115 protein-coding genes, 1 pseudogene and 1 riboswitch (2 of these 117 only partly in view) are annotated in these 115,343 nt (G+C 42.2%); of the genes and pseudogenes, 38 read left to right on the forward strand and 78 right to left on the reverse strand.

From position 1 onward, the window contains the following. The 5 genes from ACG3M1_RS21750 to ACG3M1_RS21770 form a co-directional block, all read right to left on the reverse strand. Positions 1–68, reverse strand: partial view of a GntR family transcriptional regulator gene (locus tag ACG3M1_RS21750; protein WP_008816317.1) — the start only. Its footprint begins 634 nt before the window's first position; only the first 68 of its 702 coding nucleotides appear in the window; the start codon lies at positions 66–68; its stop codon lies beyond the left edge, outside the window. 531 nt (positions 69–599) lie between these two features. Then, positions 600–989 (reverse strand): hypothetical protein, encoded by a 390-nt coding sequence (locus tag ACG3M1_RS21755; RefSeq protein WP_008816314.1) that lies wholly within the window; start codon positions 987–989, stop codon positions 600–602. Between the two features lie 311 nt (positions 990–1,300). Further along, positions 1,301–1,813, reverse strand: coding sequence for an acetolactate synthase small subunit (ilvN, locus tag ACG3M1_RS21760; RefSeq protein WP_002606390.1), 513 nt, complete (start codon positions 1,811–1,813; stop codon positions 1,301–1,303). A gap of 34 nt (positions 1,814–1,847) precedes the next feature. Further along, positions 1,848–3,569 carry a biosynthetic-type acetolactate synthase large subunit gene (gene ilvB, locus ACG3M1_RS21765; RefSeq protein ID WP_008816313.1) on the reverse strand — a complete coding sequence of 574 codons (1,722 nt, stop codon included), beginning with the start codon at positions 3,567–3,569 and terminating at the stop codon, positions 1,848–1,850. A gap of 290 nt (positions 3,570–3,859) precedes the next feature. Further along, positions 3,860–4,729, reverse strand: a complete 870-nt coding sequence (locus tag ACG3M1_RS21770; protein ID WP_009269959.1) for a methionyl aminopeptidase — start codon at positions 4,727–4,729, stop codon at positions 3,860–3,862. Between the two features lie 212 nt (positions 4,730–4,941). Here ACG3M1_RS21770 and ACG3M1_RS21775 point away from each other — a divergent pair, with 212 nt between their 5' ends. Then, positions 4,942–6,621, forward strand: coding sequence for an AAA family ATPase (locus ACG3M1_RS21775; protein ID WP_008816311.1), 1,680 nt, complete (start codon positions 4,942–4,944; stop codon positions 6,619–6,621). Between the two features lie 46 nt (positions 6,622–6,667). Here ACG3M1_RS21775 and ACG3M1_RS21780 read toward each other — a convergent pair whose 3' ends face one another. The 8 genes from ACG3M1_RS21780 to ACG3M1_RS21815 all read right to left on the reverse strand — a co-directional run bounded on the left by ACG3M1_RS21780 (position 6,668) and on the right by ACG3M1_RS21815 (position 13,637). After that, positions 6,668–7,555, reverse strand: a complete 888-nt coding sequence (locus ACG3M1_RS21780; protein ID WP_009588511.1) for a hypothetical protein — start codon at positions 7,553–7,555, stop codon at positions 6,668–6,670. A 477-nt stretch (positions 7,556–8,032) separates the two neighbouring features. Further along, a complete protein-coding gene (locus tag ACG3M1_RS21785) occupies positions 8,033–8,920 on the reverse strand; it encodes a class II fructose-bisphosphate aldolase (protein ID WP_217793500.1) in 888 nt (295 codons plus the stop codon). A gap of 18 nt (positions 8,921–8,938) precedes the next feature. Further along, on the reverse strand, positions 8,939–9,982 hold the full coding sequence (locus ACG3M1_RS21790) for a zinc-dependent alcohol dehydrogenase (RefSeq protein ID WP_055200437.1): 1,044 nt from the start codon (positions 9,980–9,982) through the stop codon (positions 8,939–8,941). Beyond that, positions 9,975–11,135: an iron-containing alcohol dehydrogenase gene (locus ACG3M1_RS21795; RefSeq protein ID WP_242410476.1), complete on the reverse strand. Its 1,161-nt coding sequence runs from the start codon at positions 11,133–11,135 to the stop codon at positions 9,975–9,977. The genes ACG3M1_RS21790 and ACG3M1_RS21795 overlap by 8 nt, the downstream gene beginning before the upstream one ends. A gap of 11 nt (positions 11,136–11,146) precedes the next feature. Beyond that, on the reverse strand, positions 11,147–11,983 hold the full coding sequence (locus ACG3M1_RS21800; RefSeq protein ID WP_008816308.1) for a PTS system mannose/fructose/sorbose family transporter subunit IID: 837 nt from the start codon (positions 11,981–11,983) through the stop codon (positions 11,147–11,149). Next, positions 11,980–12,735 (reverse strand): PTS mannose/fructose/sorbose/N-acetylgalactosamine transporter subunit IIC, encoded by a 756-nt coding sequence (locus ACG3M1_RS21805; RefSeq protein ID WP_008816307.1) that lies wholly within the window; start codon positions 12,733–12,735, stop codon positions 11,980–11,982. Before ACG3M1_RS21805 ends, ACG3M1_RS21800 begins: the two co-directional genes overlap by 4 nt. Positions 12,736–12,750: 15 nt before the next feature. Further along, positions 12,751–13,233 (reverse strand): PTS sugar transporter subunit IIB, encoded by a 483-nt coding sequence (locus tag ACG3M1_RS21810; protein ID WP_008816306.1) that lies wholly within the window; start codon positions 13,231–13,233, stop codon positions 12,751–12,753. 2 nt (positions 13,234–13,235) lie between these two features. After that, entirely contained in the window at positions 13,236–13,637 is a 402-nt protein-coding gene (locus ACG3M1_RS21815) for a PTS sugar transporter subunit IIA (protein ID WP_054343649.1), read from the reverse strand. Between the two features lie 275 nt (positions 13,638–13,912). Between ACG3M1_RS21815 and ACG3M1_RS21820 the strand changes: the two genes are divergently transcribed. Both ACG3M1_RS21820 and ACG3M1_RS21825 read left to right on the forward strand, forming a co-directional pair. After that, positions 13,913–16,348, forward strand: coding sequence for a PRD domain-containing protein (locus ACG3M1_RS21820; protein WP_009269963.1), 2,436 nt, complete (start codon positions 13,913–13,915; stop codon positions 16,346–16,348). Between the two features lie 301 nt (positions 16,349–16,649). Further along, positions 16,650–17,969 (forward strand): ATP-binding protein, encoded by a 1,320-nt coding sequence (locus ACG3M1_RS21825; RefSeq protein WP_217793496.1) that lies wholly within the window; start codon positions 16,650–16,652, stop codon positions 17,967–17,969. Positions 17,970–18,115: 146 nt separating this feature from the next. Here ACG3M1_RS21825 and ACG3M1_RS21830 read toward each other — a convergent pair whose 3' ends face one another. The 7 genes from ACG3M1_RS21830 to ACG3M1_RS21860 form a co-directional block, all read right to left on the reverse strand. Then, entirely contained in the window at positions 18,116–19,786 is a 1,671-nt protein-coding gene (locus ACG3M1_RS21830) for a formate--tetrahydrofolate ligase (protein WP_161129363.1), read from the reverse strand. Positions 19,787–19,837: 51 nt separating this feature from the next. Continuing rightward, complete coding sequence (gene purD, locus ACG3M1_RS21835; RefSeq protein ID WP_008816302.1) at positions 19,838–21,070, reverse strand: phosphoribosylamine--glycine ligase; 1,233 nt, start codon at positions 21,068–21,070, stop codon at positions 19,838–19,840. Positions 21,071–21,132: 62 nt separating this feature from the next. Next, positions 21,133–21,232: riboswitch (purine riboswitch) on the reverse strand. 56 nt (positions 21,233–21,288) lie between these two features. Further along, positions 21,289–21,999 (reverse strand): hypothetical protein, encoded by a 711-nt coding sequence (locus ACG3M1_RS21840; protein WP_008816301.1) that lies wholly within the window; start codon positions 21,997–21,999, stop codon positions 21,289–21,291. After that, positions 21,986–22,714 (reverse strand): hypothetical protein, encoded by a 729-nt coding sequence (locus tag ACG3M1_RS21845; RefSeq protein WP_035303604.1) that lies wholly within the window; start codon positions 22,712–22,714, stop codon positions 21,986–21,988. Before ACG3M1_RS21845 ends, ACG3M1_RS21840 begins: the two co-directional genes overlap by 14 nt. Further along, on the reverse strand, positions 22,711–23,454 hold the full coding sequence (locus ACG3M1_RS21850) for a hypothetical protein (RefSeq protein WP_009588531.1): 744 nt from the start codon (positions 23,452–23,454) through the stop codon (positions 22,711–22,713). Before ACG3M1_RS21850 ends, ACG3M1_RS21845 begins: the two co-directional genes overlap by 4 nt. Next, on the reverse strand, positions 23,451–24,146 hold the full coding sequence (locus ACG3M1_RS21855) for a hypothetical protein (RefSeq protein ID WP_009588495.1): 696 nt from the start codon (positions 24,144–24,146) through the stop codon (positions 23,451–23,453). The genes ACG3M1_RS21850 and ACG3M1_RS21855 overlap by 4 nt, the downstream gene beginning before the upstream one ends. A gap of 12 nt (positions 24,147–24,158) precedes the next feature. Beyond that, positions 24,159–24,605: a LytR/AlgR family response regulator transcription factor gene (locus ACG3M1_RS21860; RefSeq protein WP_002606416.1), complete on the reverse strand. Its 447-nt coding sequence runs from the start codon at positions 24,603–24,605 to the stop codon at positions 24,159–24,161. A gap of 173 nt (positions 24,606–24,778) precedes the next feature. On the opposite strand from ACG3M1_RS21860, the gene ACG3M1_RS21865 reads away from it, so the two are divergent. The 3 genes from ACG3M1_RS21865 to ACG3M1_RS21875 all read left to right on the forward strand — a co-directional run bounded on the left by ACG3M1_RS21865 (position 24,779) and on the right by ACG3M1_RS21875 (position 26,731). After that, entirely contained in the window at positions 24,779–24,988 is a 210-nt protein-coding gene (locus ACG3M1_RS21865; protein WP_002606417.1) for a helix-turn-helix transcriptional regulator, read from the forward strand. Further along, entirely contained in the window at positions 24,985–25,401 is a 417-nt protein-coding gene (locus tag ACG3M1_RS21870; RefSeq protein ID WP_395814597.1) for a hypothetical protein, read from the forward strand. Before ACG3M1_RS21865 ends, ACG3M1_RS21870 begins: the two co-directional genes overlap by 4 nt. A 223-nt stretch (positions 25,402–25,624) precedes the next feature. Beyond that, positions 25,625–26,731, forward strand: a complete 1,107-nt coding sequence (locus ACG3M1_RS21875; RefSeq protein ID WP_008816296.1) for an alpha/beta hydrolase — start codon at positions 25,625–25,627, stop codon at positions 26,729–26,731. A 577-nt stretch (positions 26,732–27,308) separates the two neighbouring features. Here ACG3M1_RS21875 and ACG3M1_RS21880 read toward each other — a convergent pair. Continuing rightward, positions 27,309–27,647 carry a PTS lactose/cellobiose transporter subunit IIA gene (locus ACG3M1_RS21880; RefSeq protein WP_002606422.1) on the reverse strand — a complete coding sequence of 113 codons (339 nt, stop codon included), beginning with the start codon at positions 27,645–27,647 and terminating at the stop codon, positions 27,309–27,311. A gap of 317 nt (positions 27,648–27,964) precedes the next feature. Continuing rightward, entirely contained in the window at positions 27,965–28,642 is a 678-nt protein-coding gene (locus tag ACG3M1_RS21885) for a TetR/AcrR family transcriptional regulator (RefSeq protein WP_395814600.1), read from the reverse strand. A gap of 56 nt (positions 28,643–28,698) precedes the next feature. Here ACG3M1_RS21885 and ACG3M1_RS21890 point away from each other — a divergent pair, with 56 nt between their 5' ends. Together ACG3M1_RS21890 and ACG3M1_RS21895 are read left to right on the forward strand one after the other, a co-directional pair. Further along, a complete protein-coding gene (locus tag ACG3M1_RS21890) occupies positions 28,699–29,211 on the forward strand; it encodes an NAD(P)H-dependent oxidoreductase (RefSeq protein ID WP_008816294.1) in 513 nt (170 codons plus the stop codon). Further along, positions 29,211–29,834 (forward strand): hypothetical protein, encoded by a 624-nt coding sequence (locus tag ACG3M1_RS21895; RefSeq protein WP_009269973.1) that lies wholly within the window; start codon positions 29,211–29,213, stop codon positions 29,832–29,834. Before ACG3M1_RS21890 ends, ACG3M1_RS21895 begins: the two co-directional genes overlap by 1 nt. A gap of 193 nt (positions 29,835–30,027) precedes the next feature. On the opposite strand, the gene ACG3M1_RS21900 is transcribed toward ACG3M1_RS21895, so the two are convergent. The 4 genes from ACG3M1_RS21900 to ACG3M1_RS21915 form a co-directional block, all read right to left on the reverse strand. Further along, a complete protein-coding gene (locus ACG3M1_RS21900; protein ID WP_002606426.1) occupies positions 30,028–31,257 on the reverse strand; it encodes an HD domain-containing protein in 1,230 nt (409 codons plus the stop codon). A gap of 159 nt (positions 31,258–31,416) precedes the next feature. Further along, the gene (locus tag ACG3M1_RS21905) at positions 31,417–32,586 is read right to left on the reverse strand and encodes a PstS family phosphate ABC transporter substrate-binding protein (RefSeq protein ID WP_395814603.1); all 1,170 of its coding nucleotides are present in this window, start codon (positions 32,584–32,586) and stop codon (positions 31,417–31,419) included. Then, complete coding sequence (locus ACG3M1_RS21910) at positions 32,583–32,972, reverse strand: (deoxy)nucleoside triphosphate pyrophosphohydrolase (RefSeq protein ID WP_009269975.1); 390 nt, start codon at positions 32,970–32,972, stop codon at positions 32,583–32,585. The genes ACG3M1_RS21905 and ACG3M1_RS21910 overlap by 4 nt, the downstream gene beginning before the upstream one ends. A 2-nt stretch (positions 32,973–32,974) precedes the next feature. Then, the gene (locus tag ACG3M1_RS21915; protein ID WP_009269976.1) at positions 32,975–33,733 is read right to left on the reverse strand and encodes a Tim44 domain-containing protein; all 759 of its coding nucleotides are present in this window, start codon (positions 33,731–33,733) and stop codon (positions 32,975–32,977) included. A 160-nt stretch (positions 33,734–33,893) separates the two neighbouring features. On the opposite strand from ACG3M1_RS21915, the gene ACG3M1_RS21920 reads away from it, so the two are divergent. Continuing rightward, positions 33,894–34,886 carry a Gfo/Idh/MocA family protein gene (locus ACG3M1_RS21920; protein WP_009269977.1) on the forward strand — a complete coding sequence of 331 codons (993 nt, stop codon included), beginning with the start codon at positions 33,894–33,896 and terminating at the stop codon, positions 34,884–34,886. After that, on the forward strand, positions 34,883–35,248 hold the full coding sequence (locus ACG3M1_RS21925) for a DUF6483 family protein (protein WP_008816288.1): 366 nt from the start codon (positions 34,883–34,885) through the stop codon (positions 35,246–35,248). Before ACG3M1_RS21920 ends, ACG3M1_RS21925 begins: the two co-directional genes overlap by 4 nt. A gap of 282 nt (positions 35,249–35,530) precedes the next feature. Here the strand turns inward: ACG3M1_RS21925 and ACG3M1_RS21930 are convergent, their stop codons facing one another. The 11 genes from ACG3M1_RS21930 to ACG3M1_RS21980 form a co-directional block, all read right to left on the reverse strand. After that, the gene (locus ACG3M1_RS21930) at positions 35,531–36,637 is read right to left on the reverse strand and encodes a mannitol dehydrogenase (RefSeq protein WP_233105126.1); all 1,107 of its coding nucleotides are present in this window, start codon (positions 36,635–36,637) and stop codon (positions 35,531–35,533) included. Further along, a complete protein-coding gene (locus tag ACG3M1_RS21935; RefSeq protein WP_008816286.1) occupies positions 36,634–37,410 on the reverse strand; it encodes a glucose-6-phosphate isomerase family protein in 777 nt (258 codons plus the stop codon). The genes ACG3M1_RS21930 and ACG3M1_RS21935 overlap by 4 nt, the downstream gene beginning before the upstream one ends. Positions 37,411–37,638: 228 nt before the next feature. Then, positions 37,639–38,652 carry a zinc-dependent alcohol dehydrogenase gene (locus ACG3M1_RS21940; protein WP_008816285.1) on the reverse strand — a complete coding sequence of 338 codons (1,014 nt, stop codon included), beginning with the start codon at positions 38,650–38,652 and terminating at the stop codon, positions 37,639–37,641. A gap of 74 nt (positions 38,653–38,726) precedes the next feature. Further along, the gene (locus ACG3M1_RS21945; RefSeq protein ID WP_008816284.1) at positions 38,727–40,001 is read right to left on the reverse strand and encodes a PTS transporter subunit IIC; all 1,275 of its coding nucleotides are present in this window, start codon (positions 39,999–40,001) and stop codon (positions 38,727–38,729) included. A 23-nt stretch (positions 40,002–40,024) separates the two neighbouring features. Then, complete coding sequence (locus ACG3M1_RS21950) at positions 40,025–40,324, reverse strand: PTS sucrose transporter subunit IIABC (RefSeq protein ID WP_002606436.1); 300 nt, start codon at positions 40,322–40,324, stop codon at positions 40,025–40,027. Continuing rightward, positions 40,314–40,799, reverse strand: a complete 486-nt coding sequence (locus ACG3M1_RS21955) for a PTS sugar transporter subunit IIA (RefSeq protein WP_002606437.1) — start codon at positions 40,797–40,799, stop codon at positions 40,314–40,316. The genes ACG3M1_RS21950 and ACG3M1_RS21955 overlap by 11 nt, the downstream gene beginning before the upstream one ends. 59 nt (positions 40,800–40,858) lie before the next feature. Next, positions 40,859–43,732 carry a sigma 54-interacting transcriptional regulator gene (locus tag ACG3M1_RS21960; RefSeq protein ID WP_008816283.1) on the reverse strand — a complete coding sequence of 958 codons (2,874 nt, stop codon included), beginning with the start codon at positions 43,730–43,732 and terminating at the stop codon, positions 40,859–40,861. 305 nt (positions 43,733–44,037) lie between these two features. Next, entirely contained in the window at positions 44,038–44,595 is a 558-nt protein-coding gene (locus ACG3M1_RS21965; protein ID WP_009269982.1) for an accessory gene regulator ArgB-like protein, read from the reverse strand. Between the two features lie 146 nt (positions 44,596–44,741). Beyond that, positions 44,742–46,004: a sensor histidine kinase gene (locus ACG3M1_RS21970; protein ID WP_224721051.1), complete on the reverse strand. Its 1,263-nt coding sequence runs from the start codon at positions 46,002–46,004 to the stop codon at positions 44,742–44,744. 901 nt (positions 46,005–46,905) lie between these two features. Next, positions 46,906–47,604, reverse strand: a complete 699-nt coding sequence (locus ACG3M1_RS21975; RefSeq protein WP_008816279.1) for a LytR/AlgR family response regulator transcription factor — start codon at positions 47,602–47,604, stop codon at positions 46,906–46,908. Between the two features lie 31 nt (positions 47,605–47,635). Continuing rightward, positions 47,636–49,237, reverse strand: coding sequence for a gamma-glutamyltransferase family protein (locus ACG3M1_RS21980; protein WP_009269984.1), 1,602 nt, complete (start codon positions 49,235–49,237; stop codon positions 47,636–47,638). A 143-nt stretch (positions 49,238–49,380) separates the two neighbouring features. Here ACG3M1_RS21980 and ACG3M1_RS21985 point away from each other — a divergent pair, with 143 nt between their 5' ends. Both ACG3M1_RS21985 and ACG3M1_RS21990 read left to right on the forward strand, forming a co-directional pair. Then, a complete protein-coding gene (locus ACG3M1_RS21985; protein ID WP_009269985.1) occupies positions 49,381–49,929 on the forward strand; it encodes a chromate transporter in 549 nt (182 codons plus the stop codon). Then, entirely contained in the window at positions 49,926–50,483 is a 558-nt protein-coding gene (locus ACG3M1_RS21990; protein ID WP_008816276.1) for a chromate transporter, read from the forward strand. Before ACG3M1_RS21985 ends, ACG3M1_RS21990 begins: the two co-directional genes overlap by 4 nt. Before the next feature lie 455 nt (positions 50,484–50,938). Here the strand turns inward: ACG3M1_RS21990 and ACG3M1_RS21995 are convergent, their stop codons facing one another. The 4 genes from ACG3M1_RS21995 to ACG3M1_RS22010 all read right to left on the reverse strand — a co-directional run bounded on the left by ACG3M1_RS21995 (position 50,939) and on the right by ACG3M1_RS22010 (position 54,934). Then, positions 50,939–52,291 (reverse strand): ATP-binding protein, encoded by a 1,353-nt coding sequence (locus ACG3M1_RS21995; protein ID WP_335337626.1) that lies wholly within the window; start codon positions 52,289–52,291, stop codon positions 50,939–50,941. A gap of 210 nt (positions 52,292–52,501) precedes the next feature. After that, positions 52,502–53,023 (reverse strand): GHKL domain-containing protein, encoded by a 522-nt coding sequence (locus ACG3M1_RS22000; protein WP_395814606.1) that lies wholly within the window; start codon positions 53,021–53,023, stop codon positions 52,502–52,504. A gap of 40 nt (positions 53,024–53,063) precedes the next feature. Further along, positions 53,064–54,413, reverse strand: a complete 1,350-nt coding sequence (locus ACG3M1_RS22005; protein WP_055200399.1) for an MATE family efflux transporter — start codon at positions 54,411–54,413, stop codon at positions 53,064–53,066. Positions 54,414–54,469: 56 nt separating this feature from the next. Beyond that, a complete protein-coding gene (locus ACG3M1_RS22010; protein ID WP_008816272.1) occupies positions 54,470–54,934 on the reverse strand; it encodes an S-ribosylhomocysteine lyase in 465 nt (154 codons plus the stop codon). A gap of 323 nt (positions 54,935–55,257) precedes the next feature. Here ACG3M1_RS22010 and ACG3M1_RS22015 point away from each other — a divergent pair, with 323 nt between their 5' ends. Beyond that, positions 55,258–56,136: an aminoglycoside 6-adenylyltransferase gene (locus ACG3M1_RS22015; protein ID WP_055200401.1), complete on the forward strand. Its 879-nt coding sequence runs from the start codon at positions 55,258–55,260 to the stop codon at positions 56,134–56,136. Between the two features lie 163 nt (positions 56,137–56,299). Here ACG3M1_RS22015 and ACG3M1_RS22020 read toward each other — a convergent pair whose 3' ends face one another. The 9 genes from ACG3M1_RS22020 to ACG3M1_RS22060 all read right to left on the reverse strand — a co-directional run bounded on the left by ACG3M1_RS22020 (position 56,300) and on the right by ACG3M1_RS22060 (position 64,132). Continuing rightward, the gene (locus tag ACG3M1_RS22020; protein WP_395814609.1) at positions 56,300–58,375 is read right to left on the reverse strand and encodes a BglG family transcription antiterminator; all 2,076 of its coding nucleotides are present in this window, start codon (positions 58,373–58,375) and stop codon (positions 56,300–56,302) included. A 168-nt stretch (positions 58,376–58,543) separates the two neighbouring features. After that, positions 58,544–59,194 (reverse strand): ketohydroxyglutarate aldolase, encoded by a 651-nt coding sequence (locus ACG3M1_RS22025; protein WP_002606451.1) that lies wholly within the window; start codon positions 59,192–59,194, stop codon positions 58,544–58,546. A 25-nt stretch (positions 59,195–59,219) separates the two neighbouring features. Continuing rightward, on the reverse strand, positions 59,220–59,702 hold the full coding sequence (locus tag ACG3M1_RS22030; protein ID WP_055200439.1) for a hypothetical protein: 483 nt from the start codon (positions 59,700–59,702) through the stop codon (positions 59,220–59,222). A 23-nt stretch (positions 59,703–59,725) separates the two neighbouring features. Beyond that, positions 59,726–60,616 carry a 4-hydroxy-tetrahydrodipicolinate synthase gene (gene dapA / locus ACG3M1_RS22035; protein ID WP_395814613.1) on the reverse strand — a complete coding sequence of 297 codons (891 nt, stop codon included), beginning with the start codon at positions 60,614–60,616 and terminating at the stop codon, positions 59,726–59,728. After that, positions 60,617–61,231 (reverse strand): KpsF/GutQ family sugar-phosphate isomerase, encoded by a 615-nt coding sequence (locus ACG3M1_RS22040; RefSeq protein ID WP_055200441.1) that lies wholly within the window; start codon positions 61,229–61,231, stop codon positions 60,617–60,619. A 4-nt stretch (positions 61,232–61,235) separates the two neighbouring features. Continuing rightward, positions 61,236–61,997, reverse strand: coding sequence for an HpcH/HpaI aldolase family protein (locus ACG3M1_RS22045; RefSeq protein ID WP_054343661.1), 762 nt, complete (start codon positions 61,995–61,997; stop codon positions 61,236–61,238). 59 nt (positions 61,998–62,056) lie between these two features. Continuing rightward, on the reverse strand, positions 62,057–63,346 hold the full coding sequence (locus ACG3M1_RS22050) for a PTS ascorbate transporter subunit IIC (protein WP_395814616.1): 1,290 nt from the start codon (positions 63,344–63,346) through the stop codon (positions 62,057–62,059). A gap of 48 nt (positions 63,347–63,394) precedes the next feature. Next, positions 63,395–63,670: a PTS sugar transporter subunit IIB gene (locus tag ACG3M1_RS22055; RefSeq protein WP_002606457.1), complete on the reverse strand. Its 276-nt coding sequence runs from the start codon at positions 63,668–63,670 to the stop codon at positions 63,395–63,397. A gap of 18 nt (positions 63,671–63,688) precedes the next feature. Then, positions 63,689–64,132 carry a PTS sugar transporter subunit IIA gene (locus tag ACG3M1_RS22060; RefSeq protein ID WP_224720944.1) on the reverse strand — a complete coding sequence of 148 codons (444 nt, stop codon included), beginning with the start codon at positions 64,130–64,132 and terminating at the stop codon, positions 63,689–63,691. Positions 64,133–64,408: 276 nt separating this feature from the next. Between ACG3M1_RS22060 and ACG3M1_RS22065 the strand changes: the two genes are divergently transcribed. Further along, the gene (locus ACG3M1_RS22065; RefSeq protein ID WP_021420208.1) at positions 64,409–64,537 is read left to right on the forward strand and encodes a hypothetical protein; all 129 of its coding nucleotides are present in this window, start codon (positions 64,409–64,411) and stop codon (positions 64,535–64,537) included. Between the two features lie 25 nt (positions 64,538–64,562). Here the strand turns inward: ACG3M1_RS22065 and ACG3M1_RS22070 are convergent, their stop codons facing one another. From ACG3M1_RS22070 to ACG3M1_RS22080, 3 genes are all read right to left on the reverse strand, one after another. Next, a complete protein-coding gene (locus ACG3M1_RS22070) occupies positions 64,563–64,859 on the reverse strand; it encodes a hypothetical protein (RefSeq protein ID WP_002606459.1) in 297 nt (98 codons plus the stop codon). A gap of 124 nt (positions 64,860–64,983) precedes the next feature. Then, complete coding sequence (locus ACG3M1_RS22075) at positions 64,984–65,538, reverse strand: PadR family transcriptional regulator (protein ID WP_002606460.1); 555 nt, start codon at positions 65,536–65,538, stop codon at positions 64,984–64,986. Between the two features lie 67 nt (positions 65,539–65,605). Beyond that, a complete protein-coding gene (locus tag ACG3M1_RS22080; protein WP_227761271.1) occupies positions 65,606–66,919 on the reverse strand; it encodes an Mbeg1-like protein in 1,314 nt (437 codons plus the stop codon). Between the two features lie 80 nt (positions 66,920–66,999). Between ACG3M1_RS22080 and ACG3M1_RS22085 the strand changes: the two genes are divergently transcribed. Next, positions 67,000–68,484, forward strand: coding sequence for a glucosaminidase domain-containing protein (locus ACG3M1_RS22085; protein WP_395814619.1), 1,485 nt, complete (start codon positions 67,000–67,002; stop codon positions 68,482–68,484). A 38-nt stretch (positions 68,485–68,522) separates the two neighbouring features. After that, positions 68,523–69,188 carry an HAD family hydrolase gene (locus ACG3M1_RS22090; RefSeq protein ID WP_008816262.1) on the forward strand — a complete coding sequence of 222 codons (666 nt, stop codon included), beginning with the start codon at positions 68,523–68,525 and terminating at the stop codon, positions 69,186–69,188. A gap of 361 nt (positions 69,189–69,549) precedes the next feature. Here the strand turns inward: ACG3M1_RS22090 and ACG3M1_RS22095 are convergent, their stop codons facing one another. The 4 genes from ACG3M1_RS22095 to ACG3M1_RS22110 form a co-directional block, all read right to left on the reverse strand. Next, positions 69,550–70,302, reverse strand: a complete 753-nt coding sequence (locus ACG3M1_RS22095; protein WP_008816261.1) for a 6-phosphogluconolactonase — start codon at positions 70,300–70,302, stop codon at positions 69,550–69,552. Beyond that, positions 70,299–70,769 (reverse strand): hypothetical protein, encoded by a 471-nt coding sequence (locus ACG3M1_RS22100; protein WP_008816260.1) that lies wholly within the window; start codon positions 70,767–70,769, stop codon positions 70,299–70,301. Before ACG3M1_RS22100 ends, ACG3M1_RS22095 begins: the two co-directional genes overlap by 4 nt. 33 nt (positions 70,770–70,802) lie before the next feature. Then, positions 70,803–71,516, reverse strand: a complete 714-nt coding sequence (locus tag ACG3M1_RS22105; protein WP_022300097.1) for a 6-phosphogluconolactonase — start codon at positions 71,514–71,516, stop codon at positions 70,803–70,805. A gap of 67 nt (positions 71,517–71,583) precedes the next feature. Then, positions 71,584–72,348 carry a 6-phosphogluconolactonase gene (locus tag ACG3M1_RS22110; RefSeq protein WP_008816258.1) on the reverse strand — a complete coding sequence of 255 codons (765 nt, stop codon included), beginning with the start codon at positions 72,346–72,348 and terminating at the stop codon, positions 71,584–71,586. A gap of 333 nt (positions 72,349–72,681) precedes the next feature. On the opposite strand from ACG3M1_RS22110, the gene ACG3M1_RS22115 reads away from it, so the two are divergent. From ACG3M1_RS22115 to ACG3M1_RS22165, 11 genes are all read left to right on the forward strand, one after another. Further along, positions 72,682–75,423 carry a sigma 54-interacting transcriptional regulator gene (locus tag ACG3M1_RS22115; protein ID WP_009269998.1) on the forward strand — a complete coding sequence of 914 codons (2,742 nt, stop codon included), beginning with the start codon at positions 72,682–72,684 and terminating at the stop codon, positions 75,421–75,423. Between the two features lie 68 nt (positions 75,424–75,491). Then, positions 75,492–75,962 carry a PTS system mannose/fructose/N-acetylgalactosamine-transporter subunit IIB gene (locus tag ACG3M1_RS22120; RefSeq protein ID WP_002606469.1) on the forward strand — a complete coding sequence of 157 codons (471 nt, stop codon included), beginning with the start codon at positions 75,492–75,494 and terminating at the stop codon, positions 75,960–75,962. 83 nt (positions 75,963–76,045) lie between these two features. After that, positions 76,046–76,795 (forward strand): PTS mannose/fructose/sorbose/N-acetylgalactosamine transporter subunit IIC, encoded by a 750-nt coding sequence (locus tag ACG3M1_RS22125; protein ID WP_008816256.1) that lies wholly within the window; start codon positions 76,046–76,048, stop codon positions 76,793–76,795. Next, on the forward strand, positions 76,788–77,609 hold the full coding sequence (locus ACG3M1_RS22130) for a PTS system mannose/fructose/sorbose family transporter subunit IID (protein ID WP_022300096.1): 822 nt from the start codon (positions 76,788–76,790) through the stop codon (positions 77,607–77,609). Before ACG3M1_RS22125 ends, ACG3M1_RS22130 begins: the two co-directional genes overlap by 8 nt. Before the next feature lies 1 nt (position 77,610). Then, the gene (locus ACG3M1_RS22135; RefSeq protein ID WP_257339816.1) at positions 77,611–78,744 is read left to right on the forward strand and encodes an SIS domain-containing protein; all 1,134 of its coding nucleotides are present in this window, start codon (positions 77,611–77,613) and stop codon (positions 78,742–78,744) included. A 3-nt stretch (positions 78,745–78,747) separates the two neighbouring features. Beyond that, positions 78,748–79,137 carry a PTS sugar transporter subunit IIA gene (locus tag ACG3M1_RS22140; protein ID WP_008816253.1) on the forward strand — a complete coding sequence of 130 codons (390 nt, stop codon included), beginning with the start codon at positions 78,748–78,750 and terminating at the stop codon, positions 79,135–79,137. Positions 79,138–79,326: 189 nt separating this feature from the next. After that, positions 79,327–79,893, forward strand: coding sequence for an RNA polymerase sigma factor (locus ACG3M1_RS22145; RefSeq protein ID WP_002606474.1), 567 nt, complete (start codon positions 79,327–79,329; stop codon positions 79,891–79,893). Then, a complete protein-coding gene (locus ACG3M1_RS22150; RefSeq protein ID WP_009270002.1) occupies positions 79,865–80,581 on the forward strand; it encodes a hypothetical protein in 717 nt (238 codons plus the stop codon). Before ACG3M1_RS22145 ends, ACG3M1_RS22150 begins: the two co-directional genes overlap by 29 nt. Next, the gene (locus ACG3M1_RS22155; protein WP_009270003.1) at positions 80,566–81,438 is read left to right on the forward strand and encodes an ABC transporter ATP-binding protein; all 873 of its coding nucleotides are present in this window, start codon (positions 80,566–80,568) and stop codon (positions 81,436–81,438) included. The genes ACG3M1_RS22150 and ACG3M1_RS22155 overlap by 16 nt, the downstream gene beginning before the upstream one ends. Continuing rightward, entirely contained in the window at positions 81,435–82,667 is a 1,233-nt protein-coding gene (locus tag ACG3M1_RS22160) for an ABC transporter permease (protein WP_009270004.1), read from the forward strand. Before ACG3M1_RS22155 ends, ACG3M1_RS22160 begins: the two co-directional genes overlap by 4 nt. A 331-nt stretch (positions 82,668–82,998) precedes the next feature. Further along, a complete protein-coding gene (locus ACG3M1_RS22165) occupies positions 82,999–83,187 on the forward strand; it encodes a hypothetical protein (RefSeq protein ID WP_009270006.1) in 189 nt (62 codons plus the stop codon). 303 nt (positions 83,188–83,490) lie between these two features. Here the strand turns inward: ACG3M1_RS22165 and ACG3M1_RS22170 are convergent, their stop codons facing one another. The 4 genes from ACG3M1_RS22170 to ACG3M1_RS22185 are packed head-to-tail and all read right to left on the reverse strand — an operon-like array spanning position 83,491 to position 87,335. Continuing rightward, positions 83,491–84,744, reverse strand: coding sequence for a zinc-binding dehydrogenase (locus ACG3M1_RS22170; protein ID WP_008816233.1), 1,254 nt, complete (start codon positions 84,742–84,744; stop codon positions 83,491–83,493). A gap of 16 nt (positions 84,745–84,760) precedes the next feature. Continuing rightward, entirely contained in the window at positions 84,761–86,161 is a 1,401-nt protein-coding gene (locus ACG3M1_RS22175; protein ID WP_008816232.1) for a PTS mannitol transporter subunit IICB, read from the reverse strand. Beyond that, positions 86,158–86,910 (reverse strand): nucleoside/nucleotide kinase family protein, encoded by a 753-nt coding sequence (locus tag ACG3M1_RS22180; protein WP_009270007.1) that lies wholly within the window; start codon positions 86,908–86,910, stop codon positions 86,158–86,160. The genes ACG3M1_RS22175 and ACG3M1_RS22180 overlap by 4 nt, the downstream gene beginning before the upstream one ends. Beyond that, positions 86,907–87,335 (reverse strand): PTS sugar transporter subunit IIA, encoded by a 429-nt coding sequence (locus tag ACG3M1_RS22185; RefSeq protein ID WP_008816230.1) that lies wholly within the window; start codon positions 87,333–87,335, stop codon positions 86,907–86,909. The genes ACG3M1_RS22180 and ACG3M1_RS22185 overlap by 4 nt, the downstream gene beginning before the upstream one ends. 250 nt (positions 87,336–87,585) lie before the next feature. Here ACG3M1_RS22185 and ACG3M1_RS22190 point away from each other — a divergent pair, with 250 nt between their 5' ends. Then, a complete protein-coding gene (locus tag ACG3M1_RS22190; protein WP_247230450.1) occupies positions 87,586–89,559 on the forward strand; it encodes a BglG family transcription antiterminator in 1,974 nt (657 codons plus the stop codon). Positions 89,560–89,726: 167 nt separating this feature from the next. Here the strand turns inward: ACG3M1_RS22190 and ACG3M1_RS22195 are convergent, their stop codons facing one another. From ACG3M1_RS22195 to ACG3M1_RS22210, 4 genes are read right to left on the reverse strand one after another with little or no spacing between them, the layout of a single operon-like run. Continuing rightward, the gene (locus ACG3M1_RS22195) at positions 89,727–91,151 is read right to left on the reverse strand and encodes a glycoside hydrolase family 1 protein (protein ID WP_009270009.1); all 1,425 of its coding nucleotides are present in this window, start codon (positions 91,149–91,151) and stop codon (positions 89,727–89,729) included. Next, positions 91,151–91,498 (reverse strand): PTS lactose/cellobiose transporter subunit IIA, encoded by a 348-nt coding sequence (locus tag ACG3M1_RS22200; protein ID WP_008816226.1) that lies wholly within the window; start codon positions 91,496–91,498, stop codon positions 91,151–91,153. Before ACG3M1_RS22200 ends, ACG3M1_RS22195 begins: the two co-directional genes overlap by 1 nt. Further along, positions 91,491–92,732 (reverse strand): PTS sugar transporter subunit IIC, encoded by a 1,242-nt coding sequence (locus ACG3M1_RS22205; protein ID WP_008816225.1) that lies wholly within the window; start codon positions 92,730–92,732, stop codon positions 91,491–91,493. Before ACG3M1_RS22205 ends, ACG3M1_RS22200 begins: the two co-directional genes overlap by 8 nt. Before the next feature lie 4 nt (positions 92,733–92,736). Then, positions 92,737–93,057: a PTS sugar transporter subunit IIB gene (locus ACG3M1_RS22210; RefSeq protein WP_008816224.1), complete on the reverse strand. Its 321-nt coding sequence runs from the start codon at positions 93,055–93,057 to the stop codon at positions 92,737–92,739. Between the two features lie 190 nt (positions 93,058–93,247). Here ACG3M1_RS22210 and ACG3M1_RS22215 point away from each other — a divergent pair, with 190 nt between their 5' ends. Next, a complete protein-coding gene (locus tag ACG3M1_RS22215) occupies positions 93,248–95,128 on the forward strand; it encodes a BglG family transcription antiterminator (RefSeq protein WP_142419850.1) in 1,881 nt (626 codons plus the stop codon). A 312-nt stretch (positions 95,129–95,440) separates the two neighbouring features. Then, positions 95,441–96,199, forward strand: a complete 759-nt coding sequence (locus tag ACG3M1_RS22220) for a DeoR/GlpR family DNA-binding transcription regulator (RefSeq protein ID WP_395814622.1) — start codon at positions 95,441–95,443, stop codon at positions 96,197–96,199. A 337-nt stretch (positions 96,200–96,536) separates the two neighbouring features. Here the strand turns inward: ACG3M1_RS22220 and ACG3M1_RS22225 are convergent, their stop codons facing one another. The 6 genes from ACG3M1_RS22225 to ispF all read right to left on the reverse strand — a co-directional run bounded on the left by ACG3M1_RS22225 (position 96,537) and on the right by ispF (position 101,661). Then, positions 96,537–97,427, reverse strand: a complete 891-nt coding sequence (locus ACG3M1_RS22225; RefSeq protein WP_395814624.1) for a PTS system mannose/fructose/sorbose family transporter subunit IID — start codon at positions 97,425–97,427, stop codon at positions 96,537–96,539. A 1-nt stretch (position 97,428) separates the two neighbouring features. After that, positions 97,429–98,259 carry a PTS mannose/fructose/sorbose/N-acetylgalactosamine transporter subunit IIC gene (locus tag ACG3M1_RS22230; protein WP_242408283.1) on the reverse strand — a complete coding sequence of 277 codons (831 nt, stop codon included), beginning with the start codon at positions 98,257–98,259 and terminating at the stop codon, positions 97,429–97,431. A gap of 697 nt (positions 98,260–98,956) precedes the next feature. Further along, the gene (gene deoC / locus ACG3M1_RS22235) at positions 98,957–99,688 is read right to left on the reverse strand and encodes a deoxyribose-phosphate aldolase (RefSeq protein WP_002606494.1); all 732 of its coding nucleotides are present in this window, start codon (positions 99,686–99,688) and stop codon (positions 98,957–98,959) included. Positions 99,689–100,072: 384 nt separating this feature from the next. Continuing rightward, on the reverse strand, positions 100,073–100,612 hold the full coding sequence (gene rbr, locus ACG3M1_RS22240) for a rubrerythrin (protein WP_002606495.1): 540 nt from the start codon (positions 100,610–100,612) through the stop codon (positions 100,073–100,075). 36 nt (positions 100,613–100,648) lie between these two features. Further along, a complete protein-coding gene (locus ACG3M1_RS22245) occupies positions 100,649–101,056 on the reverse strand; it encodes a Fur family transcriptional regulator (RefSeq protein WP_002606496.1) in 408 nt (135 codons plus the stop codon). Between the two features lie 116 nt (positions 101,057–101,172). Further along, positions 101,173–101,661: a 2-C-methyl-D-erythritol 2,4-cyclodiphosphate synthase gene (ispF, locus tag ACG3M1_RS22250; protein ID WP_008816219.1), complete on the reverse strand. Its 489-nt coding sequence runs from the start codon at positions 101,659–101,661 to the stop codon at positions 101,173–101,175. A gap of 195 nt (positions 101,662–101,856) precedes the next feature. On the opposite strand from ispF, the gene ACG3M1_RS22255 reads away from it, so the two are divergent. The 4 genes from ACG3M1_RS22255 to ACG3M1_RS22270 all read left to right on the forward strand — a co-directional run bounded on the left by ACG3M1_RS22255 (position 101,857) and on the right by ACG3M1_RS22270 (position 105,620). Then, the gene (locus ACG3M1_RS22255; protein WP_002606498.1) at positions 101,857–102,618 is read left to right on the forward strand and encodes a DUF6612 family protein; all 762 of its coding nucleotides are present in this window, start codon (positions 101,857–101,859) and stop codon (positions 102,616–102,618) included. 57 nt (positions 102,619–102,675) lie between these two features. Beyond that, entirely contained in the window at positions 102,676–103,536 is an 861-nt protein-coding gene (locus tag ACG3M1_RS22260; RefSeq protein WP_395814627.1) for a hypothetical protein, read from the forward strand. 183 nt (positions 103,537–103,719) lie between these two features. After that, positions 103,720–104,283 (forward strand): manganese efflux pump MntP family protein, encoded by a 564-nt coding sequence (locus tag ACG3M1_RS22265; protein WP_008816217.1) that lies wholly within the window; start codon positions 103,720–103,722, stop codon positions 104,281–104,283. Between the two features lie 71 nt (positions 104,284–104,354). Further along, on the forward strand, positions 104,355–105,620 hold the full coding sequence (locus ACG3M1_RS22270; RefSeq protein ID WP_008816216.1) for a replication-associated recombination protein A: 1,266 nt from the start codon (positions 104,355–104,357) through the stop codon (positions 105,618–105,620). Between the two features lie 325 nt (positions 105,621–105,945). Here ACG3M1_RS22270 and ACG3M1_RS22275 read toward each other — a convergent pair whose 3' ends face one another. Then, entirely contained in the window at positions 105,946–106,374 is a 429-nt protein-coding gene (locus ACG3M1_RS22275) for a GNAT family N-acetyltransferase (RefSeq protein WP_008816215.1), read from the reverse strand. A gap of 205 nt (positions 106,375–106,579) precedes the next feature. Here ACG3M1_RS22275 and msrB point away from each other — a divergent pair. Further along, positions 106,580–107,685 (forward strand): annotated as a pseudogene (msrB, locus tag ACG3M1_RS22280) (peptide-methionine (R)-S-oxide reductase MsrB). Between the two features lie 346 nt (positions 107,686–108,031). Here the strand turns inward: msrB and ACG3M1_RS22285 are convergent. From ACG3M1_RS22285 to ACG3M1_RS22295, 3 genes are read right to left on the reverse strand one after another with little or no spacing between them, the layout of a single operon-like run. Further along, a complete protein-coding gene (locus ACG3M1_RS22285) occupies positions 108,032–108,835 on the reverse strand; it encodes a PTS system mannose/fructose/sorbose family transporter subunit IID (protein WP_002606505.1) in 804 nt (267 codons plus the stop codon). Next, complete coding sequence (locus ACG3M1_RS22290; RefSeq protein WP_242408282.1) at positions 108,835–109,629, reverse strand: PTS mannose/fructose/sorbose/N-acetylgalactosamine transporter subunit IIC; 795 nt, start codon at positions 109,627–109,629, stop codon at positions 108,835–108,837. Before ACG3M1_RS22290 ends, ACG3M1_RS22285 begins: the two co-directional genes overlap by 1 nt. A 24-nt stretch (positions 109,630–109,653) precedes the next feature. Next, positions 109,654–110,133, reverse strand: coding sequence for a PTS system mannose/fructose/N-acetylgalactosamine-transporter subunit IIB (locus ACG3M1_RS22295; RefSeq protein WP_002606507.1), 480 nt, complete (start codon positions 110,131–110,133; stop codon positions 109,654–109,656). A 337-nt stretch (positions 110,134–110,470) separates the two neighbouring features. On the opposite strand from ACG3M1_RS22295, the gene ACG3M1_RS22300 reads away from it, so the two are divergent. Then, positions 110,471–111,223 (forward strand): glucose-6-phosphate isomerase family protein, encoded by a 753-nt coding sequence (locus ACG3M1_RS22300; protein ID WP_242408281.1) that lies wholly within the window; start codon positions 110,471–110,473, stop codon positions 111,221–111,223. A 187-nt stretch (positions 111,224–111,410) separates the two neighbouring features. Here the strand turns inward: ACG3M1_RS22300 and ACG3M1_RS22305 are convergent, their stop codons facing one another. The 3 genes from ACG3M1_RS22305 to ACG3M1_RS22315 form a co-directional block, all read right to left on the reverse strand. Next, a complete protein-coding gene (locus ACG3M1_RS22305) occupies positions 111,411–111,629 on the reverse strand; it encodes a hypothetical protein (RefSeq protein WP_242408280.1) in 219 nt (72 codons plus the stop codon). Between the two features lie 78 nt (positions 111,630–111,707). Then, positions 111,708–112,319, reverse strand: coding sequence for a PHP domain-containing protein (locus ACG3M1_RS22310; RefSeq protein ID WP_242408279.1), 612 nt, complete (start codon positions 112,317–112,319; stop codon positions 111,708–111,710). Then, the gene (locus ACG3M1_RS22315) at positions 112,306–112,734 is read right to left on the reverse strand and encodes a PTS sugar transporter subunit IIA (RefSeq protein ID WP_002606510.1); all 429 of its coding nucleotides are present in this window, start codon (positions 112,732–112,734) and stop codon (positions 112,306–112,308) included. Before ACG3M1_RS22315 ends, ACG3M1_RS22310 begins: the two co-directional genes overlap by 14 nt. Before the next feature lie 186 nt (positions 112,735–112,920). Here ACG3M1_RS22315 and ACG3M1_RS22320 point away from each other — a divergent pair, with 186 nt between their 5' ends. Both ACG3M1_RS22320 and ACG3M1_RS22325 read left to right on the forward strand, forming a co-directional pair. After that, the gene (locus ACG3M1_RS22320) at positions 112,921–114,684 is read left to right on the forward strand and encodes a class I mannose-6-phosphate isomerase (protein ID WP_242408278.1); all 1,764 of its coding nucleotides are present in this window, start codon (positions 112,921–112,923) and stop codon (positions 114,682–114,684) included. Position 114,685: 1 nt separating this feature from the next. Continuing rightward, positions 114,686–115,343, forward strand: the 5' portion of a protein-coding gene (locus ACG3M1_RS22325) for a type I phosphomannose isomerase catalytic subunit (RefSeq protein ID WP_242408277.1). The gene runs 272 nt beyond the window's last position; 658 of the gene's 930 nt are visible here — the first part of the coding sequence; the start codon lies at positions 114,686–114,688; the stop codon falls past the right edge of the window.

Genomic DNA, 115,343 nt, shown 5'->3' on the forward strand with positions numbered 1-115,343 from the left:
AAATTTTCCTGCTCAATCATATTTTTGAGTTCATTGGCAATCATGATACTCAATGTTAAGATTTTCATAAAGTTCCCTTCCTCATAGCATAAATAAACCTCTTTCTTTGTTCATTATACCAAAAGAAAGCCGAAATAGATAGCATAATTCTTATTGAGATCACTGTTAAAAATATATTTGCATAAATATTTCTATTGGCATAAATAATGAGGTTGCAATTATCATGATCTGACAACAAGACGCTATTACCGCCAGTTTGCATATTGATCTGATTCTCTGCTTAACCCCTATCAAAAGGCAGAATCTCTGCTGCTTACTGGCATATTATCCAATAAAAGGAAGCAACGCAATCCTCATACTCACATACGGGGTGCCTGCTTCCTTATTTATATACAGTTTACTCCAGAAATTTCCTTAACCGCTTTTTTCCTGAATCCTTTTTCTTACACCATGTTTTTGCCTGTTCTTCCTGTATAAAGCTTTTTAAAGGAATCAAATCACTTTGTGATCAAAGGCCTCCAGTGCACGGTAATACGCCGGTTTATCCTCATTGTAAATGATAACAGGGGCGATATCATGAATCATGAAATAATAATTCATCAATGTCCTGCCTGCTCTGCCATCCGCAAAGGGATTATATGTTCAAATATTGCATGTAGATATACTCCTGCTGTAAAGTAATCTGTTCCCTGATATGTATTAAGCTCTGATAACAGCTCTTTCACATCGGATTCGACTTCATGAGGATACCTGCCGATTTCATTTTTACCGGTTACATAATCATGTATTTTGAATTCACCCGAACGTTCCTGTTTATCATGGTAACGAATATCATCATATGTACCTTTCATAAGCTTATACTGCATGCGCTTGATAAAGTTTATATCCAGAGCTTTTTTCTCTACGATAAGCAGTTTCAAGTAATTATAGCAATGCACCTGATTTTCTATTTCAAACAGTGTTCTCAGATCACCGGTATAACCGTTCACATAGCCCTTTTCGAAAATATCTCTTGTGTCATGAAAATCAATTCTTTCATTTTCTATTTTATTAGAATGATACGCGAACAGAATTTAAAATCATAGAGTCTCACATCAATTTCTTCCAGTGAGTTAAATGACATAGCTTTACCATTATGTATACCTCCGCATTTCCTGTTCATTATACCACATATCCATATATGCATGTACAGAATTATTATACCGCTTATTGTATTTGCGAACAGCCAAATAAATAGAAAAGGACCAGATGTTCTGATCCCTATTTCTTAGTTATATACATTTTTGCGTTCCATGTGTATTCAACGTTCCATCATGCTGATTGACTCGATTCCCACACTTCCACCTCTAACTACCTCGATGTCTCTGAATTCCTCTTTCATCAGCTTAATGACCGCATCATTCTTTGTTGCGGTTTGCACAAATTCCAGAAGGAGACTGTCTCTTCCATAATCAATCACCTTTGCCTTAAAGGTCTGTGCGATTTGAAACAGCTCCGTTTTTTCCTGCAGGGTACAGTTCTGTACCTTCACATATAAAATTTCCTTCATACGGACAAAGATATCCGTAAAATCTATGACCTTAATTACTTCCACTAGTCGATTCAGCTGTTTCTTGATCTGTTCAAAGGTTTCATCATCACTGACTGTCGCAATCGTCATTCTGGATATGGTAGGATCCTCCGTCGTTCCTACGGTAAGGCTGTCAAGATTATATGATTTCCCGGAAAATAATCCGGAAATCTTAGACAAAACACCTACCTGATTTTCCACATACAGCGATATCCAACGTTTTTTCATACCGTTACCATTCATATATCCATTCTCTCCTTCCTGTTTCAGCATCAGTTTAACAATCCATAAGCATATCCTTTAAGGTGCCGTTGGGCTGTATCATCGGATACACAAGATCTTCCGGATTTATGATAAATTCAATGATTACCGGTGTTTTCTTACTGCTCATCGCCTCGCGAAGTGCCGGCTCAATCTGTTCCTTTTCCGTTACCCGGATCCCCTTTGCCCCATAGCTTTCCGCCAGCTTTACGAAATCAGGAGTATACGTTGGACAGGATACTTCCCCGCATTTATTGCGGCAGGCAGCTCCGGCACGAAGGCAGGTCATGGCATAGCGCTTTCCATAGAACAGCTTCTGCCACTGCCGAACCATGCCCAGATTGTTATTATTGAAAATACAATTTATAATAGGAAGCTCCTCCAGTACAGCTGTTGCGATTTCCTGGATGTTCATCTGCATCCCGCCATCTCCCGAAATGGATAGTACAGGAGTGTCCGGATTTCCAATTTTTGCGCCGATTGCCCCCGGAAGACCATAGCCCATCGTACCAAGACCTCCGGACATCAACAGCTTCTTCTTGTTAGTCAGCTCGATAAACTGTGCTGTAAACATCTGATGCTGTCCGACATCGGTGACAACGATCAGCTCCTCAAATACCCGGTTGATGGTTTCGATGATGTCCTGCGGAGTCAGATACGGCTTCTTTTTCATCATGAGTGGATGCTCGCTTTTCCATGCATCGATTTCATCCAGCCACTTTTTTGTATTATATTCATGCACATATTCCAGCATTTTATTGATTGCTTCTCTGGCATCCGCAACAATCGGGATGTCTACCTGTATATTTTTAGAGATCGCGGCAGTATCAATATCAATATGCACTATTTTGGCATTGGGCGCAAAGGAATGCAGCTTTCCTGTGATCCGGTCATTGAATCTCGTGCCGATGGAAAACAGCAGATCGCACTCATTTACGGCCATATTACAGGCATAGGCACCATGCATTCCGATATTCCCCACATACAGCGGGTGATTGCTTGGAATTGCCCCCTTCCCCATAATTGTTGTTATGACAGGTATATTCGTTTTATTAACCAGCTTTGTAAAGTCCTCATTTGCATGGGCAATATTCACACCGCCCCCGGCAAGAAACAATGGACGTTTTGCCTTTCCCAGCATTTTGATAGCACGCTTCAGCTGACCGATATGCACTGCAGTATTGGGCTTATATCCCCGAATATTCACCTTATCCGGATAATCTGCTTCTCCCAGCTCTCCCATAACATCCTTTGGAAGATCGATCAGCACCGGACCGGGTCTTCCGCTTGCCGCTATATAAAAGGCTTCTTTGATAATACGTCCCAGGTCTTCCCTTCTGCGAACCGTGACACCGTATTTAGTGATACTGCGGGTGATTCCCACAATATCCACCTCCTGAAACGCATCATTTCCGATTAAATTCCGGGCAACCTGTCCGGTAAAGCATACTAGTGGAACACTGTCATAATAGGCAGTCGCAAGACCGGTCACAAGATTTGTCGCACCCGGGCCGCTGGTAACGAGACATACCCCTGTTTTCCCTGTAGAACGTGCATAGGCATCCGCTTCATGAACAAGAGCGATTTCCTGCCGTGGAAGAATGATTTTTATACTGTTCTGCTTATATAATTCATCACTGATGTCAATGGTACAGGCGCCCGGATAAGCAAACAGCGTATCCACACCCTCTTCCTGAAGTGCCTTTACCAATAACTTATTGCCACTGATTTTCTTCATATGCATACCTCCCTAATCTATCTTATTACTACTTTAACACAATACAGGCACTATGAAAACACTTTAAACCTGCTTGTTTAAGACATTTTTGTGACAAAAACCGTAGGATTCAGCAAATTCAAAAAAAGACTATGAAAAATGCTATTTCACAGGCAATTTATGTGCAAAGAAGCTGATGTACAAAAAAGCAGATACCATATAAAGTATTGAATACTGCATATACTATCTGCTTACATTATAAAAACATTTTGTTGCTCACACTAATTCAGACATCTCTATATTCTATTGTATCAATACGTTAGTATTTCAATACCATGTTCTGTGACCAGGAGGGTATGCTCCCACTGGGCACTTAATGAACCATCCTCTGTATAGGATGTCCATCCGTTATCTTCATCAATATATAAATGATAATCTCCTACATTGATCATGGGCTCAATCGTAAATACCATACCGGGAGCCAGCACCATACCACTACCTGCACGACCGACATGACCGATTACCGGATCCTCATGAAACTCCTTGCCAACACCGTGTCCGGCAAAATCCACAACAACACTGTATCCCCTGCTTGTCGCATATTTATGAATGGCGGCACCGATATCACCGACATGTCCCCATGGCTTGACGGCATCCATGCCAATGTTCAGACATTCCTTTGTGACCTCAACCAGATTTCTTGCCTCTTCACTGACCTCCCCGATCATAAACATACGGGAAGCATCGGAATAGTAGCCATGAAAGATTGTTGATACATCGACATTTACAATATCGCCTTCCTGCAGGATAATACTGTCATCCGGAATACCGTGACAGACCTCATCATTCACAGATGTACAGCAGCTTTTCGGAAATCCTTCATAATTCAATGGTGCAGGAATCGCACCATGGGAAACAGTATAATCATATACCAGACGATCAATTTCACCGGTACTCATACCGGGACGAATATGCTTTGCGACATGATCCAGTACTCCTGTATTGATATTCCCACTTTTCTTAATACCGATGATATCTTCCTTGTTTTTAATCAGAGAGCGATCCGGTACAATATGTCCTTCCCTGGCCAGCTTTGCGAGCTTTTCATCAAATTTTTCATGGCACTGCTTATATTTCTTTCCACTGCCGCACCAGCAGCGTGTATTTCTATGCATTTCCATATAGACACCTCTTTTCAACCTCTATAGTATAGCACTTATTTCTGTACTTTTCACATGAAAACATGCGAAAGAAAGGGAAATAAAGTCCTTCTATATCATCTATGCCTTATAGCATTATGCATTTTGTATAACCATGTACGCAAAACATTATTTCCTTACGATACGGTTTCGGTATCGTGGTATAATAAGGATAAAGTTAAGGAGCTGATCATATGAAACGTCTGCCGATTGGAATAGAAGATTTCAAGGAACTGATTGACAAAGACTGTTATTATGTAGACAAAACATCATTCATTACAGACATTATAAATGAAAAGGTCGCATTATATACCAGACCGCGCCGTTTTGGTAAAACACTGAATATGAGTATGCTATATTATTTTTTCTCAATGAAGCAGAAGGATAATGCTTATCTTTTTAACGATATGGATATTGTCAATCATACAGACTCATTACAATACCAAAATCAGTATCCGGTCATTTTTATTACTCTGAAAGATATGAAAAAACACACGTTTGAAAATCAAAAGGCGATGTTCGCTATCCTAATCCAGGATATTGTCAGAAAAAATCAGGAGTTACTCGAAAGTGAGGAATTAAATACCTTCGATAAAGAACAGCTTATAGCATATTATCGTCGTTCACAAAGTGATGTAGATCTGCAGAATGCATTAAAGTTTCTTTGCGGTTGCTTGAAGCAGCATTATCATAAAGATGTTATTCTTTTGATTGACGAATACGATGTTCCGTTACAAAGCGCATATTTAAAAGGATATTATGATGAAATGGCAGACTTTTTAAGCGGTATGTTCAGTGCTGCCCTAAAAACAAATGATGCATTGGAAAAAGGGATTCTGACAGGCTGCCTGAGAATTGCGAAAGAGTCGATCTTCACTGGCTTAAATAATTTTAGTGTATATTCCATTTCTGAAGATCAATCCAGTACATCCTTTGGATTTACACCAAAAGAAACGATAACACTCCTTGAACACTACGATTTGAAATCCTATGAACAAACCATAAAAGAATGGTATGATGGGTATCTATTCGGAAACAAAGAGATATACAATCCATGGAGCGTACTGAAATATGTTCAAAAAATCAAGCAGGGAAACGATACACCGGAATCCTTCTGGGCAAATACGAGTGGAAATGATATTATCTATCAGTACATTCAAAAAGCAAATTCACATATGAGAGAGGATTTTGATTTATTGACATCCGGTAAGATGATTGAAAAAGCCATAAAACATGAGCTCACCTACCGTGAAATGGATAAAATACAGAACATTTACAGCTTTCTTCTATTCACGGGGTATTTGAAAGTCATAAAATGCATAGATGAAGAAAAGAGTATATACCAGCTGATGATTCCTAACAAAGAAATCAACAGAATTTATACCCTCATATTTGAAGAATGGTTTCAGGAACAAACGGAGGCACATGCTGAGAATTTCGCTGAAGCCTTGTTGAAGGAAGATATAGAAACCGCAAATAAAATAGTAAATGACCTTCTTTTTACTTCCATCAGCTATTTTGATTATGATGAGAAATTCTATCATGGCATTTTAATAGGCTTGTTATGCAATTATCGCATCATGTCTAATCAGGAGTCCGGTTTGGGAAGATTCGATATAGCGGTTGCGCCTCGTTCCTTAAGTGATCGGGGGATGATATTAGAACTAAAAACAGCTACTTCCCTTGCGGAATTAAAAAACACGGCAAAGCACGCATGTAAGCAGATAAAGGATAAACAATATATAGAAGGTATGCTGGCGGAGGGTTATGAGGATATTATCGGCTATGGCATCGCTTTTTATAAGAAATTCTGTGTTATTGAGGCTTTAAAGGATAGCACGGATACTATTGTAAACGATACGAGCATTCAATAGTTCATTATTCCAAAAGGATTGCGGACCCGCAATCCTTTTTTTATATCTAATAATTTCGAGATGCCTCTTTTCCTGCATCCTTCAGCTTTTCATGCTCCTCCTGCTCCAGTTCTTTTCTGGCAAGACGCTTAAAATCCGCATCTCTTGTTTTTCTTCTAGGAAGGAATTGTCTAGTAAAAGCACCCTTTCCACGCTTTTTCACATAAAAATAGCCAAGGATAGAAAATGTAGAGGCGCCTATAAAATTCACAAGCAAATCCTCCATAGTATCAATCAGTCCGATATCCAGATAACCGTTAAATCCCAGCTCTTTGCCATTTACCGCAACGGAATGGATCCCGTCAATCGTAATTGGTATATTGCTGTTGGTTGGATCCAGCATAACCGTTGTTATACTTTGCACGATCGTATCCTTCTGCATATCCGTTCCCATGAAGGTATCCATACCAAATTCAAAGAATTCCCATACAACACCGATTGTCATGGAAAAACAGAAAGCAACCAGTGCCATAAACACAGGGGAAAGACGAAACTGCAGACGATCATCATTATTCAAAAGATCCACAAGTGAAAAACCGATTGCCGCCGCAAGAAAGCCGTTCAGCGTATGCAGGATGGTATCCCACATGGGAATCAGAATATAGAAGGACTGGATTTCTCCGAGAATTTCTGCGGAAAAGATAAATAGCAGGATGATAATTTCCAATGCTGTCGGCAGTTCGATTTTCAGCTCTACCTGTAAAAAGCTTGGTACAATCAGTAAAATCAGTGTTAACAGGCATAAAAATACATTTTCAAAATTCCTGTTGAATATCTGAAGAATCATAACAAGAATTACAAGTGCGCGCAGGGTTAGGTATACAAGAAACGATTTCCTATGCTCCTTGATCTCCATCTTGATTGCTTTTTTCATTGTCTGGTATTTTTTCGACATAAAACACCTCCTGAATTTTATTACAATCATATAGAATTCTGAAGGAAATTTCAATAATTCTTTTTAATATATTTAAAAAAACAAAAAAATAAATTAAAATCACATTTATTAAAGGGTTATAAAATATTGTTTTCATAATTTAAATTTAAATAGAAACAGTTATACTATGTAATAATTATGATTTTTAAACCAAATCAGAACCTATATTTTACTCCGAAGTTTACTAAGTTATAACTTACTAAGTTGTAACTTAGTAAACTAATATGCCTCATAAATTATCAATATAAAAAGTCTCCATATTCTACGATAGACAGATTATAGAAACTCATCCTTGTGTGAATGTTATGTTAACTGTATAATTCGCTTCCATATCATGTAAGCATATTTTATGTGATCAATCATAGATCTCAGATAATCATAAAATATCCTGTCACAATCACCTTAACAGGATATCTTATTTCTCTAATAGATTATTTGTTACTTTGCTTCATTTAGGTCCTGTTTCAATCCCGAAGAAACACATTGCTCTGCCTTCCATGCTTTATCTGCACATCCCAGAATTTTTATGAAATGCTTTGCTGTTTCCTTATATCCTTCCTGCAGCATCGGCATTAAGGCATAGATATTATTCCCCTCCATACCGACTTCCTGTATTTTATTATACGCTCCGCGGAATAAATCATTGGCTACATTCACCTTACTGATACCCAGACGGCATGCCGTTGCCAGATTCTCATCACCGGTACCGCTGCCACCATGCAGCACCAATGGCACCGGAACCTTCTCTGCCAGCTCTTTTAAAAGATCAAGACGAAGCTTTGGCTCTCCTTTATAAACACCATGTGCGGAACCGATGGCCACAGCCAGACAATCAACGCCTGTCTCCTCCACGTACCGTACTGCTTCATCCGGCTGCGTTAAGGCTGCAATACCATCAACAGCATAGTTCTCACCGACACCGACATGACCTAGCTCTGCCTCTACACCGACACCTGCAGCATGTGCAATTTTCACAAGCTCCTTCACCTGTGCGACATTTTCCTCATATGGAAGGGAGGAGCGATCGACCATGATGGTATGAAATCCGGCATGAATTCCTTTTACCGCATCCTCAAAGGTTGCACTGTGATCCAATATAAACGCTACCGGTACGCTCGCTTTGATTGCAAAATCATGCAGCATGCGGCCAAAATACTGCATATCCTTATTATGACCCCAGCCACAAAGCATAATCAGGGGGGCATTCATCTCCTCAGCCGCTTCCACGCATGCTCTCAATGAAAGCTCATCTACAGCTGATAAAGCCGGTACTCCGTAATGTCCCTCTTTTGCCTGTTGCAGGATTTCTGCCATACTTACTAACATCTTATATTCCTCCTTAAGTTAAAATGTGATAATAATACGAAATGTATCCGGACGTATTGCTGCTTCAAACGCTTCCTGTGCCTGATTGCACGGATATACTCCGGAAACCAATTTTTCTGGATCAATCAACCCTTTGCTTAACATATTGACCGCCCGCTGAAAGGAACGTACGCTTGGACTTACTGCTCCTGTAATAACCGTTTCACTGGAATGCAGCCAGTTTGGACTGATTTCAATCGGCTTATCAGGATGCTGTGAGCTGTACATGACGCATCTTCCCAAGGGTGCTGTCATCTCCACAGCCTGCTTAGCAACAGCACTGATCGGTGTTGTGTTAAAGACAGCCTCTGCACCGATACCATTCAGATTTTTTATGTAATCAACCGGATTTGTTTCCATCGGGTTGATAGTATCATCACATCCCAGTGTCTTTGCCAGAGCACGACGTTTAGCATCCGGCTCACTCATGATAACGCGTGCACCCGACAGCTTGGCACAGAGTACATGCAGCATTCCCATGATGCCTCCACCTAACACCGCTACATCATCTCCCAGTGCAATCTGTCCACGTTCAATCGAGTTCAGCACACATGCCAGCGGTTCGCTGAACACCGCTGCTGTATCAGAGAGTGATTCCGGCAGCAGGTAAGCCTGAGAGGGATCAATATTCAGATATTCTCCAAGCCCTCCTGTACCTGGTATTTCCATTTCCTTATCAAACGGCGCATTGATATCTACGCACAGATTCTCTTCACCATGACGACAGAAATAACATTTTCCGCAAACCTGAATCAAACGAGCTGTCAGCTTCCTTCCGATCGGAAACTCACGTTCACTTACCCCCTCCCCAACGGCCGCAACGCTTCCGACAATTTCATGTCCGCCAACAAATGGCAGCGGCATTTTGGACTCCCGTGTAAACACACGCTGTTCCCAGGTACATAATGCACATGCTTTGATATGCATCAGTATTTTGCCCGGCTTTACATCAGGACGCCGAACCTCTTTCACCTCAACCTTATGGTCATCCGTAATCGCTACTACCTTCATTTTCTTATTCATATGCTGTCCTCCATTCTTTTCCATCATATAATTCCTGATACATTGCTTTTAATTCAGCTGCAGAGAAGGTCTTTGGTGCACACTGCACATTGGCATCCTGCATCGCCTGCTTCACATAGGTATCAATTTTACACATATAAGCCGTACGTTCGATACCTGCTTCCTGTAGGGTAACCGGCATCTCTATTTTTCGATACATCTCCCATATCCTTGCTATCAGACGCTCCTGCTTTTCCATAGAGGTCCCGCAGATTCCCAGCTGATCAGCCACTTCCTCATATAAAGGCTGCGGCAGCAGATGACACATCGTATACGGCAGGATAAGCCCCGTCATCAGTCCATGCGGCTTTCTGAAATCACCACCGGCCTGATCCATTCCGTGCGCCATACCGGTTATGGAGTTATTGATACATGCACCTGCAATCGTTGCACTCAAATGGATATCACGACGTGCATTCAAATCACCATTGCAGGAAGCCTCCAGCTGTTTTATAATCTGCACAGCGGCCTGCACACTTTGCATCCGTACCATATCCGAAGCCAGAACAGAAATACCCGCCTCCAACGCATGGGCAAGAGCATCACATCCGGAGAATGCAATGACGTGCTTAGGAAGACTTACCAACAGCTCATAATCAAGAATGGCTGTGCTTGGCATGATTTCATTGCTTAAAACCATACACTTTCTTTTCTCTGTATCCTTAACTACCGCACAGCCCGTTGTTTCAGAGCCTGTCCCACTGGTTGTAGGAATGGCAATCAGTTCCTTTTCCTTTGTGAATGATTCTACAGCATATGGTGCAAATGCCTGTTCCCAAGTGTAATCAGGGAATTCTGTAAACAGCCATAGTACCTTCGCACTATCCAGGACGGAGCCGCCTCCGATTGCCACAAATACATCCGGATCAAAGCGCTGCGCTTTTCGAATGGCCGGTTCCAGAAGCTCTGTGGTAGGCTCCTGCGGCATATTACAGAGGACTTCATAATCGCAGTCCTTTAAAAGCTCATCAAACAGCTTTGTTTCAAGCTGTAATGCCTTCAAAACATTTTCATCGACAACCAAGCCGATTTTTTTATCCTTCCACCGTTGTACTTCACGAAGTGCACCATTTCCCATGATATACTTCGTTGTTTGGTATTGTTTAATCTGCATCTATTGCCTCCCTATACACTCAAAATTCCCGTTAATCCGCCGATAACACCAATAGCGATTATGACCAGCATAACCAAAACACTTGATTTTCCTGCTTTCAGCAGCTTGTAGCAGCCCAGTGTCAATAACAGCGGAAGCATACTTGGAAGAATGGCGTCAAATAGCTGCTCCTGCATGGAGAAGCTTCCTTCTGCCTGTGGGATGCTGATGCCGCATTTCATTGTCACAAAATTAACAACCAATGCTCCCAGTACCATACAGCCCATAATACTCGCAGCGGATATTAAACGTTTGATAACACCATTCTCCAGCATACTGAGAATTGCATCTGAACCTTTACGATAACCCAGTAAAAATCCAAAGCGTGATATGCCGAATACAATAATCGCCATAACCAATGAGAATACAAGAGGAATGACCCAGTTACCACCTTTTGCAAAATCTACAGCGAATGCAATAAGCAGGGGGAGGATGACACCCTGTATCAAGGTATCACCAATACCCGAAAGCGGCCCCATCAGTCCGGTTTTAATTGAGGTGATTGCATCATTATCAAGTTCAGCTCCCAATGCCTTCTGTTCTTCCATCGCCAGAACCAGTCCAACAATAGATGACCCCAGACAAGGCTCACAATTAAAGAAGCTGGTATGACGCTGCATGGCTTCTATACGTAAATCCTTATTATCCTTGTAAAGCTTTCGAAAGGCCGGGGTCATGGCATGAAGGAAGCCGATTCCCATCATACGCTCATAATTGTAACAGGCCTGATTATTGAACAGCCATAGCAGCCAGGCTCTATTAACCTCTTTGCTGGTAAGCAGATTTTTCTTATCTACAGTTTCACTCATGCCGCATTACCTCCTGTACTCTCTTTTTTCTGTGTATAGACGATTGCAATACAAAGCGATATAAATCCAATCGCAATCATACTCAATCCCGAATATACAGAAATCAGGAACCCGATGAAGAAAAAGATTTTTGCCTCTCCTTTGAAAATATACATCAGCGTCAAGCCAATACCGAGAGCAGGCATCATCCCTCCGATAATCATGAGGATATTTAATACTGTCCCGCCAAGAGCATCAATAATACCCTGAATATAGCTGGCCCCGAAATAGCATGCCAGCATACATGGAACAAAGGTAAGCACAAACAGCATCAGCTGCGGCAACAATACAGAAGGAATCCAAACCTTCCCAGCCTCGCCTTTTTCTGCCAGATGATCTGCCATATGTGCAAATACTGAATCCAGTGTCAGACGTCCAAACCAAAGTAAGGTACCAATCAATCCGATTGGGACAGCAATCGCCAGAGCTGCTTCCGTATCCAGACCACCTGTAATTCCCAAAGCGGCTCCCAGGATACCAGCCAGACACATATCTCCGGGCAAAGCACCACCTGCTGATATAAACCCTACATACATCAGATTTATGGTAGCTCCTATCATAGTTCCCTGTGCGGGATCACCAAGAAACATCCCTGTCAGACAACCGCTTACCAACGGCCTGTAAACAGAATAATAACCAACCGGTCCTGCAATGATCGAGCTATTCCCCAAATAATAAATAATCCCCAGTAAAACAGCCTGCAAAATACTCATAATACTTCTCCTTTCCTATCCGCTTATCATTTTACCAACATCACTTGGCGACTCATTCGGTACCAACTGATAATACATCGGTATATGCTTATTCATGATGCGCTGCATACACTCGATTTCTTCTTCACTTGCTGATACATTGCGATTAAATTTCCTGCGGCCTGACTTTGCCCCCATTCCCCCCAGAATCACTTTATCCAGCAGAATACCTTCATCAATTAAAGCCTCAACCACCTGTGGAGTCTTTACCAAAATAATAATTCGTTCTTTATCCTCAGCCTCCTTTTTCAACTCACACACTCCGTTTTCTATATTGTATATATCAATACGAATATCGGAAGGTGCTGCTGCCTTAATGATTTTCTGTAAGAAAACATCTTTCACCAATGCTTCATCAATGATTACAATACGATTACCCTCAGTCTGCTTTACCCATGCCGTAACAACCTGCCCATGAATAAGACGGTCATCGATGCGGCATAACACAATATGTTTCATGTTTAGTCCTCCTTCAGCATTTCATTAACATGAATGAGCGTTTTCATTTCCTCTGACATTATGTGTGCTATCATCATCTTCAGCTCCATCTGCGTTCTTGAACAGAGAATCTCAAGTAAAATGGGAAGATTGATTCCTGTTAGATGTTCAAATGTGTGATCCTTCATCAATGACGCTGTAACATTAAACGGACTTCCGGAACGCATATCTGTTAGAATCAGTATTTCACTTCCCTTCCGCGTACAGCTGATTGCCTGCAAAATAGAGTCCCTCAGATGTTCGACGCTTTCACCTAAATAGAAGCCGAATGCCTGTACGTTTTCCTGTTCCCCCATGATGAGTTCACTGCTTGCCAGCATCGCTTTTCCATATTCGCCATGTGTAACGATTATGATATCAATCATATACAGCTTCCTCCTTTTCCTTTCTGATGTCATCTTATCATCGTCCCTTTCAGGTGGTCAAAAAAGTCCCTGTTTCAACACACTCAGGAAAGCGTGTGAAGAAAAAAGAAACAGATTTACCAGCTTTTATTCCGATAACTTCCAGTGCAAGCATACACAATATGTATACATTGTAAAAAGCAGACACACTTTTAGACTTTTTTATGCGTTTTTATTCTTACTGTGTTATTATGAAGAAGAAATCAACACAAAAAAATTAAGGAGGTCGTGATTTCATGAGTAAACGCAAAGAACTGATTCTGAAAGCAATTTATGCGCACACCTTGGAATGTCTGGAGGATAAGCAGTATGATAAGCTTGGAATGGATGCCTCCTCTTTGGCGATGGATTTGCGGCTTGATCGATCAAATGTATCCAGAGATCTCAACCTCCTGCATCAGGAAGGCAGACTGATCAAGCTCAATGGCAGACCAACACTATATGTTTCACGCCAGCTTTTGATGAAGTATTTCCCCGAGCAGAACATACCCGCCGTTCTTTCCAAGGATCAGCAGCTTACCGATTTTCTGACTAAGCAGCAGCGTCAGAATGAACAAACGCAGATGAAAGAATCTCTGGATACATTGATTGGAAAAAACATCGGTGAAAGTATGTATGAGCCGATTCAAAAAGCTAAAGCAGCAATGAATTACCCATATAGCGGATTAAATACCATTATCGAGGGGCAGGAGGGAACCAACCGGAAGAGTTTTGCACAGCTCATGTTTCTGTACGGCAAACAGAATGGACGATTTTCTTCCTTTCATTCTCCGATTATTGCAGACTGCAGCCTTTTAAAAAATTATTCTGTTCATGATTTGGATTTGTATGTATTCGGAGAAATCATCGACAGCCGACTGCGCCGCGGTCTGGTGGAAAAAGCTAGGCAGGGGATGCTCATACTGCTTCATTTCGAACAGCTTCCCGATTTAATAAAGATAAAGATATGCAATGCAATAACAGAAGCGCAGTACCATCCACTCAACGCTGTCAATCGCAGATTTACATTTCAATGCCAGGTGATTATCACGACCTCCTCACCTGAATTAAAAGAGGAATCCATGATCCGCCGCTGTTTTCCAACGCTAATTTCCCTGCCTTCACTACAGCAGCGTACACTGGAAGAGACCGTTATGCTGGTTCTTAAGCAGTTTCAGGAGGAGGCTTATTTCATCAAGCGAGCCATTCGCATATCAAAGGGAATTTTGAGCTGCTTCGCAATGTCCTCCTATAAGGGAAATCTGCCGCATTTAAAAGCTGAGATACGCAGTTCATGTGCAAATGCCTATACCCGTTTGATAAAAGAAAATCCCTTATGTATCACTTTGGATTTCGCCGATATATCAAACACGGTACTATCCGATATTTATGATGTAAACGAGCGTTATCAGCAGTTGAATACGATTTTAGCTTTATTTACACATAATGATTTCTACTTTTCCACGATGAAAGAGAATGAAGAATTACAGATGCTCTATCATATCAATGAGGAATTGAATCAGAAAAAAAACATTTCTATAAACAATGCAAAGGGTGAAATTGTAAATCAGTGTCTGAATGATATGAATGCATTCATGAATGTTCACCTGAATACCATACGCTCTGTTTTATTGAAGGATATTTATGATTTATTATATCCTGTTTTACAGGATAAACCTATTTCGCGAAATGAAAACATACTTTATGGAATGTTAAGTAAGCTTTCTGAATTTATCTCAGCTTTCAAAGAAGACACGGTTCCGGCGATTACAGATGTTGGGGCGATCAGCATTGCACGAAAAAAAGATTACCTGTTATTCGACGAAATTCAAGAAGCTGTTTCTTCACGCTTTAATTATACCTTCACAAAATGGGAGCGTGATTATATTGCGACCTATGTTTATCTATCCAGTCAATGGCTGCAGGAAACGCAGGTACAGCTTCTGATTGTTACAGAAAATGGCCGCTCCAAGGAATATGCACGTTATCTGCATTCGCATGATTACGGGAACCAGATTCTATCTCTGGAGTTGGATACACAGGTATCCCATGATGCTCTCTTATCCATTCTGACAAAGCATGTACAGGAAAGTGATAAGGGGAAAGGCGTTTTGATCATTACGGATAGTAAAGATATCAAGCTGCTGGAGAAGGAACTACAGACTTTGTCAAATTGTCATGTACGCATCGTCCCAGACCTTGACCTGCCGCTATTGTTAACACTGTTAAAACGTGCAAGCAGTATCGGAGCAACCTTTGAAACCATTCTTCAAAAGGATGCCGAAAATCCGATTGCTGAAACAGAAGCCAAGGACTCTGACAGCTATGCAATGCAATTGATTCAACAAATGGATGAAACCATTTTAAGCGATTCCCTTGTCTTTCTAAATCCGCGTAAGTCTTCCCAAATACTTTATAAAACATTAAATGCCATCATAAAGCAGCTGCAGCTGCCTTATTCAGACAATCTGTTGATTAAGTTTATTTTTCACTGCTCCTTTACACTGGAGCGCTGTATAAAAAATGAGCCACTTTCTTTTCCGAAGATGAAGGCATTCATAAATCGCAATAATTATGTTTACAATATCATTGAGCGGAATTTTCATGAGGTTCAGGAGGTTTTCGATTGTACGATTCCTCCTTCTGAGTTTTCATTTATCACGGAGATATTTCTGCCCTTAACAAAAGAATAACGATTATTCCTGAGCTGTTGAACATACTTTTCAATTTACCCAAAGTCCTGATAGTTTAAAAATGAGGTTATCTGTTGAACTGTTATGATTTTAAAATATAGCGCCTCTTTCGTTGAAATTTGCACCGCCATATCAGTGACGATGATAACCTCGTTGTCTTTCTGCAAAGCGATTACCACTTCATTATGCATAATATTACTGATAAAAATATGTTAATCTGCATTTTTTTATCGATAAATATATGTGAAATATCATATTTTTATCATTACGTGATATACTATTATATGAAGGAGGAGTCCACATGAAAAGAAAAATAGAGCAGCAACTTTTAAAATGGAAACAGATGCCAAACAAAAAACCACTATTAATCAAAGGTGCTCGTCAAGTTGGAAAAACATATAGTATACGTGCATTTGGAAAAGAAAACTATAAATATATGGTAGAAATCAACTTTGAAAGAGATATTTCATATATTGAATTGTTCAATAAAACACACAATCCAATAGAGCTACTTGATTATCTCAAAATATCCTTCATGGATATACCATTTCTCAAGGATACTCTCTTATTTTTGGATGAAATTCAAGCATGTCCCGATGCTATAACTGCACTAAAATTTATGAGCGAAGCCTTTTCCTGTGATATCATCTGTTCTGGAAGTATGTTGGGTATCGCTATCGCTAAGACTACCTCGTTTCCAGTTGGTTACGTAGAAACATGGGATATGTATCCTATGAGCTTTCTTGAATTTTTGGAAGCCGTTAGCATAAATAAAGATATTTTGAATCGCATAAATCAATCTCTTAAACGGCTGGAAGCTGTACCTGAGATATTACATGATAAAATGAATGAGCTTTTTACAAAATATATGATTATCGGCGGTATGCCAGAGGTGGTCGCAACGTATGCTGAAACGAAATCCATAAAGGAATGCCTTATGATTCAAAGAAGAATTGTCAATGATTACCTTAACGATATGGCCAAATATGCCATATCCGGGGATAAGATAAAAGCTAGAGAATGCTTTCAATCCATCCCTGTTCAACTTGCGAAAGAGAATAAAAAGTTTCAATACAGCGTGGTAAAAAAAGGATACAATGCCCGCTATTACGATTCAAGTTTACAATGGCTCGAGGACAGCGGATTGATATTGAAAGTAAACCGCCTTGCTCATATTGCAGAACCTCTGGTTTCTGAAGTGGAATTATCTGTATTTAAAGTATATATGGCAGATTGCGGACTCTTTATCTCACAGTTTGATGATGGTGATATACAAAAAATAATCCGTGGTGATTTAAGTATTTACAAAGGAGCTATCTATGAAAATATAGCTGCACAGATATGTAAAAGAGCGAATAAAGCGTGCTTCTACTATGAGCCGAGCCAAAGCACAGAAATTGATTTCATCATTAAATATGAAGGAGAAATCACCCCTTTAGAGGTTAAAGCTGGCACACATACAACATCAAGGGCATTTCAGAACTTCGTAAAAAAATACCGTGTAAAGAATGCCTTTCTTTTTTCAAAGAAGAATACAGGAGTATCTATTGATGGAGTTATCAAACACCTGCCACTGTATATGCTGGAAATCATACTGGAGCAGGAACCGGATATTTTTTGACGGGCTTTTAAAATAGAATTAAATTGAAATGGTATATGCAACTAATATCATGTTAAAAAGACGGATTAAATCATCTCCGTCTTTCTTTGTAATCATTAATCATGAAACAGCGTATCTGAATCGAGATACGCTGTTTTACATTCTAATTAGAATAAACCTTCGATATGCCCCTTTTCATCGATATCCATGTTATTTGCCGCAGGCATCTTTGGAAGACCCGGCATCGTCAGTATCTTCCCCGTTAATGCAACCAGGAAACCGGCACCAAGACTCGGGCGCAGCTCACGAACCGTAATCGTAAAATCCTTCGGAGCCCCATATACCTTCGCATCATCAGACAGTGACATCTGCGTTTTCGCCATACAGATTGGCATCTTATCCCAGCCAAGGGAAGTATACAACGCAATTTGTTCCTTCGCCTCTTCTGTGAATGCAACTTCTTTTGCGCCATACACCCTTGTCGCAATTGCTGTAATTTTTTCCTCAATGCTTTGTTCCACATCATACAGCGGAGCATAGCTGTTTTCCTCTGCACAAAGCTCCACCAGCTGATTGGCTAGATCAAGCGCGCCTTCTCCGCCCTTTGCCCATACCTGAGAAAGGCTCATCGGATGCTGATGCTCTTTACACCAGTTCTGCAGTGCTTCCACCTCTGCAGGAGTATCGCTCGCAAATTCATTGATTGCTACGATATAAGGCAGTCCGAACTGCTTTACTGTATCAATGTGCTTTGCAAGATTTTCACACCCTGTCAGCATCGCCTCCACATTTTCATCCTTCAAATCCTCATATGCTACATTGCCGTGCTGCTTCAAGGCACGAATGGTTGCTACAATTACCACTGCATTTGGCTTCAGCCCACCGAAGCGACACTTGATATCCAGGAACTTTTCAGCTCCAAGATCAGCACCAAAGCCTGCCTCTGTCACCGTATAATCCGCAAGCTTCAGACATGTTCTTGTCGCAAGAATGGAATTACAGCCATGAGCGATATTGGCAAACGGACCGCCGTGAATCAGTACAGGATTATGTTCCAGTGTCTGTACCATATTCGGTTTGATGGCATCCTTCATAACCATTGCCAGAGCCCCTTCAATGCCAAGGTCCTTTACATAAATCGGCTCCTTCTTTGAATTAAATGCCACCAGCATATTGCCGAGGCGTTCCTTTAAATCCATCAAAGAAGTAGACAGACAAAGAACTGCCATCACCTCACTGGCCACCGTGATATTGAAGCCGTCCACACGTTCCACACCATTCGCCTTCGGTCCCTGTCCGATCGTAATGTGACGCAGCGTACGATCGTTCATATCCAGACAGCGTTTCCATGTGATGTTTTCTATATCGATATCCAGCTCATTTCCCTGATGAATATGATTATCCAGACATGCGGAAATCAAATTGTTTGCTGTTGTGATTGCGTGCATATCCCCGGTAAAATGCAGGTTAATATCCTCCATTGGTACAACCTGGGCATAACCGCCGCCGGCAGCTCCACCCTTCAGACCGAAAACCGGACCCAGACTTGGCTCACGAAGCGCGATCATCGTCTTTTTCCCTAGCCGGTTTAACGCATCCCCCAAACCAACAGTCGTTGTGGATTTTCCTTCCCCGGCCTTTGTCGGATTGATTGCGGTCACCAGAATCAGCTTACCGTCTTCCTTGCCTTCATTTCTATGCAGCAAATCGAGAGATACCTTTGCCTTATAGTTACCATAGTATTCCAGGTCCTCTTCACCCACACCGATTTTTGCCGCAATATCACGAATATGCTCCATTTTACATTCCTGCGCAATTTCTAAATCTGTTTTAAACATAGCTTCCTCCTTGTATATTTCTCTTATTCACTATAGACAAAACCTAATGTATTACATATCTTTCTTTCCAATATCATTTCTGTAAAAGAGCTTATCACAGTGAATTCTATGTACATCCGCATATGCTTTTTCATATGCTTCCTCCAGTGTATCCGCTGCAGCGCACACGCACAGAACACGACCGCCGTCCGTTACCAGACTGCCTTCCTTTTCTGCCGTCCCCATGTGAAATACCATGGAATTCACATTCTCCAAATTTTCAATCACAGCGCCCTTTGTACTGGAAGCAGGATACCCCTCACTGGCCATAACAACACCAAGCGTAACCCTGTCGTCCCATTCCAGCTCTGTCTTGGAATGGTTCATAATATTCTCAATCACGTCACAGAAATCCGTTTTCAGCCTCGGCAGGATAACCTCTGCCTCCGGGTCACCAAAGCGTGCATTGAATTCGATTGTTTTAACACCATGCTTTGTCAGCATCAGCCCGCCGTACAGAAATCCGGTAAACGGATGCCCTTCCTTCACCATTGCCTTCGCCATCGGCATCATAACTGCATTCATCGTTTCCTCTATAATATCCGGTGTTATCTTCTTAACAGGAGAGTAGACACCCATACCACCAGTATTTGGACCTTTATCACCGTCATACGCCGCCTTGTGATCCTGTGCAACCTCCATCGGAAGAACCAGATCATCACATACAAAGCAAATCAAGGAGAATTCAAAGCCCTCCAGGCATTCCTCGATAACAACACGGTTTCCCGGAACACTGAACGCGATTTCGATTGCATCCAATGCTTCCTTTAGTTCATAAGCAACCGTAACACCCTTTCCTGCCTTCAAGCCGTCTTCCTTTATTACAATCGGCACGCCCTGATGCTCCACATAGCCGATTGCATCCGCTTTATTGTCAAAGGTCTGGTAGCTTGCTGTCGGAATACCATACTTCGCCATGATTTTCTTCGCAAAGTCCTTGCTGGACTCCACCTGTGCCGCATCCTTTGTCGGTCCGAATATCTTTAGTCCCTCTGCCTGAAACGCATCAACGATTCCCAGTGACAGCGTAGCCTCCGGTCCGACTATCGTTAAATCTATTTCCTGTTCCTTTGCAAATGCGGTTAAGCCCTTTACATCACTGTCCGCAATATTGACACACTCCGCAAGCTCTGCCATTCCGGGATTTCCCGGAGCTGCATAAATCTTCTTTACCCGGCCGCTTCTGCTTACCGCATGAACCAGTGCATGCTCTCTTCCGCCTTTACCGATTACCAATACTTTCATCAAACAATCGCTCCTTCCGAAACATAAAAAGCATGAAAAGTCACAGTAAACCTTCCATGCATTGAGCCAAAAAGTTTACTTGTAGTTCGCCAATTTACGGTCGGCGAGTAGAGACGAATCATCCAATCATGTTTCTATACAAGTAATATTTCCACTCTTATTTTACTTTATTTTGTACAACATTACAATTCCATTTCAGGAAAGTTTCGGGAAAGCACTCAATCTATAATCACATGATAGTCTATTCCGAATTCTTTATGAATCGCCAGCACCTGTTCCCCATAATAAATTTCCTTTCTTCCATCCTTTTCAAACGTATATTTCAGATTGGTATAAATATAATCATATGCTGAGAAATCCTGATACGGTATTCGAATCCGATAGCTTTTCTCATCCTCGCTAATTTCCGCTGCCTTGACTTTCAGATCCCGATTAACAGGCTCCACCGTTTTCAGACGACCATATGCGTTCTTTCGTATACGGATATTTATCACTTGTTCCTCCGTGTTTCCGAAAAACTCAGACTCCTGCAATGCTTTTCCCTTCACATATCGGATATCATACCGTCCCAGATCAGCCGTCCTTTCTTCCCCGTTTTCTGTATACTGGAGTGTTTGAAAACGGACACGACTTCCCTGCTTCATAGGCACATAGACGGTTAACGGGGCAGCTTCACAAAACCATACAGCAGGATCCATCGGCTGCTTCATATCAAAATCTATCAGCTGCGGCTCTGTGACAGTATTACGCGAAGGCTTACCCTCTTCGAGCATAATACTCTCCACCTCATACAATGAGGTCTTGCTATATTCTACACTGTTGTGTAAAAATTCAGCCGTTGAAGCTGCAGGCTGGAAAGCATACCATAAAAGAAGAAACACCACCACTAACAGAGGCAGAAGCAGAAGTATTTTTTTATTTACTTTCATTTTGTATCCCTCCATTTTCTACAGTAAAGCGAATCTCTTCATGTATCGGATTTTTATTTTCTTCTTCCGTTATGTTCCGCAGCTCCAGCTTCAACTCGGAAGCATCACAGGATTCCTGCATAGTTCCTCGAACCATGACATATAGTTTTTTATCTTTGGGGTTCATTATCATATTCGTTGCATATGTACCACCGAAAATATCCTGCAGCTCTATATAGTAATACTCCTTTAAATCTGTTGCGGCACGTTCATAGCTGATGATATAAACGTAGTCCTTTTTATTCTTTATCGCATACTGCATCCGGATCCCATGCTTAAGCTCCTGTTCATGATATGAAACTGATTCCCTGCTTTTCAATTCTTCCATGTGTTTCAGCTCTTCTGTAATCGTTTGTTCATCGGCATTTAGGTCAAGATAGCTTTCCGTCGTGAAACAGCTCCTTTGTTTCATGTCACCTGGCTGTGTGTTCCATGCGAAAACAAGTAAGCTGCAGGCTGCAGCCAATATTGCGTAAGCAAATAATACGGTTTTCGGGGAAGGCAGTTTTCTTACAGCTTTATCGAGCAGTGCAGCATTCAGATTTTTATCATAGTGATATCGATACGCAATATAAAGAAGAGCTCCGCCTAGGACGAGCAAAATCAGAACCCATGGCCATTGCGTAAGGGAGGCTGTAGCTTTCTGTGCAATCGTATCCATTCTGTTTACAGTCACACAGCAAGGCGCTGAAAGCCTCTGCCCGCGGTTTGATTTCCACTCTTATAAAGCTCAACAACACCTCGTCCATACCGTTGTATCCTTCTGCCGCTTTTTTCAAAGGTATAACAGAAATTTGTAGCTGTCATATCATATTCCTTTGGCAGCTCATAGCGAAGTATAACTCTTGTGTCTGTATCAAAATCGCCATATGTATTTCTCTGTATTACAATTTTTATAGGAGCATCCGGATTCACAGCTTCAACGTGGATCAGTCTCCCTGCTGCCTTCGTATTTACATCAATATACAGCTCTTTTTCCTCAGAATCCCAGTTCTTTGAAATGGAGGCTTCTTCAAAAACCTCTCCGCTTTTTTCTATTTCATATATACCGATATCCGCCGTTTTCTCCTCCTGATCCTTTTGATAGGTGATTTTGGAAAAGCTTACCTTCATATCTTTAAACATGGGAAGCTGAATTCCATAAGCATAGAAATCCTCATCCTCCATAGGTGCTTCCTCATCAATCACATAACGGGGATCAACCACAGCGTCTGCCTTGTAATCTGCGATTCCCGTTACCCTGACACCTTCACCGCCTTCTTTTTTAAACCGTACTATAAGACTTTCCTCCATGTCCTCTCCCGGAAAATGAAATCGAATACTTGATTTCAGAAATGTCGCTTCCTTCTGCACAGGTGCACACCCTCCTATACAGCAGAGAATAAGCAGCCCTGCAATTCCTGTTAATTTTTTCATCGATGGATACCTCCCTTTTCAATCGTGTAGCTGTCATAATAATCGACACGATTCTTATTTTTCCCCCGGGTATAATTGTATATGTGAATGCTGCGCTTCTGTGCTGCGCAAGAATCCTTGATCGTTCCTGTGGTCATGGATATGATTTTCCGCGAATCCGCCTTGATTTCCCCACTGGTCCACCCGCTGTCGGTACGGTTACGGATTATTATCTGTTCATCCTTTTGCGGTTCTCTCAGCAGATCATACGTAACGACATATACATATTCCTTGCGATCATTTACTGCATAGGTTACAGTTACATGCTTATTCGGCTTTTCCTTCTGCATGCTGAGGGATTTGCTGCCTTTTTTTACAGCCTCAAGCCGTTCCTTAACCATCGCTTCATCCACTCCTGCATACTGCACCGTATCATACATATCACATGTCGTTTCACTTTGCTCTGCTTCACGCAGATAATAATAGCCCATATACCAGGATAGCGTCAGGATCGAGAGAATCCCCCAAATGCATACCACTGTCCGGACTGTTAATAAATGAATCTGCTTTTCTGGTGTTTTTAAATGTTGATTGACCCGCAGCTCATAGTAATGCTTATAAAGGACATAAACCACCAGACCTGCCAGTAAAAGAAGTAGAATAAGCAGAAGCAAACCGGTGGATGATTGACTGTCAAACAAAGTCTGTAGCATATGCATCCCTCCTTAAAATCCCATTTCTTCCTTGAACCGGTAATAATAGCTTCTGGATACCTCGATTTGATCCTCGTTTGTGAGAATAAGCGTAAATTTTGAGTTTAAACTGCTTCGGATTCGCCGTATATCCTTTTTATTAACAATGAACGCCTTATGAACTCTCAGAAATCCTTTTTCATACAAATTGGCCTCCAGCTGATACATTGTTTCTTTAACACGGTACCTGCCGTCCATGGTATGTATCCATATTTCCTGGGAAATGCTTTCTATATAGATGATATCTTCAACAGCGAGACGCATGTATTCCTCATGATCCCTGACAAGCAGATAGCGGTAATCATAATTTGCCTCGTACAATACATAATCGGCATCCTCACAAACAGTTACCTGCCCCTTTTGAAGATCATCCAACAGCTGTTCTTTCATCTCTTTTCTGCATAATAGCTTAAGTTTCATACTTTCACCCTTTTCACCTATAGTTTATCGGAATTCAGAGGAAACACAAGCAGTATGATATAAGATACAAATATAGGCAGTAACATGCACAGGAAAAGCAAATATATGTAAAGCACGCTTCACATTTTTATCATCCGGTGGTATACTAAAGATGTAAAGGAGGCTTTACATTCATGAGGAATCGAATACGAAAGCTTCGGCAGGAATTACAAATGACGCAGGAGGAGCTGGCACAGCGGTGCAGAGTCAGCCGGCAGACGATCATCTCACTGGAGAAGGGGAAATACGATCCCTCCATTCACCTTGCACACCGCATAGCAACAATTTTTCAACATCATATCGAGGATGTATTTCTTTTTACGGAAGGAGCGGATGAGTCATGAAAGAACAGAATATTATAAGGATGAAATGCATTACGATTCTACTGTTTATCATACTGTCAGTTGTGCTGATTGTTGTCGGCTTTTCGCAGGAATATCGCAGTTCCTCCCTTTTCAGTGGAGGTGTCGGAGGCCTCATCGTTTCCCTGTATATGCTGAAAGCGATATGGTCAGCCAAAGCATCACAAAGGAAACGTGAGCAATTGATTATTGATGAAACAGATGAACGCAATCCGCTAATTCAGAAAAACAGCAGAGCGCAGGCATTCAACGTATCTCTTATCGCAACTCTGGCAGCCTCTGTTCTTGCATCCTTATATCATGAAGAAGCCATCAACAGCTGCTTTAACATTCTCCTGGGCATTCAGCTGTTTGCCTATTTACTGATCTGGATGTATTACAAAAGAAGGCTGTAGCTTTCCATATCATAGACCTGCCGGATGAAGCCGATTATAGGGATGCATGCGCAATCATCAAAAGCTTACCACGTACGATCCGGTTCCTGCAGGGCTGCTTTAAAAATACTGCCTGTGCATAAGCTCATTGGCTGCTTGTATACAGGCAGCTTTGCCAGACTTCGCAATACATTATATTCACCAAAGAAGATGGTATTGTAATATCGTAAAGGAGATGCTGTTTATGCAGCTTGTATGGATTCTGCTCATTGCGGCAGCTATTACAGTTATCGAGATTCTTATCTATCATTACCGTTTGCCAAGGTTTTTTCTGTTCATTTTTCCACTCATCAATATTTGTCTGGAAATATGCATTGTCTTTTACATTCTGCGTCAGCAGGCACTGGTTACGAGCTATTATCCGCTATGGATACGAATCGGTATTTATCTTCTGCCGCTTCTGTTATCCCTGTTTATCATGACCGGCTTCCTCGTACGCAGATATGTAAAGCTGGAATATACAAAACCATTTCGCCATATCGTCTGCCGTCTGTTTGCATTTCTTCTGATCAGTATGCTTTTCATCTTTCTCACAACCATTTATTTTGCACAGGAATATGTTATCTTTTATCCAAATGCAAGTCCTCAGGATCGGGATATGCTCATGGCGGATAAAGCCTATGAGCGTATCAGCATAGATTCGCAATATACCGGATGGTTGAGAAAAGCAGAGAATGCGGATAGCATCATAGTGTATTTTGGAGGAAATGCACAGAATACCAGTGCCTTATGCAGAGAATATGATGAAAGCGGAATTTTCTCTTATATGAAGAATTCACACTTTCTCAGTATTGATTATCCTTCCTACGGAGACAGCAAGGGTTCCCTGTCACAGGAAGAGCTATTTAAGATGGCGGATGCAGTCCTGCATTATGCCCGTCACAGATATCCAAATAAAAAGCTGTATATCGTCGGCTACAGTATCGGTACAGGAATGGCAAGCTATGCAGCTTCCAAATCAACACCGGATGCACTCATTCTTCTCTCTCCATACAATAACGGGAGAGATTTATTCAATTCCTATTTCCCTGTTTTCTATGGTCCCCTGCAGCATCTGATTCGTTACCCGCTAACAAGTGACAGGTATGTCGGTGCACTAACCTGCCCTGCTCTGGTCATATTGAGCAATCAGGATACCATCGTTTCTCCCAGCCTCTCAAGGCGCCTGATTGAATGCTTCACAACGCCGGTTAAGACGATTCCTTTTGATACATTGGATCATGGTGATATCGCTATGAATAAAGAGGTATGGAAATCCATAATGCGCTTTCTTCATGAGCTTTCTGAATAGATTCTCATCATGAATTTGCTTAACCGACAGCCATGAATATTTCTGTACCATGAATCGATATGAAAAAAGCTCTGTATACCTGACCTTATACAGAGTTTTATCTATGTACTGCATTCCGCAAAGAGCCTAGGCAGCTGCATCCGAATGGCCTGTTTTATATAGGAATACCGTTGAAGATAATCGATTTTCAGCAGCGTGCTGAGTATGGATTTATCCTTACAGCTGTAGGCAGGCGGTATCTGCGCTCACATGACACCAGGAACACATCCAGCATCAATATATTCATATCAACCGTATAGTATGCTGTGAGAACAGCTGATTGCACTGCTTCTGTGTATCCACGGCAAGGCTTTCAATCTGCGCATGGATACCGTTGATGACCATACTTTATGAAACCTCATCGACAGGCTCCTGCTTTCTGTATATCCCGTATAATCTGCTTTAACGACTCCAGCTTCTCTGACTGCTCCTGTACGTTATTCACAAAGCTTATATCCGCATGCTTCGATAAAGACATTAACACTCATAAGCCATACCGTTTTCTTAAACAAAAAAACATGGAAATCACTCCATGCCTTTATCCTTTTTCATATATTTTCTCTTCCAGCTCATCAAATTTACGATACAGATCAACGAATTCATCACATAAAATTTTGAAGGATTCCGCACTCATCAGTAAATCCTGTGCATGTGTGAGCAGAAGGTTTAAATCCACCGGATTTCCTCCGGCTTCCTCCTGAACAAGTCGCTGATGTATACGATGCCCCTTTGCATACTGTTCATTGCCCTTTCTTACAAGCTCGTTACACTGTCCGTAGTTTTTACTTTTAGCCTCCTGAATCGCTTCGATATAAAGACTTCTAGCCTGTCCCACGGAAGAAATGATTTCTAGTATTTCAAGTTCTGAACTGCCCATCGTATCCATCTCCTGACCTTTTCTGTTCTACTATTGTATCATACCCATACCGTGATTTCACTAGGAATTTAAAGAAAATGATATCTCTTACAAAAGATGCCGAATTCATTACTGATTGAAGTATTCTCTCAATCGCTTTAACAGCTACAGGATATGCAGACCTATTTCTATCATACTCTCAGGCATTCACAGCCGCTTATAGCCCCAACAGTAAAACATAATACTCAAATCAGCAGATCTGCTTTCTGAAGGATGTAACAAAACAGCTTTATAAGGAGATGCTCAGGACTATCCTTTCCAAATATCTTCCTAAATAGCTAGCTGTGGTAAGCAGACTTCATACAGCGAAGCTTGATTTCCCGACGTATGATTTCCTCTGCCGTTTTCAACGCATCCTTTTGAGAATCTATGATTTTATAGGCAAGCATATCACTTAATCCCATTACAAGGCTCCACATAGAGAGGATCTCCTTCTGATACTCCTCCGGCGGACAACCGTGTTTTTTCAAAAAGGCAAGAGCGGTACTGCGAAATATCTCATACGACTTCACCGACTTCTTTTCTAAGTCCTGCAGCTGAAACATTTGAGATTTCATGATATTGGTATGATATTTCAAAAAATCAGGATGCTGTACCATAAAGGCTACATAGCCTGCACCAATCTGAATGATAGCCTCATCTACATCACCACCCGCATTCTCATAGGACCTTTGCAATGCCTCCGTGAACTGTTCTTCGATATATGCAGAAATGGCGCTCATAAACTCTTCCTTATTTTGAAAATGCTTATACAGGGCGGTATGTGAAACATGACAGAGTGCCGCAAGCTTTCGCATAGAAAGGCTTCGTTCCCCGTACACATTGATGTAACGAATGCCCTCCTTTATCAATGTATTTTTTAAATCCTTATGATGATAGCTTTGTTCACACATGCAGACCAGTCCCTTCTTACGATGTAACTGTATTTTATCACACGATGTTGACAGTGTAAACATAATATGATACTCTATCAATGTAAACAGCGTTTACTTAGCTGAAGAAAGGATTTATCATGAAAACCATACTATCCGATATTGCCTTACCTCAACTGCCATTTTCAGAAAATGTATCTGTATTCGATTCCCATGAGCTCAAGCAGACAGCACCATGTACAGGCTGCTTTTCCTGCTGGATCAAATCACCGGGAGCATGCATATTCCAAGACGATATAGCTTCCTTTACAGCTTCCATGAAACAAAGTGATACGCTTTATATTCTTACAGAGAATGTATATGGCTCCTATAGTCCGTTTGTGAAGTGTGCAATCGACCGCTCTCTTTCCTATGTGCAGCCGTATTTCACCATTCGCAATCATGAAATGCACCATGTGTTAACCTCTCCCACTCATCTTCAGCTGATTGTTATTGCATATGGCAGTGAGAATGAACAGGAACAAAACGTCCTTCAAGCTCTTGTTCAGGCGAATGGAGTCAATATGGATTGCAGGTATGTCCAATGTCATCACTGCGCGGATAGTGAAAAGGCACTTGTCCGGTTACAAACCATGTTGGAGGTGGCCGTTTAATGAAATACGCAATCCTTTCCGGCTCACCGAAGCCATCAAACAGCTGCAGTGAAATGCTGGCCAAACATCTCTTTACAGATATGGAAAATATCACTGTTTTCCACTGTATGGATATCCATAAAAATCTGGATATTTTTCATCAACTGCAATCCTTTGATACCATTGTGCTAAGCTTTCCACTTTATTTTGATGCGCTGCCTTCCCATCTTCTCAGCTTTCTTCTGCAATGGGAGAAGGAACGAAAGCGTGCAACTGTAAAGGTGAACCTGTATGTTATTGTAAACTGCGGCTTTTTTGAAGGAAAGCAGAATCGCTATGCGCTGCAGGTTGTGGAAAACTGGTGTACTAAAAGCGGTATGTGTTTCATGGGAGGGATTGGCATCGGTGCAGGTCCCATGCTGAATGAAATACAAGCAATGGCATGGGAGCATGGCCCAAAAGCTCCTGTGGATAAAGCCCTTCGCCGTATGAGAGAAGCTATTATAACGGATACTGCATTCGAAAGTTCTTATGTCCAGCCTGCCTTTCCGCGCAGTCTTTATATAAAAATGGCACATCATTCCTGGAATAAGCAATTAAAAAAGAATGGCTATGATCCAAAGCGTGTGTATCCGAAACGGTAAGCCTTTTGAAAGTAAAACAATTCTATGCTTCCTATTCTCTTGATAGTGAATATCGTATAAATACATTAACTGCCATCCGGATTCCGTAAAAAGTGAATCCAACAGAAAACCGTCATAGACAGTTTCCTCTTCCTTTCTTACGGTATTGTTGATATACAGCCTGCCGTAAGCTTTCGGGGTATCTCTATGACGGTTATTTTATATGCAGTTTTTCTTCAGGAAAATAAAGCTTTGATTCCTCTTTTAAATCAGCTCTTGTTAATGCACGAACAATATCACTGGCCTTTGACAGCTCCTTAACCTTGCCGCTTTCCTCAAGTACCCAGATATTATGTCCGCTTTCATTGCTCTTATAAGGAGAATACGGCTTTTGTGAGACAACATCCTGATAAACATAATAGTCCGGATCGTATCCCAATGCCTGTACATGCAGCTGAATACGCTCTAAATCCTCCGGATTTTTCAGTGTTACATATTCAAACAGCTTTCGATTTAAGAGTCGATAGGATATATCACGCAGGATTTCATCCCTGCAGGTTACCAGCTCAGAGAATCCATACAGGGCTGCGGATTCGTCCAGACGATACAACGCATCAATGCCCGCATCCGCACCACAGAGGAATGGATGAAACATTTTTACATCACTCAGATATTCAGGATGCAGAGCATACACCTCCTTCATCCTGCGAAACAGGATAGAAAGCAGGGTTTCATAGCTGCGTGCCACCGGATGCAGATACACCTGCCAGTACATATGGTAACGGGCCATGATATAGTCCTCAACGCTATGTATCCCGCTTGCTTTTACAACGATTCTTCCATTCTTTACACGTATTGTTCTCAGAATTCGCTCCAGATCAAATTTTCCATAGCTGGTTCCGGTAAAATAAGCATCCCGCAGAAGATAATCCATACGATCCGCATCCAGCTGACCGCTTACCAGCTGATTCATACATTCCTTTGCATGGCGGTACTGGATAATACTAGCAACATCCTCCGGCAGCCGCGCATCACAGGCGGCAAGTATCTGATGAATTTCGCTATTCTCCATGATGATTTTCACGGTGTACTCTTCATGCTTATACGTACTGATTCCCTCAAAGGCGTGGGAAAACGGACCGTGTCCGATATCATGAAGCAGACCTGCCAGCATCACTACCGCCTTTTCGTAGTCACTCAATACCTCCCGCAGCTGATCAATTTCATAAACCATGCGCCGCACAATTTCATAAACCCCCAGAGAGTGGGAGAACCGTGAATGCTCTGCCGTATGATAAACCTGAAAATCTCCCCCCAGCTGATGGATCCGTCTCAGACGCTGCATTTCCTTTGCGTTGATGCAATCCCATACCACCTTCAGATCCACATGAATATAGCCGTGAATTGGATCGCGCAGAACTTTGGTTTCTTCTGTTTTAAGCATAATCTCTCACCCTCTTTTCTATTATCATTATACTATAAAGCGCTGTGTAATTATAACAAATTATGGAATTTAGATAAGCCTAAGAATTAACTGATATAAATACCTGTGAGTAAAACAAAGAAAATCGGAGCCTCTATCCGATCTTCCTTTCTATAAAAGCTATGAGCCTGCCACATATCCTGTTTTCTCAATCAGCTCTTTTCCTTCCTTTGACTGAATCCAGCTTAGAAACGGCTTCAGATTCTTATTCGTATTCCCCTTCACATAGACAGCATAAAACGGACTGCTGATCGGATATGTATCCTTGCGGATATTTTCAACGCTCGGTTCAATGCCATCCACCTTCAGAAGACGTATTCCCTTGTTTTTCACCATCCCCTGCGTATAATAGCGGAAGGAATAGCCGATTGCATTTTCCCTGTTTTCGTATTCTGCAGTTTCCGTTACGATATCTCCCATACCGCTTGCCACATCCTTTTGCGGTGGCGACATCAATTTCTTTCCCTCCATAAAGCGCAGCAAAGCCGATTGCGAACCGGTTCCCTCTGGACGCTGGAAGGCTCGAATTCGTTCATTATTGCCACCGACATCCCTCCAATTTGTGATGTTACCTCTGTAAATATCCTGAATCTGCTGTGATGTTAATGATTCCACCGGATTCTCAGAATTCACAAAGAATACGAAGGCCTCCATACCGAGGGGAACCATGATAAGCTCTTTTCCCTCTTTTTCAAACAGTTCCCTTTGCTTATCGCTGGGAGCTGCCACAAAAATAAGATCAGTATCACCCTTCTGTAGATTTTCATATGCTTCCGGGGTTGTTGTACATCGCACACTATCTGTACTATCATCATAGCCTTCCCTAGGATACACTGCCTGCACGAAGGAAGCATACACCGGGTATAATGCTGTTGCGCCGTCAAGCCTTAAAAGTGGCTCCTGCATCGAATAGGAGCTTTTTTTATCAGGAACTGCCAGCTTATCGCTATGAAACGGTTCATATTCAAACAAATCAACCTCACTGCGCATCACCTCAAACCGGCTCTGCCATGCATCATATGCAAAGGTCCCGCCCAGTATACAGATTCCCAGAATCACAGGGAGAATCAGCACAAGCTGTGTTTTCTTTTTCAGCCAGCACTGATTCCGCTGTTTTGATATCAGCATACTCCAGAGGTAGACAAACACCATAATCACTGTAAACATAAAAATCGGTGACATATATCTATGTGCAGTTGCCCATGCAAGCATGAGCGCAGACATTGAAACTATCGGTAGTGCCACAATCGTTATCAGCGTAAGCAGTACGATAAAGAATGCCCACATCATAAGGCGTTCTCCTGAAGCATGTCCAGTATAGGTTGATCTGCTGCTTCAAATTGATAGCTGTAAAGCTCGCGCGGCGTTACCAATGCATATTCATGATGGGCATGCAGATGAATTTCGCCACTTACATATCTGCAAAGATAGGCGTGTACAAGCAGTGTGCAATCCTCTCTGTTATCGCGAATCGTTGTAAGATATCTGTCGATATCCACACACAGCTCTAGCTCCTCCCTAATTTCACGAGCTACTGCCTGTTCCCGTGTTTCCCCCGACTCTACCTTGCCGCCTGGAAATTCCCAGATGTTCTCATGTACACCGCTGCTTCGCTTCGCAATGAGCAGACGCTGATCCATGCAAATTACAGCACATACGATATCCTTTGTCTTCACGCTTATTCCCTCCAATCTGTAAAATCCTCCGGATTCACATCCTCCTTTTGTCTGACATCATCCAGGTAAAAGGTATCCCCGATTCTTTGCAGCTTCCAATACTCCACAAAGGTTGATGTTTTTCGTTTACCTTCCGTAATTGTTTGCGTCTGTGAATTTATGGTGTAATCTATCATGCTTCCTTCGATATATAGCCAGCAGAAATCCTGACTATCATCGCGATAATCCTGAATGCCAACCACCGCACTTCTTCGCAGCTTGATATTATCCAGAACATTGCGCTCATTGCGCAGCTCCATCCAGGTAAGACGCATCTTCCACTGCTCATACAAATGTTCTGTAAGATAAGGCTTCAGATCTTCAACCTTTGCATTCGTCCATGCATCCTGTACATGATAGTAAATATCCTCTACCCGCTGCTTTATCAGCTTCTCATTCCAAATGGCATCCGTGTCTTCCAACCAATGCAGCAGGGCAGCACTTTGCTTTGCTTTCTTTTTCACTCTTCTACGATAGGCAAGCATCGGCATTGCAGGTATCAATACAAGCAGACCTCCTATGGCAATCGTAGAGAACATACTGCCAATCGGGTCATTGTATCCATGTCCGTAATAATGATCAGAATTCGTACTGCCTGATGAGGAACCGCCACTAGAGCTTCCCCCACCACCTCCGGAACCACCGCCTCCCGCTCTCGCATGCGCGGATAGCGGCAATAAAAGCGGCAGGATTATCAGGTAAACAAGGCATTTCTTTTTCATAGCATCACCCTTTATATGTTCATTATACAGGAAAAACACCAGATAACAAATGATGAAAACCAACAGTTTTTTAAGAATTGCTTCTTACGCAATTCATTCTCTTTCTCTGTTCACAAACATGCATATGTGCTATATTTAAGATAAGAATGGAGGGATTGTCATGAATGTAGCAACCATAGGAACAGGCTTTATCGTTGACTGGTTTTTAACGGCAGTGCAGGAAAGTGCCAATATCAGCTGTGTTGCCATGTATTCACGTAAGGAATCCTCAGCCCGCATGCTGGCAGACAAATATGAAATTGATAAAATCTATACGAATCTGGATGATATGCTGAAGGATGAGGAAATCAATTTCGTCTATGTCGCATCACCGAACAGCCTGCATTTTGAGCATGCATTGAAAGCTCTGCAGGCAGGAAAAAACGTTATCTGTGAAAAGCCGTTTACATCCACGGTTGAGGAATTCGATCGTCTGGTTAAAGAAGCACAGGACCGGCACCTGTATCTTTTCGAGGCGATCGTAACTGCACATATGCCAAATTATCTACGCATGAAAGAAGAGCTTCCAAGGCTTGGTACCATTCGGATGGTTCAGTGTAATTTTTCTCAATACTCCAGCCGCTATGACAAGTTTCTGCAGGGGGAAACACCGAATGTATTCAATCCGGAATTCTCCGGAGGAGCACTCGCAGACATCAATATTTATAATCTGCATTATGTAATTGGATTCTTCGGTAAACCCAAAACAGTGCACTACTATGCCAATAAACATGCAAATGGCATTGATACAAGCGGTGTTGTACTTATGCAATACGACGGCTTTCAGGCGGTATGCGTCGGCTGTAAGGATACCAGAAGTGAATGCATTGCACAGATTCAGGGAGAAAAGGGATTTATCACCATGCGTTCGGAAACAAGCAGATGTGCTGCCTATACCATTCAGATCGGCAGGGAACGTGCTGAGCATCCTTCCATCGTGCAGAATGATGTAGCTCTGTATTATGAATTACAGGATTTCCGTGATATTTATAAGCTGGATGACTATGAGCGCTGTACACAGCTGCTTGCTTATTCAAGAACGGTTATGGAGGTGTATGAAGCTGCCAGAAGGGATGCCGGAATCGTATTTGCGGCAGACAGGAATGGATTATGAGTGTATTTGAAAATGACTGGATCATGCGGCAGATTGAGGGCATGACCGACATGCTGGGCAAGGTGCTTTTACATCGGGAGAAAAGTGAAATCAGGGTGGAGGAGGAGCTCAGTGATGAAGATGTGAAAAAATATCACAGACGGATACAGGCTCTGCTAAGGGAAAGGAAATACCCCGAAGCTGTACAATATTTACGTGAATATTTTGCGACCGGCAGTATGGAATATCTCAAGGTTGCACTATCTGCGTTTGATCAGCTGAATTCTTTAAGCGAATCCGAGCTACAGGAAGGCGGCTATACACGGCAGGAGCTGTATAATGACCTGGAATTCATTACGCAACAATATGGTATCCATCTATAAACGAGCAAGACACGAATGAGCTTGCAATCATACTTCAGCGTGAAGTGGTACAAACTAAAAGCATACGTAAAAGCAGGAAATTCCTGTCTATGTCCTTAAAAACCAATACAGCTTTAGTGCAAAAGACGCAGGCCACAGCTTGCGTTCTTTACGTTTCATAAACTTCAATTAAAAAAGCAGAAAAGAAAACGATCTCTATATGATAAACAAAATAAGCCTGTTTACAGAAGGACTCATTCATGATAAGGAACAGATATTGCGTTAAGGTGATTGCTTTCAAATCTATTCCAAAGCAATAAACATCTCAAGCAGCTTCCTTCCATACTCCGTCCCACCCCATAGATCCTGCAGCTTTTTGTGTACTTCATCATCTGTAAGACCTTCTCTTCCGGCCTGACTCTCAATGATTTCTTGTATGACCGCCAGCCCGTCGCTGACATCGATATGCAAATGAATCAATTCTATTAGCGGACAGATAAAACGTTCACTAAGTGTCATTTTGCTCCATAGACTGCGGGCAACCGTATGCAGCTCTCTTGGAATTTCCGGATTGGAAAGTCGTTTTCGGTACAGCTGAAACCAATGCTCGCTCTCTTTCATGGCGATTCCGTACTTCGCTTTTAAAAGCTGTATCAAAAGACGAATATATGGGTCCAACCTGTTCTGAATTTCTTCATCCTTCGCTGCTTCATATAAATAGGTATGCTGTTTTTCAAGTGCAAGAAATGCCATTGCATCTGCATAGGTATTCAGCAGATACCGTTTGCGATAAAAGTGGGAGCGAATATTTGTTATCGACGGTATCTTGGCGATTCCCGTATCTGTCACCACGTCTGCATCGACACTGCATTCATGAAACGATTCACTCGTAACCTCCATAATGGTGGATCCTGCTGCGCAGATGCGGTCAACAATCGTATCCGGTATGCGAATCACAGACAGGTTTTTCCTCTGTTGTTCATTTTTCGCATAATCCATAAGCAGAGAGTGAAAGTATGCCCCTACACCCTCCACGTTCTCACAGCAAAGAACCATACGCCGGGAATCACTTTCCGTCCCCCATGCCATGGCTAGAACCTTTGCGACATGGATTAGATTTTCTCTGCGGACTGATGTAGTCACTGCATCACATATATGCAAATATGCAAGAAGCATCGCTTCATCCGTTACAGGTGAAACGATATCTTCTATTTTAATGGTATGCAGTCTCTGTTGTTCATCATCTGAAACATCCAGTGTATAGGACTTTGCATCCTTCATTTTTTCAATCAGCATCGGATTTGTATCCGCAAGCACGATACGGCAGCCGCTCTCATACAGCATTGGTACAACCAAACCTCTTCCCAATGCACCTGCGCCAAAATGGACGACCAGCTTCTTCTGTTTCATGGTCGATACTCCTTCCATTGCTCCTCAGCCTCCTGTGGATGCGTTACAAAACGGAATCTTTCCGGATTTTTCTCATACTGCGTATAGATTGGTACCCCCTGCTCCAGATGAAATTCCGGATATGCTCTTGCTTTCAGAATTTCTAGCTGTGCAGGGTGATATTGTGTATTCTGCACAAAGGTGATACTGCCATCCTTTACTTTTGGGAAAAATGCAACTCCTCTATGTGCGCGAACCTGCTCATAATCAAAATCATAATCACGGACACACCATGCACCAAACAGCATGGCTCTGGAGGGATCCGCGTTGATTGTACAATGTGCCCACCCCGGCGGTACAATCACTACATCTTTGGTTCTGGCATGAACTGCAAAGCAACGCCCCGGATCATCCCCGGCATATTCCTGCATATAGATATAGGCCTCCCCTGCCCAGATTTCATATACCTCACAGGTAGAGGCATTACATGAGACTGACACCGCATGGATATGCCCCTGAGAACGAACAGGCTCCTCCCCGATAACCCCTTTTTCAAAAATCATCGCGCCATACAAAAGATTGCGGTCAATTAAATCCTGCATATGCTTCTTTTTGGCTACATCCATCGCAACTGCATAAACAATGGACGGTCCTTCTGCATTCGGATCACTCAAGCTTGCACGTATATCATCCAGTCTACGCTTCTCTGTAAGCGGTCCTGTCGTAGCTGCATCATATATAAATTCCATTTTGTTCAGATCCACAGACAAATTCATTCCTGTATTTAATTTCATAATCATATCCTCCTATACACGCACTCCTGCTTTCCTTACTGCGCTTCGCTTTCTCTGTGATTACACCGTATGTTTTTATCCCTTAACGGTTTATACACTACGATAGATGCAATACGGGATGCTTATCATACGTATGCTTTTTCCTTCAACCTCATTTTTCACATTCCTTCCAAATGTATGAAAAACCTGTCGGCATGCCGCCTACTGCTCAGCCAACAGGCTTTTTCGTTATAAGTAAATGGCGATTTTGCTGTGATGGCGTCCATCCATTGCCTGTTCAAAGGCTGTCTGTACTGCTTCAAACGGGTATCTGCCCGTTATAATATCGCGCACTTGCAGGTGCTGTTCCCGAAACAATTTCAAAAGTCTTGGATAGGTATTCGTATAGCGGTAAGAGCCAATAATGCGAAGCCCCTGATATACAATATCCTTAAAGCTGATTTCCAAAGGACGATCACTGACACCGAGTTCCAGAAGTACGGCCTGCGGTATGCTGTGCTGCAGAAATTGCTTCACCACCTCACTGTTCCCGGTTGTATCAATGATGTGGGTAAACGGCTTCATAGATTCCAGTTCATACGCAGTTCCTATCAGAAACTGATTCTTTTTCATATGCAGACGCTCTCCTATGTCCCGCTTACTCTCATAAACATCCACTAGATGAACGCTCACCTCGGGATATAATTCCTGCATCAGCACTCCCATAAGCAGTCCGATAGATCCTGCTCCTAAAATCACAAGCCTGCTTTCCTTGTGAAAGTCCAACTTTTCAATCGCGCTGTATGCAACAGATAACGGCTCCAGCAGCGCACCTTCTTCAAAGGACATGGAATCCTCCAGCTTATAGATTGAGCTTTGCGGCCACTTCACATATTGCTTTAAAGCTCCGCTGATTCCCTTGCTGGCCATGAATTGCAATGATTCACAGAAATTATAATCTCCTCTTTGGCAGGCCTCGCAATGCCCGCAATAGCTCTGCGGCTCCACTGCTACACGATCTCCCTTTTGAACACTGCTTACAGCAGTACCGGTTTCTTTTACGATGCCGGCCATCTCATGTCCCAGCACCAGCGGATACTGTAAATCATGCGGCAGCGTTTCAGCCTGAAAGTAGCTGAGATCCGATCCGCAGATTGTAACAACCTTCACCTCAACAAGCACCTCATCCGCCTGCAGAGTTAGATCCTCCTGTACATCCGCAATGGCAAGCACCCCTTGCTGTTTCAATACTGCCTGTTTCATACTATCTCCATTCTCCTGCTGTATACAGTACAGCTTTCCTGCTTTCCCGTTGGATACTTCAAGTTTTTTACCCCTTATCCACCAAATCCAAACAGCTGACCTGCCTTGACAAACAACCAGAGAAGAATATTTCCGCCTTCATCCCAGTTGGTAAACATTGCGCCATTTGCTATCTGATCTGTAAATAACCCCGTCATGCTGCAAAGATCGGTGCATATTCCCGCCAGAGAGGAAGCAATCAGAGTGGCAGGTATGATCCAAAGCGTTGCACATATTACCGTATGAATGATATTTCCCTTTGTATACGGCACCATGCCGCCAATCCAGTATGGCAGAGCCGCAAGAGATGCAACCGGAAGAAAGTTACAGCCAGGAATAACCGCTGCAATCATAACGGAAATCGGATACATCAGGATTACTGTTGACATAACGGAAGGATCCCCCAGCAGAATGGCTGGGTCTACTGCGATATACAGCTCTCTGCCTGGAAATTTCTCTCTCATGAATTTAGACAGTGCATTGGAAATCGGTATAATACCTTCTGCAATAATAGACAGCATTCTTGGAAGAATGACAAGCACTGCCGCAAGCTTGATTGCCAGCTGTGCCGTGTTAATAAAATCAAAGCCGGCAACGATTCCCATAACGGTACCCATCAGCGCACCAATAACAGACATTTCCCCGAAAATTCCGAATTTCTCCTTAATCTGTTCGGAGGATGCCTTGATATCGCGAAGCCCCGGTATCTTGTTGATTACCCACATACATCCCTGTGCCCAGGATGCTGTAAAGGTACCTGAGGTCGCAACTACAGAAATTCCCTCCAAACCGTTAAACTCCTGTATTTTTTTAGCGTGATAATCGGCAAGCTTCATATTGATGACAAGCAAGATCAGACCGCTGGCAACACCGATATAGATATTTCCGGTAAAAGCCCACATCATACCGGCAACAAACTCACCATGCCAGATATTCCACATATCCACCCACAGCGTCTTTGTCCACTTTAAAACAACCATGATGAAATTCACTGCAATAATACCCAAAATCACCCAGACTACGCCCGGCCAAGCCCAGGCTGCACTGACATTTCCATACCCGATATCAATTACATTCAGACTCAATCCCAGATTATTTACGAGTGATTCTGTAACAGGTGTCATCGCTGCAACGGAATAATCAACGATCAGCCCCAATCCAACAAGCCCAACGCCCATATACAGGGCACTGCGCAGACTCTTGGTCAAACCGCCCTTAAACACCATACATAGTGTGAACATGATGAACGGCACAAACACACTGCTGCCCAAGGCGAAGAACCAGTCAAAAAAATTCTGTAGCATTTCCATAAGTTTCTCCTCACTTTCTCTGCTTATTTATTTTTCAAAATATCAGCCACTTTATCCACGACACGCTCCTGACCATCCTCATCCCCCGTCAGAAACGATATGGCATTGATAACCGGAAAATCATATTTCTGGCGAATATTCATGGAAGCGACAAGCACGGTAATACGATCAGCGTACCGTCCGATATCGTCCAGTCTGCCTACCTTGATTTCCACATCTGTGATTCCTCTTTTCTTCAAGCCCTGTTCCACTCCCTGGCTGGCAATAACGGAAGTCAGGGTTCCTGCGCCGCATACAACCAGTACCAATGGTTTACGATTCATGCTGTTTTCCTCCTTCTAATCGTTCTCTGACGATTTGTTCAATATCTGTTTCCTGCTCTGCCCGCATCAATTCCTCGATGAATGCTTCATCCTGGCACATGAGGATGATTCTGCTCAGCATTTCCATATGTGCATGTGCCTGATTCAAGGCAAGCAGCAGTACGACATCCACATCCACCAGCTCATCACATGCATCCATGCGGTGAAACGCAACACTTTTTTTCAAGGTGGCGATACCGATACACGGTACTTTTACATACTGCGGCTCCGTATGTGGTATAGCGATATTGCGTTTTCCTATCAGCAATCCGGTAGGATACTTCTGTTCCCGTTTTAATACCGCTTCCTGAAAATCTGCATTCACAAGATTTCGTTCCTTCATTCGCTTACTGAGTTCCTGTATGATATCTTCCTTCTGCTGTGCTGCATAATGCGGCAGAATACATTCTCTGACGATTTGTATTTCCTGATCCAACAGCTTCACCTCCCATCATGTTTTATCCTTCACCCATAAAATAGCAAAAACCGTGCCAACTAATTGGACGGTTTTGTGTAAGTGGCTATCAGCCTTATGATTTCCTGCGGCTTCTGACAAGCCGAAAGTGCCTGAATCAGCGTTGAATCGCTGCATATGGAGAACAATTCCTGCGTGTATGCAATACTCTCTTCCTGCAGAGCCGGCATCAAAATGATATTCGTTTCAAAGTCATCCTCCCATAAAATTGCATCCTGCAGGGTCAGAATAGCAATGGCAGGTTTTGTGACATGTTCTGTAAAACCATGCGGGATAGCTGCCTTTCCCATAATGGTTGCGCCCATTGCCTCCCGTTTGTATACATCCAGCAGATATTCCTGAGATACATATTCCTTTTTAACGAGCAGGTCTACCAGTTTTTCCAGAATATCATTTTTACATAAAGCATCCTGTACATGACAGAGTATGATATCCTCATCAAGAAGCTCCTGCAGGCAATTCACAGTTTTTCCGGGCTGTCTGTTATTTTTTATGATGCTTAGCAGCTCCTGCTGTGCTGTTCCATTAAGAATTTCATTCGTGGATAAAAATGGTATCTGGTGATACTCTATCTGAAAGTTTCCCAGTATCGCTAGAATATGATAGCTGCGAGCAAGGTGGTCCAGTTCAAATTCAATTCCGTTTTCACTGATGACCCCCAGTGTCAGTATTCGGATTGTCATGTTATGCTCCTGTAGCAGCTTTTGTATTTTTGACTGGATGAGGACCGCGCTGCCCTTACCTGTCAGACAAATGGAAACAATCACAGTCTCCTTTTCTTCAAGCTCCAGATTACCATGGAAATTGATTTCCTTTTCCATATTCAGTGCCTGTTCCAATTCATCCAGCGTTGTTTCTTCCAGAATTGCTCTGCGAATCGCCTCTATGACCATTACCGTGTCTACACGGGAGATTGTTCGTGTGTCAATTCCCGTACGCTGCGTAATTATCTGACCGAATGTTACCAGTGATCCCATATCTGTGAGAATTAAACAGCCCCTGCCTTCATCAAGCTGTTCCACTGCATGCTGTGTCCGCTGCAGGGCATGACTGCTTGGTTCATCCAAGGCACAGCGAAGTCCAACTGCAAAGCTAGCATTCAGCAGCTGATTGGCGACCTCCACCATTTCGATACCGACATTGCCATGTGTTAAAACAATGATTCCGATTTTCCCTCTGCTTTCCTCTTTCTTCTTTTTGGTAAAGGTTTTAAGATACATGGCGATAAACGCTATCTCATCCTCCGGCAGCTCTAACATGAAATCCTCATGATACTGCATACACATTTTTCGTGCAGTGGCAAATTCCAGCGGATACTCTTTTTTTATTTTTTCAAGCTGTGGATTCATAATACGTTTTCCACATTTCATACGTTCATAGCTTGCGCTCACATGCAGACAAAGGGGCGAGAGTATATTGGGACTGATATCCTGCATGCTCATCCTGGCGATATCAACCGATTTCTGTACGGATTGAATAATACGATTACCCACAACCTCTTCCAGATTTTTTCGATCAACCTGCTGATATTTTATTTTATTGAACAGATTGTCCATCTCTGTATCCAGTTCTTTTCCAAGTGTCTGATAAACCTCATGTTCTGTACATCCCTCATTCAAAAGGGCTTCGTATTTTTCTTCTATGAACTGATAGATATTCGGTCCCATATGCGCCAACTGTTCTCTTGGTTTTGTGCAGGAAACAAATAAATCACTTTCACACAGCTTCCGGGATTCACGTGATGCGGTATTAAGCGCGAGATTACCTACATGGGGTGGCAAATCATCCAGCGCTATAATCAGCTGTTCATCCCCATATGTAATATGCTTTAAGAAGCTTCGGGCACAGGCCACCTGAATATCACTTCGCAGCTGTCCGATATTGCCCGGACATGGATAATTCAGTAAAAGCCGCAAAGCATCCCTTTCCAAAATAATATTCTGCTGTATTCGCAGAGCTTCCTGAAACAGAAAGGCTTTGATAATCATAAGACGTTCCAGAAGCGGGCGCTCGCTCAATGGCGGCAAATCGATCAGCATGGGAATTCTGCGTCGAAAGGTTGTCAGAAGATAGGAATCCAGATCCTCCGTAGTGGCAGCAATGATAAGAAGTCTTGCCGTTCTTGTATTATCTGTTTCCCCCAGCTTTCGATACATCCCCTTATCAATCAGATAGAACAGCATTTCCTGGCCTTCGCTTGGCAGACGGTGTACCTCATCCAGAAACAGAATACCTCCGTCGGCTTTTTCCACAAGCCCTGATTTCTCATGATCCGCACCGGTAAAGGCTCCCTTCACATAACCGAACAGCTGTGAGAGTAAGAGCTCTGAATTATCCGCATAATCTGCACAGTTGAATATCACCAGCGGACTATCCTTCTGTATGGTACCCACATGAATGGCGAAGTGATACATGGCTTCGGCCAACTGGCTTTTTCCAACACCACTGGGGCCATGGATCAGCGTATGAAGACCTCTTGGCGGATAAAGAACAGCAGCCTGTGCCTGGGAAATCTGCCGCTTCATACTGCCGTCATAACCAATCAGCTGTTCAAAATCACGATCCGGATCCATTTGCAGGCGTTCCTCTTTTTTCGCTTTGGGCTCTAGCTCATCACGCACTGCTCTAGCAATAAATCGCGATATCTGATATCCCCGATCATTCAGTATCGCTGTAAGCTTCCGGTCTGATATTTTTTCGTTTGCCTGCAATATTTCCTTAACCTCTGGTAGTAATATCTGCCTTCTCCGCTCCCGGGAGTCTAAAATTCCCTGTTCCTGACGCAGAAGTGTAACTTCCTCACGACTCATATTGCAAAGCTTTGCGAGCTGCTCATCCGTATATGGATTTTTTCTATCCTCTTTTTCAATCAATTCCTTTATCGTGTAATTCATTATAATCTCCCTCTATTCTGTTTCCCCTTTCATTCCCCTTACTTTTATACATATTACGTGTTTCCTTTGTATTATACAACGGATATTATACAAAAAATAGTACCAATACAACAATCCATGAAATCGGAAACTATGTATATGGCAAACAGTCGTTCCCATCTTTCTAATTTATCATTGCGAATATTTATTTTTATAAAGATCAACGTTTTGTACTGAGCTTTCTTAGTATTTGACATGTATGGTGAAGCTGCCAAAAACATTACAAAAAGATCTGATCGTCATCATGACATACCAGACCTTTTTCATCAGATTGTTTTTGACTTTTTCCAGAATACCGGCAGCATCATCACCGCGGTAAAAAACAGAATAGCTGCAATTTCTATCGTATAGCGAAATTCATGGACTCCCAAAAACAGCAGCAGCAAAACAAGACACAGAGCCAGAGAAAGCTTCAGATGCAGCTGCTGCTTTCTACGTTCCAGCATCGTCTTATAGCTAAGACACGGGCCGAAATAAATGAAAATACCAAGTCCGGCAGGAAGAAAGACCAGCAGACTGTATATATTCAGATACTCCACACAGAATAACACCAGCAGATAGATAATCATCGTTATCAGATAGCAGCGTCCATATGTTTTTGCATGATAACCGCCAGTATAACGTTTCAGGAAAAGCAGCATGCACAGGTAAAGCACCGTTTCCCAGATAAACTGCAGGAAGTATCCCAGTATGAGCATACTGACAATCTGTATTCCCTGTGTAAGAAGAAGTTCAAGGGCAAAGCGGATGATATCCACCTCATCCTCTTCAATCAGACCTCGTTTTGCAAGAAATATGCTCAGCCTTCTACTTATTGTTTCCATGCTTCTGTGATTTCACAGATTCCTTTTTATAGGTAAAAGGCTTTGGCATAAAATGTCCAAAAACTGATGTGTTTGATACATTTTTTAATGCATAATCGATAAGTTTTTTCTTAATTTCAAATTTCATATAAATTTACCAACCTTTCTTATTTTGGAAGAGGCATCAGACAGTGCACACTTACCGTATGGCTTTGTTCATCATAATCATATTTCACCATACCTTCATATTGAGCTGCAATACGCTCAATGATTTTCATTCCATACCCATGTCCAGTTCCTTTTCTGGAATGAAAATCCGGTGCTTGAACAGTTGAATTGGTAACCTCAATAATCAGAGAATCGTTATGTATCATTAACTTTATGTCCACCTTCTTATGTTCACTACCCCTAGCGGCATCAATGGCATTATCCAGCATATTGAATACAAGAGCACACATATCCTTATCCTCAATACCTATTTCGTCATTTACAAATGCACTGACCTCAAACTGTATATCATTATTTGATTCAATTTTCGTATTCAGACACGCATCCAGAAACATATTCCCTGTCTTAATACGTTGTCCCAGCTCATCTACATCTTTTCTTACACGATCCAGATAATTCAAAAAATCACGGTCATGATGAATGCTTTCCAGTATCTCAATATGATTTCTCATATCGTGGCGAAGCTCTCTGTTTTTCTCCTGCTCCTCTTGTAAATCATGCATATATTGATTTTGTATATTTCTTGAAAGCTCCGTCAGTTCGATTTCACTCTTCTCCTGAGCAAGCAGCCAGAATCGAACAAAAATGAAATCTACGGTCAATGTCTGCACTACCATGAGCAGAAATACAAAGAACATAGCGAGATCCTTTGGATAAAGCTCCAACTCCCTCATGTACATCATAAGGACAAGCATGAAAAAAATTTGTAGAAAAACAAATGGAAGCAATTGCTTTCTTGATAATACAACGAAAAATCTACGATACAGATATACTGGTATCTGAAATGCTATTGCTGCACAGACATTAGCAAACATAATGGAAGCGGTACGCAATATCCCGGGTACAAAGGTTGCATCAAATGCCCCGTTGAATAAATGGATATGAGCATACATAAATATTTCTATAAAGGTCATGAACGAAACCGTATAAAACAATAGATAAAATAGGTTCAACAGTTTTATTTTTCTGCATAATACACAGATAAACAAAAAATCCGGAAGAGTAGAGAACATGTTGGATACTAAAAACATGATATCAGATACATCAATATTATTGGTAACAAGCATATTGATATAGCTGTATCCAATAATCAGCAGCACCGTACGAGTATTCCATTTTACATCATTGTTTACTCTGATAACGCAGAAGGCTATTCCTACAATATAAATTAAACAATACACATATTCCATAACTTCATTCATAACATCACTCTTTTCCTGCACAACTATTATATAAGAAGGCCTGTATGATGTCATGTAAAATTTAATTTTTCTATTTCTCTTGATTGAGATACCTTTTCCCTTCCCCCTTCCTACCATTATTATACTACAATATAACGAATTTTCGGTATACTATTTGCATGAATGGCCTTTTTTTTTGTATTCAATGGTCTTGGTAATCCCTCCTGTTTTTCATAAAAACACACCATCTGTAATTTCTATTTATTCCATTCCATGGGATTTACGCAAAAAGCACCTATAGCAGGTACAGTGCTGTTATCTTACTGTCCTCTATAGATGCTATTTCAAACAATTTAATTCCAGGATATGTTATGAAATACATATTTGTATATGAAAATTAGTATAAGAAGGGATCTGATTATGATAAACACAATAATTGAAAAGACATACAATGCTTTCTTAAGTACATTTAATTGCTTCTGAAGCATAATTTGGTGGACCTCTTATACTGCTGTTATATTCACTACATTTGGAACTGTGTAAACAATGTCCGCCGATAATCGGCAGTCAAGGAACTCATGTAATAGAAAAGAGTGCCTTGTATCATCATACGACATGGATATGAAAAAACACCGCTAACAAACAGACATGCAGAAAGGCCGGGGCTTTGCAGTTGTGATACATACATCATCATTATGGTTTTCATACTTGTTTTCATGGGACAGCCCCTCCTTTTTTTCGTATTTACAGTGTAGCACAAGCGGCTATAAAAACACAACAGGTATCCTCAAAATAGGAATTTTAAAATCACCTTTTTATTTAAGAGTAACCTGGCACCACTTATTCCAATCATAGTAATCACCTCATGTTCTTGTCAGCGATCCTTGCCGTGTTCATGATTTGAAAGTAAAAAATGACGGCATCATAGCTTTGTCGTCATTTGAAATAAAGCATCCATAATTTCGTTCTTACGCCGCCTGCTGATCTTCAGTACGCGATCAATACCCTTTACATGCAGTTCAAACCCGCGAATGGAGCGGATATATTCGATGTTCACAATATTGGCACGATTGATCTGAACGAAACGGCTGTTTAATTCATTCATCATGCGTTCCATGGAATACATGCGAAATATGTATTCACGATCCTTGGTATATGCATAGATGTCCTTAGAGAAATACTCCATATAAATGATATCCTTTTGTGCAAGCATCTCATAACCGCCATCAGTACGTATCTTAAAATCAGCGTTATCCTGTAAAAACTCAAAAGCATCCTGCAGCGTTCTCTTCAGCTTTTCATCTATTTTGGATTTCAGAACATAGCGGAATACGTTGATTCCAAATGCATCCTCCATACGATCTGCATAATTCGTTACATAGATCACCAGTGTCCGTTCATTGGCAATATACTTTGCCAGATGAATCCCATCCATGCCCGGCATTTCGATATCCAGCAGAAGTATGTCATATATATGTTTACTTCTCAAAAAATCATTTACATTATTATACGTATCGATGAAAAGCTGTTCCTCTAATCCAAAGGCCTCTATTTTATCACGAATCATATTTGTATAGCATGGTTCATCATCCAGTAATGCTATATGGTAAACAGTCTGCATATATATTCCCCTGTCTTTTCTTTTATTGCCATTACCAGCAGGCAATGCTGCTGTCGGTTCTTGACTCACTTCCTGCCATAAATGTTCCATTATCAAGCCGCACAATAATCTGCCCGCGTCCGAAGCCGGCAGTCTCCAAATCAACCTGAAGCTGATGACCGCGCTCCTGCAGCTTTCTTGCAATGTTGGTATCAAAGCTGTCCTCTATGATAAATTTTTTATCCTTCACCCACTGCCAGCGGGGTGCATCCAGTGCCTGCTGTGGATTCAGATGGAAATCTATCATATTCATAACCACCTGCACATGTCCCTGGGGCTGCATATAGCCTCCCATGACGCCGAATGGACCAACTGCGTTTCCATTCCTTGTAAGAAATCCGGGAATGATGGTATGGTAGGTACGCTTTCCGGGAACAAGAGCATTGACATGATTGGGATTCAAAGAGAAATCATGTCCGCGGTTTTGAAGGGCGATTCCTGTGTCCTTTACTACAACCCCACTGCCAAAGCCCATATAATTGCTTTGAATGAAGGATACCATATTTCCTTCGCTGTCTGCTGTACATAAATATACGGTACCGCTTTTCGGCGGCATGTGGACCGCAGGCTGTTTTGCAAAAGCTTCGATTTCCTGCGAACGCTCTCTGCCATAGGCTGCATGTAACAGGCTTTGTACCCCGGTTTTCATATATTTGGCATCTGTAATATGATGCAAGCCGTCTGCAAATGCCATTTTCATTGCTTCAAACTGATGATGAAACATTTCCTCATCCCGCTGTGCAAACTGGAATTCCTTTAATATATTCAATGCCATCAATGCAACGATTCCCTGTCCGTTAGGCGGCAGCTCCCAAACATCATAGCCGTGATAATGTACTGAAACCGGATCCACCCATATTGCCTTATGCTGCTGCAGATCCTTTTTCCGCAGGTATCCGCCGTGTGCGATACTGTCTTCTTCTATACGCTGTGCAAGCTCTCCTTCATATAAGGCGGCTGCCTGTGTTTCCGCTATTTTCTCCAATGTTTTCGCATGATGCGGAAGCTTTACCAGCCGTCCTACCTCCGGTGCCATTCCCTGAAAGGTGAATGCCTGAAACCATTGTGCAAATACCGGATCATCCTTTTTATCCGTATAGCTTCTGACAGCCATCTTCCACATTCTGGAAAGTTCCGGCGGTACCGGATATCCGTCACGGGCATAGGTGATCGCAGGTGCGAGTACCTGTGCAAAGGGCAGCTTTCCAAACCGGCGGCTTAATTCCGCCCACGCCTTGGGTGCTCCCGGTACCGTTACCGGTGTCCATCCATGCTTCGGCATTTCCGTGATACCCTGTTCCTTCAGTTTTTCTATTGAAATTTCCATAGGTGCACAGCCTGAGCTGTTTAAACCGTACATGGCATCCTTGTACCACACAATGGCGAAGGCATCGGAACCGATACCGTTTGCTGTAGGCTCAACAACGGTAAGTGTTGCGGCTGTTGCAATCGCGGCATCAATGGCGTTGCCACCCTCTCGCATAATCTGCAATCCCGCTGCAGCAGCAAGATTGTTTCCGGTTGCAACAACACCGTTTGCGGCTACTGTGGGATAGCGGCCTCTGGTATAGGGCTGATGATATATATTGAACATAAGTAAACCTCCATATGTATTATTATATAGTGTAGCGCTTTCTCTTACAATCCCAAAACCAGGGGAAAATACCTCACAGTTCTTGTATTTATGTTTGTTTTTTGTATAATATGGGTATTCTTTATATGGAAATGAGGGTGTTTATGAAAATTTACTGGGAACTGTTTTCTGTCTTTATGCGGATCGGAGCCTTTACCTTTGGTGGAGGCTATGCCATGCTGCCGCTGATACAGAAGGAAATTGTGGATAAAAAACATTGGGCCACAGAAGAGGAAATTATGGATTACTATGCGGTTGCGCAGTGTACACCGGGAATCATCATGGTGAACACGGCAACGTTTATCGGCTTTTATGAGAAAGGAATCCTTGGTGCTATTATCGCAACGCTGGGTGTTGTTACGCCAAGCATCATCATTATTCTGCTGATTGCCTCTGTGCTTACCACCTATTCCTCACTTGCTATTGTTCAGCATGCTTTAGCAGGTATCCGTGTCGCGGTTTGTGTTCTTGTTTTAAACGCTGTAGTCAAGCTCTGGAAAAGCGGCATTAAGGATACCTTCGGCATCTTGTTATTTGCCGTTGTCCTAGCCGCAATCACCTTTACAAGTGTATCAACCGTTCTTATTGTTATCATCGCCGCATTACTTGGTGTGATTGTCTGTGCACTTCGCCGCAGGGAGGTGAAGGAATGAATCTGGAGTTATTGCTGCTTGCCTTCTACGAATTTTTCAAAACCGGACTGTTTGCCCTTGGAGGTGGTCTGGCTACCATACCGTTTCTTACGGAAATGATGAATAAATATCACTGGTTTACTGCAGATATGCTGACCGACATGATTGCTGTGAGTGAATCAACACCAGGTGCAATCGGTATCAATATGGCAACCTACACCGGTTATCATATCAATGGTGTGCTGGGTGGTATCATTGCGACGCTTGGGCTTGTTGCGCCAAGCATCATCGTGATCTGTATCGTTGCGCAGTTTCTGAAGAAGTTTAAGGACAGTGAGCTGGTGAAATCCGTTTTCTACGGTATTCGTCCAGCAGTCACTGCACTCATCGCCTCTGCCGGTATAACGATTTTCATCGCTGCTTTATTTCAGGATAGTGAAAATTTCATGGAAATGGTCAAATGGCCGTGTATCCTGCTGTTGGCCGTTATCTTTTATTTATCGAATAAACGCAAATGGCATCCAATTTTATGCATTGCTGCTTCCGCCGCTGTGGGTATGCTGTTTCAGCTGTAGAATATATGGGAAGCTTCGCTCCCTATATTTGCAACAAATTATTTCATATTCAAAACGATTGAAAAACGTAAAATCGCTAATATTTTAATTTATATCAAAGAAAGTGAACTTATAGATTTCAACGATATTTTATCCATATTCATCAGAAAAAGAAGGGGTCTTTCGCATTGTGTGAAGCACCTCTTTTTTACTCTACTTCACCCATGTCTAATCTATCTCTGTTCCTTATTAACAGATAGATTTCCTATCATAAAAACGGAAGGATATCCAACAATAACGGTGATAGATATTGTCGGATAAGATATTTACACCGAAAATATCTTAAGCATTATAATCTCGAAATAGATTCTCCCTCATGATTTGTGTTAGCAGTAAAAGCTATATCTATCTTATATTCAAAAAGATTGAACTTTTAATCGTGCTAAGCTCAATCTTATATAGAATAATAAAGTTTATTAAAGAAACATCAGCATATATAACGGGTAATCCTCTATCCTTTCAGATATATTTAAATTTCTGATAGAAAAGCGTAATGCTCTTTTCGGCTCATACTTATCTATATACGCTTTTAGACTTCTTGCCCTTGTGTTCATGGAGCTTTTCACTTCAATCGGTACAATACCGCAATCCTGTTCAATAATAAAATCTATCTCTGAATGAGAAGACGGTTCAAAATAATGCAAACTGTATTTATTGAATGTCAGCATCTGCGCCACAATGTTTTCATAGATTGCTCCCTTATATACACCTAACTCATTCTTCAGAATATCCTGCATCACAGTTTCTTTGAACTGAGAGAGTAATAAGCCAGTATCACTCATATATATCTTATATACAGAAGATTCCTCATAGGCCTCCATCGGTACATCGATACATTGCAGCCGGTAACAAAATGAAATAGTCCCGCTGTCTTTCAGCCACTGAAGGCTGTTTTCAAAATGCGCTGCCTGTCCTCCCTTTCTCACGAGCTTATATTGGAACTTCTTATTTTCTTTTGCGAGCTGCAGAGGAATGGAACGAAAACATTCATGTGTTCTTATTTTTTCTGATGCATCTGCGTATTTTGCCATATCCCGATAGTAGCCTTCTACGATTTGCTGCTGAATATTTCTTGTCTTTACAAAATCCCCGGTTTCCACAAAGGTTTTCACCGCTTCCGGCATACCCCCGGTTATTATGTAATTTCTGAAGTGCTTCATATATTCCTTATGAATACCTTCATTTACTCTTCGCTTTTCTGTATAACATTCCTTAAGGTAGGAAATATGTTCAGCTTTTAAGCCAACAGCATATAAAAATTCCATAAATCCCATTGGTTGCATTTCCATGGATTCCACATAGCCTACAGGATAGGAGGAAGTACGATTCACAGCTACTCCCAGCAGACTGCCGCTCAATATGTAATCATAAGGTGTTTCTGTACCTAGAAATTTGATGGATGTCAACGCCTGGGGACACGCCTGTATTTCATCCAATATAACTAAAATTTCTTTAGCCTTCCAATCTGCTTCAGGGAAGAAAACCTGCAGATTCATCATGATTTCTTCCGGTTTCGATGTCTGTTCAAAAAAAGCTCTGATATCATCATCTCTTTCAAAGTTAATATATACATAAGATAGGTAGTGCTTTTTAGCAAAATTAAGTATGCTGTACGTCTTTCCCACCTGTCTTGATCCAGATATAAGTAAAGGTTTATGATTTTCCTGCTTTTTCCACTTTAAGAAATTTTCTTCTATCATTCGATACATAGCACCACTCCTATGATAGTAGTATACTACATTTGAATGCAAACGCCAACCCTGTGACATTTTCACGAACATAAAATCATAATTATTTTTATTTTTGTGTACATAAAACAATAAATTTTTATGATTTTATGAAGATAAAACCATTTTCACCCTTGTTATCATTCTAACATAGCTGTTTATGATTATTAAGCTATCCTTCAACAATCTCTTAATAAGATGTCTTATCCCATCAACTGCAATAATCAGTTACCTTTTTTACCAGCTTCACTTTTACGATTCGATTGGCAATACAATTTCCACTGTAAATATTTTATGATTAACAGTTCTTGTAATAATGCCATTTTTCTCCTTCACCACTTCACAAACACGCTGAAAGTCGATTCCGTGCTTTTCTTTATCTTCTTTACTTGTAATAAGCTTCTGATTATCCATATGGATTTCTCCTATATTACAGCTATTTTCTATAATAAGCCTAACCCTGTCCGCTTTTTTTATTGTTGAAAGCTTTATAAACCTTTTATTTTCTACGTATTTTTGAGCCTCTATAGCATTATCAATCAGATTTCCCAGGATCGTTGTCAATTCAAAAAGATTCAGAAAATCCAGCGTATTTTTAAAACCACACGTTAAATCAATATTTAGTGATTTTATTTTTTCTACTTTTGAATTTATCAGATAATTCAAATACATATTTGATGTTGAAAGAACATCTATAATTTCCATCTTACCTATAATATCCTGCAAACATTTTAATGCCAGCTCATCATCAACCTTAATCGTTGATTCTAGCATAATGAAATGATTTTTTAACTTTCAAATTCTAACACAATGATTACCTCTCTGGCATACCTGCTCTCTTCATATCCTTTAAGAACCACCCCAGCAATACGATACCTTTCCCGATCGAACTAATCGTAATTGCCCACCAGACGCCATTCAGACCCAGCCATCTTCCCAGCAATATCGCCATCGGTATTCGTGCGCCGGTTAACGTGATACTTACAATGGATGGAGGCAGCGTTTTTCCAAGTCCGCTGAAGGCACCCGCTGTTGTGATTTCCATACACATAAACAACTGAGAGACACCAAGAATCCGAAGATAATCCACCCCCATTGGCAACACCTCTGCTTCCTGGATAAAGACCTGAAAGATGAGCTGTGGAAAAACGATCAGAACAAAAGAACAGAACACACCCCAGGACAGCATAACAATCATGGAGAGTCGATATCCCTCCCGGATTCTATCTGTATTCTTCGCACCATGGTTCTGAGCCACAAAGCTGTTCAAAGCCGCCGCATAGCCTTCCGCAGTCATCCAGGATATGGATTCGATTTGCGAGCCTACCTTCTGGACTGCCACGGCAGCATCTCCCCAGCCTGCAATCAATCTTGCAATGACCATGGAAATGCCAGAAAACAGCATACTTTGCACAGCGGAAGGTAGCCCGATACGGAAAATTTCCATGGTATGCTGTGAAGAATAAGAATGCAGTATATGGATATTACTGAACAAGACCGTATCCCGTAGTATGGTATGCAGAAACAACAGCATAACCACCAGCTGTGCAAGAACTGTCGCAATTGCAGCCCCCGCAACACCCATTGGAGGAATTGCACCAAAGCCGAAAATAAACAGCGGATCCAGCATGATATTCAAAACAAGCCCGATACCGGTAGCGATAAAGGAGGTTCTGCTGTTCCCCATCGCTGTCAGAATCCCGGTGAATATCTGATTCATAAAAGAAAATATGACCAGACCGCAGGTAATCATCAGATACAGCTTTGCATCCTGTATGACCTGTGCGCTGTTCAGCTGAAAGAAGCCGATCATCTCATCCGCAAACACAATAGACAGAATACCGAAGCCGATGGCAAATACAATTCCCATCTGAATCGAGCTCTGTGCATAGGACGCCGCATCCTCCTTCTTCTGCGCCCCCAGCGCATGGCCGACCTTAATCTGACCACCCATCTTCGCCAATGTCGCCAGACCGTTGGACAGCCACATAAACATACCGGCTGCACCAACGGACGCAACAGCACTTGCACCGATTTTTCCAATCCATATCATATCGATCAGATTATAGGCCATCTGAATCAGACTGGTTGCCATGATTGGCAATGCCAGCGCGCTTAATGCAGGAAGAATGTTTCCCTCCAGCAAATTGATACGTGTTTTCATACGTCACCCTCTTTCAAAAGAAAGGCTTCAGACCAATCCAGTCTGAAACCACTGATTTATTGTGGATAAACGAGCTGTTCCTCGTTCCAGTCCTTCATCACCTGACCATAAGCCTTTGCATAGGCCTTCGCCTTGGCAAGATCATGATCCAGATAATTGCCACACTCCTTAGACTCCTGTGCACCTGGGATATCTCCCTCAAATCCCGCAATGAACGCCATCGTATCCTTAACCAGCTGTACCACCTGCGCCTTACTGATAGAATCTCTCGTTAGAAAATAGAATCCTGTTCTACAACCCATCGGCCCGGCATAAATGACCGCATCACTGTATACTGAATTTCTTACATAGGTAGCGAACAGATGCTCAAAGGTATGAAGACCATCGTTATCCAGATACGTGCCGTAGTTTGGCTTCACCATTCTAAGGTCATAGGTAATAATATCACCATCGATTCTTGATATATACATTCCTTTTTCCAGTATGTCATGATCAATACAAAAGCTTGTAATTTTTTCCATGTTATATTCACCTCTATGTTCCATTATAAAGGGATAAAACAAGACTGTCCAGCTGAATCCTTTTTAGAAACTGCAACAGCCAGTTATTTCTTTCTCTGTTAAGCGTTTTGCGTAGTCATGCGCTGTCAGATTTTATAATATATTCTTCTCTTTTTATATCTGGTTTAAAGGCATTCGGTAACTTCCTTCCTGAAAAAGCATATATATTTTCTGTTTTCACGTTATAATACATATAGAATAGGAAAGCGGTGCACCACATGGATGAGCAGAAATACAGCTATAATGCTATCCCACCGTGCTGCCAGAGGACAAGGTGAACATTCATGAGAACAGAAGACGAAATAATGAAGCTGCTGATCAACACAGCCGCGCAGGATGAAAGAATACGGGCGGCTTACCTGGAAGGCTCCCGTGTGAACCCGGATGTGCCCAGGCATATGTTTCAGGATTATGATGTCGTATATATTGTAAAGGAAACAGCTTCCTTTCAAAAAGATAACGGCTGGATTGATCGTTTCGGTGAACGGCTTTATATGCAGTATCCGGAAGACAGTGTCTATGATCCAGGGGATAAAGAAAACTGTTACGGGTGGCTTATGCAGTTGAGGGACGGAAACCGGATTGATCTTCATGTCTGCACACAGGATTATGCAAAGACGCACCTGGAAGCCTATCAAATACTGCTTGACAAGGATGGAATCCTCCCGCAGCCAAGTAAAAAAGCACTTCAGCAATACTGGATTCAAAAGCCTTCACAACAGCAGTTTTCCTGTACCTGCAATGAATACTGGTGGTGTTTGAATAATGTCGCGAAGGGATTAAAACGAAATGAGCTCCCCTATGCACTGGATGTTATTGACTTTACCCTGCGACCCATGCTGAAACGTCTATTGGAATGGAAAATCGGCATTTCCTATAACTTTCAAATCAGTGCCGGAAAATGCGGAAAATATATGGAACAGCTGCTGCCAGATGCTGTATATCAGACCTTTCTGGCAACCTACGCAAAAGCTGAGAGTGAGGCGCTGTGGCAGGCGGTGTTTACAATGTGTGAGCAGTTTCATGAAACAGCTATAGAAATAGGATGTCAGCTTGATCTGACCTACAATGCACGGGAGGCATTAAACAGTATGAAGTATCTGAAGGATGTCTATTTTCTGCCAAGGGGTGCTAAAGAACTGCAGGAATACATGCAGCGCTAATTCTTTTAAGAATACGGCACGCTGCAAACAAGAAAACAGGATATAAGGGAAGCGCAGAACGTATGATATAGAAGCGAAAATAAATCTCAGACATAACACTTCGAGGCTTCCTCAAGACAAATACACAGGACGATGATCTGTAGAATCACCGCCCTGCTTTTCACTATTGATTTTCTTTTAAATACACCATAACCTGATCGCTGTTTTCCGCCTGATCCAGCATATCGAAGAATTCCTGCTTATTAAACATCTCCAGAAGCTCCGCCATGGCGCACAAATGCGTCTGATTATCTGTAGCACTCAGGCTGAAAATATATTTTACCGGGTCATTGTCACGGTTTCCAAATTCGATCGCGCTGTTTAATACGCCAACCCCAAGTGCAACGGACAACGCCCCAGCTTCCGGCTTCACATGCGGCAGCGCCACATGCTTTGTGATAACGATATACGGCCCTACGATCCTTACGCTGCTAATGGTTTCCTCCACATAATTCTGCGTGATATAGCCATGCTGTACCATCGGCTCATAGGCTTTCCGCACAGCCTCCTCCCAGTTATCGGCATCCATATGCAGACGGATCAGCTCAGGCTTGACCATATCCGCAAGATGCAGGACACGTTCCTCCTGTGTAGTCGTGTCAATATGAGAGAAATACGTAATCAGCTCATTGTACAATGCATGCTCATTCTGGATATTCGCATATTTTGCTACGATCCCCATCACGACATCAACATTGGGCTGCTTTAAAAAATGACTTCCCATCTGCATGTAGACCTCGCGCATTACCTGATAGCGCTCTGCGATGGACATGACCGGACTTACCCGAATGACAGGCGCATGAATGTCTGCCCCCAAAGAAACATAGCTTGTGGAAAATATGATATCCACATGCTCCTTGATATCGTGAATATGCGAGGTTTCCAGTGGCGGTAAAAAATGCAGCTCGGGAAACATACCGGTAAGCTCGTTATAAAGAATGGCAGAGCTGCCGATTCCATTGGAACACACCACCAGTGCAGTCTTCTGCTTCGCTATTTCAAACGCTTTCTGATCGGAGTAAATGGAAGCAAAATGCATGGTCAGATATGCAATCTCTCCTGCCGGAATATCTCCACCGAAAATCACATGAAACGGCTTCATGGTTTCCTCCACAAGCTGATACAGCTCCCGGTATTCCTCCCTCACCTTGTCACACAGCGGATTGAATATCGGCAGACGGCAGAGCAGACGGTAATAGGCCGGTCGAAAATGAGAATACAGCTGAATGAAGATTTCCTCGGTATTGCGGTAATGGGCTCCGCTCAGATATTCAAAACGGGTCATGATTTTTCCGATGATATCGGAGATCAGTATACAATCCTTGGTCTCCTCATTGATATCGCCAAAGGAAATTCCCAGTATCCACGAGGAGATATAATTGATATCCGTATTTGTAATATTGTCAGTGTTCTTGTAATTCTTTAACAGCTCCACCGTAAACTCATATTCCTTCATCGAGGATATTGCTTCCATATCCAGCAACGCATGGATTTCCTCCTCTGCGTTTTTTCCACTCTGCATACGTGCCTTCAGAAAAATAAAAATATAAATAAACTCCACCAGACGGTCTTCTACAAACCGAATGTTATGCCGCTGTGCAAGCTCCGTGATCACCAGCCGTGAATAATCAAAAATATCCAGATTGAAATCGTCGATAAAGACATCGAAGATTTTAGCACTCTGTTCCTCGGCAAGTGTATAAATGACATACTTCATCATCATTCTGCGGATTTCCATTTCGGAGCCAATCAGATAATAGCCCTTGGTCCGGTTGTTTCTCACCCGGATGCCGCGCTCCTCCAGCATTTGTGTCAGTTCCTTGAAATCCAGCAGCACCGTGCTTCTGCTCACACCGAGAGAATCAATGAAATCACTCAATGACAGATACTCACTGTTCATAAACAGCATCAGATACATATAGATCTGACGTTCCTTTTTGTTCATGTAATACTGGCTGCTTTGATTCATCTCCTGAAGCAGCTCCTCAAGCTTCTGCCGTGCTTTGGAATCCAATCGAATTTCCTTCGCTGTTCCAATGGTAATGATGGGCGCATGATGCTGCCGCAGCAGATCGTTCACCTTTTCAATACGATAGGTTGCCTGACGACGGGTAATGCCGGCACTTACTTCGATATCCTTCAGAGTGAGATAAGGCTTATTGGACAGCACCTGCATGAGTGCCATGAGTTCATTATCCATACACATACCTCCCCATATTATGCTTACAACTAGATTTTATCTGAAAACGGTATCACTGACAAAGTGTTTTCGGTACAAGTTTTGTTTTGTATACGCACAAATTTTGAACTCAAAAAAAGGCGCAGCTCATCATACGCCTTTCATTGTATCATAATGGCTTTTAAAACGTTATCCCGCCGTAGTTTGCATTTCCAGTCTTGCTTCATCAATCAGCGTTCTGATTGAGCGTGCATTGGCTGCGATTTCTTCCCGGCTGCCTTTTGTGAGAAGTGAGCCGAAGCCGCAGCAGTCCACACCACGCAGCACATAATCCTTCAGATTTTTCAGATCAATTCCACCGCTCGCAAGAATCGGCATATAGGGAATCGGCGTCTTGAATACGGATACCAGTCTGGGACCATAGAAATCGGAAATCGGAAACGCCTTGATAAAGGCTGCCCCTGCTTCCAGAGCCTGAAGTGCTTCCGTTAATGTCGTGCAGCCCGGCGCATAGGGAATCTGATACCGGTTGCACATAACGGCAACCTCCCTAGAAAAATTCGGTGCTATGATAAACTGCGCATTGTGAAGGATGGCATGTCTGGCTGTTTCACTGTCAAGCACGGTTCCTGCTCCGATGATCAGACGATCCTGAAATGTCTCACGCAGAGCCTGAATCACCTCACCTGCATTGGGCAGCGTATAACTGATTTCAAGACAGCTGACGCCCCCTTCCAGACATCCGTTTGCGATTTCTATTCCCCGCTCTATCGTTTCGACACGAACGATTGCCATAGCGCCTGTTTCCGCTATGCGTTTTGTTAGCTCTGCTTTCTGCATATACGTACCTCCTGTTGTTTTAGCTTTATGCCTTTTGTACAACCTCGAAGGATATGTGATGGGTATGAAGGCAGTCCATGGCATACTTCTGTACATCATTCAGCTTCTTTCTCTGAAAGAGATAGACCGCCCCTGCGTATTGCCAGCCGGAGGGGTGCGTCACATGATCTCCTGAGAAAAAGAGCTTGACAGAGCTGCTGCTGCGAAGAATTTTTACCGCACGGATATCCCTATATTTCATGTGCCGCTGCTCTTTGGGAAGTGTCGGAAGAATCACCTCGTCGCGTTTAAATTCACATACCGGGGTGTTTTTGACAAGCCGAAAGCCATAACGGCACATGGCTTTTACAGAAAACCAGAGACCTGTGATGCTTAAGAACGCAAGCAGGAAATGTCCGGAACCGTAAACATAGATTGTCAGCAGCATAAGCAATATGGTTAAGCACAGATTCAGCAGCGTATACAGTAGCAGCTTTCCTCTGTCTTCCCGTACAATGTATTCCTTCATATCCATCATCCTTTCCCGTGTTGTTATATGAGATGGTAATACTGCAGCATCTCTTTGATTTTTTCATCATCCTGTGCACTGCATTCCAGTACCGGCTTTCTTGCCGGTCCGATTTCCGCAATCCCTGCCAGCTCTGCCGCACGCTTCATGACAACCGGTACCGTTCCCAGCTTCAATACGCCGCGCAGTACATCGATGTCCTTCTGCAATTCCTCTGCTTTTTCTGTTTCTCCATTTCGCAGTGCCCTGTCCAGCTCCACCAGTACCTCCGTTATCACATTGGAGGTTCCTGCCACAGCACCGCTTGCCCCTACTGCATAGCCATAACTGATTTTAGAATCCGAACCGATCAGCAGATCGAAATCATCCCGCTTCGCAATTTCTGCATACGCCTTCAGATTTTCTTCCTTTCCACTACTGTCCTTGATACCGCGGATGTTCTTTACCTCTGCAAGACGTCCCACGACCTCTGCGCTCAAATTGCAGCCTGTCGCCTTTGGAATGTTGTAGAGAATGATCGGAATGCTTACACTTTCCGCAACCGCTGTGAAATGCTGTACCAGTTCTTCCGCAGTCGGTGTCAGAAAATACGGTGTGATGACACTCAGTGCATCCGCACCCAGCTCCTCCATCTTCTTTGACAGACGGATGGTTTCCTTTGTGCTGCACGCCCCTGTCCCTACATATACCGGAACACGGTGATCTACCATCTGGATTACCTTTTCCGCAAATTCTATTTTTTCTGCTTCCTCAATCACATGAAACTCCCCGTTGCTTCCAAGGATAAAGATTCCCTTTACCCCCTTTGCGATCAGATGGTCGATCAGCTGCTGTGTCGCCTCATAGTTGATGCTTTGTTGCGCATCACGATGAAACGGTGTTACGATTGGTGTGATGATTCCTTCCAGCTTCATTTATCTGTCCCCGCTTTCTTTGATACTTGCGCCCAGACTGCCGCCCGGATGCCATTTCACATACTGCTGCGGTGTCAGATTCTTTGCGTTCTGTAGTAAGATGCTCAGGCTCTGCAGCATGACCATCTCTGCCAGTATAGAGGCTCTAGGCGGCTTGTTCATAGCATCCCCCTCCTGATTGACACCGGCGATCAGGGTGACGTCCCCCTGCTTTGCCAGCCAGGAATCGGCCTTTCCGGTTACTGCAATCAGCCTGGCACCATTGCTTTTCAGTGTCTCCACGGTTGCCTTCAGCTCGGTAGTCTCTCCGCTGTTGGAAATTGCAATTACGACATCTCCACTCAGCACCTGTCCCGCACTGCCATGTACCGCTTCCGTACCATGCAGCTCATAGGTTGGTGTTCCTGTGGAGGATAACAGTGATGCCGCATATCCAGCCACATGTCCCGGCTTGCCAATTCCTGTCACATGCACACGGTTATGATTTTGTTCCGCCTGCAGAATCAGTTCTCTGGCCGCAATCAGCGCCTCTGCGTCAATGCTGTCTATAAAATTTTTTAATTCGCTGGATTCGATATCCAGAAACTCCCGTATCTGTTCTTTTTCTACTGCCATATCATTACGTCCTTTCCAGTTGCTCATATTCTCTCACTGCCTGTTTTAAGCCTTCCCGCATCAGTGCTGTATCAATAGCGGAAACAAGCAGACTGCTTTCCTTTTTAAAATATTCCTGCATCGCTCTGCCACCGATAATTCCAAAGCCCAAAGCTCGTTTCAAGCAGGCATCTGCGACCTTTTGAATCATGCTGAGCTCTTCCTCATGCATGAGATCATCCGGCCTGCCCAGCGATATTGCCAAATCACAGGGACCGATCAGAACACCGTCGATTCCCTTCACATTCAGGATAGCTTCGATGTTTTCCACACCCTGCTTTGTTTCGATCTGTACGATACTCATCGTTTTCTCATTCAGCTGTTTCATATGCAGGGCATGATTTCCCCCAGGGGCATAGTGCGTATTGGCTCCCCCGGAATAGCTTCGTTTTCCCAACGGCGGATATTTGCTCCACTGTACAAGCTGCTCTGCCTGTTCAGCTGTTTCAATCATAGGCACCATCACACCGGCTGCACCGTAATCCAGAATTCTGGATACATCTGATCTTGCCAGCTGTGCAACTCTGACGATGGATGAAAGCTTTCGCATATTGCCAAGCACCATAAGATCATGCAGCTGTTCATAGGACAGGACACCATGCTCACAATCATACAAGATAAAATCCATTCCGCAATCCTGTGCCATGATGACCAGAGAAGGATGCGCCAGTGTTTTCACAAGGACACCCTTTGCTTTCTGCTGCTTAATCAGCTGTTTCAGTTCCATAGGACCTACCTCTTTTCAAAAAGAAGGACAAGGACTTTCATCCCTGCCCTATTCGTGAATCAGGCGAAGATTCCCAGAATCCAGTTCAGGAATGCTCCGATAATATTGTAATCGACGTTCGGGAAGGATGCTCCGGAAATTCCCAGACCTGCGAATGCAGGATACAGAATCAGCGGCAGACCGGTCAATGCCATACCAACGATGAAGGAACCAACCAATGCGCCCTTCCATCCGCCATAGGCATTTCCGAAGATACCGCAGGTACCACCGGAGAAGAAGCAGATACCGGCTGCCGGAATCATAATGACACTGCTGTTGCATGCAATCATGATTGCCATTGCCGCAAGACCGCCTACGAATGCTCCCACAAAGCCGATCAATACAGCTGTCGGTGCGAATGGGAAGATTGCCGGACAGTCAACTGCCGGTTTGGAGTTTGGAATATATTTCTCAGAAATTGCAACGAATGCTGCGGTGATTTCTGCAATAAACTGACGCACACCATAAATCAGGACGCTCATACCGGCCGCAAACTGCAGACCCTGCAGGAACGGATAGATAAACCAGACATCATTTCCTGCTTTTTCAAGCACGATATCCATATGACCGTTTACCACACAGGCGATGACAGCCACGTAGAACAATACAACCATGAACAGTGCTACCGAGAAGATAAAGTCACGGAATAATTCAAAGAATTTTGGCATATTAACAGTGCTGGCATCCTTCTTCTCTTCTGTGCTTTTTCCCATTTTACCGAATAATTTCCCTACATATCCGGAGAATGCGTAACCGATACAGTTAAAGTGACCCATTGCCAGGTTATCGGCGCCCGTGATTTTATTCATAAACGGCTGACAGAAGGATGGCAGTGCTGCTCCGCAGAATCCAAGCAGGATACCACCGGCGATTACCGTAAGCGGCATCGGCAGACCATTTGCAATAAAAATCAGTGCGATAACACATGCAAAGTACAGAAAGTGCTGTCCGGTAAGGAAGATTGCCTTAAATCTTGTAAATTTGGCAACGATCAGATTGACAACGAAGCCCAGCAGCATAACCAAAGCCACTTCCGTACCATAGGTATTCAATGCAAGACCTGTTGCGACCTCTACCTGCGTGGTAACTCCTTCGATTCCAAATGCTACATTGAACAAATCTGTAAATGTCTGTACAACACCTGACATTGCTGAAGATCCAATGTTGAAGACCATAAATCCGATAACTGTTTTCATCGTACCGCTGATCACATCCGTTGCGTGCTTTTTCTGCAGCAGCAGACCAATCATCGCAATCAGCCCCATAATCAATGCGGTATTTCGTGATTGCGCTAAAATCGCATCTAACATATGTTTTTCTCTCCTTTAGTTATTTTTTATACATTCCCTTGTTCATCCCTATTTTGTGGCAAGAAACTCTTCCATTTTGGATTTCATTTCCACCTTGTCCATGATATTGCGAATCCCCAGTGCATAAGGAACCTTGTCCTTTAATTCATCTGCCAGATCATCCATCGTGATAACAAGATCCCCGCTAAATCCATTCAGTGAATCCAGATTTCCATGCTCTGTCTGGATCGGATAGCCGTTTTCGCTGATGACCTGATCCGCCTTGATTTTCAACAGCATACTGGATCCCATGCCTGCACGGCAACATACTAAAGCTTTGTACATATCAGTTTCCTCCTTTTTCTATTTACTGATGTATTCCATGATTTCCTTTGCGCTCTCTGCATGTTCCAGGAGCCTGTAAAATTGAGCATCCTCAAACATTCCCGCCAGCTCAGCCAGTGCATTCAGATGTTCCATGTTATCCTTTGCACTTAAACAGAACAGATATTTCACAGGATCGTTTGCTTCATTTCCGAAGACAACCGGTGTCTTTAAGGTTGCGATACCAATGGCACTTTCCAGTGCTCCGGACTCCGGTCTGGCGTGTGGAAGTGCAACATGCTTGGTAAGAACAATATAAGGACCGTTTTCTTTAACCCCTGTAATCATGTCATCCACATAGGACGGCTTGACCTTGTGTTCGTCTATCAGCGGCTGCGCAGATTTGCGAATTGCTTCTTCCCAGTCAGCAGCTTCAATGTTCAGCCGGATCAGCTTTTCATCTGTCAGATCTTTCAGCATCATGTCACCTCCTTCACGCTTCCTCGTTTGCTTTACACCTAGATAATAAAAGAGATTCAAAAACATTTCAATCCAATTTAAGTTCAACTTTTGTTTTGGATAATGACAGGATATGAACTCTTGAAAGCCCTTTATTTATAGGCTTTTCAAAGCATTTAACCATATATTTGTAAAGTCTTATTTTTGTTTTGCGAACACACAGACTCTGTACTGAAGTTATAAAAAGCCGGTAAATAACGTGCTGCAGTGTTATCTCTATCCATACAAAAAATGTGATGTATGCAGTTGAAGCTGGCTGCTGTTGTCAGTGCTGCGACCACTGTCATCAAACTGAAGGAAGGCATTTCCCGGGAAACAGAATTCTTCGACAAAAATATACAGACATACAAAAAGGATGCAGCATATTGATATGTTACATCCTTTTTCTATTTGATTACTGATTTACTTCTGCATATTTTCTCCGCTCAGGACTCAGATTATCCACATAATAGCGGATTGTCAGACTCGCTGCGCATTTGCTTTTGTTTTTTGGCTCTACGATAAAGCCGTCACCCTCCAGCATAGCATCAAGCATAGCCTTACAGCATACATTTTGATTTCTTATGCCCGGCTCGCACTCTTCCAGCAGATCCTTCGCATTCACTTCGATGTACAGCCACTGCTTGTCATGTGCTTCCTGCTTCTTTGCCTGTAAACAGTTAAGATAATCCTGCATTGTCAGTTTTTCCATAGATATTTCTCCCTTCTGTTCTAGGATATGATAATTATTCGCCCTCATTATATCATGTTTCTATAGATAATCACAGGTTTCCGTGAAATTTTAAGCTACCTTTACAGCCTGTATGAATATGGTTTCATCCTATTTTTTCTTTCAGCTTATCAATACACCAGTTGGCCCATTTGATTTCATTTTGATAGTACATAAATCCATAGGTCATTGTCATTCCCCAGTAAAAGGATTCATTATCCTTGTGAATCTGTGCTTCGAATTCCGGAATCTTATTCAGATCTTCATTCATTTTATCAATGATATCAGAACACTCCCGTATGTATTTCTCCAGTAGGCGCATCGTCTTATCAATATCGATATTGCTGGAAAAGAATATTTTAATCAGCAGCGGATTCTTGTACTTCATGATATCCTCAAGATCCGCATCCGCCAGCCAGCGGTTAAGCTCCAGTCTTCCCTCATCAGTAATATGAAACACCTTTTTATTCGGCTTATCACTCTGATATACAATCTCACTGTCCACCCAGTTATGCTTTGTACAGGTGTTCAGCTCCTTATAGATCTGCGACGTCTGCGCATGCCAGAAAAAGGCAATGCTTGACTTAAAATAACGGTCAATATCATAACCCGTCATTTCCGCATAGTTCAACAGACCCAGAATTGCATGTTTCAGCGGCATAGGTACCCTTCTTTCTACATTTGCAGTATTCTACTATTAGAATACTATAGGAACGGCAACTTTGCAACTATATTCTTTCTTGAGAATCACCTTCGCGATTTCGTATTGATCGGATTGCATGCATGATTTTCTCATTGTTTTCCGTAATCATTGCTTGAAATTCCTTTGTTTTCTCTTTTACCATAAGTTCATAATTATCAATGAGACCCTGTGTTATTTCCTTCATATCAATCTCATTCAGCTTTGCGACTGGAGAAGAAATTCTAACCGTATCCGCCATTTTCTGAAGCGTCTTGTTTGGCTGCAGCTCCTTGACCTTATCCATAATCAGCTTAGTCTTACGGCGGTCGATCAAATCCTGCAGGGTGATGGTCGCCATTTCCTCCTCCGGAATATCCTCAAACAGCGATACATACCGGGATACATCCACAAGCATCAGCTTATACAGCTCTTCCATGGAACAGCCGCTGTCAAAATACTCGTCCATTTTAGCGACAACCCTCTGCACCCGTTCCTCCTTCAGATTCATGAAGAAATCATTGATGAAATGATAGAAGAACTTCGGCATAACCGTTTTCTTCTCCGCCATAACATAGGCATTGTCCCGAAAATCCATCGCATACAAATTGTGGTTGTGATACAGCTCCTCCATGTTTGTGCATGGATAACAGGAACGCACATAAACCGGTTCTTTTAAATTTTCAAAAAACGCTGAAACGCAGTCATTCTCATTCTCAAAAATCAGCAGCTTTTCCAGAAATTCCGGATCCTTGGCACGCTGTTCATACAGGGAAAGAATCGGCTTTGTGATCCCCGGTGCATTAAAGCTTACCACCTTTACCAGGTAATCCTGCAGCTCTTTTTTCATTGTCAAGGCAACATACAGCGACAGATTGCCGCCCTTGGAATGTCCGCACATATAAAAGGGTTTTTGTATATCTGTTTTCTGTATCTGGTGCAGTGTAAGAATCTGTTGCCAGGTGGGGTCCTTCAAAAACATACGGAAGTTGTCCTTCCAGTCCTGCCATCCGGTTTTGTGATGTACATCATCCAGCTTTTCACTTCCGCGGAAAGCAAATATCAAAGCATCCTCCATCTCAAATGTATAATACACAACACCGCTGTCTGCGTTATCGTTATACCATTCCTTTACTGTCATATGCGCATATTCGTCCGGGTTGATCTGACGGACAAGCTTCATGTTGTTTTGGAAATCTGGATACTGACCGTAATCCTGCATCAGCTGCTCATCCTCCTGTATATGCCGAATCATATCCGAAACCGGTATGTTCACCGCATAGGTATCAAAATAGGAAAGAAGAGAAAGCTCATAAAATGTTTTTTCACATAGCATCGTCATCACCCTCACTTTTTTCATCATTATAAAACTTTTCTTAAGAATTACAAGAGTTCTTTCCTTTTTTTAAGAATTACGATACACTGTAGAAAATGGAGGAAGGCATGAAAAAAAACGTTCGAAAACGCAAGAAAAAGAAAACCAACCGCTATATTCCCATACTTGCCAGCGGACTTCTGATTGCCCTGACGGTTCTGGTTATCTCATGGGTTTTCTCTGCCAGAAGGACCTATACGGTTGTAATCCTGAAAGAAGGTGCCGAGCAGGAGTATGCACAATACCATTCTCTGGCGCAGGCAAAGGAAGAAATGCTGACGCAGACAAAACGAGCGGAAAAACAAAATGCAGGTATCCGCTATGATCATAAGCTGATTGCGATCGGTTATGGTGTCGTACAATTTCAAAGAAAGGACTGTACGCTCAACACCTCCTACCGTATGGCAGAAACAGAGGAAACAGGCTATACAAACGGCTGCTATGGAAATGATGCCGCCTTTGTCGATATCAGTGACGACGGAAACGAAGTACGGTTTCGTCAGGCAGGAGTGGATGGCTGGGCAGCTGTCGATGAAGTCACCTTACATAATTATTATGACGAAAATGATGTGGCGTCCATCAATCACTATACTGCAACATCTCATCTGTTAACGCATAAAATAACAACGAATATAGCAGAATCCAGCTACGCCAATGAGCTGTCCATGGGAGAAACAGGGCTGAAGGATCACGCCTATTACAGCTATGACGGTCATTATTTTTATTCCACCTTTGAAGATATGATTGATGATTATCGTAAGGGAAGTCATGAAAGAGCCGCAAATAAAGAAGCCTTTTACAATTACTATCAGTTTCTGCCGCATCGCAGCATCAGCCGCTATGCAGCGGACGATATCAACTGGTATGTGGAAAACTATCTCGGCTTTGCGTCCTCCTCGCAGTCTCTTCTGTATGACAGCGGCGCCTGGTTTATAGAGGCGCAGAAGCGTTATGGCACAAATGCCATCATGATGTTCGCACTGGCAATGAACGAAAGTGATTTTGGACGAAGTGCAATTGCACGGGAAAAGAAAAATCTGTTCGGTCATGCAGCGTATGATGATTCCCCCTCACAAAGCGCCTCCGGCTATAAAAGCGTAAGGGAAAGCATCCTTGCGCATGCGGAAAAGTACCTGCAAAACAGTTATCTCAATCCGTTGAGCGATCTGTATCATGGAGGGTTCTTCGGCGATAAGGCAGGCGGCATGAATGTACGCTATGCCTCGGACCCCTACTGGGGAGAAAAGGCTGCGGATTTTTATCGGACCTTCGATATGGTGATGCAGGGAAGGGACCGTGACATTTCCTACCTTGTCAGTGAACAGCCAGTCACCGTATATTCCTCAAAGAAAAAAGACACTGTACTGTATAGGGCAGGAGCTGTTCCTTGCTCTCATCTTGTATTGAAGCAGGAGGATGGATGGTTTCAGGTGCGCAGCGATGGTCCTGTCCATAACGGAACGCTACAGAAAAACAGCAGCGCCTATGGATTGAAAAACGCCTATGGATTTATACAGGAGGACTTGACGAACCAAATCCGTATACTACAATAAAGAGAGAAAAGGCGGAAGCCTTTCTGAAAGGAGAAGCTATGAATAAAAAAGGACTGTTATTTGATTTTAACGGAACGATGTTTTTTGATTCTGAAAAGCATAAGGAAGCATGGGATGTATTTTCTCAGAAATATCGCGGATGTCCGATTTCAGATTATGAGCTGGATCATACCCATGGGAAGACAAACAAGAAAATCATCGAGCTGCTGCTCGGCGACATGCGTGATGAGGAGAGTGAAAAGCTGTCCAAAGCAAAGGAAGCGCTGTATCGCGAGTGCTGTATCAATGATCCGAAGATGTTTCATTTAGTGGACGGTCTGGAGGATGTACTGGATAATCTGAAAGAGCTGCAGATACCAATGACCATCTGTTCAGCATCCATTAAGGATAATATTGATTTCTTTATTTCTTCCTTTCACCTTGACCGCTGGTTTGATATTGATAAGATCATTTATGACGACGGCACCCATGTCGATAAGATATCTATGTTTCATGAAGGTGCTCAGGCAATCGGAGTAAAGCTGGAGGACTGTATGATTATTGAAGATTCTCTATCCGGTCTTGATTTTGCATATCGCTGTCAGCCGGGCAGACTGATTGCGATTACCACGCCGGAGCGAAAAGCTGCATATGAGAAAATTGCAGGTGTTCATGCAGTCATCCATGATTTTCGCAATTTTGATACCTCTTTCTTTTTAAAGTAAATATTTCCAATATAAATAGGTAAATTTTGACAAATGTTAAAAAAAAGTTGATTTTACATATAAAATAGGTTATATTAACTATGTTAGTGTTATCAGCTGGCTTACTCTTTCTTCCCCCACCCATATAGGTAAGTCAGTATATCTTCCCCCAGATCGATAACACTAACACTTTTTTTATGTCATGATATACCCGACATTGCATATCGTACTTTTCAAAGCAATCGTCGTTACTTTATAATTTCACACCGTCATACAGAAAAAGGCTCAAGCTGTTTCCTTTCGTTAGGATACTCTTAAGCTTTTTTCCAGTTTGAAACAGGCAAAGAGGCGTATGCCATATTATCGCCTGTGCATACAATGTTTACAGAGGTAGCAGTGCCGCCGCTGCCTCATCAAGAATAACAGTGACATGCGGATGCAGCTGAAAGATAGATACCGGAAATTCCATTGTGACAGGATCCATGAATGCTTTCTTTGCTGTTTCGGCTTTTTCCTTTCCGCTTAGCAGAAATATAATATTTTTTGCGGACATAATTGTTTTTGGCCCCATCGTAATATAATACTCCGGTATCCGGGATGTATCCTCACTGTGGAAGTCATGATGCAGCAGCTTACGGGAATACTCTCTCAGATATGGTGTTTCATCTGTTCGCACAAGCCGTGTTCCTGCGTTCCAGCTGTCAAAGGTACCCGGTTGATTTCCACAGAAGTGGCCATTCTTCCCGATTCCCATAATCACAAGATCTAAGCCTCCCTGCTTCTGTATATCCTTATCAAAGGTTTTATAATTTTCCATATTCAAATCGTGAATATGATCCGGCGCAACCTCTGCGGCGTGGAAATATTTTTCATCCAGACTGATTTGACAAACGGATATTTCTTTCTCATGACGTTCATCCTGAATCCAGAATTCATCAAAGATATAGTAATGCACCGGATCAAACCACGGCCGGCCATGCACCTGTTTGGCAAGCAGTCGATATCCCTGTATACAGGTGCTTCCGGTTGTGATAGCGATATTGGTACGTTCTTTTTCAGTATGCATGTGCTTCAGCATCAGCTGAGCCATAACCTGACTCAGTTCCTCATAATCTCTGGTAACAATAAATTTCATAGCATTCTCCTTTTCCGTAATATTCGCAGCTGCCGTATGAACTGAAATGCGGATGTACCTGTCACAGTAAGCGCCAGTGTAACTACAACAGGATTCTGATATGTCTGATTCCATAAGATAAGCAGTGGGAAGGCAATGAGAAATCCGCTGATAATAAGCAGCTTATGATGTTGTCTGCGCGATATATCCATCTGCTTCGGCAGTCGTTTCACACAGGAAAGCCGTGGCAGAAAAACACGATGTTCATATAGCTTCAGCAGTACTGCCAGCATACAGCCTGCTGAGACAGCCAGCCAAAGCGGTAGCGAAAGTCCCAGCGCAGCACCGCAAAGCGCAGTACCGGCAAACAAAGCCCCGTGCAATACCTGAAATATACCGCACTGCTCTGCGGGAATGTGATAAAGCTTATGATGCTTGGTATCCTCGATATATTGACAGTCCTGTTCAAAGCGGTGTACACGCAGCATTACAGCAGCTCTTTGATTCTGCCTGCGGCAGCTTCATCCAGAACGACTGTCACATCCGGATGCAGCTGAAAAAATGGATACCGGAAAATCTTCACTGATAGGTCCGAAAAACGCTCGTTTCACTGCCTCTGCCTTTTGTTCTCCACTCATCAGGAAGACAATACTTTTCGCAGCCATGACTGTTTTCGGCCCCATGGAAATATAATGATTCGGAATACGTGCTGTATCGTCGCTATGTAAATCCTCCTTCAACAGCTGCAGCAGCAGTTCTTCTACAAGCGGTGTCGCATGTCTGTCAATACGATGGGTACCCGTATTCCAGTTATCAAAGGTTCCCGGCTGATTTCCACAAAAATGGCCATTGCTTCCAACTCCCATAATTATCAAATCCAAACCGCCAACCTGCTGTATATCCTCATCAAAGGTGTCCGCGTTACTCTCATCCAGATTGTGAATATGACTCTCCTCTACATCCGCAAGATCAAAGTATTTGTAGTCCAGGCTGGCACGGCAGATACCTTTTGGATCATCCTTATACCAGAATTCATCAAAAATGTAGTAATGCACATTGTTGAAATATGCCTTCCCCTTCGTCTGTTCAGCCAGGATTTGATATCCGCGAACTGGCGTTTTGCCCGTTGTGATAGAAATATTGACACGCTCCTTGTCGCTATGCATATGCTTCAGCATTAGCTGTGCCATAACATTGCTTACTTCTTCATGATCCTTTGTAATTATAAATCTCATACATTCACCGGCAGTTTATTGAAACTGCCTTTTCCTTTCCGCTGATACTGGGGAATCAGCATCCCGTTTACAAAAGCTCCCTTATTTCAGATGCCGCTGCTTCGTCCAAAAGCACGCTTACATGTGGATGAAGCTGGAAAACAGATACCGGAAAATCCATAGTGACCGGACCGAAGAATGCCCTGCGTACCGTCTCAGCCTTTCCTTTCCCTGAGAAAATCATGACAATATTTTTTGCATCCATAATCGTCTTCGGCCCCATCGTGAGGTAATGATCAGGGATTCTCGACACATCATCACTGTGAATGTCATCCTTCAACAGAAATTCCAGCAGCTGATTCACCTGCGGCGTACAGTAGCGGTCAATGCTGTGGCAGCCCTGATTCCAGTTTGTAAAGGTACCCGGATGGTTCCCGCAGAAATGACCATCCGTACCGATTCCCATAAGAACCATATCCATGCCGCCAATCTGTTGTATCGCCGCATCAAAGCTGTCCACGGTTTCATCCCGCAGAGTATGAATTCTCTCTTCCGGGATACTGGCTGCCTGAAAGAATTTTAAATCCATGCTCATTTTATTTACGGGAATATCCATATCCTGAGTTCCCGGCTCCTTTGCATACCAGAACTCATCCACCACATAGTAATGGACATGTTCAAAATACGGCTTGTCTTTCACCAGGGGAGCCAGTATTTGATATGCCTGTACGGGCGTCGTGCCGGTTGTCACGCAAATATTGACGCGAGGCCGGTCTGTGTGCATATGCTTCAGCATGGTGGATGAAATCACCTGACTCAGCTCATCATAATCCTTTGTTATAACAAATCGCATGCTTATTTCCTCCTTTCCTTCATATCTTTATCTTCATTATAAATACTCTGATGACAGGGCAGGGAAGTGTCGACACTTTGAACACTTATTCCCATCATTCTGGCAGTTGCCGGCTTTCTTTTTTCATGTTCTCTTGATTGAAATTCATATATTAGCAGCATAGCTCAATACTAACAGCAGAACCTGATACCTTTTACTTCATGAGGGCAGGTCTAAAGACGCATTCGCTGACGATATTTCCTGCCTATGTATCGAAAGTGTCGACACATTACATATGGCGTCCGTTTCCCTTTAATATAAAAGTGGAAAGATTGGGTGCAGAAAGGAGCCGCAATGAGTAGAGAAACAAAAAATGAAGTTTATGAATTTATTGTAAAATGCACATTTGAATTTTGCAGCAATCAGCTGCTGAAATGTGATTCCAGCTACTTAAGCAAGCGCCTGAACATTTCTCGTTCGCTTGCCTCACAGTATCTGAATGAATTTTACAGAGACGGTATCTTTCTGAAGGTTCAAACACGACCGGTTTATTTTCTGGATCGGCATACACTTGAAAGTGTATATCAGATCAAGCTGGAAAATAATGAATTTTACGATGAAAAGGAGCTGACTGATCAGTTTGGTAGGTCTTTGCGAACAAAACGAAGCTTTCTGAAGGCTGTTGGACATGATACCTCTCTCAGTGAATGTATTCTGCAGTGCCAGTCTGCTATTAAATACCCGCCAAACGGTTTGCCAATCCTCCTTTACGGGGAACGCGGCGTGGGCAAGACCTTCTTCACACGCCTGATTTACCAGTATGCTATCGAAGAATCGCTAATAGACAAAGATGCCAGACTGGTCTTCTTTAATGAAAGTCAGTATGAGGAAAGCAATGGCAGGGAAAAGGATGTACAAATCATCTTCGGGACTTATCTGGACAACGGCTCGCAGAAATATCTAGGTGGTTTGATTGCCAGAGCAAAAAATGGAATTCTGGTCATAGAGAATGTTGAGCGGCTTTCACCACAGTGCTACTTTCTATTGATTCAGTACATGCAAAGTGGTGAATATACCATTTCCTCAGGAAAACAGGGAAAGGTATTTAAGTCCAGAACCCGTATTATCTTTACCAGCTGTATAGACTCAAAGCAGAATATACATAACGCTTTCTTTCACAGCATACCGATTATCTGTCATATCCCAAGCCTTCAAAACAGGCCGATAGAAGATAAGGAAATGCTGATCATTGAATTTTTCAAAGAGGAAGGCTTGCGGTTGAAGAAAAATATTCTCATTTCCAGCAAGGCGTTTATCGCCCTGGTGAATCATACCTATGAAAACAATATTGAGGAATTATCAACCTGCATACAGTCGAGCTGTGCAAATGCCTATCTGTCACACGATGTATCGGATGATCTGCACATATATCTGTATCATCTTCCGGTATCTATTATCAATTCTTTGACTCTTGATAAAAGCAATAGTGAAGAGGAATACATGATTGATATCTGCAAATATCTGCCGCAGACAAAAAATGGAAGAATCATTGATTTCTTCGATTTTATTGTGACTGCCTATCGGGAATATGAAAAGGGAAGCATCGATCTGAAGCTGTTTCTTGAACGCTGCATTGATAACATGAATGTCTATTATGACTATATCGTATTTGAGCATAAATATTACAATGCACGCGTTCGTGCCTATGAAAAAGCGGTTTTGGATGTATTTGAACATATGCTGGACCGTTATGATATCTACATACCATCCAATTGTGCTTTCGTTGTTGCACGCGTTATTTACAGCTATATGCAGATGTTTTCTTCCATCCGCAGCTATGAGGTGCAGCATGCCGAAGAAATCAGTAAGGTCATTCATCTGTTAAAGGAGCATTATCCCACAGGCTATCGAAGCGCCATGGAAATCATGACCAAGATACGACAGACAATTGATGTGGAAATCAATGATATGAATCTGATATTTCTGATTTTGAATATTCAGTTTTATAACCGTTCCATTGATAAATACCGTTACAACTGCATTATTATCTCACATGGCTATTCCACTGCCTCTTCCATAGCAGATGCTGCGAACAAGCTGATTGGAAGCCACATTATGGAAGGAATTGATATGCCGGTTAGTACATCCATGGACGACATTGTCATGAAGCTGAGAAAATATATTAACGACAACAGTATACGAAAGGATTTGATTCTGCTTGTGGATATGGGATCTCTGGAGAATATAGGTACACAGCTGATTGAAGAATGCGGCATCAATATCGGAATCATCAACAATGTTTCCACCCGAATGGCCTTGCATGTGGCCGGAGAGATTCGCAGAAATGTAGAAATGAAGGAAATATTGAGCAAGGTAAGCAGAGAAACCGTATGTGAATATAAAATATTCAGCAATATCAATCGCAAAAAAGCAATCATATTTACCTCGGAAACAGGAATGGAAGCAATCGAGCGTGTTGTTCAGCTTTTTAAAAACAGCATGCCCCGACAGATTGATATCAGTATTTTCGCCTATGACTGTCTCAGCCTACAGAAAAACAAGGAACAGGATGATATATTCAAGCTGTATGATGTTTTGTTCATTGTCACAACAACACGCTTAGACATACGCAATGTTTCCAGCGTACCGATGGAGGATGTTATTGCATTCAAGGATGTGGACAGTATAACCTCAACACTGAACAGCTACTTCACAAAGAATGAGCAAGAGCAGTTTAACCGAAATCTCATCAAGAATTTCACATTGGAAAATGTCATGAATTACCTGACCGTACTCAATGCAGATAAACTGATCACCTTTATTGAAGAAGCACTGGATCACCTTCAGGAGCTGCTGGGTATGCTGATCGCCAATGAAACTATGGTTGGTATGTACATTCATATTTCCTGTATTATAGAACGGCTTGTCATGAAAAATAAAATCGCCCGGAAGGAACGTGGTTACTCTTTGGATGTAGAACAGAAACGGTTTCAGAAAATGTTCAACGACAGCTTTGCCAGAATTATGGATTACTACAAGGTGGACATCCCTGTGAGTGAAATTTTATATATGTATGATTATATATTCAAAAAGTAATGCCTGAACCATGCGGAGGCCTGAGCTCACCACCGTATGTACAATAAGGAAAGAAAGGAGAGATTTATATGATCAGTTTGTTTCGAATTGATTTTCGCTTACTACATTACCAGACTTCACAGGTGTGGCCGAAAAAACTGGATATCAATATGATCGTTGTTGCCAATGATGCAGTGATACAGGACCCTCTGCGTATGAGTTTGATGAAAATGTCTGCTCCGGCAAACTGCGGTTTGAAGATTCTATCTGTGGAAAAAGCAGGGTTGTTTCTCATGGATCCTAAAAACGAGCGTCGAAGAATTGAGTTGCTTGTGGAAACACCGAAGGACGCCTTGCGAATCATCCGCAGTGTACCCGGAATACAGCATCTGAATGTAGCACTTATGAAAGGCGGACCGGGTAAGAAGATGGTATGTCCTTCTCTGGCTTTTGCCCCTGAGGATTATGATGACCTTCGCAGTATCGTAGACCTCGGCGTGAAAGCGGAATCCTATGTTACACCGGATGAACGTCCGGTATCCATTACGAAGTATTTATAAGAAAGAGAAAAAGGAAACAGCAAATCTTTATCTATGTTGTTTCGTTAAAATTTACTCGCAGAAAGCGGGAGAATGGAGAACTTATGCAAACAGCTATCTTACTGGGCCTTGTTTATGCATTTGCATGGTCCATGGACAATATCGCCGGAAGCTCCTTTATGGACAGACCAATCGTATGCGGTGCCTTAACGGGTCTGGTCATGGGAAATTTCGAGCAGGGGCTTGTTATCGGGGGAACACTGGAACTGGTATGGATGGGGTTTATCAGCTATGCCGGTATCATCAATGGAGAAACGCGTATCGGGGCGATTTTAGGAACTTATTTTGCACTGGCAACCGGAAACAGCTTTGATGTCGCGATTTCCATTGCAATGCCAATCGCGATTCTGGGCGGGAACGTATCCAATGCTTATAACATTGTTGTCAGCTATCTGATGCATCGCTGGGCTGACAAATGGGCTGAAGAAGGAAATTATAAAAAAATCGGACAGTTTCACCTCGGTGTCGGTTTTGTAAAGCTGTTCTTCATGACAGCCATTGTCTTTCTTACCGTTCTTCTGGGAACCGGGGCGATTACGTCACTGATCAATGTCATTCCTGAAAATGTATTGAACGGTCTTGGCAAGGCCGGTGAAATGCTGACTGCTGTCGGATTCGGTATGCTTTTAAACATTCTCTGGGACAAACGTTTTATCGGTCTGTATTTCGTCGGCTTCGCAGTTGCCGCTTTCCTGAATCTGAATGTTATCGCTATCACTATCATCGCAACAGGTCTTGGCTTTGTAGCCATGTATGCATCAGGTAATGAGAAGGGAGAAGACGCATATGAGTGAGAAAGCATTTGAAATTACAAAGTCAGATTTACACAAGGTCTTTTGGCGCAGCATGCCGATTGAAATTTCCTACAACAGTGAGCGTCTGCACAATATGTTTTATGTCTATTCCCTTACTCCGATATTTAAAAAGATTTATAAGGATGACCCGCAGGGAATGCGGGATGCACTGGTACGGCATATGCAGTTCTATAATACCTGTCCGCAATTTGAGGCAATTGTTGTCGGCATCGTTGCAGCCCTGGAGGTGAAAAACGTCGAATCCGGTAATACCATGGGACCTACGATTGAAGCAGTTAAAACCTCTTTGATGGGACCTACAGGCGTAATCGGTGATGCCTTCTTTCAGACCGGCGGCTTTCGCATCATATCCGCCAGCATTGGGGCTTCTATGTGTATCGCAGGCAATCCATTTGGTCTGCTTCTCTATTTCCTGATTTATAATGTGCCAAATTATCTGGTTCATTGGTGGGGTATTCATCAGGGCTTTAAAATGGGATCGGTCTTCATTGAAAAGGTCGTTAACTCCGGCGTTTTGCAAAAAATTACAGATTTATGTCTAATTGTCGGACTCAGTGTGGTTGGAGCGTTGACGAGTGCTTATGTGTCGTTGTCTACGCCATTACAGATCAGCTATGGAAAGGAGCCTATCATTATTCAGGAGCTGTTTGATCAAATTTGTCCGAATCTTCTGCCGTTGCTTCTAACTTTGCTGTGTGCATGGCTGATGCGTAAAAAGAATGTTAAGCCTACCGTTTTAATGATCTGGGTTATTATTATTGGTGTCATTCTGGGCTCCTTCGGTATCATCTGATATGGAAGGTGCCAAGACAACAGCAAAGGAACAGGAACGCACTGCATTACTGCGGACGATTACTGATGAACCTTTGCTCATCCGTAGACTCCTACAGCATAAAAAAGAACTCACTGAGGACTTTGTTCAGCATTTTCTGACACATACAGTAAAAAAGGTTTATTTCAGCGGACAGGCATCCGGCACCTTTGTAGGGAATATGCTTGCCCCCTGTATGGAGAAATTGCTGCAGGTGGAAACAGAGGTGTGCAATCCTGCCTCCTTTCCTGAATATTTTCAATTTAACATCAATCAGCAGTATAGCCCGGATGAAATGCTTATGCTTTGCCCTGCACATTCAGGAACAACAATCGGACCAATCAGGATGGCACAGGAATGTAAACGGTTGAATATCCCTGTAGTATGTATAACTATTGATTCGAATTCTCCCCTTGCAAACCTTTCGGATATCGTCATCAATAAGCTATGCGGTTCTGAGGAAAGCTTTATCGAAACACGTACACATATGGCATCACTGCTGATAACATTTCTCTGCATCATAGAAACGGCAAATCAAAAAGAGCTCATCAGCAGGCAGCAATACACATATTATCAGCAATACTTTACCAGATTGGAAGATAATGTGAAACAAATTATAAAGGATACAGCAGACTGGTATAAAAACCATAGGGAGCTGCTGCAGACGAAAATGGTTGCACGCTATATTGGAGCCGGTCCCTACTATGCAGTTGCACAGGAAGGTGGTTTAAAGATCGCAGAAGCTGCATCTATTGCAGCTCTTGCTTATGAGCAGGAGGAATTTATGCATACCGGGACCACACAGATACAAAAGGATGCTCTATTATTTTTGATTGCTCCAGACGGTGTACAGGAAAAGCGAATGCTGGAGCTGATACGCTGGTGTCGGTTATATAGCGATTATGTAATACTAATCGCAAATCATTCTCATCCATTGAAAGATTCCAAAGCACTGCTGTGCCACTTTCAAGATGATCCGTATTGCAGCGTCATGGAGTATATGGTCCCCTTTCAAATGCTTGCTCACCTGCTTGCGGAAGATAGAGGTCTGAGTGTTGTTCATGCGGCAAATGATGGTGCATCTGCTTATTTGAAGACGCACACAGAGGAGGTATGATTCATGAAATACATCATAGCGACCCATGGATATCTTGCGGATGGCTATGTCAGTTCCATACAGGTGTTAACAAAAAAGAACAATATTTACGCTGTTAATGCCTATGTTGATGACAGGGATGCTGCGCTGCAATTAAAAACAATCATTGAATCCTTTGAGAATCAGGAGGAAATTATCATTTTCACAGATCTCATGTGCGGAAGCATGACGCAGGCGGTAGCTCCTTATCTGGACAGATATAATGTACGTTGCATTACAGGAATCAATTTACCGCTGATTCTGGAGTTCGTACTAACGACAAGCACCATTGATGACGCTTATATAGAACACACTATTCAGGAAGCGCAGAAACAGATGGTGTTTGTCAATCACCTACTAAAGCAAACACAATAAAGCGAAGGACTTATTCAAGCTGTATAAAATGCTATAATTTTGTGAAAGCATATTAACGTAAAAAACGTTAGTCGTGAATAAAGCAATTATAGCAAGCTGTGGATAAGTCTTTTTATCATGTATGCTAAAATAAATGAAAAGTAAAACCTTTTTTCAAATCAAATCGTTAAGTAAGTGAGGAGGCGGCATATGAGAGAACAGCAGATCCTGCATAAAATAAAAAAAGGCGATCAGCAGACACTAAATAACTTCATACAAGACCTCTATCCATACGTCTATTCCTTCACATATCGCAAAATGCAGGGAGACGACAGTGCAAAGGATATTACACAGGAAGTGTTTGTGCGCTTCATCCGTCAGCTTCCCATGTATCACGCGCAGGGCAAGACGCTGCATTATCTATACCGTATTGCCAGTAACCTGTGTCATGACTATCACCGAAAAATGCAGCGTGATCTGCACACGGATATTGACAGGCAGGAAAACTTAATTTCTGCGGACAGTGATGTACATGAAGTCATTCTCGATCAGATACGAAATGAAGAGCTTATGTATTACATAGGGGAGCTGTCTGATTCTCAACAGGATGTAATTCTATTGAAATACTACCATCAGATGACATTTAAGGAAATAGCGCAGAGCTTCTCAATTCCCGTATCCACAGTGAAAACAAGACACACGGCGGCATTAAAGCGGCTTTGTGCATTATGGAAAGAAGGAGGTTATCATGAAACAGAAACTCATACAGGTAGATGAGGCAGCGATGGAACAAACGATTCTTCTCTGTCAAAAAGAGCAGGAACAATACATACAAAAAAACTGCACCTCTTTGCTACAGCTGATTCTTCGCTATATGTGGCTAGATTTTCGCTTCTATATGATCCTATCTATTATCGGACTATTGATTTCGATACTGCTGATAACGCTGGATGCAGTCAATGCTCAGATTTACACTGCTATTTACTTTTTCATACTGGGTATTTCTGCACTTTATGAATATTATAAATGCAGCCACTACAGGATGCTGGATATCATCAGTCCTGTTTACCTGAATCCCTGTCGCGCCTTCCTGATTCGTACAGCCGGTATCGCCTTAAACGGGCTCGTGATGTCTTTTATATTACTGGTGATATTCATCCTTAAAGAATCCTGGATTCCTGCTGATTTTATCATGACCGGTATCGTTCCGCTGTATGCCATGCAAATTATTTTTACACATTTAATACACAGAATCAAAGGCTATATATCCGCACTTGCCGCATACTCCATGTTTTATTGTATATATCTTTTTATATACAGTCAGTATATCCGGTACATGATATCCAATCCTCAGGCGGTGCTGGTTATACTTATCGTTTCTTGTTTAACGCTTTTCAATATGCGGCAGTTGAATAAAGGGATGTCGGATACAGAAAGGAGGCAGCAAAAATGGAGCTGGTTATAGAACATATCAATAAATCATTCAAAAAGAATCAGGTGCTGTATGATGTAAATTTAACGATTGAAAAGGGTGTACATGGCCTACTTGGTGCAAACGGAAGCGGCAAAACAACGCTGATGAGAATTCTGTGCGGACTGCTTCCAAAGGATGGCGGCAGCATCAGCTATGACGAAATAGACGCTTTAAAACAGTATGATGTCTATGCGTCAAAAATCGGCTATATGCCACAGCATTTTGGTTTTTATCCGCACTATACCGTCTATGAATTCCTGGAATATATGAGTATACTGAAAAATCAGTCAAAGCAATACAGCAGAAAAAGAATTGACGAGCTGCTGCATATTTTGCATCTGGAGGATAAGCGGAAAACAAAAATGAAACAGTTATCCGGCGGTATGCTGCGTAGAGTGGGAATCGCACAGGCACTACTAAATAAACCGGAGATTCTCATACTGGACGAGCCGACTGCCGGGCTGGATCCAAAGGAACGCATTATCTTCCGCAATCTGATTGCATCCCTCTCACAGGAATGCATCGTTCTGCTTTCCACGCATATCGTAAGCGATATCGAAACCATCGCAGACGATATCATCGTTATGAAGGAAGGAAAAATCATTCTTCATGATACACCAAAAGAGCTACTTCATACTATGAAGGAAAAGGTATGGCAGGTAACACTTCCGAAAAAGGAGGCACTCTCCCTTATGGCTTCCCATATTATCGTAAAGAGTCATAATGTCGATAATGACATCGAACTGCGTATTGTGGCTGATGATTGTCCACATACCCTGGCTCATAATATAACGCCTGATCTGGATGATCTTTATTTATATTATTTTAAAGAAGGTGATTTCCTATGAGACGATTGATTCAATCTGAATTTAAAAAGATTTTCAAAAGCAAAATCAACATCGTATTGCTGCTTATCCTGTTTATCTTCAATGGCTACCGCACCTATCAGGTTTACCATCAGCCACTGCAGTACCGCACTGATATCGTCATGAAGGATGAAAACGGAATAGAAAGAACAGGACTTGCATATTGGAGGCTTGCCGATCAGATTCAGCATTCCTATGCGGGAACCCTCAGTGAAAAGACCATACAGCAGATGGATAAAGACTTCCGCGCCATTATGAACAAGTATACAGAAACAACGCTGGATGAAGAAAAAATGAAAGCTGTATATGGCGATAATTATGAAACCTTACTGAAAGACGCACGCAGCGGTAAGTATACCGGTAAGGAAGTCAATGAATTATTTGAAAACTATATGCAGATCAGTGGAGGTATTTCCTATGAGGAAATCGAAGGAAGCGACAAAGTAAAGGTACATGTTGAAGATTATTTAAAACATGACGGTGTGCGCCAGCTGTATAGTAATATCTATGATTATTATATTGAGGATAAAAAGGATGTTGCCGATTATGAAAACTTCTCTTCTGACGCCCAGAGAAAGTGGCTTCATCCGGATCAGTTAAGTAAGGAACAGCTTAATATTGAGATTGCCGGCTTTGAGTATCCGGACAGCATATACGATGCCACGATGGAGAATTTCATAAACCGCTATAAATCAGCCTCTCATGAGATTGACAGCAATATTCCAAATACACTGTTCGTTGAAGCTTTGTATAATCTGGAATTCGCTTCGCTGCTTATTCTTGTTATCATTCTGGCAAATACCTTCGCCATGGAGAAGCATTATAAGACCTATCAGATTATGATTCCCACAGCTGCCGGAAACAAAAAGATAACTGCGGCAAAGCTGTGTGCAGGTATATTGCTTGCGCTTGGAATCGTACTCATACAATTTCTTATCGTATATATCATGTCCTGTATGTTCCTTCCACTGCGTGGTCTGAATCTGACTTATTATTCCCAGTCGCAGGCATCATTGAATATCACAGCCTATGTATTTACTTATCGAACGCTGATTGTGAATGCTATGCTGCTGATCAGTATCGCATCAATGGCAACCGCCTTTATCACTATGCTTTTTTCCTATATCATAAAGAATCGTTTTGCGACAGTGATTCCACTGCTTCTGGTGACGCTGATCAGCGGATTTACAGGCTTTTTCAATCAGCTTTAGCCAGGCATGGTGATTGATCAGTTCTTTCCTTCCCAGATGGTACATTTCACACAATTTTTCAAAGTCGCATTGAATCCTCATCTGGGTGAAATGCTGCCGTATTTCAGTATTCGCGGTTATTCGCTGGCCTGGAAGAATGTTATTATGCTGTTCTGGATAGTTTCGATTGTCATCATATCCCTGTGTATGCTTCAGCATTCCCGCAGGCATGTGAAGAACTGCAGCTGATAAGCAATATCAATTCAAATCAATAATATCCTTTAAAGCAGGTTACAATCTGATAACAGTGATATAAGCATTACATAAAAATCATATGGCAATCTCTTAGCAAATGATTCATTTAGTGACAGTCTATGGCGTTTTATATGATAATCCAGATGATCCACAGGCACTGCTGCTTCAGGAAAGTATACAGAAAGAGGGTCTTTCCAGCGTTGTAGAACGCATTACCGGCTTTCCAAAAACACATGAACTACATCATGCCATCCTGCAGCATTATGAAAGCTTAAAAAGAAATTGATACGGCTGGCGAAATAGCACTGTGACAGAAAGGCTTATCGCCCAGCAATATGAAACAAGCAAGAGAAGATTGGAAAGTATTCCACTTGTAATTGTATTCGCTTAATCCATGAGGCATAAGATTACCAGCGACAAGTGATTTTATGCTTTTTATTTACGTAGGAATCGCTATGTATGCTTATATACTCTATTCGAAATAAGCCTGATACATGTAAGAGTATAAGTTCAACACATTACAACGAAACATCATAAAAAACCTCATTCCTGCTTTACTTTCTTAGAATGAGGTTCAACGTTTTCCTTTTTAAACCTGATAATACTCCAGCAGATAGGTCTCCGCTTCTTCACACCATACATTATGATTTCTCTCACATATATCTGCCAGTGTTTTAAACAACGGATTTTCAGACTGCCTGCTGCGGAAATTTTCAATCGCAGTCAGTGGCAGATCGATATGCGGATAAATCAGTTTTTTCCCTCCCGGTATATTTGGCAGATTCAGAATTGTTTCCGGTGCAGCCTGCAACCCACCGATATGTGTAATCATATAGCTTGGATTCAGTCTGTTTTCTGCAGACAGCGTAAGGCATTCCAGCATATCCTGCGTTGATCCGCCAGAGGTTCCCACAATATGCGTTCCTTCATAATGCACATTGTAGAAATTAAACGGTACTGCAAATTGTTTATCGGTTGGTCCTGCAAAGAAGTTCAGACATCCATCATTTCCCAATACTGCGTCAGCCTGCTTCAGAAGTGCTGGTACTGCGGCAAATACAAACACATCATCAAAGCCGGTGCCCCTGCTAAGCTTTCGCAGCTCACTTACTGCATCTATATCCTTTGTATTGATATAAATCAATGTTTTCCCCTGTTTCTTTGCCGCTTCTTCCGGTATCAGTGTACGTGCACGTTCCAGACGCTGCTCATCGATATCAGTCACTACAATCAGCTTTGATGAAACCGGCCCATTCACTGCATAATCAATCGCTCCGATTCCCATCGGTCCGGCACAGCCCATAAGCGCCAGCTTTCCCTGTTCCTTTACGCCCATGAAATGCTCATATACATACTGTTTTGTATGATAGGTCGCATGGTATGCTCCGATAATGCAGGACATTGGTTCACTGAGGGATGCATTCGCAAAGTAATTTCCTTGGTAAGGGAGTACACACCCCAGATCAATGGCGATTTTCGGAATAATGCAGTAGGTGGCATTCCCTCCGAAATATTCATAGCTGTAGCCTGCGGAATAACCGCTTGGAAGCCCCATCGCAGGCTGCAGTACAAACTTTTCACCCGGCTGAAATCTGTCTTTCAGATGGTTTCCTACTTCCATGATTATGCCTGTAAACTCATGACCGGTAATCGGCGGACGCTCGCTGATATTATCCGGTACACGCTTGTGATCCTCCCCCAGAAGCGCTGCCTTGTACGTAGACAGACAGATACTGTTTGATATATTCTTCACCAGCAGTTCATCATCCCCGATTGGCGGTAATTCCAGTTCCCTAACTTGTATGGTATTCTTTCCGCATAGTACGGCAGCTTTTGCTAACATGATATCCTTCCCTTCTCTAGTTTTCTGTATTGCTGATTTCTTCGAAAAGCGCATCCAGATTCGGATCATTCATGAAATTCTGAATGGTGATAATACGGCGATTAGGAAATTTCAAGCGTGCTCGATCCAGCAGACTGATGTGCGTTACGATAACATCTGCCTCATCCGGCACCTTTTCAATAGCATAATTACGTACTGTTTTTTCAACTCCTATTTTCTGAAGACGCTTCTTGAACGCTGTGGCCCCTAACGCACTGCTTCCAAGTCCGGCATCACATGCAAATGCGATATATGCAATATCCTTTAAGGCCTCTGCTTCTGTCTGTAATGAAGATGCAAGGAGATCCTTTCCTTCCTGCTTCATAGCCTTGGATTTCTCAATGCTCTTCTCCAGCTTTTCATCACCGTTATCCTTGTTTGTCTTTAAAATAAGGGAAGCAAGCAGGAAGCTGATCACGGTAGCTGTTACTACACCTGCCAGAATACCGATGAAATTTCCTCTTGGAGTCAGAGCCAGATATGCAAATATAGAACCCGGGCTCGGTCCGGCAACCAGACCTGCTCCGAAAAATTCAAACACCATGATACCGCATGCGGAACCGATAATCATCGGAAAGATCATCAGCGGCTTCATGAGCACATATGGGAAATAAATTTCATGAATACCGCCTAAGAAATGAATAATGATCGCGCCTGGTGCTGTTTTCTTACTGTTTCCCTTACCGAAGAAAGAGAAGGCAAGCAGAAGACCAAGCCCGGCACCGGGATTACTGGCAACCATAAAGAAGATGGATTTCCCTGCTTCCGCAGCCTGCTGCATTCCCAAAGGATAATAGACGCCCTGATCAATAACATTGTTCAGGAACAGTACCTTTGCAGGCTCATTTACTACAGATAACAGCGGCAGGAATCCTGTTTTCACAAGTGATGTAATCATACTGGTGATCATTTCATTCGCAAACTCAATAACAGGTCCGATTGCTGCGTAAGAGCAAAGACTCAGAATCATTGCGATAATACCAAGGGAGAAGTTGTTGACAACCATCTCAAATCCGGCAGGAATTTTTCCGTCAATCAGCCGGTCAAACTGTTTTACACACCATGCACTCAGCGGTCCCATAATCATTGCGCCAAGAAACATATTTACTTCAGAACCAACAATCAGTCCAAAGGTTCCTACACATCCAGCAATCGCCCCACGTTCGCCGTGTACCAGTTTTCCCCCGGAATAGGCAAGCATCATTGGCAGCATATACTTTACCATTGGCGCTACCAGTTCATTGAAGCCTTCGTTCGGTATCCATCCTGTAGGGATGAACAGAGCCGTTATAAATCCCCATGCGATAAAGGCACCCATATTCGGGATGACCATAGCGGTCAGAAATCCACCGAATGCCTGCAGCTTCGCTCGATTCATTTTATTTCCTCCTTACAAAATCTCATATCCTGTGACAGTCTGAGAGTCAGATCCGCCTGCATGGAATGCTGTAGGACCCGCGAAACATTTCTGCCGTCACTGCGTTCGTAAAACGCAATCGCTTCGCTGCGGGAAAGTCCTCCCTGTATCTTCCGCTCAATCAGACGCTGTTTCAGCATGTCCTCTTCGGCTTGAATGAAGATACTGTAATCACAGAACTGTTTCAGCTCCTTCCAGCCTTCCTCCTGTAACAGAAGCCAGTTTCCTTCGAGAAGCAGTATATCCTTGGATATCTGTATCTGATCCTCGACAACATCATGCAGATTTCGATCATAAACCGGCCAAGTTATATCCTGATCTCTGATGATACGTAAAGCCTCTGTCAGTTTTTTTATATCAAAGGTTTCCGGACAACCTTTAACATCACGTAATGGGATCCTGATTCCATCCTTCAGCATGGTATGGGAATCAAGGTAGCGCTGCGGATAATGAAACCCGTCTAATCCGATATCCTGTATTTCACAAAGCTGTTCATCAACTCTGGACAGATGGGCGAGTACACTAGCCAGTGTGGATTTCCCTACAGCCGGCGGTGCAGCGAGAAAGACCAGAAGCCGTCGTTTTTTCTCTTTCTGAAATTCACTCAGCTTACGAAGCAGCGGAAGGAATATCATTTCCATATCCTCCTGCTCATAATCTGCTGAAATCGTAAATCCGTTGATTACAAGCGGAAAGGTGACTCTGCTCATGCAAGCACTCTCCTGATATCCTCTACACATTCCGCATGCAGAAGGCCATTCATTTTATCCTCATCCATAAATACGTCAACCATATCACTGAGCAGCTGCATATGTGCATCATTGTCATTGGCGGATAAAGCAATAATCAGATGTACGATATTGTCCTGAGGAAATGCGACACCATCCTTCAGCTTCAGAATGGATATATCCGTTTTCAAAGCACCGTCTTCCACGCGGGAATGCGGCATCGCCACATCCGGCATTATAACGATATACGGTCCATTCACCTCAACGTTGTGAATCATAGCATCAATATATGATGCTCGAATACTTCCATTCTCCAGAAGCGGTGCAGCCGCCATGCGAATGGCGTCCTTCCAGTCCTCTGCTCTTTCTGCAGTCTGCACATGTTTTCCCAGTAAATCAGTAATCATAAATGGTACCTCCGGTAACGTCCTGTTTCTTTACACCCATATGGTATCATGCAAAACAAAAGAAATACATTTGTATTCGGTTTCATTTTATTGTGAAGAAAAGTATCCCCACCACTTTCTTTCACATAAATGTGAAAAAATCTGTCGTACGAAAAATATCTATATCTGTTATAATGTGCATGAAGGTGATAGTATGCTGTCAGATAAAGATATAGAATTGCTTTCTCTTTTATATAATAAGGAAGCCCCCATGAGTATTAAGGATTTGTCGGATTACTTTTCAGTCAGCGAACGCAGTATCCGCTATTATGTGAATAATCTAAACTATGAGCTAAAGGAGCATGGAATTTCAATTATAAAAAAAATCTGTACACTGCAGGACCGTTCCTATGTTGAAGGCTTTTTACAGGAAAAGCGCCCACAGCTGTACAGTGGAGATACCAAAAAGAAATTCATGCTGTACACTCTGTGCTTTGAGGGTAGTATCAACCTGAGTGCCGTATCAAGAAATCTTGATATCTCACGCTCCAGTGCCAAAAGCTATATGGATGATATTCGTACAACTCTTACAAAGTATCACCTGGAGCTGTTACAGGAGCATAAAAAAGGACTGGTGCTCACCGGTTCTGAAGAAAACATACGCAAGCTTTTACTGCAGCTGCTTATGGAATATGAAAAGCTGCCGGAAACACAGCAGAAAATTCTGATTGAGATTCTTTATCACTGGCGTACTGATCTTGCGGAGGAACAAATTCATAATTTTTTACATGTTATACAGAAAGAGCTTGGTTTTGTTTTATCTGACCATAGTTATTCTATCATGTTTTATTCCTGCCTGATTATTTTAGCCAGAACAGCAGCACAGCAGACTCTGTTATCCTGTGATAATGAGTATTTCCTCATTACATGCCCGGAGTATAAGGTGATTGAAGCAAATAAGGAACTGCTTAAGCAAGACCTGAATCGCTATGAAACAATGCAGCTGTCTTCCCTGTTAATTGGTTCAAATTATGCACAAAACAGTAATCTTCGGGAAAATGAATGGTTTGAACACGATTTGCTTGTATCTAAAATCATCAATCTGTACAGCAAATATTATCAGCTAAACCTAAATCAGGATCGTACTCTCTATGAAAGTCTTTTGACGCATCTTCGCCCGACTATGTATCGCCTGTTGAACCATATTCCTGTATCAGATATGGATTACCGCCTGATTCAACAACAGTTTCCCAAGGAATATGAGGTGATGAAGCAGGTGCTTACAGAGTTGAATTTCTTTACAGGTGAGCATCAGGATCAGGATGAAACCGCTCTTTTGACATTGCATTTCAAGGCAGCAATTAACCGGTGCGAAAAAAACAATAGTAAGAAAAAGAATATTCTGATAATCTGTTCGCACGGATATGGAACCAGCAGACTTCTGGAACAGCAGCTGTCAGATACCTATGAGGTGAATGTTCTCGATTGTATTCCCTACCATTATTTAAAACAGTATGAGCTGCTGCATCAGGTGGACATGATTGTCACAACAATCAATACTCTGAAATATTGTAACGACCTTCCGATTCTTCATGTGCATCCTGTCTTAAGCAGTGAGGATATTCAACTGCTGGATGAGCAACTGCTTGTAAAGCGAAAAAAGCGGGTTCGTATGACCGCTATTCTGGAGGCTGTGAAAAAATCCTGCACAATCCATGATTATGCGGAGTTGAAGAAAAACCTGAGCGAGGCATTGCAGGATTTATTGATACGGGATGATGGCCGTGACCAAACACTCCTTGATATCCTGCCGGCAGAGAATATCCTTCTGAATTATCCTGCTGAAAACTGGAGAGATGCGATACGTACAGCAGGTGGTCTGCTCGTAGTAAACGGTTATGTGGATCAGCGTTATCAGGAACAAATGCTGTATTCTTTTGAAAATTATGGGTCCTATATGATAATTGATGATGGAATTGCTATTCCCCACGCGAAGAATGAAGGAACGGTCAGAAAAACAGGCATGACCTTGTTAATTTTAAAAAAACCGGTAGAATTTATTAATGGAAAAAAGCTTCAGGTCTTCTTTTCCTTCTGTTCTAAAGATAATATCGAACATCTGGATGCTTTGGTCGCAGTAGCCAACTTGATCAAGGAAACGGATTTTCGACAATGTATAAAGAGATTTCATAATTCTCTTGAGATAGTACAATTTATAAAGACACATACACAAGAAAGTATTTAGAATAATGAAAAGATGCTTACAGGTATCTTGCAATTCATTAACGCTATGAATTGCATATTTCTGTATTGCATCTTTTTTACTATTATTCTTTTTCTGTAGTAGTTCCTTTTGTATGATAGGTCGATTCTCCGCGTTTGATTCGATCACATGGGCACACGTTGTGCACCCTATAAGTTCTCTGCGTTCGATTTTATAAGGCGAGCGTACCAGTAGAAGGAATCCTTTGGTATACATTTACCAGTGCCATTTCCCTCGTTATCGATATCCACGTAAATAAGCCCATACCGCTTTTCCATTTCACAGCTGTTTCCGCTGACGATATCAAATGGTGACCACATGGTATATGCGAAGATATCCGTACCCTCTTCCATTACATCCTTTAACTCCTGAATATGGCGTTTCTGATAATCAATCCGGTATTCGTCATGTATGCAGCCATCACTTCCCAATGCCTCTTCCACCCCCACACCGTTCTCTGCAATCATCATCGGTACGCCGTAACGATCCCAATACTGTGCCATCGTATTGTACAATCCAACCGGATCGATCGTCCAGCCCCACTCCGTCGCCTTTGTGTACGGATTGGCGCACCGATTTCCATTTTCATCAACACAGTGACTATAATAATATGCGACTGCCAGGAAATCCATGGTATACGAACGGATCAGCTCCTCGTCACCATCCTCCATCTGAATCGTGATACCATGCTTCTTAAACCACGTTTTCGCATATCCCGGGTATTCTCCACGCAGCTGTACATCCGCAAAGAAGAAATCCTTCATCCGGTTTTTCTCAATCGCTATCTTTACATTCTGCGGATCACAGGTCTTTGCATACGTCAGCTGATCTGCCAGCATCATACCGACTTTTAACGCAGGATCAAGTTCTCTTGCAGCCTTGACGATTCCCGCACTTGCCACAAACTCATGATGCACCGCCTGATATTTTTCGGCAGTGAAATCCTCATACTCATCCATAACCATTCCCAATGAGCTGAAGGACTCCCCAAAAATCAGGTTGATCTGATTGATTACGATCCAGTATGTAACCTTGTCCTTATATCTTTTCAAACAGGTTTGTGCGAAACGCTCATACAGATCAATCGTCCTTCTGCCATACCATCCCTGATAATGTGTTACCACCTTTAACGGCATATCGTAATGTGTCAGTGTGACGATCGGCTCGATGCCCTGTCTGTGCAATTCATCAAACACCTCATCATAAAACCGAAGTCCCGCTTCATTGGGATATTCATCATCCGCATTCGGAAAAATCCGTGCCCAGCTGATACTCATTCGAAATGCCTTAAAGCCACACTCCTTCATCCAACCTATGTATTCTTTATATCGGTGATAGAAATCCACCGCCTTATGCTTTGGATAATATTGCTGCTGCTTTTCTGCCTGCACATCTGCAATACGCTGCTTCAAAAGCTCTCTGGTATAATTGGTATTGCCGCCGCCTGCAGCTTTTTTATAACAAATCTGGATATCCGCAACATTCAACCCTTTTCCATCCTCCAGATAGGCTCCCTCCATCTGAACAGCAGCACTTGCGCCACCCCATAGAAAACCTTCAGGAAACACACTCATCAGCTTTCCTCCTTTTTTACAAACATAGCCGCAAAGCTGCGAAAGGTATCGATTAGAGAACTGCACAATTCAATTTCACTGTTGATTGTCATCAGTGTGTCCTGCGCATGATTGAACAGCATGCAGTATTCATACTGCACACCCCGTGCTTCGGCCTGAATAATTTCTGTCTGTGCCGCATGAGCCTGTGTTATCTCTTTTTTGGCTTCCTTCAGGCAGGCATCCGCCTTCTCAAACTGCAATGCTTGTACATATTTTAATGCCTCTTTGGTATGCAGACGGGCATCTCCGGCATGCGTCAGAATCCCCATTGCACTCAGTATCAGCTCATTGTTTTCATCAGTCATTTGCTTCCATCTCCATTTCTTCCTTCACCATTTTATTCTCATGTGCCTTAAAGAACGGCCACCAGATCAGCCATGACAGCAGGAACATGCCTACAACCAGAATCACGGCACGGAAATCACCATGTGTTGCCAGAAAGGAACAAATCGGCATCGGCAGCTGGTTCACATTCATGACAGCATGCGGAATCGTGACAAGACCGCTGGAGAACGCAAACCATGCAATCGTTGGCAGAACCAGTGCATTGATCCACATCGGTATCATTAAAATCGGATTCAAGGCAATCGGTGCCCCATATACCAGAGGCTCATTGATATTGAACAGCGACGGTATCATAGCAATCTGTCCGAACTTCCTGATTCTCTTACTGCGGGATTTGAGCATCATGATATTCAAAGCCAGTGTCATTCCCATACCTCCGATAAAGATTACCGAAAAGGTTACATTTGATGTATAGATATTTGTCGGCTGCAGCCCCTGTTCAAATGCAGCTGCATTTGCGGTGATTCCTGCAAGACCGATAGGACTGGTGATTGGATTCATAAACCAGCTGTTGATACCAAATGAATAGAAGAATACCGGTATAAAGATACAGAGCATAAAGCCCGGATAGGTCTGACCGATACTGATCAGTGGTGAGAACAGCTTGGTAATGAGCTCAAATAGGTCAATATTGCACCAGTAAATAAGGATGGTAGTAAGCACAAGCACGATAATTCCCGGAATAACCTGATTCAGCCAGCGAATCAAAAAATCCGGAAGAGATACGGAATCCTCAAACAGATGCAGCTTGAAATACAGATTACTGATCACAATGGTCACAATACCCGCAAAGAATGCAGAAATCATACCGGAGCCTCCGAATCTTCCAAACGCTACCTGAAACTGAAAGTCCGCAATAGACGGTTTAATCACCATAAAGAACATCATTAAAGCGATTAAGCCGGTTGACACACCATAATCCTTAAACCCATATTCCTTTGCGCCGTGATAGCCAACCAGAAAAACAAGTGTCAGCGACATAATGCCAAAGCTGAAATTATAGACCGGAGAAAGATCCGGAAGAAAGGAGACATAACCCGCAAGCAGATTATATATGGAGATGATACTCCCCAGCAGCAGAATCGGCACATTGGCCATCAATGCCCCGGAAAGTGTACGTATTATTTTTTTATCCATGGCCTTTGCGACCTTTGGTGCAAAGCTGGAGCCCAGCCAGTTAATAAATGTATTCATAGCTCTATCCCTTTTCCTTTAACGTTTCCATACATAAAGCAAGCAGTCCTTTTCCATCCAGTCCTGCATACATATCCTTCGGTATCATCAGAACCGGAACTGCATACGGACCACACATCGCCTTTAATTCATCAAACGCATAGGATAAATGCGGCCCGATGAGCAGAATATCCGTCTTCGGAAGATCATCCGCTATATTGTTCTGACTCTTTGCTTCCACCTTGGCCATGATCCCCTGTTTTTTTGCTGCACCGCGCATCTGCTGTGCCAGAAAGCCGCTGGACATCCCTGCTCCGCAGCATAATAATATATTCAGTTTTTCCATCTTTTCTACCTCCTGTTGGTACTGGAACTGTTCCACGCCTATATTATCTCCGGTATAAAGAAAATGCTCAACTTGTAATCTTTCCTTGCAGGGGTGAAAGTTTTTATATTTTCATCCCTGTAGTGAAAAAGATTCGTTTTGCTTTGTTTACTTCTTGCATTATAATAACAGTAAAGAGAGAGGTATGCGTATGAAAAAGAAACATGAGGAGCTTGTCCATATAATAAGACAGCAGAAACAGCCGATTTCTTCCACACAGCTTGCCAGACTGCTTAATGTTACTCCGCGATCGGTAAAAAACTACGTTGCCGCCATACAGGAGGAATTTCCTGATCTGATTGCGGCAGGTCCCAGAGGATACCGTATTGATACAGATACGCATGTGAAAGCAGAAAGTGATATTCCGCAGACATACCAGGAGCGCAGCTCTTATATCATCCGGCAGTTTTTCATTGACCACGCGCAGGAAATCGATCTGTATGATCTTTGCGATGAACTATATTTGAGCTATTCATCCATAAAAGGGTTGCTGAATCGCATGAACAAAGAGTATCAGGATACCGGAATCACCTTTCGATGCCGTAATGATATGATATATGCGGACGGGGAGGAAAGACATAAACGAAAATTTCTGACAGACATCATTTATCAGGAGTCTAGTGAACGCTTTGTGGATTTACAGACATTGAAGGATATATTCCCGAATTTGAATGTGCAGCAGATTCATGATATCCTGCATGAGACATTCAAGAAGCACAGCTGCTATATCAATGACTTCGGATATACAAATCTGACACTGCATCTTGCCATACTGCTTGACCGTATGCAAAGCGGCAATACGATTGAGCATTCACAAAAGGAGCAGCCTGAGCTTTCAGAAATTACGGTGTCTGTGATAGACGAATTAGAAAAAAGCTTTCATGTTGCCTTACTGGATCCAGAACGCTGTGATATTCACAACCTTGTCACCACCAGCATCAACCTCTGCCATGCGGAAAGCCGACAGGAGCTGATTACCGTTGTTGGACAGGATATCTATGAAATCACACAGACCGTTATATCCTCTGTCAACCGGCAGTATGGTTTACAGCTCGATAAGGATACGCTGCTGTATCCGCTTGCTCTGCATTTCAAGAATTTATTTGCCCGCTGTAAGAGAAACACCTCATTGCGCAACCCGCTGCTGGAAAGCATTCAGGCCTCCTGCCCGATGCTGTTCGACTGCGCAATCTATGTCGCAAATTATCTGGAGGCTTCCTGTAATCTCCACATCACTGCAGATGAAACCGCTTATCTTGCTATGCACATCGGTGCCGATATCGAACGGCAGAGCAGCGACAGCGGAAAGCTGAAATGCGTACTGCTGTGTCCGGATTATCAAAATAGCAGGCAGGAAATCTATAATTATCTTCTCATTCATTTTGATTCTGAAATCTGTATCAGTGCTGCATGCTCCTATGAAGCACAGCTGCCGGATACAGCAATCGACCTGTTGTTTACCACAATTCCCGTACAAAAAGAGTATCCGCATATGCTGATGATTCCTCCATTGAAAAAAGCAATGGATCTTAAGCAGATATTCGAAAAAATACAGGAGGTTATGGATCAGAAAAAGCTGCATATCCTCTCTGAGAGCTTTTCTGACTTTTTTCATGAATCGCTTTTCTATCTGCATACAGATGCCGGTTTGAAAAAAGAACAGATAATCCGTATCCTCCACGATAAGCTCTATGCACAGGGCTATACCTCTCCATCCTTTTATGAGGATGTAATCAAGCGGGAGGAGGCCGCTTCCACAGCCTTTGGATGCATCGCCGTTCCTCATTCCATGAAAATGGACGCCAGAAGGACCGGCATAGCTCTCGCCCTGTCGAAGCAGGGTATCACTTGGGACAAGCAGATTGTTCATGTTGTCCTGTTGATCGCCATACACGAACAGGAGTCACATTTATTCAGAAAGCTGTATGAAGCCCTGATTCTGCTGTTCTCTCAGAAGCATGTACCCGATCAGATCAAGGAATGTATAAGCTTTCAGGAGTTTAGGCAGCTGTTGCTTACTCTGACAGATTAACAGCTCCTACATATACTCATCCTTACCGGCTGAACAGCTCTAGTGACAGACTGCCTTCCGGAAAAAGGATGACTTTTTTATTTACATTCCTTCTGCTTATTTGCTTGTTTATGCTCATTTTAACATCTATATCCATAATAAATCGTACATTTTCGATAATATTCGTGCAATAGTGCTTGTAATGCTCTTCCTATTCTCGTATAATAAAGCTATGAACGAATATGCTGACTACAGTTTGCATACCGCACCAGACACACACATACATAAGGATAAATACCTCTGATAAGCCATAAAGATAGGAGTTGAACAGACATGCTGTCAGCTGAAAGAAAGCTGTATATTCTAAAAAAACTGGAATCGGAACAGACGATACAGGTAAAACAGGTTGCCAAAGAGCTGCATGTATCGGAATCCTCCATACGCCGAGACCTTCTTGAGCTGGATGATGAAAATAAGGTTGACAGAATTTACGGGGGCGCTGTAAAAAAAGAACGGGAACGCATTCTGACAGATGAAGCGGAAATAAAAATGATGGAACGCATGTCCATTCATTATGATAAGAAGCTGCGGATTTGTAAAGCTGCCAGCACACTGGTAGAGGATGGGGAGTGTGTTTTTCTGGATGGTGGTACCAGTATTGTACCGATGATTCACTTTCTAAGCAGCAGACCGATTAAAATTGTGACAAACAATCACCTAATCGTACAGAATGTTCAGAATCCAAAGGCTAAAATCATTGTCATCGGTGGAGAATTCAATACGAAGTATCGAATGAGTGAGGGCAATGAAGCTCAAAATATGCTGCGTCTCTATAATTTCGACCGTGCCTTTATCGGCTGTGCCGGTGTTAGTCTGGGCATGAAGAAGGCTTTCACAGCCGAGATGGCCACAAGAGAGCTGAAGCGTATCGCTATGGAATTATCAAATCATAATTATCTTCTGATCGATGACAGCAAGCTGCGCGTAAAGGGCTTTTGTACGTTTGCTCAGCTGGATGAATTTGAAGATGTTTTTATCAATCGCACGACAGGAATGGAAACACTTCCGGATCATTTCATTGCTGTCAAATAGTAGCTGTACTGCACCATTTCCATATAACAGCAAAGAGTAGTCCTATATGGATGCACCACAAGCAGTTCATCATCCGGCTTATATTGCAGGAATACATCATTTCATTACAAATATTCATATCTAAAAAAGCTTTAAGCTTTATCGAAGAATCTGAACCGTTTTCTCCCGGAGGCTTTGAACTATCCATCATACTGTACTAAAAAAAGGGAGATTACAAACATGACAGTCGCTGTCTTGGAAAAGGAGATGTCTGTATTTCAGAAGGAAGCTGCATCATATTTAATTACATACATTTATCCATCAGGGATGCAACAATTCCTCTCTTTATCTGTCTTTCTTAATATGACAGACCCGGATCAAAGAATCCAACCAGAACTCCGGCAACAGCAATCACAACCATGAGCAGCATGATCTTGATCGGGCTGATTCCTTTTTTCGCCATCAGCCACCAGCAGCCCATAACAAACAGCAGAGTCAGAACGCCGGGAAATGCACCATCGAGCTTTTCCTGCAGTAGTACAGGTACTTCCTGAGTTCCTGTAACCTTTTCGATAACTTTAGAGCCTTCAATGACCATCTCTGTTTTATTCTGAATAGAAGTTGTCAGCTGTACAGCCGTTGTAATTGAATCCCAGGTGCCGGCCATGGCACCTACGATTACCTGCCCCATTACAATGACAGATTCACGCAATGCAGTTGCCTGTTCGCCGACAATTACCTCCACAGCTGAACCGCCAAGCTCATAGCCCTTTCCATAAATCCATTTCTGAAATAAAATACTTGTGATATTCCATACGATAATATAGAACAGAGGACCAATCAGTGAGCCACCCTCTGAAAGCCCCAATGCGATACCCAGCAGTACCGGAATATAGGTACCGACAATCAAAGAGTCACCAATACCTGCAAGAGGTCCCATCAAACCGGCGCGAATACCATTGATCATCTCATCATCAATTTCTTCTGCTCCGTTCGCACGTGCTTCTTCCAGACCAGCAGTTATGCCGACAACAATGGAACCAATCTGCGGCTCCGTGTTGAAGAATGGGTAATAGGTCTTCAGCTTTTCAGCCTGCTCATCCTTGGAGTCATACAGTTCCTGAACGATTGGCAGCATGGACCATATATAACCGAAGGTCTGCATGTGCTCATGAGAGAAGCATGTTAGATTTCCGTAAAACCAGCGCCAGAAGGATTTGGATAAAACTTTTTTCGAAAGCTTCTTCATATCAGATATCCTCCTCTTCATTTGTATTTGTCTTTGCACCTCTCAAACGAATCATCGTCATCTGATAATTGATCAGTGCGAATACAGCACCGACTGCAGTTGCCGCAATCAGAGTTAAATGCATGGATGCCGCAACCGTGAAGCCAAACAGGAAGAAAATCAAATCGGTTGCTTTGCTTACGACAGATTTCAGCAGTATTGCAATCCCTACCGCAGGCAGTAAGCTGCCGATAGTAAACAGCGATTTCATATACCAGGAATCCATTGGCAACGCCGTTTTAAAATCTGTAACAGCTCCAGCACCATAATAGGTAATCAGCATGACCGGAATAAAGGATACAAGAATATGCGAAATCAGCGGAAGTATCACATTGACCTTTGTTATGATATTAAAATCCTTTTTATCAAGTCTTGCCCATCCGATATGCTGCCAGACAAGATTCATCATAGCAGTTTCATAAAACTGTACCGTGCCGACCGTACCTACCAGTGCACCAATGGATCCGGCAAGTCCCAGTGCTTCCGGACCGCCAAGATCAAGCCCCTGTGATTTCGCTGTTGCATAGGCAAGCGGGATACCGATATACGATACTGCACGAAGATCGGCAGCAACGGTTCCTCCAGGTGTTACAACTGCGATATAGATAATCTGCATAGGAATAGCCAGTTTGATACAGCCCTCTACATCACCCAATGTCAACCCGACAAATAATGAGGCAATCAACGGACGATTTAATGTATAGTTACCAATCGTCGTACCCAGTGCGGCAGGGATGGACGCTGCTGTACAGCTCATTAGACCCAGCAGTGCAGCCTGTACCCAAGTAATCATAACTTCATCTCCTTTTCTCTGCATAAAGTAGCTCAACAGCAAGTCATCCTTTCTCACATTTCACGGCCCCTACCCCTTGGAAAATCAGACCTGCTGTAATTACAAGGATATTATATTTATTTGTGTAATCGTTTACAAAACTATAAATAGCGATTTACTTATAAATGACATGCAGCCTTTTTATTATTTGCTCATTCTTGCGCGTTTGACAGCATTGCAGTTACAATTCTGCTTATTCAAAGCAGAAAAATGTTTGTTATTATAAAATAATATATTCGAAACTGTGATTTTATTTGGTATTTTCCATATTTAGCAAGCTTTTGTTTCTTGTTTATCTCATATTCTGATTAGTTTACTGTTTTTCAAAGGAAAACCATTCATTTCTCTACATCGATACGAACACATAGCAGCTCTTCTTGAAAGCAGCCATTTTGTTTTAAAGGATTCGTATATCGATCAGCAATTGCATAGATACAATTGTATGTTCTTTTATAATATTCAGGTATGCAGTACGACATCTTTCAGCCTTTACAACCATACATACATTCACAGTACAGCTAATATAACATTTTATGTACAAAAAGTATGAGAGTCACCACACAGCTTTCCGGTATCGTACTGCTGATAATATTTCCACAGTAAAAAAAGAGGCATCCCTATTTGCCTCTTTACTATATTCTTCGCTTCTTATCCGATATTAGTAATTATCTGTGGAAACCTTATTATCCAGACCCAAAACTACCGGTACAGACTTGTATCCGACACCCATGCGATCGATTCCCATATCGATCAGCTGCAGGAAATGTTCTCTGGTACGGATGCATCCGCTTCCCTTAACCTTACATTTACCGTCAACCTCTTCCATCATAACCTTAATGATTTCCGGTGTTGCTCCGTGTGATTCAAAGCCTGTAAGGAATCCGGTGCTGGTTTTTACAAAATCTGCCCCTGCATCGATACAGCATTTGCATGCTTTACGCACCTGTTCCTCGTTGAGAGCATCTGTTTCAAAAATCACCTTGATTTCTCTGCCATATTTATGAGCAGCATCCGCACATGCTTTCAGATCCTTCGTGACTTCATCAAACTTACCGGAACGGATCAGACCGAAATTAGCAACGATATCCACTTCTTTTACAGTATCGTATTTTGCTACGATTTCAATCTGCTTCACTTTAGATTCTGTTGAGCTCGTCCCAAATGGGAAGTCACATACCGGACACAGCATTGTTTCGCTTCCCTTAACATATGGTTCACAAAGATCCATATATCCTGGATTGATACAGATTGTAGCACAGCCCAGCTCGACGCCGTCTTTTGTAAGAGCAATGATATCCTCCTCTGTAAATTCAGGTTTTAATACGGAATAATCAATATACTGTGCAAGCTCCTTTGTCGTCATTTCACATGCTTTTTTTGTTGGTTTCATTTTGTCACCTTTTACACCATAGTGCCCTTTCTTACAATCTAATTATAAGGCTGCAGCGAAACAAAATCAAGCATTTTCATTCATTTTTATATATACTATAAATGAATTTGAATGTTTTTGCTCATTTTAACCAGTATTTCTTATCAACAGGTAGATTAACAAACAATTATATTTTCTATATACAATAATCACAAGCCTACACGCAGGATTCCAGGTGCGATAGAATCATAAGGAAGATGCTGAACCTGAAGAGTCGCGTTTATCGCTATGCATAAGAAGGCAGTGCCCCAACACCAATAGTGCTATAAAATCACGGCTTAGAAATAAGCTGTATATCGCATAAAAAAACACGGATCTATGCCGTGTTTTCTTAATGACTTTCTCTTAGTAGTTTTTAGCTTCTTCAGCAAAGTGAGCTCCGGAGTATCCACATACCGGACATGCCTTTGGTGCTGCAGTTCCTTCGTGACGGTATCCACAGATATCACATACCCATACAGTAGCTTCATCTTTCTCAAATACTTTACCGTTCTTCACGTTTTCCAGCAGCTTCAGGTAACGTTCTTCGTGGTGTTTTTCGATTTTAGCAACCTGCTCCATCTGGAATGCGATTTTAGCAAAGCCTTCTTCTTTTGCAGTTTCCGCAAATCCCTTGTACATGTCAGTCCACTCATAGTTTTCACCAGCAGCTGCATCCTCCAGATTAACTGCAGTTGTAGGAACCTTATCCTCATGCAGAGCCTTGAACCACAGCTTTGCGTGCTCCTGCTCATTGCGTGCAGTTTCTTCAAAGATATCAGCGATCTGCTCCATACCTTCTTCACGAGCCATCTGTGCGTAATATGTGTATTTGTTACGTGCCTGAGATTCACCGGCGAATGCTGCCATTAAGTTCTGTTCTGTCTTAGATCCTTTTAATTCCATGTTTTTTTCCTCCGTTTTTAACTTTACATTTTCTGATCAGTGTTCCTGATCCATACCATTCTGCTTTTTCAAGCAATCCTGGCAGATACCCTCTGCCATCATATTGTGTGTCTTGATTGGAAGTCCAGTCTGTTTTGACATTTCCTCGTTGAATGACTCAAGATAAGGAATATCCAAATCAAGGATGCGGTCGCACTTAATACAGTGCAGGTGATAGTGCGGTTTACAAGTTTTATCGTACTGATAACCATCTATAGGATGCGCAATCTTTTTGACTTCATGCATCTCACAGAGAATATTCAGATTTCGATAAATCGTTGCCAGACTGATTTTCTGGCCGCCGGCATTCATTTCCTGAAAGACCTGCTCCGGTGTGACATGACCATCTATCTGTTTCATATAGTTTAGTATCATATCACGCTGCTTGGAAGACTTTCTTATCATGTCAACCTCCAATCTTAAGAACCGTTCTTATTATATACCCGAAAAGTGAATCCGTCAATAGTTTTAAGAATAAAATTAAAAATAATTCTTAGTTTTATCATTGGAAGGAAAAGCGGTTATGCAATGCCTTCCTTTTTATGCAGCAGTACCACACACTGTGCCTGCACACCTTCCTCACGACCGACGAAGCCCAGCTTTTCCCCGCGTGTTGCCTTGATGCTAACCTGTTCCATATCACAGCACAGTGCCTCTGCGACATGCTTTCTCATTGCCGGAATATGCGGAGCCATTTTGGGTCGTTCAATCATGATCATGGCATCCAGATTACCGATTGCATATCCCTTTTCCTCCATAATCTTATATACCTGCCTCAGCATCCACAAAGAATTCATATCCTTATATCTTTCATCCGTATCCGGGAAATGCTTTCCCAAATCCCCCAGCGCCAGCGCCCCCAGAATACTCTCCGCTATTGCATGCAGCAGCGCATCCGCATCGGAATGCCCAAGCAGTCCCATCTCATGTTCAATTTCCACACCTCCCAGAATCAGCTTTCTTCCTTTTACCAGCTGATGTATATCTGTAGATTGCCCGATTCGTATCATACAGACACCTCCTTCTTATATTTATATAGTGTATCGCAGATTTCCGGAAGACGCAATTCATCCGTGTTTATTTCATAGGGAAACACAGTTAGTTTGTATTTCTTACTTTTTTGTAATTTGTAGAAAAATACTACAAAATGAAAGAACCTTATGGTATTATTAAACTATAATAAAAATAGTAAGGGAGAGAAACAAATGAAAAAATTAGCCGCACTGGTATTAAGTTTTGGTATGCTGTTTTCCATGGCTGCCTGCTCCGGTTCCAAGGTAAGTGACGACGCACTGGATAAGCTGGAATCCTCGGTAAAGAAATTCAGCGAGGTAAAAAATGCGAATTACTCTGCAGATATGGATATGACTGTAGATAAGGAAAATGCAAAGATTAAGCTGTATGGTGGTTTTATTTCAGAAACAAAGAAGCCTCTGCAGTTGAGCATGATCATGGATATGGAAGCAAGTGGACAGAAGCTGGAGAAATACATGCAGCTGTTTGTTAAGGACGATACCATGTACCTGAACATGATGGATATGATGAAACAGAAAACAAGTCTGAAGGATGCAATGGGTACTGCAAGTATTCCAAATGTAAATTTTGATGCGGATACCTTTAAAATGAACAAGGAAGACATGAAGAAATTCCTGAAGGAAGCATCTGTAAAGGGAAACGACCTGAAGCTTTCCTTCGATGTTGAAAAGCTGAACGAGGAAACAAAGAAAGAAACAGAGAAAAACAATGTTACGGATGCGAATGTAGAATTCAAGAAGCTGGATATGGATGTCACATTGAACAATGACTTCATGGAGAAAGCTGTCATTACCATGGAGATGACAAATACCAAGGGTGAGACCAAGCAGGAAATGAATGGTACGATATCTCTGACCGTAAAGGATATCAACAAGGTTTCCAGCATTGATTTCCCGGACTTCAAGGATTATAAGGAAGGCAGCATAGAATAACATGTAACGGCCGTTGAACTCTTAGCTTCGCGGCCTTTTTCTAAATAGAAAAGGGAGATGAGAAAATTGAAAAAAATACTGGCGATACTGACCTGTGCACTGATGGGTTTCACACTTGCAGCATGCAGCAGTAAGAACAAAATAAATGAGGATGCACTGGATGCGTATGCGAAGGCAGCAACAAACATTACAAAGATGAAATCCGCAGCCTATGATATGAAACTGCTCGTTGATGCAGATGATATGGATATGCATGCCAAGGTTACCATGGACGGAACGTATAATGCGGAAAAGAAGCTGCAGCTGGCTTTGCACATGGATGCCGCTGTAAATGGAATCGGACTCGATGATCTTGCATCATTTTATATGAAGGATGATGTTGTGTATGCAAACATCATGGAGATGGAAAAGGAATACAATGAATTGGATGATCAGCTGCTGAACAAGCTGAAGCTTGATAAGGAAACCGGTGATCCGAAAAATAATGTTGAAAAGAGCTTTGAAGAAATGACGATGGAGGAAAAGGATGGCAGAAAGGTCATCACGGCTGTCATGAATAAAGACGGTCTGAGTGCCGCAAAGGATTATGCTAATAAATCCATTGATGATGATACCTTTAAACTCGGGAATGGCATTAAAGTCACCGGTATACGTGAAGGCTCCTATATTTTCACAGTGAATAACCAGAATCAGTTTGAGCGTATAGAAATGAAGGTCGCAGCGTCCTATGAACTGGACGATGAGGACGAAAAAAAGAAAGCAGTTGATATGACGATCAGCCTCGTAGTGAATCTGAACGATATCAATCAAGTAAATAAAATTGATTTTCCATCCTTTAAAGACTACAAAAAGGCAGATAGCAGGAAATCGGAAGCAAATGACCTGCTAAATGAATTAAGTAATGAAAATGCACTTTGATATATTGCATTTTACATTTATTTCTGATATGATGTACAGGCTTATAAGGGAGTAGTTAGCTCACATTTGAGTAGTTAGGTCAACATAATGATTCACAGTGAATCTGGCTTAAGTATTAAATAACGAGACTTATGCGTGTGTTTTTCACGTATGAGTCTCTTTTTCATTCAGGAGGATAAGGGTATGAGTTTATTTTCTATTTTTATGATCGGTATCGGGCTGAGTATGGATGCATTTGCGGTCAGCATCGCAAGAGGTATGACAATGAAGAAAGAAGATCTTCTGCGTTATGCACTCACGCTGGGTTTTTTCTTTGGTGTTTTCCAGGCTGTTATGCCATTGATCGGCTGGTGGGCAGGAAGCTATTTTCAGGAGTTCATCGCTTCCATCGACCACTGGATTGCATTTGGTCTGCTGGCCATCATCGGAGGGAACATGATACGGGAGTCCCTTCGTGGAGAAGAAGAGGCCTGTGAAGATAAATCTCTGACTTTAAAAACCATTCTGATTCTGGCTGTAGCGACCAGCATTGATGCACTTGCTGTCGGTATCAGCTTTGCATTTCTACAGGTACATATCTGGACAGCGATTACAGTTATTGGTGTTACAACCTTTGTGCTCAGCTTCATCGCCGTCTATCTTGGAAACCGCCTTGGTGATCTTTTAGAGAAATATGCCGGCATTCTGGGAGGTATCATTCTGATACTGATTGGTACAAAGATTCTTCTGGAGCATCTGTTTGGGTAGAAATACCTGTTGATGCTCCCTTTTCTATGATTTTATGATAAAATTATACGTACATGAATGGAGGAATGTATATGAAGCAGCCACTGGCTTTTCGGATGCGGCCGCAGCATCTGGATGATATCATCGGACAGCAGCACCTGATTGGTGAAGGCAAAGTTCTTCGCAGATGTGTTCTTGAAAAGCGCTTATTCTCCATGATTTTCTATGGACCTCCCGGTACCGGTAAAACAACACTGGCTATGGTGCTCGCAAACGAGCTGGAGCTTCCGTTTCGCATGTTTAATGCAGTAACCGGAAATAAGAAGGATCTGGAAACCATATTTCAGGAGGCAAAGTTTTACGAGGGACTGATCGTGATCATTGATGAGGTGCATCGGTTGAACAAGGATAAGCAGGACCTTCTGCTCCCACATGTGGAAAACGGTAATATCACCCTGATCGGCGCAACCACCAGCAATCCGCTGCATGCCATCAATCCCGCCATCCGTTCCCGCTGTCATCTGTTTGAAATCAAGCAGGCGCAGCAGGAGGATATCGAACAGGCTCTGATGAAAGCCATTCATCATCAGGACGGCCTCAATGACAGTGTTCAGATTGAGGAGGAAGCACTGCATATCATAGCGCGTCACAGCAATGGAGATATACGATATTCACTCAACATTCTTGAAATCTGTGCACTTGCAAGTGACGGTGTCATCACACAGGAGCTTGTTTCACAATATTCCCAGTTTCCGAATATGAGCATGGACAGCGATGGAGACGGTTATTATGATGTATTAAGCGGATTCCAGAAATCCATTCGGGGAAGTGATGTAGATGCTGCCCTGTATTATCTGGGTATCATGATCGAGGCGAATGATATGGACAGTATCGAGCGTAGACTGCTCGTTACCGCATATGAAGATATCGGTCTGGGAAATCCTGCAGCAGTGGCACGGTGTGCAACGGCAATTGATGCCGCAAAACGTGTAGGCTTTCCGGAGGCCCGCATTATCCTGGCCGTAGCCGTGATAGATCTGACTCTATCACCAAAGTCAAAGAGTGCAGAGCATGCAATCGATGCAGCAATGAGTACACTGCGCCATACCTCCTACAGTGTCCCGGATTATCTTCGATTTACACCGGTCAATATGGATGATGATGAAAAATATGATTATGAACGTAGTGATCTATGGAATCGTATCCAGTATCTGCCGGACAGATTGAAAAACAAGCATTTCTATGAACCGGAGCTGACATCCTCCTACGAAAAAATACTGGCGCAGAATCTGGAAAAGCTGCGCAAGGTACCACGTACGAGCAATCTGAAAGCATTGAAAAAGCAAAACAGTCGATAATGGCAATAGTATTGTTATCCTCACGAAGCTGTTCTGCATAGTTCTTACTTTCTTCTGCAGAATGCAACATCTAATACTTAAAGCAATCCTCCTGCATTCCCATATGCAATACGCTAGCCAGCTGCCGCAATGAGATCATCAGATTTATATGTCATTTTGAAAAAGGGTGAAATTCATCTTTTTTTGATATCCCATCAGCAAGAAGCAGGCAGCCGCCAATGATTTAAAAGGTAGAGGGCAGGCTGTCAAAATATACTTCAGCATAAAAAAACGATATAATCCCTGTTATATCGCAGTACGCATTCTTTCCCTCAATAATCTAATACTAGTCAAAATATTTCAGATAGTGTTTCAGGTCGCTGTGACTCTTGAATCCATGCTGACTCAGCAGCTTGAAAAGATTTTTTCTTCTGACATTCGCAGTCATACGAAGACCGCAATATCCGTTTTTACGTACTCTGGCCTCAAATACATCATAAATCTGACGCACCTCTTCATTGTCCGCGTAATCATCACTGACTACCAGAGCCACAATATTGACCAGCTTATCTGAATACAGTGTTTCATAAGGCGATCCGTGAATATAACCAACAACTCTGCCTTCATCCTCCGCAACGGTGATAAAGTCACTTCCCGTTTCCAGTATGGAAATGATACGCTCATACACCTTATCCTCATCATAGGAATACCCCAGCTTTTCATTCAGTGCATGGATGTCCTTATAATCTTCCGGTTTGATTCTTCTAAACTCCATAGCAATGCTCCTTTCCATTTCAGCTTTAGTCTATCATAGAATTGCCGTGATTGTAACAGTTTCTAATACAATTCTTGCCACATTTCTCACCTTTATACCGCATGTATAAATATTTGTTCTCTGGGGATGCTGTAAGTGTTGAAGCTGCCGCATGCAGTTTACGATGACAACAGCTACTATATGAAAGAAAGGCAGATGATATGACATGGTACTTTTAATATTCGCCGCCGCAGGGATACTTTTACTGTTTTATTTGTTTACTTACTGTTTTATTTGTTTACAAGAAAAAGCGAACAGCCGGTTCAGAAGGTAAATATTCAGGCAGATATACAGCATGATGAAGAAGCAGAGATATTTCTGGCCGGCGGGTGCTTCTGGGGTGTACAGAAATTCTTATCCTCCCTTGAAGGCGTCCGCTTTACGGAGTGCGGATATGCGAACGGAACGAGTGATAATCCAAGCTATGAGGATGTCTGTACAAAGGATACGGGCTTTGCAGAGTGTGTACATGTCCTGTATGATAAAAACGTGCTTACGCTGGAGGAGCTTTTGAATCAGTTTTACACCATCATCGACCCGGTATCCGTAAATCGTCAGGGAAATGATACCGGCTCTCAGTATCGCACCGGTATTTATTATACCAATCCAAAGGATGCCGATGTTATACAGCAGTCTTTGGACAAGCTTCAGAAATCCTATGATCAGCCGCTTGCTGTTGAATATCAGTCTCTTGAAAATTTCTATTCCGCAGAGACCTGTCATCAGGATTATCTGGATAAGCATCCGGATGGTTACTGTCATATACCCGCCTGGAAATTTGAAAGGAAGGAAGCGGCAGAGCCCCACCGTTTCCCGTTGCCGGAGAAGCAGGAGCTAAAGCAGAGACTGAGTGCAGAGCAATTTGCAGTAACACAGGAAAACGCGACAGAGCGACCTTATCGAAATGCTTACTGGGACACCTTTGAAAAAGGAATCTATGTCGATATTGTCAGTGGAGAACCGCTATTTCTTTCTACGGATAAGTTTGTTTCTGGTTGCGGATGGCCGAGCTTTACCAGACCGATTCAGAAAGACCTGATAAAAGAAAAAAGTGATATAAGTGGAGGTATGCGTCGAACAGAGGTACGCAGTGCACATTCCGACGCGCATTTGGGACATGTGTTTGATGACGGTCCGCAGCATTGCGGTGGGATGCGTTATTGTATCAACAGTGCGGCATTGAAGTTTATTCCCATCTTTGAGATGGAGGAAAAGGGATATGGTGATTATCTGGTGCTTATACAGCAGGAAAACCAGCAGTCTGCTGAATGAGGTATGCATTTTTCGCACGATACAAAAAAGAACAGGAGAGTATGCTTACGTTCAAAATCGGAATAAGGTAATTCTAGGCTATCAGTCACTATTAGAATTACCTTTTTTATAATATCCGAGAGTGAATCAGAGCCTGCTTCATGTTCTTTTTCTAAATGTATGTTCACATACCTGTTCGTTTTTTCGCTGTTTCTTTTCTACAGTGTTGTTCCTTATCCCTTTTCGGTACTCAGGGAAGGAGTAGTATGGAAGTAAAAGCTCCCTTTACTCGTATAAAAATGAAAAGCTTACATGTATTTATCATAGATGCTTTGTCCAATACCAAGTCTTCAGCAGCACCTGTGATTTATATAATACCTGTAAATGCACCAATGAAAGCAAGTATAATATAGATAATAATCAGATGTGTTGCTTTCGCATGTTTCTTTACCATCAAAATCCATGTCACAACGAGCAGAAGCAAAGGCAGTACAGATGGGAATACACCATCCAGAAAGCCCTGAACTGTAACATCCTTTACGATTGTAATATTCACGCTTAATGCCACAAAGCTGGCACCGATTGCACCCGTTACGATCAGACCCAGAATAGAGAACGCCTCCTGAATACGCTTTGCATTTTTACCAAGAAACATATTGACGGATTCAATTCCTAATCTGTACCCTCTAAAATATACAATATAAGAGAAAGCAACAATCAGAGGAAACATGGTAAATATGTAAAACAGAGGACCTACGATACTTCCATCAGCTGCAAGAGAGATACCAATACTCAAGAAAATCGGACACATCAATCCCTGGAAAAAGCTATCTCCAATTCCTGACAGCGGTCCCATAAGACCAACCTTCACGCCATTGATCATACCGTCATCAATCTCTGCACCGTTCGCCCGATTTTCTTCAAGAGCTGCGACAATACCGGGTACCACACTGCCTAGAATGGGCTCAACATTATAAAATACACTATGACGTTTTAATGCCTTTATCTCTTCTTCCTTATCGTCTCCATACAATTCCTTTATGATTGGCAGCATACTATGCAGGAAACCAAATGCCTCCATTCGTTCAAAGCCAAGAGATGTAAGATGGAAAAATGACCAGTTTAAATAACTCTTCATCAATGTTGATTTCTTTAATTTCTTCTGTTCCATTAGAATTCAACCTCCATATCGTCTTCCTCCTGATCAGCAGGAGTGCTTCTGCCAAGGAGCTTGTATGCGATTACTGCAAAAATTACAGCAATTACAGCAACAGCTACCATACTCAGTTCAAAGTAGGTTATGAGAATAAAGCCTGTCAGGAAATATACCCAGTATGTTCCATCCTTAATTAACAAGCTGGTAATCATCGTGATACCAACAGCTGGTAATACGCCGCCTACAATTTCCAGTGCATGAATGGTCCAAGCCGGTGCAGCATTTGTCAGACTGATTACATAGTCTGCACCAAAGTACAAAACGAGAAATCCCGGAATAAAACGAAGCAGGAAGGTAGTTAATTGGGCACCAAAGACATGATATTTAATAACACCCTTATAATCACCTTTTTCTGCAGCTTTCACAGCCATATTACCCCAGAATACATTGCTGAATTCCATACCATTCCAGATTAGAATACCAACGATTCCTAAGGTTGTGGCAAGTGCTATAGAAACATTGGCATCTCCACCAGATACTACTCCGAGTGCTACAGCAGGATAAGCAACAACAGCGATATCTGTTTGAATGGAACCACCAACAGACATTGTGGCAAGATATACTGTCTGAACAGCTGCTCCCACTGTGACACCTGTTGAAACATCCCCAAGAATAATTCCAACGATCAATCCGGATGCCAGCGGCTTACTTAAAACATAATATCCTCCAAAATCCCCCATAAGAACTGGTACACACTCTGCTGCTAAATAGCTGAACAGAGCAATCAGTACTGCCTGTAATATACTCACACGACTCACTCCTCTCCTATGTTTTTATTTATGATGTACGGATTTCCAATCAACTGCCTGTGTAGAAGGAATATTCTGGAATACGATTTCTTTACCCTTTTCAGAAAGATATTCGCACGCCTGTATTTCTTCATCATTTAATGCTGTAAACTGAGCAAGAAGGGTTCTGCCTTCTTCCTGTGATACCGGTCCGAGAGTGATTTTATTACCTACATTTACACCGCCTTTCTCCAGTTTCTCGAACACAATAGGTGATCTGGCTATCAGAATATAATTTCGTTCACTCTCTGATGCCTGCTTCGCCTTGATCAATGCCTGCTCAACGGTATAAATAAAAACTTTCATTCCCACTGCAGCATTTTTGTAAATCTGACGCATTGTTGGATCATTCGATATTTCATCATCCACCAGCAGAATACCGTTGTTCTGGAAAATCTTGCTCCACATGGTAACTGTTTGTCCATGAATTGCCCGATCATCCACTCTTGTAAAAACAAATGACATATGTCCAGCCTCCTTTTTGTACTAACCTTAATCAAATTATTACATACAATTATTTTATTGTCTATACAAAAATTAAAATTTATTAAATTTGTTATGCTATAAAAAAAGGTACTATCAATTTTAAAATTTTTTATTTTGCTGATTTTTAGACATTCTTCTTTATTGTCCTGGAAAGTAAAGAAAAGAAAAGATTATAAAACTAGGTTTTTTCGTAAATCTATAAAGAAAAAGCATACAATTCTCTGCTTTGTACATATAAAAGTAATAAAAATACTCAGGTTGACAATAGAATCCGAGCATGATAATAATGAAATCAGAAATGATTGGAGGTCATATTATGGACTATGATTTTGGAAAAGCATCTACCATCCCATCTGTATTTAACGACGAAACAAGAGAATTGCAGGTACCGCCGGATACTGTGATTGAGGAAATCGCAATCCGCAGAATGAAGGATATGCGTGAATTATTCCGTAATTCTGAAGATTATGAGGATGATTATCCTCTGTATTACATGTATAACGGTATCTATCGCAGCGCCCACAAAGAGATCTTTAAGAGTCAGCATATCCGTTATGAATATACCATTCTAATGCCACAGACGATTCATAAGGAAATGATGAAAGCTCACGGTCATATTCATGGCGTACATCCGATTAAGAAAACAAGGCACATTGAAGCATATGAGGTTCTTCAGGGTACAGGATTTTTTGAATTATTTGCCTATGAAGAAAACAGTATTCAGGTGATTATGTTAAATGTGAAGCCTGGGGATTATCTGATCATTCCTAGCGGTTATTACCATTTATCCATCAATACGGGAAAAGATCCGTTTATATTTGGTGATCTGATTATTGAAGATGCCAATAGTGAATATGGACATCTGAAAGAAATGAAAGGTGCTCCAGTCTATGTTATGGAAGGTTCCTCAGGTTTGCCGGAATTCGTATTGAATAAACAGTATCATGAACATGAAATCAGAATTACGCAATTGAATGCGGAAGAGGTCCCTTGGGAAAATCCAGTTGATCCAATCCCTTTATATGCACATTTCATTGCAGATCCGGATGCATTCAGCTTTCTAAAATAACATAATGCAGGCACCTGCAGTAAAAGAAAAGAGAAATTCTATCACTGTTTCTTTCTTACTTTAGGGTATATGAAAAAGGGAGACTTCAACTTCTATTGATAAAACCAATCGTGTTGAATCTCCCTGTTTTATGTTTACCCACAATCGAGAAAGAGCCCTGTCACTGATTTCTCTTTTTTCGTTCTTATTATATTTTACACTTCAGCTTCTCCAGTAACGGATCAAGCAAATGTTCATCTTCTTTCCGCATTCCGTACTCTCCCATCCGGATATGCGGTTTATAGCTGCCGTGAAAATCACTGCCGCCACTGATCAGCAAATGCTTTTGTAATGCATATTCCTTAAAATAGTTCTGCTGATCCATGGTGTGATAGGTTGTAAATACTTCGATGCCATCCAGCCCCATGGAACAAATTTCATTCAGTAAAGCATCCTTCTTGAAAAAAGCAACACCGGGATGGGCAAGGACCGCGATCCCATTATACTAATGTATCAGTTGTATTACATCCTCTGCCTGAGGATATGGTACAGGAACAAACGCCTCTTTACCATAAGAACAAAAATCCCAATAGAAATTGACGACTGCATTACCCGCCCTCTTTCCACCTTCATAATAGTCCTGCAGCTGCTGCAGATGCTCTCTTTGCGCATGAGCTAAAAACGTTCCGTAAATCACCTGAAAAGGATTTTCCTTTCTGCACAGTTCCATAAGCGTATCAACCTGCAGATCAACATGGTACAGCTCTTCAAGACGCTGTGCCTTGCTTTTGAAAGCCGCAAATTCCAGTTCATTTATTTTTTCATGAAGATGTTCGAATACCGGGGCATGATATTGCAGCTGAAAACCGATGATATGTGTTTCATATCCATGAAACAGAGAATCAAATTCAATTGCAGGTAACACAGCAAGTCCCTGTTTTTTTCCTTCCCGATACATTTCATCAATTCCCTGCATACAATTATGATCACAAAGAGCAACCGTATGCAGTCCTGCTTTCTTTGCAAGTTCAATTAATGCAGAGCATTCATACTCTCCATCGATACTCCAGATAGAATGCATATGAAGATCCTTGCTTACACGATTAGAATTCCGCATCTTCATCAGCTTCCTCTACATTTGAGAGCTGCAATTCCATAATGCTTTCTCTTCCCTTTGCGATACAGTGCTTACACAATGCATCCAGATCCATAAAATTTCTGGATATATAAGCTTCCAGTACCATGATGAGATTACAGCCGGAAATAATATGAAGATCATGTTTTCTCTGCGCCTGTAGTATCTGAGCCTGATTTGCGGGAGATCCCCCCGGTATGTCACAAAATATCAAAATACCGTCACCTTGGTCCAGTTCATCACATTTTAAGGATAATTTTTCATGAAAATCTGCCGGATCATCCTTCTCCTGTAAACATAAAACATCCAGAAGATCACTTTCATCATTGAAAAAACAATACGTTTCTTTCAGTCCCTGAGCCAGAGGTCCATGTGAAATCAAAAGTATTCCTATCATTATAATTTCCTCCTTTTCTACATCATACCTTGATTTTTTCCTGTAGTCAATAATTTGTTTATACATATAATGAATAATGTATACATATATATTTTTGTATAGACAATTTATTTTTTCAATGCTATAATGCAATCGTAAAGATCCCATGATATAAGCAATATTGGATCGGAAAGGATAGGATACCATATGAAGTATTTAACATCAGCATCTAATTACGAAAAGCACCCCACCACTGTCATACTGGGACATGACAATCAAGCCGTACGAGGTTATGAGGACATATGCAAATGGATCAAAACCAAAATGACCAAAGAACGCAACATCGTTTGTATCGACTGCTACATTGGCGTAGATCAGGAGGAACTGCTGGAAGGTTTATGTAAATATCTGACTTTTGATAAAATTATTCGCAGTGATACGATTTTTTATGATAATGATAAGATCTATGAGCTTTTAAAGCGTAACATTACCGATGACCGTGTATATGGAATTGCTTATTACGGAAAGTGGATGGATTTAGTAGATCCGCAAAGACTGGCAAATGCCCGTGAAGAAGCAGATACAGCCACTGGTAATATTTTGATTCTTGGTACTGCTGCAGACTACATCACAAAGAGTGATATTCTTGTTCTTGCGGATATGACAATCTGGGAAATTCAGATGCGCTACCGTCATGAGCATCTGCCGAACTTCCATACAGATAATGCAGATGAAGACATGATACGAAAGTTCAAAAGGGGATATTTCATTGACTGGAGAATAGGTAATGTACATAAGCAAAGCCTATATGATAAATTTGACTTCTATCTGGATACTGTAAAGCACAATGATCCGCGCATGATTGACAGAGAGGCATTTGAGGATGGTCTAACACAGCTTTTACAGCAGCCGTTTCGAACAGTACCGTTCTTCGATGAAGGACTCTGGGGCGGTCAGTGGATGAAGGAGGTTTGTGATGTAGAGGATAAAGACAGAATCAATTATGCATGGAGTTATAATCTTCTGTTCCAGGAAAATGAGGTAAACATCACATTTAAAGATATTTCAGTAAATATTCCAGGCTATACTTTGATGCAGCGTTTTCCAAAGCAATTGATCGGCGAAAAAGGCTTTGCCAGATTTGGTGCAGAGTATCCGATTCGTTATGATTTCCTAGATACGATGGAAGGTGGAAACTTATCCCTGCAGGTACATCCAAACCAGCAATATATGGTACAAAATTTTGCGATGCCTTTTACACAGGACGAAAGCTATTACTATCTAGACTGCGCAAGTGATGAAGAAACTTACATATATCTCGGTTTGACTGATGAGGCTAACCGTGAAGAGATGGAACGTGATCTCAGACTGGCATCTGAAGGAAAAATTGATTTTCCTGCTGAAAAGTATGCAAATAAGCTGCCAGCTAAAAAACATGATCACTTCAGCATACCGGCAGGTACAGTACATTGTTCCGGAGCTAATACAATGGTCTTAGAAATTTCCTCTTCACCTTGTATTTTCACTTTCAAATTATGGGATTGGGGTAGAATTGGTTTAGACGGACTTCCAAGACCTGTTCATATTGATCATGGTATGAAGAACATTCAATGGGATAAGCATACTAGCTGGATTAAAGAAAAATGTGCTTTTGATCCGGTATTGATAGAAGAAGACAATGTTCATAAAGAAGAACGTACGGGATTGTGTGAACTTCAATTTCTGGAATGCAGAAGAATCTGGATGACTGGAAAAACAACGCATTGCACAGATGGAGAAACCAATGCTCTGAATTTAATCAGCGGTAAGGAAGCTCTCATTGAAAGTCCGGAAGGACAATTTGCGCCATTCGTCATTCATTTTGCAGAAAGCGTATGTATCCCTGCAACCATAAGGTCTTATACGATTACACCATACGGAGAAAGTGAAGGAAAAGAAGTCGCTATCATGAAAACATTTGTCCGTTTATAATATGAAACGACTATATCGTATTAAGCCGATTGGTCATTACCGGATATGGGGAAGTGATACACTGGGAGACCAATTCCATCTCACAAATCCCAGATCCATAGGTGAAATCAGCTGTGCCAGTGCGAATTCCTCATGTGATTGCGAGATATATGAGGAAGCGTATACCTTATCTGATTTTTATAAGAATCATCCTGAATATTTTCATCTGTCATGTAAACAATTTCCCCTGCGTATAAATATAATGGCAGCAAATGAGGATTTATCTATTCAGGTACATCCTGATAAAACATCCGCAACAGACGCTCAGCCGGAAGCCTGGTATGTCATTCACAGTGATGGCTCCCGGTTATGTCTGGGGCACAACTGGCAAAAGAAACAGGATTTTCTGGATGCGGTTGCTCATCACAAGCTTCTTAATGGAGTTCGCTATCTTCCCTGTGCCAGCAATGACTATTTCTATTTACAGCCGGGAACCGTACATGCGGTAGGTAAGGGATCTCTGATATACGAACTCACATGTCAATCTGATATCACATATCGGCTTTATGATTATGAACGAACAGATGAATCAGGACATAAACGACCCCTGCATATAGAACAGGCTGCAAAGTATATATACTATCCGCAAGTATTGAAACAGCGCACACCGATACAATTGA

This window comes from Clostridium sp. 10cd*, from assembly GCF_044336395.1.
In the GTDB taxonomy this organism is placed as follows: Bacteria; Bacillota_I; Bacilli_A; order Erysipelotrichales; family Erysipelotrichaceae; genus Clostridium_AQ; species Clostridium_AQ innocuum.

Excerpts from the sequence above, each read along its gene's own strand:
- ilvN (WP_002606390.1), bottom strand. The coding sequence starts at position 1,813 with ATGAATGGTAACGGTATGAAAAAACGTTGGATATCGCTGTATGTGGAA.
- ilvB (WP_008816313.1), bottom strand. The coding sequence starts at position 3,569 with ATGAAGAAAATCAGTGGCAATAAGTTATTGGTAAAGGCACTTCAGGAA.
- ACG3M1_RS21770 (WP_009269959.1), bottom strand. The coding sequence starts at position 4,729 with ATGGAAATGCATAGAAATACACGCTGCTGGTGCGGCAGTGGAAAGAAA.
- ACG3M1_RS21775 (WP_008816311.1), top strand. The coding sequence starts at position 4,942 with ATGAAACGTCTGCCGATTGGAATAGAAGATTTCAAGGAACTGATTGAC.
- ACG3M1_RS21780 (WP_009588511.1), bottom strand. The coding sequence starts at position 7,555 with ATGTCGAAAAAATACCAGACAATGAAAAAAGCAATCAAGATGGAGATC.
- ACG3M1_RS21785 (WP_217793500.1), bottom strand. The coding sequence starts at position 8,920 with ATGTTAGTAAGTATGGCAGAAATCCTGCAACAGGCAAAAGAGGGACAT.
- ACG3M1_RS21790 (WP_055200437.1), bottom strand. The coding sequence starts at position 9,982 with ATGAATAAGAAAATGAAGGTAGTAGCGATTACGGATGACCATAAGGTT.
- ACG3M1_RS21795 (WP_242410476.1), bottom strand. The coding sequence starts at position 11,135 with ATGCAGATTAAACAATACCAAACAACGAAGTATATCATGGGAAATGGT.
- ACG3M1_RS21800 (WP_008816308.1), bottom strand. The coding sequence starts at position 11,983 with ATGAGTGAAACTGTAGATAAGAAAAATCTGCTTACCAGCAAAGAGGTT.
- ACG3M1_RS21805 (WP_008816307.1), bottom strand. The coding sequence starts at position 12,735 with ATGAGTATTTTGCAGGCTGTTTTACTGGGGATTATTTATTATTTGGGG.
- ACG3M1_RS21810 (WP_008816306.1), bottom strand. The coding sequence starts at position 13,233 with ATGAAACATATTGTGTTATGCCGCATCGATGACCGTCTTATTCATGGG.
- ACG3M1_RS21815 (WP_054343649.1), bottom strand. The coding sequence starts at position 13,637 with ATGATTGATATCATAATCGTTACACATGGCGAATATGGAAAAGCGATG.
- ACG3M1_RS21820 (WP_009269963.1), top strand. The coding sequence starts at position 13,913 with ATGAGTAAACGCAAAGAACTGATTCTGAAAGCAATTTATGCGCACACC.
- ACG3M1_RS21825 (WP_217793496.1), top strand. The coding sequence starts at position 16,650 with ATGAAAAGAAAAATAGAGCAGCAACTTTTAAAATGGAAACAGATGCCA.
- ACG3M1_RS21830 (WP_161129363.1), bottom strand. The coding sequence starts at position 19,786 with ATGTTTAAAACAGATTTAGAAATTGCGCAGGAATGTAAAATGGAGCAT.
- purD (WP_008816302.1), bottom strand. The coding sequence starts at position 21,070 with ATGAAAGTATTGGTAATCGGTAAAGGCGGAAGAGAGCATGCACTGGTT.
- ACG3M1_RS21840 (WP_008816301.1), bottom strand. The coding sequence starts at position 21,999 with ATGAAAGTAAATAAAAAAATACTTCTGCTTCTGCCTCTGTTAGTGGTG.
- ACG3M1_RS21850 (WP_009588531.1), bottom strand. The coding sequence starts at position 23,454 with ATGAAAAAATTAACAGGAATTGCAGGGCTGCTTATTCTCTGCTGTATA.
- ACG3M1_RS21855 (WP_009588495.1), bottom strand. The coding sequence starts at position 24,146 with ATGCTACAGACTTTGTTTGACAGTCAATCATCCACCGGTTTGCTTCTG.
- ACG3M1_RS21860 (WP_002606416.1), bottom strand. The coding sequence starts at position 24,605 with ATGAAACTTAAGCTATTATGCAGAAAAGAGATGAAAGAACAGCTGTTG.
- ACG3M1_RS21865 (WP_002606417.1), top strand. The coding sequence starts at position 24,779 with ATGAGGAATCGAATACGAAAGCTTCGGCAGGAATTACAAATGACGCAG.
- ACG3M1_RS21870 (WP_395814597.1), top strand. The coding sequence starts at position 24,985 with ATGAAAGAACAGAATATTATAAGGATGAAATGCATTACGATTCTACTG.
- ACG3M1_RS21875 (WP_008816296.1), top strand. The coding sequence starts at position 25,625 with ATGCAGCTTGTATGGATTCTGCTCATTGCGGCAGCTATTACAGTTATC.
- ACG3M1_RS21880 (WP_002606422.1), bottom strand. The coding sequence starts at position 27,647 with ATGGGCAGTTCAGAACTTGAAATACTAGAAATCATTTCTTCCGTGGGA.
- ACG3M1_RS21885 (WP_395814600.1), bottom strand. The coding sequence starts at position 28,642 with ATGTTTACACTGTCAACATCGTGTGATAAAATACAGTTACATCGTAAG.
- ACG3M1_RS21890 (WP_008816294.1), top strand. The coding sequence starts at position 28,699 with ATGAAAACCATACTATCCGATATTGCCTTACCTCAACTGCCATTTTCA.
- ACG3M1_RS21895 (WP_009269973.1), top strand. The coding sequence starts at position 29,211 with ATGAAATACGCAATCCTTTCCGGCTCACCGAAGCCATCAAACAGCTGC.
- ACG3M1_RS21900 (WP_002606426.1), bottom strand. The coding sequence starts at position 31,257 with ATGCTTAAAACAGAAGAAACCAAAGTTCTGCGCGATCCAATTCACGGC.
- ACG3M1_RS21905 (WP_395814603.1), bottom strand. The coding sequence starts at position 32,586 with ATGATGTGGGCATTCTTTATCGTACTGCTTACGCTGATAACGATTGTG.
- ACG3M1_RS21915 (WP_009269976.1), bottom strand. The coding sequence starts at position 33,733 with ATGAAAAAGAAATGCCTTGTTTACCTGATAATCCTGCCGCTTTTATTG.
- ACG3M1_RS21920 (WP_009269977.1), top strand. The coding sequence starts at position 33,894 with ATGAATGTAGCAACCATAGGAACAGGCTTTATCGTTGACTGGTTTTTA.
- ACG3M1_RS21925 (WP_008816288.1), top strand. The coding sequence starts at position 34,883 with ATGAGTGTATTTGAAAATGACTGGATCATGCGGCAGATTGAGGGCATG.
- ACG3M1_RS21930 (WP_233105126.1), bottom strand. The coding sequence starts at position 36,637 with ATGAAACAGAAGAAGCTGGTCGTCCATTTTGGCGCAGGTGCATTGGGA.
- ACG3M1_RS21935 (WP_008816286.1), bottom strand. The coding sequence starts at position 37,410 with ATGAAATTAAATACAGGAATGAATTTGTCTGTGGATCTGAACAAAATG.
- ACG3M1_RS21940 (WP_008816285.1), bottom strand. The coding sequence starts at position 38,652 with ATGAAACAGGCAGTATTGAAACAGCAAGGGGTGCTTGCCATTGCGGAT.
- ACG3M1_RS21945 (WP_008816284.1), bottom strand. The coding sequence starts at position 40,001 with ATGGAAATGCTACAGAATTTTTTTGACTGGTTCTTCGCCTTGGGCAGC.
- ACG3M1_RS21950 (WP_002606436.1), bottom strand. The coding sequence starts at position 40,324 with ATGAATCGTAAACCATTGGTACTGGTTGTATGCGGCGCAGGAACCCTG.
- ACG3M1_RS21960 (WP_008816283.1), bottom strand. The coding sequence starts at position 43,732 with ATGAATTACACGATAAAGGAATTGATTGAAAAAGAGGATAGAAAAAAT.
- ACG3M1_RS21965 (WP_009269982.1), bottom strand. The coding sequence starts at position 44,595 with ATGGAAACAATAAGTAGAAGGCTGAGCATATTTCTTGCAAAACGAGGT.
- ACG3M1_RS21970 (WP_224721051.1), bottom strand. The coding sequence starts at position 46,004 with ATGAATGAAGTTATGGAATATGTGTATTGTTTAATTTATATTGTAGGA.
- ACG3M1_RS21975 (WP_008816279.1), bottom strand. The coding sequence starts at position 47,604 with ATGCAGACTGTTTACCATATAGCATTACTGGATGATGAACCATGCTAT.
- ACG3M1_RS21980 (WP_009269984.1), bottom strand. The coding sequence starts at position 49,237 with ATGTTCAATATATATCATCAGCCCTATACCAGAGGCCGCTATCCCACA.
- ACG3M1_RS21985 (WP_009269985.1), top strand. The coding sequence starts at position 49,381 with ATGAAAATTTACTGGGAACTGTTTTCTGTCTTTATGCGGATCGGAGCC.
- ACG3M1_RS21990 (WP_008816276.1), top strand. The coding sequence starts at position 49,926 with ATGAATCTGGAGTTATTGCTGCTTGCCTTCTACGAATTTTTCAAAACC.
- ACG3M1_RS21995 (WP_335337626.1), bottom strand. The coding sequence starts at position 52,291 with ATGTCACAGGGTTGGCGTTTGCATTCAAATGTAGTATACTACTATCAT.
- ACG3M1_RS22000 (WP_395814606.1), bottom strand. The coding sequence starts at position 53,023 with ATGCTAGAATCAACGATTAAGGTTGATGATGAGCTGGCATTAAAATGT.
- ACG3M1_RS22005 (WP_055200399.1), bottom strand. The coding sequence starts at position 54,413 with ATGAAAACACGTATCAATTTGCTGGAGGGAAACATTCTTCCTGCATTA.
- ACG3M1_RS22010 (WP_008816272.1), bottom strand. The coding sequence starts at position 54,934 with ATGGAAAAAATTACAAGCTTTTGTATTGATCATGACATACTGGAAAAA.
- ACG3M1_RS22015 (WP_055200401.1), top strand. The coding sequence starts at position 55,258 with ATGAGAACAGAAGACGAAATAATGAAGCTGCTGATCAACACAGCCGCG.
- ACG3M1_RS22020 (WP_395814609.1), bottom strand. The coding sequence starts at position 58,375 with ATGGATAATGAACTCATGGCACTCATGCAGGTGCTGTCCAATAAGCCT.
- ACG3M1_RS22025 (WP_002606451.1), bottom strand. The coding sequence starts at position 59,194 with ATGCAGAAAGCAGAGCTAACAAAACGCATAGCGGAAACAGGCGCTATG.
- ACG3M1_RS22030 (WP_055200439.1), bottom strand. The coding sequence starts at position 59,702 with ATGAAGGAATACATTGTACGGGAAGACAGAGGAAAGCTGCTACTGTAT.
- dapA (WP_395814613.1), bottom strand. The coding sequence starts at position 60,616 with ATGAAGCTGGAAGGAATCATCACACCAATCGTAACACCGTTTCATCGT.
- ACG3M1_RS22040 (WP_055200441.1), bottom strand. The coding sequence starts at position 61,231 with ATGGCAGTAGAAAAAGAACAGATACGGGAGTTTCTGGATATCGAATCC.
- ACG3M1_RS22045 (WP_054343661.1), bottom strand. The coding sequence starts at position 61,997 with ATGGAACTGAAACAGCTGATTAAGCAGCAGAAAGCAAAGGGTGTCCTT.
- ACG3M1_RS22050 (WP_395814616.1), bottom strand. The coding sequence starts at position 63,346 with ATGTTAGATGCGATTTTAGCGCAATCACGAAATACCGCATTGATTATG.
- ACG3M1_RS22055 (WP_002606457.1), bottom strand. The coding sequence starts at position 63,670 with ATGTACAAAGCTTTAGTATGTTGCCGTGCAGGCATGGGATCCAGTATG.
- ACG3M1_RS22060 (WP_224720944.1), bottom strand. The coding sequence starts at position 64,132 with ATGATGCTGAAAGATCTGACAGATGAAAAGCTGATCCGGCTGAACATT.
- ACG3M1_RS22065 (WP_021420208.1), top strand. The coding sequence starts at position 64,409 with ATGCAGTTGAAGCTGGCTGCTGTTGTCAGTGCTGCGACCACTGTCATC.
- ACG3M1_RS22070 (WP_002606459.1), bottom strand. The coding sequence starts at position 64,859 with ATGGAAAAACTGACAATGCAGGATTATCTTAACTGTTTACAGGCAAAG.
- ACG3M1_RS22075 (WP_002606460.1), bottom strand. The coding sequence starts at position 65,538 with ATGCCGCTGAAACATGCAATTCTGGGTCTGTTGAACTATGCGGAAATG.
- ACG3M1_RS22080 (WP_227761271.1), bottom strand. The coding sequence starts at position 66,919 with ATGATGAAAAAAGTGAGGGTGATGACGATGCTATGTGAAAAAACATTT.
- ACG3M1_RS22085 (WP_395814619.1), top strand. The coding sequence starts at position 67,000 with ATGAAAAAAAACGTTCGAAAACGCAAGAAAAAGAAAACCAACCGCTAT.
- ACG3M1_RS22090 (WP_008816262.1), top strand. The coding sequence starts at position 68,523 with ATGAATAAAAAAGGACTGTTATTTGATTTTAACGGAACGATGTTTTTT.
- ACG3M1_RS22095 (WP_008816261.1), bottom strand. The coding sequence starts at position 70,302 with ATGAAATTTATTGTTACCAGAGATTATGAGGAACTGAGTCAGGTTATG.
- ACG3M1_RS22100 (WP_008816260.1), bottom strand. The coding sequence starts at position 70,769 with ATGCTGCGTGTACACCGCTTTGAACAGGACTGTCAATATATCGAGGAT.
- ACG3M1_RS22105 (WP_022300097.1), bottom strand. The coding sequence starts at position 71,516 with ATGAGATTTATAATTACAAAGGATCATGAAGAAGTAAGCAATGTTATG.
- ACG3M1_RS22110 (WP_008816258.1), bottom strand. The coding sequence starts at position 72,348 with ATGCGATTTGTTATAACAAAGGATTATGATGAGCTGAGTCAGGTGATT.
- ACG3M1_RS22115 (WP_009269998.1), top strand. The coding sequence starts at position 72,682 with ATGAGTAGAGAAACAAAAAATGAAGTTTATGAATTTATTGTAAAATGC.
- ACG3M1_RS22120 (WP_002606469.1), top strand. The coding sequence starts at position 75,492 with ATGATCAGTTTGTTTCGAATTGATTTTCGCTTACTACATTACCAGACT.
- ACG3M1_RS22125 (WP_008816256.1), top strand. The coding sequence starts at position 76,046 with ATGCAAACAGCTATCTTACTGGGCCTTGTTTATGCATTTGCATGGTCC.
- ACG3M1_RS22130 (WP_022300096.1), top strand. The coding sequence starts at position 76,788 with ATGAGTGAGAAAGCATTTGAAATTACAAAGTCAGATTTACACAAGGTC.
- ACG3M1_RS22135 (WP_257339816.1), top strand. The coding sequence starts at position 77,611 with ATGGAAGGTGCCAAGACAACAGCAAAGGAACAGGAACGCACTGCATTA.
- ACG3M1_RS22140 (WP_008816253.1), top strand. The coding sequence starts at position 78,748 with ATGAAATACATCATAGCGACCCATGGATATCTTGCGGATGGCTATGTC.
- ACG3M1_RS22145 (WP_002606474.1), top strand. The coding sequence starts at position 79,327 with ATGAGAGAACAGCAGATCCTGCATAAAATAAAAAAAGGCGATCAGCAG.
- ACG3M1_RS22150 (WP_009270002.1), top strand. The coding sequence starts at position 79,865 with ATGAAACAGAAACTCATACAGGTAGATGAGGCAGCGATGGAACAAACG.
- ACG3M1_RS22155 (WP_009270003.1), top strand. The coding sequence starts at position 80,566 with ATGGAGCTGGTTATAGAACATATCAATAAATCATTCAAAAAGAATCAG.
- ACG3M1_RS22160 (WP_009270004.1), top strand. The coding sequence starts at position 81,435 with ATGAGACGATTGATTCAATCTGAATTTAAAAAGATTTTCAAAAGCAAA.
- ACG3M1_RS22165 (WP_009270006.1), top strand. The coding sequence starts at position 82,999 with ATGATTCATTTAGTGACAGTCTATGGCGTTTTATATGATAATCCAGAT.
- ACG3M1_RS22170 (WP_008816233.1), bottom strand. The coding sequence starts at position 84,744 with ATGTTAGCAAAAGCTGCCGTACTATGCGGAAAGAATACCATACAAGTT.
- ACG3M1_RS22175 (WP_008816232.1), bottom strand. The coding sequence starts at position 86,161 with ATGAATCGAGCGAAGCTGCAGGCATTCGGTGGATTTCTGACCGCTATG.
- ACG3M1_RS22180 (WP_009270007.1), bottom strand. The coding sequence starts at position 86,910 with ATGAGCAGAGTCACCTTTCCGCTTGTAATCAACGGATTTACGATTTCA.
- ACG3M1_RS22185 (WP_008816230.1), bottom strand. The coding sequence starts at position 87,335 with ATGATTACTGATTTACTGGGAAAACATGTGCAGACTGCAGAAAGAGCA.
- ACG3M1_RS22190 (WP_247230450.1), top strand. The coding sequence starts at position 87,586 with ATGAGTATTAAGGATTTGTCGGATTACTTTTCAGTCAGCGAACGCAGT.
- ACG3M1_RS22195 (WP_009270009.1), bottom strand. The coding sequence starts at position 91,151 with ATGAGTGTGTTTCCTGAAGGTTTTCTATGGGGTGGCGCAAGTGCTGCT.
- ACG3M1_RS22200 (WP_008816226.1), bottom strand. The coding sequence starts at position 91,498 with ATGACTGATGAAAACAATGAGCTGATACTGAGTGCAATGGGGATTCTG.
- ACG3M1_RS22205 (WP_008816225.1), bottom strand. The coding sequence starts at position 92,732 with ATGAATACATTTATTAACTGGCTGGGCTCCAGCTTTGCACCAAAGGTC.
- ACG3M1_RS22210 (WP_008816224.1), bottom strand. The coding sequence starts at position 93,057 with ATGGAAAAACTGAATATATTATTATGCTGCGGAGCAGGGATGTCCAGC.
- ACG3M1_RS22215 (WP_142419850.1), top strand. The coding sequence starts at position 93,248 with ATGAAAAAGAAACATGAGGAGCTTGTCCATATAATAAGACAGCAGAAA.
- ACG3M1_RS22220 (WP_395814622.1), top strand. The coding sequence starts at position 95,441 with ATGCTGTCAGCTGAAAGAAAGCTGTATATTCTAAAAAAACTGGAATCG.
- ACG3M1_RS22225 (WP_395814624.1), bottom strand. The coding sequence starts at position 97,427 with ATGAAGAAGCTTTCGAAAAAAGTTTTATCCAAATCCTTCTGGCGCTGG.
- ACG3M1_RS22230 (WP_242408283.1), bottom strand. The coding sequence starts at position 98,259 with ATGATTACTTGGGTACAGGCTGCACTGCTGGGTCTAATGAGCTGTACA.
- deoC (WP_002606494.1), bottom strand. The coding sequence starts at position 99,688 with ATGAAACCAACAAAAAAAGCATGTGAAATGACGACAAAGGAGCTTGCA.
- rbr (WP_002606495.1), bottom strand. The coding sequence starts at position 100,612 with ATGGAATTAAAAGGATCTAAGACAGAACAGAACTTAATGGCAGCATTC.
- ACG3M1_RS22245 (WP_002606496.1), bottom strand. The coding sequence starts at position 101,056 with ATGATAAGAAAGTCTTCCAAGCAGCGTGATATGATACTAAACTATATG.
- ispF (WP_008816219.1), bottom strand. The coding sequence starts at position 101,661 with ATGATACGAATCGGGCAATCTACAGATATACATCAGCTGGTAAAAGGA.
- ACG3M1_RS22255 (WP_002606498.1), top strand. The coding sequence starts at position 101,857 with ATGAAAAAATTAGCCGCACTGGTATTAAGTTTTGGTATGCTGTTTTCC.
- ACG3M1_RS22260 (WP_395814627.1), top strand. The coding sequence starts at position 102,676 with ATGAGAAAATTGAAAAAAATACTGGCGATACTGACCTGTGCACTGATG.
- ACG3M1_RS22265 (WP_008816217.1), top strand. The coding sequence starts at position 103,720 with ATGAGTTTATTTTCTATTTTTATGATCGGTATCGGGCTGAGTATGGAT.
- ACG3M1_RS22270 (WP_008816216.1), top strand. The coding sequence starts at position 104,355 with ATGAAGCAGCCACTGGCTTTTCGGATGCGGCCGCAGCATCTGGATGAT.
- ACG3M1_RS22275 (WP_008816215.1), bottom strand. The coding sequence starts at position 106,374 with ATGGAGTTTAGAAGAATCAAACCGGAAGATTATAAGGACATCCATGCA.
- ACG3M1_RS22285 (WP_002606505.1), bottom strand. The coding sequence starts at position 108,835 with ATGGAACAGAAGAAATTAAAGAAATCAACATTGATGAAGAGTTATTTA.
- ACG3M1_RS22295 (WP_002606507.1), bottom strand. The coding sequence starts at position 110,133 with ATGTCATTTGTTTTTACAAGAGTGGATGATCGGGCAATTCATGGACAA.
- ACG3M1_RS22300 (WP_242408281.1), top strand. The coding sequence starts at position 110,471 with ATGGACTATGATTTTGGAAAAGCATCTACCATCCCATCTGTATTTAAC.
- ACG3M1_RS22305 (WP_242408280.1), bottom strand. The coding sequence starts at position 111,629 with ATGGGGCTGGATGGCATCGAAGTATTTACAACCTATCACACCATGGAT.
- ACG3M1_RS22310 (WP_242408279.1), bottom strand. The coding sequence starts at position 112,319 with ATGCGGAATTCTAATCGTGTAAGCAAGGATCTTCATATGCATTCTATC.
- ACG3M1_RS22315 (WP_002606510.1), bottom strand. The coding sequence starts at position 112,734 with ATGATAGGAATACTTTTGATTTCACATGGACCTCTGGCTCAGGGACTG.
- ACG3M1_RS22320 (WP_242408278.1), top strand. The coding sequence starts at position 112,921 with ATGAAGTATTTAACATCAGCATCTAATTACGAAAAGCACCCCACCACT.